This is a genomic window from Pantoea sp. paga (genome assembly GCF_007558755.1).
GTDB lineage: Bacteria > Pseudomonadota > Gammaproteobacteria > Enterobacterales > Enterobacteriaceae > Pantoea > Pantoea agglomerans.
In genome coordinates this window covers 1-115,343 of record NZ_VLTF01000005.1, presented here as the reverse complement: position 1 = coordinate 115,343, position 115,343 = coordinate 1, and the positions used below count along the sequence as shown (strand labels likewise).

Below are 115,343 nucleotides of genomic sequence, written 5' to 3'. Positions count from 1 at the left end.
TACTCTGAGTGAGGTAGCCGATGACCAGCCTGCGCTTGCAGAATGTGAAGAAGTCTTATGAACACGTTAATGTCATTCATGGCATCGATCTGACGATCAACAGCGGCGAATTTGTGGTGTTTGTCGGGCCATCCGGCTGCGGCAAATCGACGCTGCTGCGGATGATCGCCGGGCTGGAGGAGATCAGCAGCGGGCAGTTGCTGATTGAGGAGCAGGACATGACGCAGCAGCCCGCCACCGAGCGCGGCATTGCTATGGTGTTTCAGTCTTATGCGCTCTACCCCAACATGACGGTGCGCGGCAACCTGGCCTATCCACTTGAGGTAATGAAAAAGTCCAAAGCGGAGATCAACGAGGCGATTGCCCGGACGTCCGCCCGCCTGCATCTCACCGAACTGCTCGACCGCCTGCCGCGCGCGCTCTCTGGCGGACAGCGGCAGCGCGTGGCGATTGGCCGGGCAATTATCCGTCATCCGCGTATCTTCCTGTTCGATGAGCCGCTCTCTAACCTCGATGCCGAGCTGCGTTTGCAGATGCGGATTGAGATTGCGCGGCTGCACGCCTCGCTCGGCAACACCATGATTTATGTCACCCACGATCAGCTGGAGGCGATGACGCTGGCTGACCGCATCGTCGTGCTGCGTCAGGGCCGCATTGAGCAGGTCGGCGCACCGCTGACGCTCTATCACGACCCGGATAACCTGTTTGTCGCCGGTTTTATCGGCTCGCCAAAAATGAACTTCCTGCAGGCGGAAATCAGCGCCACGGGCGAGGGTGAAGTGCAGTTGCGGGTGCCGGAACTGAAGATTGAGGGGCTGGTGCTGAAAATCGCCGCCGACTGCCGCGAGGGGCAAACCGTGACGCTGGGGATTCGTCCCGAGCATTTCCAGCCTGCCGCGCAGACGCCGGACGCACTACGCTTTCACGGCGAGCTGGCCTATGGCGAAATGCTGGGCCACACCAACTATCTCTACCTGGATATCGGGCGTGAAGAGATGCTGGTGGTGGAAGAGCGCGAAGCAACCACGCGCGATCTGGGAACGCTGGTTGAACTTGGCTTCTCTGCCGCGCACTGCCTGCTGTTTGATGAGCAGGGAATGCGCCTGCGCTAAGGGAAGCGCGGAAACAAAAACGGGCGCCGCGGCGCCCGTTTTTATTCGAGGGATAACTCAGGTGACCGGCTCTTCATCGGCCTGCGCCGCCAGCAGATCAAGCAGCCGGTTGACGGCAAAACCCGCCGCGCCCAGCGCCCACATGCGGTTCGATTCAGTCAGGAACTGCAGCGGCGTCATGTGCGGCGTCAGTTTAAGCCGGTAGGCCTGGAAGCTCTGGGTAATGTGATCGAGCAGAATGCGTGACGCCATGTGCGGCTCCATCGCCAGATAAACCACATCCGGATCGTAAGCCACCGACAGGTTCGCCAGTGAAATTCCCAGCTCGCGTCCTGCCTCTTCCAGCACCGCCAGTACCTCAGGCGTTGGCCGCTGATCCAGCGCCTGTAATGTGAGGCCTTCCACCGGCTCCTGGTCAGCAAGCCGTTGCAGAATGGCGCGCGATGAGGCGACATCTTCCAGCAGACGCAGTGATCCGTCGCCCACCAGCCCGTTGCCAATCTCTCCCGCCTTGCCGTGACGACCGCGATAGAGCTGACGATTCAGAATGATGCCCGCCCCGATCCCTTTGCCGTAGGTGGCGATCACCGCCGACTGCGCGTTGCCGAGCTGACCAAACACCAGCGCCGCCATTGCCATGGCGTTGGCGTCATTCTCGATAAACACCGGCAGCGAGAAACGCTCTTCCAGCAGGCGCGCAATCGGGACGTTGTCCCAGTCGAGCACTTTGGAGCGGATACAGTAGCCGTTTTCGGCATCGACCAGTCCCGACAGGGCCAGGCCAATGGCGCCCACCCGCTTCTCCTCAACACCGCGCAGGAATTTCGCCAGCGCATCGCCGAGCTGGCGCGGCGTCAGCGTGCCTTTCGGCATCTGCTGCTCGCCCAGCAGATTGCCGCTGAGATCGGTCATGACTATCAGGTTGCGTTCCGCATTGAGCTGAATGCCAATCACGCTGGCGCGATCGGGATTGAGTCCAAGCAGCGTTTTTGGCCGTCCCATCGACACGCGACGCAGCCCCAGCTCCTGCACGATCTCCTGCGCCAGCAGGCGATTAGTCGCCTGCGACACGGTCGACATGCTCAGTCCGCTACGAACTTTCAGGTCTGACTGGCTGATCGGCGCATTTTCAACAATCAACCGCAGAATGCGCGCGGTTACGTTGGGAGCGGTCATAAATTCCTCGGGTTATCCGGCTGAGGATGCTCAGCCAGCTTCAGATCGGTAATCGGGCAGGCGTCAGCTGCTGCGCCAGTATCAGCGCTCCGCTCAGGGCATCGCCCTGCGGCGTCACCAGCCGGGCCTGAATATCGTCATCCAGCCAGCGCTGAATCGGCGTGGCCAGTCCCCCCATCAGCGCCACGGGTCCGCTACTCAGGGCAGTCAGACGGCGGACCATCAGGCCGATATCGGCTGCGGTCTGATGCAGCAGATCCTGTGCATGACTATCGCCCGCGTCGGCGGCCGCAAAAATCTGTGGCACCACGCGGGCCCAGTCTGCAGGCGTCGCTGAGCGCGTCCAGAGCAGCATGGTTTCCGGGCTGTGGTCGAACTGGGCCATCAGCTGCCGGGTAAGTGCGCTCTGGGTAATAATCGCTTCATGGGCCAGCAGTGCCAGCCGCAGCGCACGACGGCCCAGCTCAGCGCCCGACCCCTGATCAGACAAGGCAAAGCCCCAGCCGCCAAGCAGCGTAAACTGTTCGCCATCCCAGGCGGCGCCCTGACTGCCGGTGCCGATGATAAAGACGGCGCCAGGTGCGCCGCCATGGGCGCCCGCACAGGCGATCTCCACATCGCTGACCACCTGTAACGCCGCGCAGGCAGGCTGCCAGCTGGCGAGCCGCGCCTGTACCGAGGTGACATTCGCACCGGCTAATCCGGCGACCAGCGCGGTTTGCGTCAGCGCCTCCGGGGCTAATCCCGCCTGTGACACTACCCGGTCGATCAGCTGCCCGACGCAGGTCAGCGCCGCGTCATAGTCTGACCAGACGTTGGCAGGCCCGCCGGTGGCTTCCGCCAGCATGCGACCCTGCAGGTCGGTTAACCGCGCGCGACACTGTGTACCGCCGCCATCAATGCCCAGAAGATAGTGTGGTTGCACGCGCTTCCTTCCCTGATTAAGGGTTATAGCCATAATGAGCGAACGATAGGATAAAAAAACTTAAATCGCAATAACAAATAAATATAGCAAAATCATATCTGAATTTTCTTCTTAATTTACATGATGATAATAAAAACCCCCTCGCAAAACGCGCAGTGCGTTATTGACATTAGTTTTTCTGTCGTAATAAGTTGGTGGTCAGATTATCAACAGGCGCGCCCGATCACAGGCGGGCTATGCATCATGCGATTTCAGGAGCAGGGGTTTAACATGAAAGTAGGCATTATCGGTCTCGGCTTTCGTCTGTCCCACGTGATCAAAGAGTTCAGCAAAGCCGACGACGCCTTTTCGGTAGTGGGTTATTACGATCCGGCACCCGCCGGACTGCCTAATCTGCACAGCTTTGGTATCGCGCCCGGCCAGGCCTTTGCGTCAATCGATGCTCTGCTGGAACATGGCGGAATGGATGTCGTGCTGGTTGGCTCACCCAACTTCCTGCATCTGGAGCATGTGGGTCAGGCGCTGGCGGCGGGTTACACCGTGTTTACAGAAAAGCCGGTGGTGATCAATGAAGAGCAGACCATGGAGATGGCGAAGCTGGTGCGTCAGTATGGCGAGGCGCGCATTCTGGTCGGCCTGGTGCTGCGCTATTCCCCGCTCTATCACGATCTGCTGGCGGCACGCGATGCCGGTCAGTTGGGTGAGATCACATCGATTGAGGCGACAGAACATATCAAGCCTTATCACGGCGCATTCTTTCAGCGCGACTGGCGACGTCTGGAGAAATATGCCGGTCCGTACATTCTGGAAAAATGCTGTCACGACATTGATCTCTATCAGGGCCTGTTGCAGGAGCGCCCGATCCGCGTCGCCAGCTTTGGTGGCCGTAAATCCTTTACCCCCGCTCATGCGCCGCAGGGAGCTATCACCGCTGACTCAGAACTTTATCACGTGAAGCCCAGCGGCTGGTCGAGCACCGATGCGGTGTTCGACAGCGATGCCGATATTGTCGACTACCAGACAGCCCTGATTGAGTACGAAGGCGGCGCGACGCTGGCCTTCCACGCCAATCTGAATGTGCCGGATGAGTTCCGCCGTTTCTGTGTCATGGGCACCGACGGCATGGCGGAAGGCGACTTCGTACGAAACTACTTCCGCGTACACAACGCGCGCAGCGGCGAGAAAGAGGTCGATACCGCCTACAGCGGCAATGCGTATGATGGCCATTACGGCGCAGATGCGCTGATGGCTGAAGAGATCGTTAAACATATTAAACAGGGAACACCGCTGAAAGTTTCAGTAGTGGACGCGCTGGAAGCGGGCCTCACGGCAATAAAAATCGATGAGGCCCGTAAAACCCGCAGCGTAGTGGACATGCGTGAAAGCTGGCTAACATTTGACGCCAACCTGGGAAAAACCGGGGCATGATGGCCCCAGCCTGCGGGTCGGCCTCCCCCTCTGACCCCAGGATTTTAATGGCAGTATGACTGGTAAGTTCCTGTACTGGCCTTCGGGCCAGTGACAATATTGAGGTTGAGCTGGCTCGGGAAACCGTTGCCAGCGACAACTCAACCGCATGAATCCCCTTAACCACCCCAGCCAGCCTCAATCCACCTCTTCGCAGCCTGAGGCAACTTTCCGACTAAAAGCGATGTGAGCATATAACTGCGCCCGGCCAATTAACGCATTCCCACCCAACCTCTCCGAAGGTTCAGGCCGCTTACAGGCTTAAAGCGATGGGAGCATATGCCTGTAGCAAAGCATCGCGGGCCATGGATGGCCCGCGCTGAGCAGGCAGGGATGCCGTTTTTGCGTCTTTGCGAAAGGTATATGCTCCCTGAGCCTGTACACAATTCAACACCTGCACAAATCCCCTCAACTAATCCAGCCAGCCTCAATCCATCTCTCTGCAGCCTTAGGCAACGAATAAACTCAAAGCGAATGAGCGAATGGATGGCGCTTTTGCGTCTTTGCGAAAGGTGTTTGTTCCCTGCGCCTGCGCCGTGGTTCACCACCTCACAACCCCCTCACCTAACCCCAACGCCAGTTATCAAACCGGATCCACCTCATTCTCCAGCTTCTGACGCCGTCGCAGATGCGGAAACAACTTCATCCACAGCGCCACCACTACCAGCGTACCGATGCCGCCAATCGCCGCCGCCGGTGCCGCACCCATCCAGGCCGCCAGCAACCCCGACTCAAACTCGCCCAGCTGATTCGACGTATTAATGAAAATCGCGTTAACCGCATTCACCCGACCACGCATGGTATCCGGCGTATCCAGCTGCACCAGCGCACCCCGGATCACCATACTCACCATATCAAAGCCACCCAGCGCACAGAGCGCCACCAGCGACAGCCATAACTGCGTGGATAGTGCGAACACCAGCGTGGCCACGCCAAAGCCCGCAACCGAGCCAAACATAATCATCCCGACATGCTTCTCCAGCTTGTGACGGCTCAGCCAGATGCCCACCAGCAATGCTCCTACCGACGGCGCGCCGCGCAACATCCCCAACCCCCACGGCCCGGTATGCAGAATATCTTTGGCAAAAATCGGCAGCAGCGCCGTTGCACCGCCCAAAAGCACCGCAAACAGATCGAGCGAAATTACCCCAAGTACATCTTTGCGCTCACGGATAAAGTGAATCCCGGCAAACAGATTCTTCATATTCATCGGCAGACGAGCCTGCACCGGGCGTTCATAACGCAGCAGACTCACCAGCGTCAGCGAAACCAGATAAAATAGCCCGGAAACCCCATACACCACATGCGGCCCGGCGACATAAAGCAGCCCGCCAATCGTCGGCCCGACGATAACCGCTGCCTGACCGCCCACGGAGTTCATCGCCATCGCACGCGCCAGAATCGAAGGCGGCACCAGCGATGGCAGCATCGAAGACATCGCAGGCCACTCCAGCGCTTTCGCCACTGCAATCATAAACACCAGCCCCCACAACGCGGTCTTATCGGGGGTATGGAATAAGGTAAGCACCACTAATGCCAGCAGTGCGGCAAATTCCACCAGCTGACCCAACAGCACGATCCGTCGCCGGTCATATTGATCCGCCAGATGACCCGCTGGCAGCGCCAGCAACACCGACGGCAGAAACTGCATTAAGCCAATCATCCCTAACGCCATTGCGCTGTTGGTCAGCGCATAGATCTGCCAGCTTATTGCGACCGAGAACATCTGAAAACCAAATGATGAGCAGGTACGCGCCACCCAGAAGGCGACAAATGTCCGATGTCGCCACAGCGACTCTTCCGCCGTCGATGCCATAAATCCCATGTCTTATCCCAAATCAGGTGAGGAAACCCGCGTCGTTGCGCGGTGTTATTGGTGTGGTGATTGTCGGCTTCACGATAGCAGACCGGATGCGAGCAGAAGGCCTGCGGCTCCAGCTCTGCCTCCCTGTGCGATAAGCAGCGTCTCTGTCCGGCCGAGGCGTGTCAGACCCCTCATGATTATTACCAGCCTATTGGTCCCGACTATTGAATATATTCCAGCACATCATCAGACGCCAAAGGAATTATCGTTTCTTTGCTAACAGGTTTATTTACTTTCTCAGGCAACAAAAGGATGATTTGGATTAAGCATGTGATCTATATTTATTCACGCGTTTAGAAAAATGCGACTTTTTATATGCTTAATTAACAACAAATCCTTTCTATTGAATTTCATAGAGATAATGAAAAACAGTTTATATAACCCCTATGTTACTGAACCAATCCATCACGTTAAGCGTAATGTCACTGGCATTTGCTATAGCGTGCCTTATCTTCAGCAAAACCAGGATAGCGGCAATATACTTAATACAAACAACATTATTTCATTACACAATCAAATTGCTACTGAAGCAGCATTAATGGTTGTGCCGGTGGAAGATATTCGATTACGGGGAATGATCGCGGTTCCGGATGCCTATACACATTTACAAAATGCGCGTGTCCGGATTGGAATTAATTATTCCAGTCTGGCAGCACACAGTACGTCACTGCTTGAATTAACAAAGAAATTTGATTTCTGGCTTTATGATTTTGCGCCGCCGGGTGCAGACTGGCGACTGCTGGAATCTTTTCCTTTTTCAGGAATTGTTTTAACCGAATCTTTCTTTAATGATAATTATGAGAAGTTTACCTTTCCCTTTTTTATGGCGACGTTTCGTGAAAAAGGGGCAGAGGTAATCGTACGAAGCCATACGCCGCCCTTAACCGCTGAGCAGTTTGCTGAGATAAATATCAGCGGCTGGCAACAGCAACGCTCGGACGGCGATCTTATTAGCTGCTGATTCACAAATCCTGCCTTCCGGCGTTAAGGGCACACGGCGGTGCGCTTAACGTCCTTTAATCCCCCATAAAATGTCGTATTATTCCAGTTGTTAAGCGGTTTAAGCCAAAAAAATCAAACCTCGATCTGATTTTGCTATAACATTTAACACAAAGGGATCGTCTGTCTTAACGGAAGAGATACTTCAGAACACCCTAATCATTTGTACTTGATAACTGGAAACAGCCTATCTGGTTGTTTTCGTGTGTTTTATGGCAACGAAACGAGGTCGATATTATGGGGAAAAACTCCTCATCTTTTGGCGTAATTCGTTTCCTGACGGTGCTGTTCGCAGTGCTGACGGGCGCGTTTATGCTGATTGGCGGTGGCTGGTTAGCCGCCATTGGTGGTTCCTGGTATTACGTTTTTGGCGGTGTGGTGATGCTTATCACCGCTTATCTGCTTTCCCGTCGTAAAAGCACTGCGCTGGTTCTCTATGCGCTGCTGCTGATCGGCACCCTGATCTGGGGTGTATGGGAAGTGGGCACCGACTTCTGGGCACTGGCACCACGCACCGATGTGCTGGTGATCTTCGGTGTCTGGCTGATCCTGCCGTTTGTCTATCGCAGCTTCAACGCGGGCAGCAAAGCCGCGCTGGGTACCATGGCTGTGGCGCTGATTGCCAGTGCCATTGTGCTGGCCTATGCGGTATTCAACGATCCGCAGGTCATCAACGGGTCAGTACCAGAAACCGCTGACAACGCCCCGCAGGCTGCGCCGCTGAGCAACATCCCGGATGCTGACTGGCCCGCTTATGCGCGCGATCAGCAGGGAACCCGTTTCTCTCCGCTGAAGCAGATTAATCACCAGAACGTGAAAGAGTTGCAGGTTGCCTGGCAGTTCCAGACTGGCGACATGAAAACCCCTAACGATCCGGGTGAAATTACCGACGAAGTCACGCCGATTAAAATCCGCGACACGCTTTACCTCTGTTCGCCACACCAGATCCTGTTTGCACTGGATGCGGCCACCGGTAAGCAGAAGTGGAAGTTTGATCCGGGCATGAAGGTCAACCCGACCTTCCAGCACGTGACCTGTCGCGGTGTTTCTTACCATGAAGTGCCGGCAGCAGCCGATGCAGCGAACACTCAGCCTGCGCTGTGTTCACGTCGTATCTATCTGCCGGTCAATGACGGTCGTCTGTTTGCACTGGACGCAGAGACCGGCGAACGCTGCCCGGCATTTGGCGTCAACGGCGAGCTGGATCTGCAACATAAACAGCCTGTCACCACTGCGGGTCAGTATGAGCCGACCTCACCGCCGGTGATTACTAACACCACCATCGTGATGGCGGGTGCGGTTACCGATAACTACTCAACCCGTGAGCCGTCAGGCGTGATTCGTGGCTTTGATGTGAATACCGGCAAACTGCTGTGGGTATTTGATCCAGGCGCAAAAGATCCTAATGCCATTCCGGCTGATGAACACACCTTCACCATGAACTCTCCGAACTCATGGGCACCGGCAGTTTACGATCCGAAACTGGATACCGTTTACCTGCCGATGGGCGTGAGCACACCGGATATCTGGGGCGGTAACCGCACACCAGAGCAGGAGCGTTATGCGAGCAGCGTGCTGGCCCTGAACGCCACCACCGGTAAGCTGGTCTGGTCTTATCAGACTGTGCATCACGATCTGTGGGATATGGATCTGCCGTCGCAGCCTACGCTGGCTGACATCACCGACAAAGATGGCAACACCGTACCGGTTGTCTACGCGCCAGCGAAAACCGGCAACATCTTTGTACTGGATCGCCGTACCGGCAAGCCAGTCGTGCCTGCGCCAGAAACGCCAGTGCCACAGGGTGCTGCTAAAGGCGATCACGTTGCCGCCACTCAGCCCTACTCTGAGCTGACCTTCCGTCCGAAACAGAATCTCACGGACAAGGATATGTGGGGCGCGACGATGTTTGACCAGCTGGTGTGCCGCGTGATCTTCAAGCGCCTGCGCTATGAAGGTCCGTTCACTCCGCCATCTGAGCAGGGTACGCTGGTGTTCCCGGGTAACCTCGGTATGTTCGAATGGGGCGGCATCGCAGTCGATCCTCATCGTCAGATCGCGATTGCTAACCCAATGGCGCTGCCGTTTGTCTCTAAGCTGATTCCACGTGGCCCAGGCAACCCGATTGAGCCGCCGAAAGGCGCTGAAGGTGGTTCAGGTACTGAAACCGGTATTCAGCCTCAGTATGGCGTGCCGTATGGCGTCGAGCTGAACCCGTTCCTGTCACCGTTTGGTCTGCCATGCAAACAGCCTGCCTGGGGTTACATCTCCGCGGTGGATCTGAAGACCAACAACGTGGTGTGGAAACAGCGTATCGGTACCGTTCGCGATAGCGCACCGGTTCCGCTGCCGTTCAAAATGGGTATGCCGATGCTGGGTGGTCCTATCACCACCGCGGGTAAGGTGTTCTTCATTGGTGCGACCGCAGATAACTACCTGCGTGCTTTCAGCACTGATACCGGCGAACTGTTATGGCAGGCACGTCTGCCAGCAGGCGGCCAGGCGACACCGATGACCTATGAAGTGGATGGCAAGCAGTACGTTGTCATCGCGGCAGGGGGTCACGGCTCGTTTGGTACCAAGCTGGGCGATTATGTGATTGCCTACGCGCTGCCAGACCAGAAGTAATTCACGCAGCAGTGAATAAACTAAGGCGGACTCCGGTCCGCCTTTTTTGATCGCGCTACTTTTTCATCCCACGCCAGTTGAGCCAGGCGCAAAACAGCATCACCACGCAGGTTGCCAGAAACACCGGCCGCATCCCGAATGCACCGCCCACCAGCCCACCGAACAGCGGGCCGCTGACCTGGCCGATATATTGTGCCGATGTCGAATATCCCAGCATCCGCCCAACCTGTGAACCCGGCACGTTATGACGAATGATCGCCGTGATGCACGGCATCAACCCGCCCAGCGCCATCCCCATCAGAAAACGCAGCAGCACCAGTTGCCAGGCCGCCGTGATAAATGCCTGTGGTATCAGCAGCAGGCCGCTAACGACTAAACCACCGGTCAGCACCCGCCAGTGCCCTACCCGATCGGCCAGCCGACCCAGTCGTGGTGCCGCCAGGACCGTACCCAGCGCCGCAGCGGACATCACCAGTCCGGCTATCAGGGTGATCTGATGGTCGCCCTGCACAAACTCGCCCACGTAAAGCGTAATAATCGGCTCAATCGACATGCTGGTGAAGATCAGCAACATGCCAGAGAGCCACATCAGCCGTATCAGGCTGTGATTAACCGGCCCGGCTTCAGGATGCGGTTGCTGGCTGGTGCGCGATGTCGCGGGAGCACGTGGCTGCTCTTTGAGTAAAAAGGTGGTGGCGAGGAAGGCGAGAAAAATCACGGCACCGGTCAGCCAGAAAGTCTGACGAATGCCGATAAGCGGCGGTAAGACGCCCCCCAGCAGCGGCCCGACTACATTGCCCGCCATAATGCCGGAGGACAATACGCCCAGTGCCCAGCCGGTCTGTGCTTTTGGCGTTTGCGCCGCCACCAGAATGGTCGATCCCGATGCGTAGCCGCCCAGCAGCCCCGCCAGCAGGCGCAGCGCCACCAGTTGCCACGGCGCGGTCGCCATGCCAATCAGCGACATCGCAATCGCCATCCCGAGACTGGCCCGAATTAGCATCAGCTTACGACCATAGCGGTCAGCCAGCCTGCCCCACAACGGCGCAGTCAGTGCGGCGCTGAAAAAGGTCGCGCCGTAGGCAAGGCCGGACCAGCGGGCGATAGCGGCTGGCTGCTCAACGCCGAGTTGCTGCACATAGAGCGGCAGGAACGGCAGCAGCAGCGTCATCGCCACGATAGTGGTAAAAGAGCCGACGACGCAGACCCCTAAGTTACGTCGCCAGTGCTGAAACTCTGCAGTTTCGGGTGACTGTTGCATGATGATATCCGGTGAGTGATCAGGGATACAGGCTAACCGGCGTAGCGGAGTAACAACAGTCGCGGTGAGATAGTTACTCTGTGGCGCTGATTGTTGTCAGCAGGCAACAATCAGCCTGTATTCAGCGCCGCGACCAGGGCATCGCACAGCAGCGTCACGGGAGACGCCGGTTCAGACGTGTCGTGCAGCAGCAGATAGCTTTACAGACGATCCATCTGCCACTCCGGCAGCAGTTGCTGAATATCCCCGCGTGCCATCGCCTCCTGGGCCATGTAGGAGGGCAGATAGGCGATGCCGCTCCCTGCCAGTGCCGCATTGAGCAGCGCCATGCTGTTATTGGCGCGAAAACGGCTGCGTACATCCAGAGCCAGCCTCTGTTTATCACGGCGGAACGGCAGTGCGGCGGTGTGCGCCGGACCATGAAACATCAGCAGGTCGTGGCGTGGCAGCATCTCAGGATGCGTGATGGTGGGTCGCTGCGCCAGGTAGGCGGGCGCGGCATAGAGCCCCCACTCGATTTCGCTCAGTACCCGAAAATTGCCCTGCTGTGGCGATCGGGATCGGATCACAATCGCCAGATCCGCCTGATCATCCAGCCGATCGTGACTGCGATCGGTCAGATCAAGATCGACATTGATATGCAGATGCCGACGCAGAAAGCGATTAAGAACAGGGACTACGCACTGGCAGCCGAACGTGACGGGTGCCTGCAGCCTGACATGGCCGGCGGGCTGCTGATGCACCTGCTGCACAAAGGCTTCGGCGCGCTGCACTTCGGCCAGCATCCGCACACAGTAGGGATAGTACGCCTGGCCCAGCTCGGTCAGCGCCAGCCGCCGGGTGGTGCGTTGCAGCAGCCGGATACCGAGCCGCAGCTCCAGACGGGCGATCTCCCGGCTGACATGGGATTTTGACAAGCCGAGTGCGCGTGCCGCCTCACTGAAACTCTGTAATTCCACAACCCGTGCAAATACCAACATGGCGGTTAAATTCGCGCCGTTTTCCATGTTTCCCGACTCCGACAGTAAAGGGATGCTGGCAACAAACTAACACGTCCGGACGGGGTCACTGTGGCTGATGGGCAAAAAAAATCGAGGCGAAGAGCAGGTGGAGAGAGACGTAAAGCGCGGGCCGACCTTCCCGTCCGCAGGCTGTGACGGGAAGGTCTTATCAGGCATCAGCTGGCCATCGCCAGAGGGAATAGCAGCCGATCCGGCTCGACGCGACGCTGACGGCGCAACTGGCCAGGCGTCACCATAAAGTAGTTTTTAAACGTGCGGGTATAGGCCTGCTGAGTATCAAAGCCATAGTTCATCGCCACCTGCAGTATCGCTTCGTTGCTGCTCAGCAACGTGAGCGCAGACTCGGTTAAGCGGCGCTGACGGATATATTCTGCCAGTGAAAAGCCGGTATGCTGGCGAAACAGCCGTTGCAGATGCCAGCGCGAATAGCCCGAGCGGCGCGCCACCTCATCCAGATGCAGATCGTGTCCTAAGTTGTTCTCAATCCAGTCCAGCAAACTCCGAATAAACTCGCGCTGATTCATGGTTCCTCCTGTTGATGCTGATGTGCAGTGGAGCCACTCTACCCGCTAAAATTTATCCCTTAATTAGCAGAAAATTAGCGCAGAATTAGCAACGGCGGAAATGGAGGCGGAATCGCGCGGCCAGCGGGGCTTTGGGGGGAAATTCTATAGTGAGATTGCTGTTGAAAAGACGTGAGATTTTTAAAAAACTTAGTCAGCCGGGAGCTTTTTTTGTGTGGGAAGTGATGTAGTGATTAGTTCCTGGCTGCATCGTTTACGTTATCAATAAATCTCTGCCCCACACACAAATCCTCCATTTCTGAACAAATCCTGTCAAAGCATCGCTGTTGTACCATTTATAGTTCCAGGTGACATGTATTAGCCCCCTGTCTTACCGATTTATTAAATAAACATAGGGGCCGGAGCCCCTGCAGATTTAATATCCACGCTTAACTTTTTTTACCGCTGCCAGATATATTGAAAAACCGTAAACACAAAGAAATAGCAGCTTTAACAAACGTAGCCAATGTAGCGATTGTAACCACCATTTTTGATGCATTTTCTGGCATAGCATACCAGCCTACATAGGAGACGCCTGCGCCACTCAAAAACATCGCGCCTACTAATATGCTGATTAATATAGATAGATAGCAGACTATTTTTTGCATAAGATCCTCAGCTGTCATTAGTCATGGAGACTAACTTCACCAGGTACATTGACCACCAAAATTATTCCCAGCATTGCTGTTTCCAGAATTATTAAAACATGAACCAATACCACCACCAATGGCACTTGCCACAGCTGAGCCCGGACCGCCTGCTGAACCACCAATTATCCCGCCGAGAATACCATTGAGGCAGCCCGCAATTTCAGGATGAGCAGCCACGACCTGTACTACGCCATTACTCGGCCCAAATAGATTACTGGAACCACCCGACTTATTACCATGCTGGCTGGCATGAGAAGACGCTCCGGCATAAGCAGGGTCATATGCACCGCTTGCACCAGTAACTAAAATCAATTGATTATTTTCTAAGATCTTCATTTAACAAACTCCTTCTGTTCTTTATCTATTGATAGCAATCTCTATTGCCAGCACGTTTATATCAATTGAGTTTTCCATGAGCAAATAGTTATTATCCCTGTTGTGATTTAGAAAAAAACAATTCATATCAAATAGATTAACGGAAACAACAGGCTGTTATGCGCTATTTTTTGTCTGGTCACATTGAAAGAATCTTAATATTTACGTAATTTTGTGACATCAAACACAATTCATTCCTGGAGTTAATTTTCATTGCATAGTTTTAACATTCATCTACAAATGGTTGAATTAGCGAATCTGATAACTGTATCGAATAACAATTATTTTTAACGTGGATTATTAATATAAGGTTGAAATGGCATCCTTCACGTCTGTTCAGGATGGTGTTTACTTAATCATGAAAGCGTCAAAATTTTCACACTGAGGCCAGTAGTTTTACTCTCGTTTAATATGAAAAATGTGGATAGAGTTCTGATAGAGCACTATAGATACAGCCAACGCCGCCACAGTGCGAAGTATGACGGCAGTCCGCCAAAATAATTCGTGCTGTGGCAAGGCGGCAACTGCGTGAATCCCCAGGAGCTGACATCAGTCAGTGACTGGGGTGAGCAAAAGCAGCCAACGCCGCCACAGTGCGAAGTATGACGGCGGTCCGCCAAAATGATTGGTGCTGTGGCAAGGCGGCAACTGCGTGAATCCCCAGGAGCTGACATCAGTCAGTGACTGGGGTGAGCAAAAGCAGCCAACGCCGCCACAGTGCGAAGTATGACGGCGGATAATTCTGGCCTAACAATTGGTGAGTAAACTCTCTCCCTATCTTTATGAAGGAGATCAGCCATGCGCGTGTTACTGGTTGAAGATGATGAAATGATCGGCGCGAACCTGCAGCAGGCACTGGAGGGCGCGGGCTGGTCGGTGGACTGGGTGCGTGATGGCATCTATGCCCAGAATGCCTGGAGCGAAGGCGGCTACAGCTGCGTGCTGCTCGATCTCGGCTTACCGCGCGATGATGGCCTGCAGGTACTGCGCCGGGCGCGCGGGCGCGGCGACGCCACGCCGGTACTGATTCTTACCGCACGCGACACGGTGGCGCAGCGGATTCAGGGACTCGACAGCGGCGCAGACGACTACCTGCTTAAACCGTTCGATTTACAGGAAGTCATGGCCCGGATGCGCGCGATTACCCGACGCAGTCACGGCGCAGCAGACTCGGTGCTGGGCAGCGGCGATGTGCAGCTGGATATGATGACCCGCGAAGTGCTCTACAAAGGACAGCGCGAGCAGCTTACGGCGCGCGAATATGCCCTGCTCTACGCACTGCTGGAGCGGCCAGGCGCTATTCTGTCGCGCGAGCAGCTGGAAAATCGCATCTATGGCTGGGGCGATGAAGTCAGCAGCAACGCGGTGGATGTCCTGATCCACGGGATGCGCCGCAAGCTGGATAACGACGTGATCCGCAACGTGCGCGGGCTGGGCTGGCGGGTACCGGCAATATGAAACCCTTCACCTTTATGCGTTCATTACGCAACAAATTACTCTCTACGCTGCTGATTATTCATCTGCTGATGATCGGTGGCGTCACCTGGTATTTCTTCAGCTGCTATGGCGATATGGTTGGCACCATGAAGGACGATCAGCTGGCAAAAATCGCTGATGCCTGGTCCACTAATAAACAGATGCCCGCCCTGATGCCGATGCTTATTGCGCCTGACAAGGCGAAGAGCGCCTTTGTGGTGCAACTGTGGGACGATCGGGGTCAGTTACGGGCCAGCTCATGGCCGGAGCTGCAGGCTCCGCTGCAAAATCAACGGGGCTATCGCGACGTGCATGTGGGTCAGTGCGACGACTGCGAATGGCGCATCTATACCCGGCCCGGCTTACCTGGCAGCGAGATCAAAACCATCCAGGTGATGCACAACCTCAGCTACATGAAGGCATTGATGGTCAAGCGGGCGCTGTCAGCGATCATTCCATTGATCCTGATGATGCCGCTGTCACTGCTGGTGATCTGGCTGGTGGTGCGCAAGATCACCCGGGATCTGCAGGTCGCTTCGCGTCAGATTGCCGCGCAGGAGACGCATCATCCGCACAATGTCTCACCCGAAGGCTTGCCGGATGAGATCCTGCCGCTGGTGGCCGCCTACAACTCGCTGCTGAGTAAGCTGCGTGAGGCCTGGTCGTCGCAGCGTCAGTTCCTGGAAGATGCGGCGCATGAGCTACGCACGCCGGTAACAGCGGTGACCTTGCAGCTGGAAAATCTGCGTCAGCATATCCAGCCGGGCGAAGCGAGCCGGCAGTTCAGCCAGCTGGAAGCGGGCGTCACACGCACCCGTCATCTGGTCACGCAGTTACTCAATGTCTCGCGTCAGGATGACCAGAGCGTGGTCGCCAGCGTCGAGCATATCGAACTGGACGATCTGCTGAAAGAGAGCATTGAGCAGCTGATGGTAGTGGCAGATAAACGCGGCATCGATATCGGCTTTAATGGCTCCACGCAGTATCGTCTGCAGGCCAGCCGTTCCGAGCTGCGCAGCCTGTTCGACAACCTGATTGGTAACGCCATGTTGCACACGCCGGAGGGCAGCCTGGTCGATGTGCTGCTGCATCGGGTCGCAGATAAAACAGTGGTCGATATTGTCGATAACGGGCCAGGCATGCCGGAATCCTTTATCGAACGTGCCTTTGACCGTTTTACCCGTTCGCCTGACGTTAAAGCCCAGGGCAGCGGGCTGGGATTATCCATTGTGCGCAACGTCGCACAGAAGCATCAGATTCACGTCGCCCTTTCCAATTGCCTGACGCCACAGGGTGCCATTTGTGGTTTGCAGGTTCGCGTCACCCTTCCCTGATCCTGCCCGTTTGATCACGAACCAGACAACGTAAACGGTTGCCTGGTTCCGTTCGATCCTGGTCATTATTGTGAAGTGCATCACATTTTAGCTGAATTGTAATGCAACACTTTTTGACAAACGTGAGCAAAATCTATTTTCTATCGATCTGTTACAGGCACGCTACGCGGGCTGAAGAACTGGCTGTTATTTGCTGTGAAACCCTCATTCCCATCAAGGGACCGATTTCTCTCTGACTGCGTCTGCTGTGCGGCGGTCAAAAGCATGTGGCTGATAATAATGAAATTTAAAACGTTGATAGCAGGTGCCGTGCTGGCATGTTCATTGAGTGGCGCTGCGCAGGCCGCTGAAAGCGATCCGCAGTATGTCTCCGACTGGTGGCATCAGAGCGTTAACGTGGTAGGCAGCTACCACACCCGTTTCGGACCGCAGTTTAACAACGACGTTTATCTGGAATATGAAGCGTTTGCGAAGAAGGACTGGTTCGATTTTTATGGCTACCTCGACCTGACCAACTTCTTCGGCGCAGGCAACAGCAACGCCAACGGCATTTTTGATCACGGTTCACCGATGTTTATGGAGATTGAGCCGCGCTTCTCTATCGACAAACTGACCGGCACCAGCCTGGCCTTTGGTCCGTTCAAAGAGTGGTATTTCGCTAACAACTACATCTACGACATGGGCCGCAACAGCGATAGCCGCCAGAACACCTGGTATATGGGTCTGGGCACCGATATCGATACGCACAGCGATGTCGGCCTGTCGCTGAACGTCTACGCCAAATATCAGTGGGAAAACTACGGTGCGGCGAATGAAAACAGCTGGGATGGCTATCGCTTCAAGGTGAAATACTTCGTGCCAATCACCACGCTGTGGGGCGGTAATCTGGGCTATGTGGGCTTCACCAACTTCGACTGGGGTTCCGATCTCCGCGATAATGGCGGTTCATCACGCACCAGCAACTCCATCGCCTCCAGCCACATTCTGTCACTGGGTTACGATCACTGGCACTTCTCTGCGGTGGCGCGTTATTTCCACAACGGCGGACAGTGGGCGGATGGTCAGGAGCTGAACTTCGGCAACGGGCCGTTTGAAGTGAAATCGACTGGCTGGGGTTACTACCTGGTGGCGGGTTATAACTTCTGATTAAGTGCGGCGGCCTGAATAGCGCCGCCGTGCATTAATCCGGGCAGTTGCCATTAATTAATACGGCGCCGCAAATTGCGACGCCGGCTGGCCCGATTATTCCTGCGGCTTCTCGACATTGATGCGCCATGGAATGTTGAACTTATCAATGAACATCGCGAATCCGTTCGACCAGAACGTCTCCTGCCACTCAGTTGTCACCTTGCCGCCTGCCGACAGTTTCTCAAACCAGGCTTTACCCTTTTCGACATCGGTAGTTGAGAGACTGACCGCGTAACCGGCATGCTCAGACGCTGGCGGCTGATCGGTGTTGCCATCGCTCAGCATCAGCTCACCGTCACCAATACGCAGCTGGGCATGCATAATCTTTTCTGGCGGCTGCGGCGCGGCAGACTGATCGCCGACCTGCTCACCCTGATCCGGCATATCACCGAATTTCATTTTAGAGAGCAACTCTCCCCCGGTCGCCTGCAGGTAAAAGTCGATAGCCTCTTCGCAACGGCCATAGAGAAACAGATAAGGACTGACTTGCATCGTAACCTCTATATTTGTCGGGTGGATTCTTTTCAGTACCTTAACAGTGTAGACGATCGACTTTACTCACTGATTTTACTGGCAATAACGGCGAAAGAGTTGTGCCATATAACTGCTCATTGGGGTCAGCGTCGTGTCTTTGCGCTGGATCAGATAGAAAATCGCTTTCGGCAGGGGTTCGTCGAGCATCAGCGCCACCAGCGACCGACCCAGAATCGGGTCGTCAATGACGTCGACCGACAGAATACTGATGAAATCGCTTTGCGCCACCAGGCTGGTGCAGGCCATAAAGGTTTCACAGGTCACCACGATTTTCGGGGCCATGCCGCGCTCGCCAAACAGATCGTGCAACAAGCGGTAGTAACTGCCTTTGGGCGTTGGCATCGTCCAGTCCGCCTGCTGTAACTCCGCCAGAGAACGCGCCTTTTCCAGCGGATGGCCTTTGCGCACCACCACCTTGTACTCGCGCTCCATCATCCGCTCATACATCAGCTCCTGATCGAGATGGCTCTGATCGTAGGTATTAATGGTGAAATCGAGCGCCCCCTGGCGCAGTTCATGCACCATCGACACCAGCTGGCCTTCGACGATGCGCACCTTCACCAGCGGGTATTCGCGATGAAACTGGTTAATCACCTGCGGCATAATGGTGCGCGCCACGCTGCCACCGACGCCGATATTCACCTGACCACCACCCAGTCCCAGCCGCTGCTGAATATCCTCTTCGGCGACCCGCAGCTCTGCCAGCACCAGGCTGGCATGCCGAAAAAAGTTATCACCGATATCGGTTAACACTACGCCCTGCTGACGGCGGATAAACAGCTTTGCCCCCAGTTCGCGCTCCAGTTCCTGAATCGCTTTGGTTAACGCCGGTTGTGACAGCCCGGAAAGACGGCTTGCCGCCCGGATACTGCCCTGTCGCGCCACGTCAACGAAGGCGCGCAGCTGATGGAGCTTGAGATTGGCAGACATAATTTTGCGATAACCGTTGTTTATCAGTCACAAGATATTCGCATCTTATGCCGGTCAATACCATTGTGTAGATTCGGAACAGTGCATAAAAAATCAACAACGAGGAGAGAGCCGATGAACCCCCTTTCAGACCACGTCAGCGCCCGGCTGCCACAGCTGCAACAGTGGCGTCGCGACTTCCATCACTATGCCGAATCGGGCTGGCTGGAGTTCCGTACCGCCACCTTAGTCGCTGAAGAGCTGCATAAGCTCGGTTATCAACTGAAGCTGGGCCGTGAGGTCATCGACGCCGACGCGCGGATGGGCTTGCCCGACGAGGCGGTGCTGAAGCAGCAGGAAGCGCGCGCGCTGCAACAGGGCGCGCTGCCGCAGTGGATCAGCCACTTCTCCGGCGGATTCTGCGGCATCGTGGCAACGCTCGAGACCGGCCGTCCGGGCCCGGTGATGGGCTTCCGCGTCGATATGGATGCCCTGGATCTCAACGAGAGCCAGGCTGACGATCATCTGCCGCAGCGTGAAGGGTTCGCCTCCTGCAACGCAGGCATGATGCACGCCTGCGGACATGACGGCCACACCACCATCGGGCTGGGTCTCGCCTCGGTGCTGATGGCGATGAAAGATCAGCTCAGCGGTACGATTAAACTGATCTTCCAGCCCGCCGAAGAGGGTGTGCGCGGCGCAAAAGCGATGGTGGCGGCGGGCGTGGTCGATGACGTTGATCGCTTCACCGCGATTCATATCGGCACCGGCGTACCGGCAGGCGAAGTGGTGTGCGGCAGCGACAGCTTCCTCGCCACTACCAAGCTGGATGTTCACTTTACCGGCGTCGGTGCCCATGCGGGCGGTCGCCCGGAAGAGGGGCGCAATGCCCTGCTGGCCGCCGCACAGGCAACGCTGGCGCTGCATGGTTTAACCCAGCACAGCGGCGGCGTGGCACGGGTCAACGTGGGCGTGCTGCAGGCGGGAACCGGCCGCAACGTGGTACCCGACTGCGCCCTGCTGAAAGTCGAAACCCGTGGCGTGACCAATCAGGTTAATGACGATATTTATCAGCAGGCGCTGCGGGTGATTGCCGGTGCGGCGGCGATGTATGGCGTTGAGCAGCAGGTCTTGCTGATGGGGGCCGCGCGCAGCTGTACCCCGACGCAGCCATGGGTTGATTTCATCCATCAGCAGGCGGACGCGCTCGGTATCTTCGACTCCGTGGTCGATCGTAAAGCGCAGGCGGCAGGTTCGGAAGATGCGACCTGCATGATGGAACGGGTAAAGCAGCGCGGCGGTCAGGCCTCTTACGTCATTTTTGGCTGTGAGCTGGCGGCGGGTCACCACAATGCGAGATTCGACTTCGATGAGCGGGTGATGCCGGACGCCATCACGCTGCTGGCGACGCTGGCGCTGAATCAGGCGCAGTATGGGGGCTCACGATGATGGAAGACTTTATTACCGACTATATCGATCGCCATCAGCTTCGTTTCAGCACGCTCAGCGATGCCATCTGGGACACGCCGGAGACCCGCTTTGCCGAAACCCGCTCGTCAGCCCTGCTTTCTGATGCGCTGGCAGAAGAGGGATTCAGAGTGGAACGCGGCGTGGGTGGCATCGATACGGCGTTTATCGCCAGTGCGGGCAGCGGCAAGCCGGTGATTGCCATTCTTGGCGAGTTCGATGCGCTGGCGGGTCTGAGCCAGCAGGCGGGCTGCGCCCGGCCGCAACCGCTGGAAGCCAACGGCAACGGACACGGCTGCGGCCACAACCTGCTCGGCACGGCGGGCGTTGCGGCGGCCTGCGCCGTGAAAGCCTGGATGGAACAGCATCACACGGGCGGCACAGTTCGCTTTTATGGCTGCCCTGGCGAAGAAGGCGGTTCAGGCAAGACGTTTATGGTGCGCGAAGGGCTGTTTGACGACGTTGATGCCGCCGTGACCTGGCATCCGGAGGGGTTCAGCGGCATGTTCAATCTGCGCACCCTCGCCAATATTCAGGCGGCGTTCAGCTTCAAAGGGGTTGCGGCGCACGCGGCCAATTCTCCCCATCTTGGCCGAAGCGCCCTGGATGCCGTCACGCTGATGAATACCGGGGCCAACTTTCTGCGCGAGCATATCGTCCAGGAGGCGCGTCTGCACTACGCCATCACCAACAGCGGCGGTGTATCGCCGAACGTGGTGCAGGCCGATGCGGAGGTGCTCTACCTGATCCGCGCCCCGGAGCTGCCACAGGCGCAGGCGATTTATGAACGGGTGATCAATATCGCCAGGGGCGCAGCGCTGATGACCGACACCACGCTGACCGTACGTTTTGACAAAGCCTGCTCGGATTATGTGCCGAATCGCGCGCTGGAAGCGGTCATGGAGCGTTATTTGCATCAGTTTGGTTTGCCCGACTACAGCGACGAAGAGCGCGCGTTTGCGGCTGAACTGCGTGCCACGCTCACTGATGACGATCTGCGCAATGCCCGGCTCAATGCCGCCCGAACCGGTGGTGAAGCCGGTCACGCCTGGGCTGAACAACTGGGCGACAAGCTGTTTATGGATGAGGTCGCGCCCTATGCGGTCACGCGTGAGCTGCTTTATGGCTCCACCGACGTCGGCGATGTCAGTTGGGTGACGCCGACTGCACAGTGTTTTGCGCCCTGCTTTACCTTCGGCACGCCGCTGCACACCTGGCAACTGGTGGCGCAGGGACGCACCAGTATCGGGCATAAGGGGATGTTTCTGGCGGGCAAAGTGATGGCGGCCACGGTGTTAACGCTGTTAACGGATCGGCAGGCGCTGGCTGGCTGCCGGGCCGAGTTTGACCGGGTACGCGCCGCGCAGCCCTATCACTGCCCGATCCCGGCGGGGATCACACCAACAAAACTGGCCGAATGAGCCAACGGCCGTGTCTCTGACACGGACCACTATAAAAAAATATTGCAAACACTTCCCTGATTCAGCGGTGCCGGAACTGAACTCACCGCCTGTCGCACAACGCGACCGGCGTCAGGCCTTGCTACCGCCGATAAAAGGGACATAAGACGAGAACCAATACCATGGAAGCAACATCCGAGAACCGCAGTCCTGGCCGGCTCTTCAGCTGGATCGAGCGCGTGGGGAATAAAGTCCCCAACCCGTTTTTACTGTTTGTCTATCTGATCGTGGTGCTGATGGTGGCGACCGCCATTATCAGCGCGCTGGATCTGGCGGTGAAGAACCCGAGCAACGGCGAAATCGTGCGGGTGAATAACCTGCTGAGCGTCGCAGGCATTCAGTGGATCCTGCCAAATATCATCAAAAATTTCAGCAGCTTTACCCCGCTGGGATCGATTCTGGCGCTGGTGATTGGTGCCGGACTGGCGGAAAAGGTCGGCCTGCTCCAGTCGCTGATGGTGAAGATGGCGTCACGCGTCAGCCGCCGTTATGCCAGCTACATGGTGCTGTTTATCGCCTTTTTCAGCCATATCTCCTCGGATGCCGCGCTGGTAGTGATGCCGCCGCTAGGCGCACTGATCTTTCTGGCGGTGGGCCGTCATCCGGTGGCGGGCCTGCTGGCCGCCATTGCCGGTGTGGCCTCCGGCTTTACCGCCAACCTGCTGATTGTCACCACCGATGTGCTGCTCTCGGGCATCAGCACTGAAGCGGCTAAAGCGGTCAGCGACACGGTGCATGTCAGCGTCATCGATAACTGGTTCTTTATGGCCACGTCGGTGATTGTGCTGACAATTGTGGGCGCGCTGCTGACCGATAAATTTGTCGAGCCGCGACTGCCAAAGTGGCAGGGCAACGGCGAGAAGCTGGCGGCGCTGACGCCGCTTGAAAACCGCGGTCTGCGGGCTGCCGGGATCGCCGCGCTGCTGTTTATCGCCCTGATGGCACTGCTGGTGGTGCCGGAAAATGCACCGCTGCGCAATCCCGCTACCGGCGCCATTATTCCCTCGCCTTTTATTCAGGGCATCGTGCCAATCATCATTCTGTTTTTCTTTGTGGTGGCGATTGCTTATGGCGTGGTCACCCGACAGATCCGCCGTCCGGATGATATACCGCAGTTGCTGGTCGATCCGATGAAGGGCATGGCGGGTTTTATCGTGATGGTGTTTCCGCTGTCGCAGTTCGTGGCGTTTTTCAACTGGAGCAACATGGGCAAATTCATGGCGATCGGGCTGACTGATGTGCTGGAGAGCGCAGGCGTCAGCGGCGCGCCCGCTTTTCTCGGCCTGATGTTCCTGTCGGCGTTTCTTTGCATGTTTATCGCCAGCGGCTCAGCCATCTGGTCGATTCTGGCGCCGGTCTTTGTGCCGATGTTTATGCTGCTCGGCTTCCATCCCGCCTTTGCCCAGATGATTTTCCGCATCGCCGACTCCGCCGTGCTGCCACTGGCACCGATGTCGCCGTTTCTGCCATTGTTTCTCGCCTTTTTGCAGCGTTACCAGAAAGATGCGCAGCTCGGCACCTATTACGTGCTGATCTTCCCCTATCCGCTGGTGTTCTTTATCAGCTGGATAGCGCTGCTGCTGGTGTGGTATCTGCTGGGTCTGCCGATCGGGCCAGGCGTCTGGCCAAAACTGCCTTAAAGCACAGTGCCACCGATGAATGTTTCATCGGTGGCACGTTTTATTTTTTGTTAAACGGCGTGCAGGGAACAACGACTCATTGCGCCGCCAGCTCCTTAAAAAATTCCGGGTTTTTCTGGATAGTGACCAGTACTTTAGCTGCCAGCCCGGTCGGGTTACGCCGTCCGGCTTCCCAGCTCTTTATGGTATCCAGGCTGGTTCCCAATGCCGTCGCCATCTCGCTCTGTGAGACGTTAAGCTGTGCCCGGATAGCCTTCACGTCGGCAACCGCGTAACGGGTAACACGACCGGGCTCCCTGACACCGTTTTTGATCTCCACAGCCTCTTCCAGCGATGCTTTCAGCTCGTCAAAAAAACTCACGTTACTCCTCATCTTTCAGTAATTGTGTCAGCTTCTTTAGCTCAGCTTTTTCCGCGTTCGTGAGACTCTCTTTAATACTCTTTGGGTAGGCCATCACCAGGTAGATCACCTCAGCGGTGGCCAGGAAGTAAATCACCCTTGCGCTGCCGCTTTTGCCCTGATTACCTGTCGCCATCCTGATTTTACGCAGCCCGCCGGTTTTCTGAATGAGATCGCCTTTTTCCGGTGACTCAATAAGCGCCTTATGAAGTTCCCGGAGCTCTTCATCTGTGGAGATCTGCTTTATTTACCGGGTAAACATCGGGGTCTCAATAAACTCAATCGCCTGACTCACTGGCTGTTCCTCCATTCCCTGGAGAGTACATAGTACACCCCAGGTATGGCTATGAGAAGAGTGAATCGGGAAGGTCAGTAGTCGAACATGCACTATTTCTGCAGCCAGCCTGGCCTGTTGCTGCGTGACCCGAAAGAGATAGCACCCGAAACCCACATGATTTTTTGGCTCCCTGGCCGAAAATGCCTTAAAGCACAGTGCCACGGATGGCAAAACCTGCAACGTACGTTGCTAAATAGTCAGCAACGACCCTCTCGGCAACGGCGGATGAATTGACTATTCTGCTATTTCTTCGCTTGCTAACGGTTAACTATTTTAATAAGCCTCCGACCGGCTGCGAGTCGTCTCCACACTGCCTGAGGTTCACGCTGACATGACCACCTCCACCACCAGCCTGCCGCCGATGCACGCTTCATCGGCGGCCCGTAACAGCTTAGCCGCTCGGGTTGATGCGCTGCCCTCCTCCGCCGGATTGTGGCGTTTTATTACGCTGCTGGCGCTGGGCGGCTTTTTTGAGCTTTATGACCTGTTTGAAACCGGCTATATCAGTACCGGCCTGCTGTCGGCGGGCGTATTTCACACGGGTGCGGCAGGCGTGCTGGGCTTCTCCGATCAGGCGGCCTTCGCCTCGGCCACTTTTCTCGGTCTGTTTTTCGGTGCCAGCCTGCTGGCGCCCTATGCTGACCGCTTTGGTCGCCGTCTCACCTTTATGTGTGCGCTGCTGTGGTACGGGCTGTTTTCGCTGCTGATGGCGTTCCAGCAGAGCGCGGAGATGATTATTCTGTTCCGCTTTCTGGTAGGGATCGGGTTGGGCGTCGAGCTGGTGACCATCGACACCTATCTGTCGGAATGGGTGCCGACCCATCTGCGCAGCCGCGCCTTTGCCTTCTCCTTTTTCGTGCAGTTTTTATCGGTGCCGGCCGTGGCGCTGATGTCGTGGTGGCTGATTCCGCAAACGCTGTTCAGCCTTGAAGGCTGGCGCTGGGTAGTCATTGCGGGCGCGATCTGCTCGCTGGTGATCTGGCTGGTGCGCAGAAACCTGCCGGAGTCGGCGCGCTGGCTGGCGCAGCAGGGTCGTCATCAGGAGGCGCATCAGGTGCTGTCCACGATGGAGCAACGCTGCGGCATCCCGGCCGGACCCGCTTTTTCAGCCGATGACGCCGCGGCGCAGCTGCCAAAACGGGGGCGTTTCAGCGAGATCTGGTCACCCGCTTACCGCAAGCGCACCCTGATGCTGGTGGTGATGAACTTTTTCCAGGCGATCGGCTTTTTCGGCTTTGGTAACTGGCTGCCTGCGCTGCTGTCAGGAAACGGTGCCACGGTGACGCACAGTTTGCTTTATGCCTTCTTCATCACGCTGGCCTATCCGCTGGGATCGCTGATCTGTAGCCGCTACGCCGATAAGCTGGAAAATAAGTGGCAGATCGTCCTGTCGTCGTTGATGACGGTGGTGTTCGGTACACTGTTCGCCTTCCAGACGCAGCCGGTGTTGCTGATTCTCTGCGGCTTCCTGATCACCTGGTCCAACGCCTGGCTGACCTTCAGCTTCCACGCCTATCAGACCGAGATTTTCCCGACCCATATTCGGGCGCGGGCGGTCGGCTTCTGCTACTCATTCAGCCGCCTCTCTACGGTATTCAGCAGTATTTTGATTGGGGTGATCCTGCAGTACGCCGGTACGCCAGGCGTGATTACCTTTATCGTGCTGAGCATGGTAATGGTGATGCTGTCGGTAGGGATTTACGGGCCGAAAACGCGCGGTATCGATCTGGAGAATATCTAAAAGAAAAGGCCGTCATCCTGATGATGACGGCCTTTTTTACTGCCGATTATTTGCCTTCCAGTACCCGGATATCTGCACTGCCCAGCCGATCTTTCTCATCTTTACGCAGCTCAGCGACCTGTTTCGCGCTGACCGGCTCCGACGCCTTGTTGCCCCAGCTGTTACGCACGAAGTTCACCACGTCCGCCACCTGCTGATCGTCAAGACGCCAGCCAAATGCTGGCATGGTAATCGTCGACGGCGCGCCATTAACGCCAGGCAACTGTCCGCCCACCAGCACGATATGGATCAGTGAGGTCGGATCGTCCGCCAGCACCACCGGATTACCGCGCAGCGCCGGATAGAAACGTTTGTAGCCGCTGCCATCGGTTTTATGGCACGCCGCACAGCTGTCGACGTAGGTGGCTGCACCCGTCGCACTGTCGTCACCTTTCCACAACGCTTTGGCGGTGGCGTCATCGACGCTGAAGGCTGCCTGATGGGGATCTTTCGCGCCCAGCGACTTCAGATAGCGCGCAATCGCCGTGATATCGGACTCGCTCAGGTGCTGCAGGCTGTGTTCCACCACATCGGTCATGCCACCAAAAGCGGCGGTCTGATCGTTGCGGCCATAACGCAGGAACTGACGCAGGTCCTCTTCGCTCCAGCGACCCAGTCCATCGCGGTTGTCGCCACGCAGATTGCTGGCGGTCCAGCCATCAATCGGTGCGCTGCTGCCCGCCAGATAGTCACTGCCCTCATTATTGGTCAGCGCCTTCTCCTGCATCGTGATGCTGCGCGGCGTGTGACAGGCCCCGCAGTGACCCAGTCCTTCAACCAGATAGCGACCACGTGCCAGCACCGGATCTTCCTGGGCTGCAGGCTGGAACGCTTTCACGTCGGGCGCAAAAATCCCGCGCCAGATCGCCAGCGGCCAGCGCATCGACAGCGGCCAGGGAATGTCGCTCTCCCGGTTTGGCTGCCCGACCGGCGCGACGCCATGCATGAAGTAGGCGTAAAGCGCCTTCATGTCTTCATCGCTGACCACGGCGTAAGAGGGATATGGCATCGCCGGATAGAGCGTGTCGCCATTTTTCGCCACGCCCTGACGCACCGCTTTCTGGAAGTCGTCGTAGCTGTATTCGCCAATGCCAGTCGCGGGATCGGGCGTAATGTTGGTGGAATAGATGGTGCCAATCGGTGTTGCCATCGGCAGACCACCGGCAAACGCCGCGCCGCCTTTGCTGGTGTGGCAGGCCACACAGTCACCGGCTCGCGCCAGATACTCACCCCGTTTAACCAGATCGTCCTGGCTGCTCTCCGCCAGGGCGGCGAACGTCAGGGAGCCAAGAATCAGAGCCAGAATGCCATTTTTCATCGCCATGTCCTTATGCCTGCACCAGTGGGCCTGGGTTTTTCAGGTAGTGTTCGCGAATCGCTTTAGCTGACCAGTAGGTCAGCGCCGCCACCATGCCGGTCGGGTTGTAGCCCAGTCCCTGCGGGAAAGCTGATGCGCCCGGTACAAACACATTCGGCACGTCCCAGCTTTGCAGATAACGGTTAACCGCACTGGTTTTTGGATCGTCGCCCATGATCGCCCCGCCACTGATATGGGTAGTCTGATAAACCGTGGAGTCGAAATGGGTGCCCGGCTTTTTCGCGCCGCCGATGATCATCTTCGGATTCATCGCTTCCGCGATATTGCGCATCTTACCGACCATGAACTGCGCCATTTTGATGTCGTTCTCCTGCCAGTCAAAGGTCATGCGCAGCAGCGGCTGTCCATAGGCATCTTTGTAGTTGGGATCGAGATCAAGATAGTTGGCGCGATAAGACTGATGGGCGCCGTGCGCATCCATCGACAGATGATGGGTGTAGGTATCCGCCACCGCCGCTTTCCATTTGCTGCCCCAGTTGGGCGTACCCGCCGGCACCGGCAGGCCGGAGATCGGTTTGGTGCCCGCCTGGTTAACCCAGAATGGCGAACCACCAACAAAGCCCAGCGGCCCATGGTCGAAGTTATCCGCGTTGAAATCATCAACCGCAACACCTGCGCCACCCGCACCGATAAACGGATTAGTGGTGGTGTTCTTATCAAACAGCGCCTTCAGCGTAGAGAGGTTCTGATAGGCGAAGTTGCGGCCCACGGTCCCTTCGTTGGTAATCGGGTTGTAGGGTTTGCCGATGCCCGACAGCAGCATCAGGTGAACATTGTGGAACTGGAAGGCGGAGAGGATCACCAGGTCAGCGGGCTGAATCTGCTCGCGGCCCTGCCCATCCACATAGGTCACGCCGGTCGCACGCGTTTTGTCATCGCTGAGATTGACCCGCAGCACATAAGAGTTATTGCGCAGCTCAAACTTCGGCTCCTGACGCAGCGCAGGCAGGATATTGACGTTAGGCGACGCCTTGGAATACATGTAGCAGGCGTAGCCGCTGCAATAACCGCAGAAGTTGCACGGCCCCATCTGTGCGCCGTAGGTGTTGGTATACGGACCCGAGGTATTGGCGGATGGCAGATCGTAAGGGTGATAGCCGACCGACTCTGCCGCCTGAGCAAACAGCTGCGCCGAGTAAGTGCGCTTCTGCGCGGGGAGCGGGAAGTTATCTGAGCGATCGGGCGCAAACGGGTTGCCGCCTGTATCTTTGCCGACCACTTTGCCTTTGATACTCCAGGCGCTGCCTGAGGTGCCAAAAACCTTTTCCGCTTTGTCGAAGAACGGCTCCAGCTCATCGTAGCTGACGCCAAAATCCTGAATCGTCATGCCTTCCGGAATGAAGTTCTTGCCGTAGCGCTCTTCGTAATGGCTGCGCATCCGCAACTCAACCGGATCGACACGGAAATGGACGCCGGACCAGTGAAGACCCGCGCCACCGGTACCGGTGCCGGGCAGAAACGCCGCCAGCTGACGATAGGGCACTGCGGTCTGCGACGCATCATGACGAATGGTCACGGTGCTTTTGGAGAGATCCTGGAAAAGCTTTTTGCGGACGTTATAGGTCAGCTCATCAATGGATTGCGGATAGGAGCCATCAGGATAGGTATCGCGATGCGGTCCGCGCTCCAGCGCCAGCACGTTCAGGCCCGCTTCGGTCAGCTCTTTCGCCATAATGGCACCCGCCCAGCCGAAGCCGACAATCACCGCATCCACTTTTTTCATTTCGTTTGCCATGCTTAGCTTCTCTCCCCGCGAATCGACACTGACGGGAACGGATAACGTTCGCCGCGCTCTACCCAGTCCATAAAGTCGGCGCGTGCGCCAGGGAAGTTAATCAGCTTCCAGCCGACCATGCCCTGATTCCCGCCGTGTATAGGATCGCTGAAGAAGCCTTCACGGGTATTCTGCAACAGGAAACTAAAAAAGACTTTTGCCGGCAGCTGGCTGAATTCAGCACTGCCACTTTCCATCGCCTGCAGTAAGGCATCCTGCTGCTCGCCACTGAGCTGGGCGAACACCTTGCCGTGCTGCTTTTTGCTGTAATTATCGGCATCGGCCAGACCGAGGCGGTAGATCTGCTGTGGCACCAGCGGCAGCTGATAGCCCAGCTCTTTCGGCAGGTCGGGGTTAAACGGCCCCTGCATATACCAGTTCGACCCCGTGGCATACGGCGTATTCATCTGACGATCGATAAACTCAGGCACGCCCGCTTCCAGCGCACCAGGCCCGCGTTCATCGCTGGGGATAAGCCGTGCCACGGCGGCGGTAATAAAAGCAAACTCTTCGGCGGTGAACCAGTTCGGCTGGTAGTCGCGCGCCTGCTGTGGCGTGGCCGGGGTTTCAGCCGCCTGTGTGGCCAGCGGCAGGGAGAGTGCACCCATCGCTGTGGAACCTACCGCCATTGCAGGCGCCAGGGTGATTGTCTTCAGCAAAAAATCCCTGCGTGAATGACCCTTTTTTTGTTCTGACATGACATTGCCTCATTCCCGCGCTGACCGGCGGTATGAAAAAAATAGGTGGTTGCGTTGTAATGGTTTTTATCAGCAGATACAGGCCAGGAGCCTGTTTGTTACCGGTAACAAACAACCTATTGTAACACTGCCATTCACAAAGATTTAGTTCCAGGAAACAAAACCGCACAATTTCATTAACATCTATCCCCCTCCTGTCATTAGCAGAAACAACAGACTACAGACAGCGACCCGTCAAAAACGTTATAACAGGCAACACACAACAGCGGAGTGCCTATGTTTAAGTCTTTTTTTCCGCGGCCAGCGCTGTTTTTCAGCTCTGCGGCTGTCTGGAGCTTAGTAGCGATTTTTGCCTGGTTCGGCTTTGCCGCGCATCTGCCCGGCATCTGGCCCACCTTTGAAACAGCAATGAAACAGCCCCTGCCGACGACGGCAGCGCGTTTTATCGCCGTGAGTCAGCTCTGGTTCTACCTCTATTACTGGATCATGGTAGCCATTTTTGCCGGGGCCTGGCGGTTGATTGATGCGCATCCATGGCAACGCTGGTCAGTCTGGGGCTCCGCGCTGATCATCTTTGTTACCTGGTTTGGCGTGCAGGTCGGAGTGGCCATTAACGCCTGGTATGGACCGTTTTATGATCTGATTCAGAAAGCGTTAACCAAAGCGGGATCGGTGCAGATTGCGGAGTTTTACCATGAGGTTTTCTCTTTTCTCGGCATCGCATTAATCGCAGTGGTGATTGGCGTACTTAACTCCTTCTTTATCAGCCACTGGGTTTTCCGCTGGCGTAGCGCCATGAATAACTACTACATGCACAACTGGCAGCGTCTGCGTCATGTCGAAGGTGCCGCACAGCGTGTGCAGGAAGACACCATGCGGTTTGCGACCACGCTGGAAAACTGGGGTGTCAGTTTTATTCAGGCGATTATGACGCTGGTGGCGTTTTTACCGGTGCTGGTCGCGCTCTCCCATCACGTGAAAGATATTCCCATCCTCGGTAATATTCCTTACGCACTGGTGATTGCCGCTGTGCTCTGGTCAGTGTTTGGTACCGGTTTGCTGGCGCTGGTAGGGATCAAGCTGCCGGGGCTGGAGTTCCGCAATCAGCGGGTTGAAGCCGCCTACCGTAAAGAACTGGTCTACGGCGAAGACAATGCCGATCGCGCCACACCGCAGACGGTTCAGGAGTTGTTCAGTCGGGTGCGGGTCAACTACTTCCGTCTCTACTTTCACTATCTCTACTTCAACATCACCCGCATTCTCTATCTGCAGGTCGATAACGTGTTTGGTCTGTTTCTGCTGTTTCCATCTATTGTGGCGGGCACCATCACGCTGGGCTTACTCAACCAGATCACCAACGTGTTTGATCAGGTGCGCGGCTCGTTCCAGTATCTGATCGCCTCCTGGTCGACGCTGATCGAACTGATGTCGATCTATAAGCGTCTGCGCAGCTTTGAACAGATTCTGGATGATGTTCCGCACGATGAGATGATGCGCGAAGCGTCGGAAGAGGTGTAACTACTTAAGGATGGTGGCACGGGTCGATTGCCGCCCCACTCTCCTCAGCCACGGATCATCCCGCAAAGAACCTGCAGGACTCCTGTAACAGCAGAGATGTGCTGCTCCTGGCCCGCGAAAGCGGGCTTTTTTAATGCTTAAATCAGCCGTCATGCATGTTCTCTGGCTTGAATTTATAAGCTGTAGCTTATAATCTGTACCCTGTATGACGGAATATATACAAGGAAGTATGTCATGTGGACCGTACTCCTGAGCCCGCGCTTTGAAAGCTGGCTAAGTGAGCAGGAAGAAGCCCTGCAGGAAAAAATGTTAGCGGATCCGGGAAAGTTAAAAGTATACGGCCCTGATTTGCCTCGCCCTTATGCTGATACTCTCAAGGGCTCGCAGTACAGGAATATGAAAGAACTCCGCGTACAGTTTTCAGGAAAGCCAATTCGGGCATTTTATGCATTTGACCCTGTCCGCCAGGCTATTGTGTTATGTGCCGGAGATAAGAGTCATGACAAACGTTTTTATATCCGAATGATACGCATCGCTGACGATGAATTTTCAGCCTGGCTGGCTGAACAGGAGAAGGGAAATAATTAATGAGAACCCTGGATGATGTTATCGCCGACTTCTCCCCTGAGAGTCAGGCGCGAATCAAAAAAATGTCTGATGAAATGATTCTGGAAGTCGGGCTTCAGATGATTCGCGAAGAGCTTCAGTTATCACAAAAGACGCTCGCCGAGGCCATGGGCGTGCGTCAGCCTGCCGTTGCTCAGATTGAGCAACGCGGAAATGAGATTAAGGTTGCCACGCTGAAACGCTATGTCGAAGCAATGGGCGGAAAACTCAGTCTTGATGTGGAGCTTCCGACCGGAAAAAGAGTGGCCTTTCGCATCTGAACCCTCAAAACGGCGAAAGCGATTCTGTTTAAATAAAAAAGCCACTCGTCAGAGTGGCTTTCTCGTTTACAAAGACCGGATGTTAAACAGCTTCAACACAGCAGCGTCCGGGACGTCACGCCTTACAGTGCAATACGCATCACGCTGTCAGGATTTTTTGGCGGCGCCTTACGCGAGCCAGGCTGTTTCACGCTGACATAAAGCACCTTGCCGTCTGCCGAGAGTGCCAGACTGTTAGGCAACGCCGGGGTTTTCACTGTGCGCTTCACCTTATAGCTGCTGGCATCGATGATGCTGACTTCACCCGCTTTACGATGCGTGACATAAAGCTCATCGCGCTCACCATTAAACAGCACCGCCAGCGATTCCGGCACATCAATCCGCTGAATCACCTGCTGATTACGCAGATCAACCACCAGCACCTGCGCCTGCTTTGAATCCGTCAGGAAGGCGCGCTGACCGCGCGTATCCAGCGCGATGTTCAGGAAGAAGTGCTCTTTATCTCCGTCAATCTTCTGCTTTTTCTCAATGGCATTGGTGCGCGCATTGATGGTCACCAGTTCGCCATCACCGTTGGTGACGTAGACCTTCTGCGCGTCTGAATCTACCGCCAGGCCGGTGCCCATTTTACCGGTATTCGGGATGGTACTGACAAGCTTCAGCGTGCTGCCATCCACCACCCAGACCACGCTTTGCGGTCCCAGCCCGGTGATATAAACCCGGTTAGTTTTAGCATCAACCGCCACCTGACGCGGCTGCAATGGACGCACTGTCTCACTGCGCTTACGGCTATCCAGCACCAGCGTGTTGAGTACTTTGCCGCTGCTGGCATCAATGGCGGTGACCGAGCCGTTAACCGTGTTACCGATATAGAGCACGTTGGTTTGCGGGTTGATCGCCGCGCCGAAAGATTTCAGCTCCGTGTTGATCGACTGCTGTACCGCCAGCGTAGCCGGGTCGAGACGGAAAACGGTGCCGCCGTCACCGCTGCTGTTCTGCGCTGTCGCCACGAACAGCGCATTATCTTTCGGGCTGACTGCCAGTTCATAGACGCCTTTACCCACGGCCTGATTGAGATCTTCAGCCTGCACCGCCAGCCATCCTGAGGCAGAGAACAGGGCCGTAGCCAGTAACAGCGGACGCAGGGTCCGGCACGTATTGGTAATCGCTTTCATAACTTCTCCATAGTTAATCCACTGCAAACGCAGTGAAAAGAAAGCCCGACATTGCAACCAGAAACAGCTGACCAGCAGTCAGATGCAGAATTGTTTTTGAGAATAATAATTATTTCGGGGGGAAAGGGACAGGATTATTAGCGGATAAACGCCGCCAGGACGCCCAAAGGCGTCCTGTCAGCACAAGAGGGTAAAACTTAACTTATTTCAGCAGCTCAGCGGTCATGTGAACGCCGTTGTTGGTGTAAGCTTCAGTGATTTTATATGAAGCACCAGCTTCCTGAGCCTGCGCAGCGATTTTCGCTTCAGCACCATCCAGCGTAGAGTCGATGGCGGTCACAGATTGGGCGAAGCTGGCGAATGGCAGAACAGAAAGCGCGATAACAGATGCAAAAGTTTTGATAGATTTCATGGTCAATTCCTCGGTTAATTTTTATCAGGTAAGGCGTGCTGCCTTGTTGATAGATATATTAGTCCGGAAGTTGATCAGTAAAAAGCGGAGGGTTTTGCTTAACTCGTTCAGTAAAATTGATGATAAAAGGCACATTTCGCACAGTTATCACTCAAAAGGTTAATAATCTACCCCCATTAAAAAAGGCAGCATATATTGCTGCCCTTGGGAATTTAACCGTGATGTCGTACCCGGGTGAAGATGGTCAGCGCGGCCAGCAGCATCAGCACTCCGCTGGCAACAAACACACCGCCTGCGCCGCGCAGGTCAAACATCCAGCCGCCCGCCGCCGCGCCGACAGTAATCGCCAGCTGGATGGTGGCAACCAGTAACCCTCCGCCCGACTCCGCATCATCCGGCACCGCGCGCGAAATCCAGGTTGACCAGCCGGTTGGCATCGAACCAAACGCCATCCCCCAGATCGCCACGCCTGCGCCTACCATCCAGCTGACATCGCCAAAGCTCACCAGCAGCAGCGCGGTGACACTCATCAACAGCGCCATGCCACTCAGAGTCAGTGATACGCTGCGGGTGACCAGGAAACCGGCCAGCGAGGTGCCAAAGAAGTTCGCCACACCAAAGGCCAGCAGCACCAGCGACAGCTGATTGAGGTTGAGCTGCGCAACACTTTCCAGAAATGGACGCAGATAGGTAAAGAAGGCGAAGTGACCGGTAAACATCATGATTACCGCCAGCATTCCCCAGCGCATCACACCAATTCGCAGCAGTGCCAGCACCCCGCCGTTGCGGGCTTTGTTCTCTGCTGGCATGGCGGGCAGGGTAAAGAACTGCCACAGCAGCGCCACCGCACCCAGTCCGGCAGTCAACATAAAGATGTTGCGCCACCCCACCAGTCCGCCTAGATAGCTGCCCAGTGGCGTAGCGATAATCGTCGCCAGCGAGATACCGCTGAAGACGATAGAGAGCGCACGCGGCACCTGATCGGTGGGAACCAGACGCATGGTGATGGCGGTTGAGAGTGTCCAGAAGCCGCCAATGGCCATACCCAGCAGCACCCGCGCCAGCAGGATCACCGTCAGGTCAGCCGCAAACGCCACCATCAGTGCCGAAGCGATCAGCAACAGCGAAAAGACCAGCATGACGATGCGGCGGTCGATGCGCCGCGTGACGCTGCCGGTGACCAGACTGGTAAACAGCGCCACCAGCGCGGTGATGGTGACGGTCTGTCCCGCCTGCCCTTCTGATACGCCCAGGCTGTGGGCCATCGGCGTCAACAGACTCACGGGTAAAAATTCGGCGGTGATGAGGCTGAACACCCCAAATGCCATAGCAAATACCGCGCCCCACGCGGGACGGGTCGGCGAGGAAACCTCATCAGCCACTTCGGTTGTCAGACTCATGCTGCTTCTCCGGAAGATAAAAAAGTGAGTGTGAGCATAGAACGCCGTGTCAGGACGATCTATGATGCTTACACCTTCATTTTTGATAATTCGTCTGGAATCACATGAGCCACTATGGAGATCTGACCAGTGAGCTGCTGATGGGGATGCGCCTCTATGGCGTGAACTATCAGCGTATCGCAGTGAGCGCGCCGTTCGGGCTGCGTTATGAGCACGCGCCGGGCCGGGCGCAGTTCCACTTTGTCGGACGCGGCTCACTGATGGTGCGCAGCGCCTCCGGCGAGGTGTTTCAGCTCAACAGCGGCGATGCGCTGCTGGTGCCGCACGGTAAACCCCACAGCCTGATCTCCAGTGAGGAGGCGAGCTGCCAGTGTATTAAGAACATGGCGAGCAAGCCGCTCTGCGACAGCGTCTGCGCCATTGCAGCCCCGGAAGATGCCTGTGATGACGAGCACAGCGTGCTGCTGTTCAGCGCCTGCATGGCGTTTGAGCTCGGCGGCATGCAGCCGCTGATCAACACCATGCCCGATGTGATGCTGGTAAGTACCCTGCTGTCGCAATACCCGGAGATTCAGCCGATTCTGGCGGCGATGGAGCGGGAGTCGCGTACCCGCCAGGCGGGATTCGCCGGAATTCTGTCGCGTCTGGCAGACGTGGTTGCCGCGCTGATTGTGCGCGGCTGGGTAGAGAACGGCTGCGGCGAGCGCAGTGGGCTGGTGCAGGCGATGCGCGATCCACGTCTGAGTCAGGCGATTGCTGCGATGCATCGGGAGCCAGGCGAAAACTGGACGGTGGCGCGGCTGGCCAGCGTGGCAGGCTGTTCGCGCTCAGTGTTTGCCGGACGGTTTCTCAATGCCACCGGCATGACGCCGCTGCGCTATCTGACGGAGTTGCGGATGCGGCTGGCGGTGCAGCGGATTGTGAACAACGGTGAAGCGGTGGAAGCCGTGGCTTATCATCTCGGCTACGGCTCGATTGCGGCATTCAGTCGCGCCTTTAAACGGATTGTCGGTCAGTCACCAGGCGCATTGCGTGCCGGACGCGACGGCACGCAGGCGCTGGCCTCTTAACCGGGCCGCTTAATCTCTTCTCTTAACGAAAGACGCTGATCGCTTCGACCAGACGGTTAGCCTGATGAGTCATACGACCTGAAGCCTCGGCGCTTTCTGTCACGCGGGCGGCGTTCTGGTGGGTGATATCATCAAGATCTTCCACCGCTGAACTGACTTCGCTGAGCGCAGTCGCCTGTTCGGCCGTGGCGGCGCTGATCTGGGCGATCAGTGCGGTGACATTCTGCACCTGCGACACGATATCCTGCATCGTGCGGCCTGCCGCGCTGGCGTGCTCATTGCCCGAGTTGACCCGGCTGGCGCTGGTTTCAACCAGCATTTTGATTTCGCTCGCGGCTTTGGCGCTGCGCTGCGCCAGGCTACGCACTTCTCCCGCCACTACCGCAAAGCCTTTGCCCTGCTCTCCGGCCCGTGCCGCTTCCACGGCGGCGTTCAGAGCCAGTATATTGGTCTGGAAGGCAATCCCGTCGATAACGCTGGTAATATTGGCAATCCGCTTTGAACTGTCGGCAATTTCGCCCATCATGCCCATCATTTCGGTCATCACCTCGCCGCCTTTGCTGGCAGCGTGGCTGGTGCCGGCTGAGAGGGTATTCGCCTCATGCGCAGTTTCAGTGTTGCTCTTCACTGTGGCGGTCATTTCGTTCATGGTGGCCGCAGTCTGCTGCACGTTGGCAGCCGCCTGTTCGGTACGGCGGCTGAGTTCGTTGTTGCTGCGGGCGATGGCGTCGCTGGCGCTCAGCACATTGATTGCCTGGCCGCTGACATCATCCACCAGCCAGCGGAACATCAAGCCGAGCTGACCGATGGCGCGCAGCGTCACACCCACCTCATCAACGCGGTCCATCTGCTCCACTTTATGGCTGGCACCGGTTGCCACACTCAGCGCCTGTTTGCACATCCGCTCAATAGGGCGTGAAATCTGCTGCTCCAGCCACAGGCTGCAGAGCAGAAGCAGCGCAGCCATTCCCGCGGTAAAGCCTGCCAGTGCCGCGGGCGTCATGCCCAGCGCCCAGACGCCCGCCACCGAGAGGGGCAGTAACGTCAGCAGCGTTGTGCGGATCCGCCAGCGAAGGGGCAGCGTCTTCAGGATTGAGGCGGGACGACGCCAGCCGCTGCGAACCAGCAGGCCTTTGTGAAAACGTCGCCCTCTGGCGCGGCCTTCACGAAAATCCTGATAGAGCACCTCAGTCTGACGCACTTCCTCTGCCGTGGGTTTGGTGCGCACCGACATGTAGCCCTGCACTTTACCGTCGCGGACTACCGGAATGGCGTTGGCCCGCACCCAGTAGTGATCGCCATTTTTACGGCGATTCTTGACCAGTGCCGTCCAGGGCTCACCCTGTTTCAGCGTCGCCCACATGTCGGCAAACGCTTCTGATGGCATATCGGGATGACGCACCATGTTATGCGGCTGGCCGTTGATCTCGTCGGCGGTGAAGCCGCTCGCCTCGATAAACGCGTCGTTAGCGTAGGTGATGTGGCTGTTAAGATCGGTGGTCGACATCAGTGTCGCATTATCGTCGAACAGATATTCACGCTGAGAGACAGGCTGGTTGTTACGCATCAAAAGTCCTTGGAGACCCGACGTCCTGCACGCGACGGTCTGAGTGTCGGCATGAAAACTGTGGGCTGAGAGATAACGATTACCTTTTTTTATGTTTTCGGCATGCTTCTGCCTACTCTTTAGCGTTTAAGTTAAATTAATGGCAATAATAAAGCCGCTTTGTAGCGGCTTTCACATTTTTGGTTGATTATCCATCCGTTAGCCGGACTGGAGAATTCCGGCAGCGGGTCAGCTGAGGTCGACATTACGGGTGCCAAACCACCAGGTAAGCAGGAATCCGCCGATCCAGGCCACCATCAGCCCAGCCAGATAGACCGCCATGCCAGCGAAGATCCCCTGGCTGGAGGTCATCAGTGGCAGCGTGACCAGGCCGGAGGGTCCGAATACCGTGTTCATCCCAACCGGCAAACCCAGCCACGCCACCAGCCCGATAAAGAACCCGCCCAGCGCACCGCCGCCACAGGCGGTGATAAAGGGCTTGAGGCGCGGCAGTGTGACGCCGTAGATCAGTGGTTCACCGACGCCAAGCAGCCCCGGCACGATAGCGCCTTTGATCTGCGCCCGCAGCAGCGCCCCTTTTTCTGCTTTGCACCACAATGCCAGTGATGCGCCGACCTGGCCTGCTCCCGCCATCGCCAGAATCGGGAAGAGCGAGTTAAAACCCTGGGTTTCCATCAGCGCAAAGTAGACCGGAATAAAGCCCTGATGGATGCCGAACATCACCGCGATCAGGAACAGCCCGGCCAGCAGCGCACAGCCAAAGGGATTGTTATTGAGATGGATAAACAGCCACGACATCCCTTTAAACAGTTCGCCGCCCAGCGGCATGATCAACAGATAAGTGATGGCGCCGGTGATCACCAGCGTAAACAGCGAGGTGAGGATCATATCGAGATTATCGGGAATGATTTTGCGCAGCTGTTTTTCAATCCACGCCCCGATAATCGCCGCCATCAGCACGCCAATAATGTTGCCGAGCGGGTCGATCGCCAGGCCAAAGAAGTTTTCCATGCCGCTGTAGTAGCCGGTGGTGGCCGTGGGCACATAGCCGAGCACAAACAGCGAGGCGATGATTGCGCCATTGACGCCGCTGCCGCCAAACGCTTTCTGCGCGTTGTAGCCAATCAGGATGCTGAGAAAGGTGAACAACCCTTTACCGAAGACTTTCATGTACGCCACGGTATGCAGCAGCCAGGGCGCGTGGTCACCGGGTGCATTGAGGTGGAGACTCTGTTCAATCAGCGTGGCAAATCCCAGCAGCAGCCCCGCGCCGATAAAGCCCGGAATCAGCGGAGTGAAGATGGTGGCGAAGCGCGACAGGAACTGATGCACGCCGCTGGTCTGTTTCGCCTTTAGCTGCTGCTTCTGCTGCGCCGCAAGCAGGCTTAGTTCCGCTGTTTGGCCCTGCGGTGCCAGCGCGGTATCACCCTGAGCCAGCAGGTTCTGCATCCCTTCGGCGGCGGTTTGCGCCTTGCCAGGTCCCAGCACAATCTGTAACTGTGCCTCGCTGTCGATAACCCCTAAGACACCCGGCAGGCTTTTTAACCTTGCCAGATCACTCACTCCAGGCTGATTGAGCGTCAGGCGGAGCCGCGTCATGCAGTGACCACAGGCCGCGATATTTTGCGCGCCACCGACCGCCTGCAGGATGTCGCGCAACAGTGCCTCGGTGATTCTGGCCATTAGCGTGCTCCCGCTGCCTGTAAAGCCTGACGGATAAAGCCCTGATGCTGACTGAGCAGCGCTTTCGCCTCATCGGCAGCCAGGTCAGCCAGTACCATCAGGATGGCGGTTTTGCAGTGTCCGCCACAGGCGGTGAGCGCGGCGCTGGCGGTCGCGTCATCACAGTCAGTGGCCTGCATGACGATGTTAACCTGACGCTGCACCAGTTTTTGATTGGTGGCTTCCACATCGACCATCAGGTTGCCGTACACTTTTCCGCTGCGGATCATCGACCCGGTAGTGAGCATGTTGAGTACCAGTTTTTGCGCCGTGCCCGCTTTCATACGGGAAGATCCGGTGACCACTTCGGGGCCGACCACCGGCGTGAGCGCAATCGCGGCAACCTGCGACATGGCGCTGCCTGGATTACAGGTGAGCGATACAGTGGTTGCGCCAAGTTCGTTCGCGTATGCCAGCGCGCCCAGTACGTAAGGTGTGCGACCGCTGGCGGCGATGCCAACCAGCACATCGTGGCGGCTGAAGTGGATATCTTTCAGATCCTGCGCGCCCTGCTCCCGGTTGTCTTCCGCGTTTTCTACCGCCTGGAGTATGGCGGTATGACCTCCTGCAATCAGGCCGATCACCTGCTCGCGGGGTGTGCCAAAGGTAGGTGGGCATTCGCTGGCATCCAGTATGCCCAGCCGACCGGAGGTGCCTGCGCCGCAATAGATCAGTCGTCCACCGGCCTGGAATGCGGCGCAGATGGCGTCAACGGCGGCGGCAATCTGCGGCACGATGGCCTCTACCGCCAGCGCCACCTTTTTATCTTCATCATTGATGACGTGCAGCATCGCTTCGGTGGAGAGTTCGTCAATATTCTGGCTGGCCGGGTTGCGGCCTTCGGTGATCATCTGGCTGAGGTCGAGTTTCATGGCGGGCTCCGCAAAGGAATAAATTATTCAAATTACTAACTATCATAACGAATGATTAATTCATTGGGTGAGATCTTTTTTCGATGGATGTGGGGTGAGTCATGTTGCGGGGGATCAGATTGGTTGAGTGATATTGGGCATTGGGAGCTTAATCGCTCCGCATTCCGGCTTGGGTGCGGTGCATGTGAGAGGAATCGCTGGGAGACTGGCGCAGGTCAGAATAGGTTCACCTGATCGGCGAGGAAGCGCAATCGAGTATTGATACATGCTTAATTGATGCGTATCACGGGCTGGGTGCGGTGCATGTGAGTGCAATCGCTGGGAGACCGGTGCCGGTCAGAAAAGGTTCACCTGATCGTAAAGACGCATTCTTCATCCATGACGCTCGGCCCACGCCGTCCCTGGCGTGGGACGCTTTACTCTTCAGGTGAACCTTTTCTTCCCTCAGGCTTTTTTATGGCTGCTTGAAAAGAGGCTTGAGTCGGACATAAACGTTGAAAAAGGCCTGCTGGAGTAAGATGTCCTTTCCTGGTTTTTGTCCTTCTGACAATCTGTACCCGAGGTGGATGAGAAGGCGGATACCAGCATTGACGGAGTTAAGCGTCCGCCGCATTGTTCAAAAACGTCGGGAGCGTTTTTGAACAATGCAAAGCGTTGGCCCGCTTGCGGGCGAGCCTCATGGATGAGGTGAGTGAACCGGCGGCCGAGGCCCCAGGGATGGGTTTTCGACGACTTTACGCAGTCACTGCTGGTATCCGACTGAACGGAGCACTGTTTTCCCTGCAAAGACCTCGCCTCCCATCCTATGTCACTCATCCAAAAGACAATAAAAACCCACGAATCGCGGGTTAAAAGCGCATCCATTTAATCAATATAAAGTTGTGACGTTCTGCAGCCATATAAAGCAGCCAGCTTCTCAAGCGTTTGTTTTTGAGGTTTCTTTCTCGACTCTAACTTCGACACGCCAGCCTGCGTGATGCCCAGTTTATTCGCCACCTCTTCCTGTGACAGGTGACGATGCAAACGCCAGGCAACATGCAAAGGAACGGATTGCCGTCGGCTGATTTTCATTACATCGTGAGGAATCGTTTCATCATCGTCTGGACCCACTTCATAAGGGACAGACTCAAACACATCATCTAAATGACGTTCAGCCATGAGCTTATTAAACAGCTCTATAGGGATGACAGCACCAGTGCGGTTCCCGCGCTCGTCCGTCAGAAACTGTATAGCATTCATGGGTAATCACTCCTTAGTGGTACGGCAGGCAACACTGTCTGATCGTCTGCCTGTGCTGCTTAACGCTAAACCCGGCTGCACAGAACTTATTGATGACGCACATTGCTCCCACCACACTGCTAGCGCTTTTTGTACGTGGTCGATGTTCTTCTTACGACTTCAAGTATATCTATCACTACTGGCTGACCTTTCTCTATCTTCCAGAGTACGCGGTAGTGACCTACTACCAGCTTCATTCGCTTCTGTTTATCATCAGTCAGCTTTTCGACTTTCAGATGAGGAATATCCGGCCATTTAGCCAGCGCCTCTACAGCATCTTCAATAGCGTTGCCCTCTTTCTGAGGCAGCCCATAAAGCTGTTTTAATGCCTTCTTCGTCCAGTTAATTTCTGCCATCCGTCAACACTCCATGTTGTCAAAGAACACAGTCAACTCACCGCAACGAAATATAACCATAATCAATCATAATTACAATATCACTGTCCTATAACCGTGGCTTTTAGTTATAAAATTATAACCTTTTAATTTTTAGTCAACCTGTATATCTGCCATGAAAAATCTCATAAAAAAAGGCCCAACTTTCGTTGAGCCCATTTTTACGTTAATGCCGTGTTCAGCTTGCGGTCTGTGTCCGCAGCTCCAGCTCATACTCTTTCGCCTTTTCGACGTCGAACTGGTTTTCCCAGCGGGCAATCACCAGCACCGCCAGTGCATTACCAACCACGTTCAGCGCGGTACGCGCCATATCCATGATGCGGTCAACACCGGCGATAAACGCCAGACCTTCCAGAGGAATGCCGACGCTGCCCAGCGTGGCCAGCAGCACCACGAAGGAGACGCCTGGCACGCCAGCGATACCTTTCGAGGTCACCATCAGCGTTATTACCAGCACAATCTCGTCGGTCAGCGACAGGTCAATGCCATACAGCTGCGCAATAAAGATTGCCGCGATACTCTGATAAAGCGTTGAACCATCCAGATTAAACGAGTAACCGGTCGGCACCACGAAGCTGGTGATCGCTTTCGGCGCACCGTAGGCTTCCATCTTCTCCATGATACGCGGCAGCACCGTTTCCGAGCTGGAAGTAGAGTAAGAGAGAATCAGCTCATCCTTCAGGATACGCATCAGCGTGGTAATCCGCAGCTTGCAGAAGCGCGCCACCCCGCCCAGCACCACAAAGGCGAAGAACAGAATCGCCGCGTAAACCAGCAGCACCAGCTTAGCCAGCGGCCAGAGCGAGGCAAAGCCGAAGTTAGCAATCGTCACCGCAATCAGCGCAAACACACCCACCGGGGCATAGCGCATGATCATGTGCGTCACTTTAAACATCGCTTCAGAAATGCCACGGAACAGGTTCACCAGCGGATCGCGCTGTTCTGACGGCAGTGACGACAGGCCTAAACCAAACAGCACCGAGAAAAAGATAATCGGCAGCATGTCGCCCTTCGCCATTGAGGCGAAAATATTCTGCGGGATCAGCGACAGAATGGTGGTGACCAGGCTGTGCGGACCGCCCTGTACCTCTGCCGTTGTCGCTTCATATTTAGAGATGTCCACCGTTGCCAGCGTTGACATATCAATGCCGGTGCCGGGTTGAAATACGTTGGCCAGCGTAATACCGACCACAATGGCAATGGTGGTGATCACTTCAAAGTAGAGAATCGTTTTGACGCCGATGCGTCCCAGCTTCTTTGCATCACCCACGCCAGCGATGCCGACAATCAGGGATGAAATCACAATCGGTACCACAATCATCTTGATAAGATGAATAAAGATATCGCCTGCCGGGCTGAGAATGTTGGTGACTAACCATTCACGATTGTCTGGCTGATTATGCAACACAGCACCCACAACGATGCCAAGCACCAGGGCTGTCAGAATCTGCCAGGCCAGGCTGATTTTAAAACCTTTCATAACGTGTAATTTCCTCAGTCAAAACCCGTTTCTCTCTACTGCGAAGGTGCAGAAGACAATACACACAGGGAGCGAGCAAAAAGCCCGGTAAATTAGAGGGTGTCTTGAAACAGCGCCTCGTATGAGAATCTGATGATTCCCATACCCATTTTCAGACGCGGTCTGAGTTGATACCTGCAGAACAGGGGCGAGATAAGTACCATTTTCACTGTGGTAAATGCAACCCCTGGCGGATCCGATTAAAAGTTCACCATCTAAGCAGCATAAAGTGCTGCCAGAGCTGAAAAACCCTAACCTGCTGTTATGAAAAGTATTACTTCGATGAATTTACGCATAGCTATGCAGAAACGATTAAAAACTGATCCGGCGCGTTTGCTCGCTTTTTATTCAGGATGAAAACGTAAAAGCGATGCCTGACTTCTCCAGCGCCGCCAGAGCGTTAACCTGATAGATCAGAATGGCTTAACGCTTCTCGGGGGATGTGTATCACGTGATCTGTGGCGCAAAAAAGAAACAAAGCTTTGGCGCGGGCTTTAATTAACCATTGATTGACATATCATTAACATCTTCAAGGAGATCCGCCATGAGCCAAATACACAAACATCCCGTTCCAGAGAATATTGCAGCAAACACCCTGATTACTGCAGAACAGTATCAGGCGATGTATCAGCAATCTGTCGACGATCCAGACAGTTTCTGGGGCGAACAGGGCAAAATCCTTGACTGGATCAAGCCTTACAGCAAAGTGAAAAACTGCTCGTTTGCACCAGGTAACATTAACATTCGCTGGTACGAAGATGGCACGCTCAACCTGGCGGCAAACTGCCTTGACCGTCATTTAGCCACGCGCGGCGATCACCCGGCGATTATCTGGGAAGGCGACGACGCCAGCGAAAGCAAAACCCTGACCTTCCGCCAGCTGCATGCCGAAGTCTGTCGCTTCGCCAACGTGCTGGAACTGCTGGAAGTGAAAAAAGGCGACGTGGTGGCGATCTATATGCCGATGGTGCCGGAAGCCGCAGTAGCGATGCTGGCCTGTGCGCGTATCGGTGCCGTTCACTCGGTGATCTTTGGCGGTTTCTCACCGGAGGCGGTCGCGGGCCGCATCGTCGATTCCAGCGCCTCGCTGGTGATCACGGCCGATGAAGGGATCCGCGCCGGTCGCAGCATTCCGCTGAAGAAAAATGTCGATGACGCGTTAAAAAATCCTAATGTCACCAGCGTGAAAAACGTGGTGGTGTTCCAGCGCACCGGTAAAGATGTGGGCTGGGTTGAAGGCCGCGATCAGTGGTGGCACGACCTGATGCTGAACGCGAGCACCAACCACGCTGCCGCAGAAGTCGGCGCGGAAGATCCGCTGTTTATCCTTTATACCTCCGGCTCAACCGGCAAACCCAAAGGCGTGTTGCACTCCACCGGCGGGTATCTGGTCTATGCCGCGACCACCTTTAAGTTCGTCTTTGATTACCATCAGGATGATATCTACTGGTGCACCGCCGATGTTGGCTGGGTGACGGGCCACAGCTATCTGGTTTATGGCCCGCTGGCCTGTGGCGCTACCACACTGATGTTTGAAGGGGTGCCGAACTGGCCAACGCCGAGCCGTATGGCAGAAGTGGTCGATAAACATAAAGTCACGCTGCTCTACACCGCACCCACCGCCATCCGTGCGCTGATGGCGGAAGGTAATAAGGCGATTGCCGGCACCGACCGCAGCAGCCTGCGCATTATGGGATCGGTCGGTGAGCCAATTAACCCGGAAGCCTGGGAGTGGTACTACAAGAAAATCGGCAACAGCCGCTGCCCGATTGTTGATACCTGGTGGCAGACCGAAACCGGCGGCTTCATGATCACGCCGCTGCCGGGTGCGACCGAACTGAAAGCGGGTTCCGCCACCCGACCGTTCTTTGGCGTGCAGCCCGCGCTGGTGGATAACGAAGGTCAGCCACAGGAAGGCGCCTGTGAAGGCAATCTGGTGATCACCGAGTCATGGCCGGGTCAGGCACGTACCCTCTATGGCGATCACGACCGTTTCGAGCAGACCTACTTCTCTACCTTTAAAAATGTCTACTTCAGTGGTGATGGTGCCCGTCGTGATGAGGATGGCTACTACTGGATCACCGGACGCGTCGATGACGTGCTCAATGTTTCCGGTCACCGACTCGGCACCGCCGAAATTGAATCGGCGCTGGTCTCGCACCCTAAAATTGCCGAAGCGGCGGTAGTGGGGATTCCGCACAGCATCAAAGGCCAGGCGATTTATGCCTATATCACGCTGAATCATGGCGAAGAGCCGTCGCCGGAGTTGTACACCGAAGTGCGCCAGTGGGTCCGTAAAGAGATTGGCCCGATAGCCACACCAGATGTGCTGCACTGGACCGACTCACTGCCGAAAACCCGCTCCGGCAAAATCATGCGGCGTATTCTGCGCAAAATTGCCACCGGGGATACCAGTAATCTTGGTGATACTTCTACGCTCGCCGATCCTGGCGTAGTAGAAAAACTGCTTGAGGAGAAACAGTCGATTAAAATGCCTTAAGCGCACGCTGTCCGGCGGGAAGATCGCTTCCCGCCACACCCGCCCTACGCAGTCTGTTTCGGTAGTCACAAATATTATAACCAGCTGAATCCGCGCCCTGTCGCGAGGTTCTCGCCTGCAAGCCCTCTGGAGAAAATGTGATGAATGACGCCCTTTCGAATCAGGATGCCATCAATCAACAGATTGAGCGTAATCCCCTTTTTCATGAATTAGTCCGTAAGCGCCAGGCGTTCGCGACGCTGCTGTCGCTGATCATGCTGGTGCTCTATGTCGGCTTTATCCTGCTGATCGCATTTGCACCCGGCTGGCTCGGCACGCCGCTGCATGCCGGCACCAACGTCACGCGCGGTATCCCGATTGGGGTCGGGCTGATTGTGATGTCGTTTGTGCTGACCGGAGTCTATGTCTGGCGCGCCAACGGCGAGTTTGACCGTTTAACGAAAGCGATCCTCCGCGAGGTGAAATCATGACCCGTCTCACCTTATGGCTGCTGGCCTTAATGCTGCCGTTTTCAGCGCTGGCTGCCGATGCGATAACCGGTGCCGTGCAGCGCCAGGCGACCAACTACCAGGCGATCATCATGTTTACGATTTTCGTCGGGGCTACGCTGGGAATTACTTACTGGGCCTCAAAGCGCACCCGATCACGTAATGACTACTACACCGCGGGCGGCAATATCACTGGCTTCCAGAATGGCCTGGCGATGGCGGGTGACTTCATGTCGGCCGCCTCGTTCCTGGGCATTTCGGCGCTGGTTTACACCTCCGGTTATGACGGGCTGATCTACTCGCTCGGCTTCCTGGTCGGCTGGCCGATGATTCTGTTTTTAATCGCTGAGCGACTGCGCAACCTGGGTCGCTACACGTTTGCCGATGTCGCCTCATATCGTCTGAAGCAGATGCCGATCCGCACCCTGTCCGCCTGCGGCTCACTGGTGGTCGTGGCGCTCTACCTGATCGCACAGATGGTCGGGGCCGGTAAACTGATCCAGCTGCTGTTTGGCCTTAACTACCACGTTGCGGTAGTCCTGGTCGGCATTCTGATGGTGATGTATGTGCTGTTTGGCGGCATGCTGGCCACCACCTGGGTGCAGATCATTAAAGCCGTGCTGCTGCTGTTTGGCGCCACCTTCATGGCAGTCATGGTAATGAAGGCGACCGGTTTCAGCTTTAATACGCTGTTCACCGAAGCGATGGCGGTCCATCCAAAAGGCATCGCGATTATGCAGCCTGGCGGACTGGTTAAAGATCCTATCTCGGCGCTGTCTCTGGGGCTGGGGCTGATGTTTGGTACGGCCGGATTGCCGCATATTCTGATGCGTTTCTTTACCGTAGCGGATGCTAAAGAGGCACGTAAAAGTGTCTTCTGGGCCACCGGTTTTATGGGCTACTTCTACTTCCTGACCTTTATTATCGGCTTCGGTGCCATCCTGCTGGTGGGCGCTAACCCGGCCTTTAAAGATGCCAGCGGCGCGCTGATTGGCGGCACCAATATGGCGGCGGTACATCTGGCGAACGCCGTAGGCGGCAGCACGTTCCTGGGCTTTATCTCTGCGGTTGCCTTCGCCACGATTCTGGCCGTTGTCGCAGGCTTAACCCTGGCGGGTGCGTCGGCGGTGTCTCACGACCTCTATGCCAGCGTGTATCGTAAAGGTCAGGCGAGCGAGAAAGATGAGCTGCGGGTTTCAAAAATTACCGTGCTGGCGCTGGGCGTGGTGGCGATTGCGCTGGGTATTCTGTTTGAGAAACAGAACATCGCCTTTATGGTCGGGCTGGCCTTCTCGATTGCGGCCAGCTGTAACTTCCCGATCATCCTGCTGTCGATGTACTGGTCAAAACTCACGACGCGCGGCGCGATGGTAGGCGGCTGGCTCGGTCTGCTGACCGCCGTCATCCTGATGATCCTCGGCCCGACGGTGTGGGTACAGGTGCTGGGCAACGCGAAGGCGATTTTCCCCTATGAGTATCCGGCGCTGTTCTCCATGGCGGTGGCCTTCGTGGGCATCTGGCTCTTCTCGATTACCGACCATTCGCAGCAGGGCGCAGAAGAACGTTCACGCTTCCGTGCACAGTTTATCCGCTCGCAGACCGGCACCGGCATCGAACAGGGCAAAGCGCACTGATCGTGGCTTTTCGTTCATAACGAGCAGGCAATAAAAAAGGGCGGCTACCGAAGTAGTCGCCCTCTTCTTTTGCGCAGCAGAATCAGAAGCGCAGCGATGCACCCACGTACGGGCCATCGACCAGCACGTTATCTTTGCGTCCATCTTTGTTGTTCAGTTCGATGTACTGATAACCCACACGCAGGTTAAGCAGTGAAACCGGCGTGAAGCTCAGGCCGCCACCGGCTTCCTGATAGCTGTCGAGCTGATCGGTGAAAGACTCCGGCGCGTAATAATATTCGCCATACAGGCCCCACATGCTGTTGAAGCTGTAGTGTGCTGCACCACCCAGCGCCACCGCAAATCCATCTTTTCCATCTTCAGGATGGGTGAAGATCGCTTTTGCGGTCGGCGCCAGACGCAGCGGCCCGAAATCAACGTTGTAACCCAGACCGGCGCCGTAGGTGCTGCCGTCATGGTCGCTACGCAGCCAGTTACCTTTCAGAAACAGACCGGGTGTTGTGGTGCCCAGACCCACATTCAGGTTGGTGTTGTGTTCGCTGACATCAACACTGCCTTCAATCGCCTGAGCGGCACCGCTCATTAAAACCAGCCCGAGGGCGCTCCCGGCAACAAGTTGCTTAAACATGATTCCACTCCGTGAAAGGACAATTAATTCGGCCGCAAGGTTAACAGCCTGAAATGGGGAGACAACAAAATCTGGAAAACTTTACGTAAAAATACGTGTCTCAGCGCAGACCGGCGTCTGTGCGACGGAGTGTAGCCTATATTGTCCACATCAGGTGCCCAATCAGTGGGGCCAGCACCACGGTCACCACGCCAGAGAGCATCATCACCAGGCTGGCGACCACGCCCTCCTGCTCGCCAATCTGATAGGCGCGTGCCGTGCCGGCGCCGTGGGACGCCGCACCGAATCCCGCGCCTTTCGCCACGCCCTGCTTAATGGCGAGCCGCAGAAACAGCACGTCGCCGATTGCCATGCCAAACACGCCCGTGATCACCACGAACAGCGCCACCAGATCGGGCTGCCCGCCAATCGGACCCGCCGCAGCCAGCGCAAACGGCGTGGTGATAGAGCGCACGGCCAGGCTGCGCTGAATCGACTCCGGCAGGGTTAACAGCCGCGCCAGCCAGACGGAACTGCAGACGGCGACCAGCGTCGCGGTCACTACGCCCGCGCTCAGCGACAGCCAGTGGCGCTTTATAATTTCCACATTCTCATAGACCGGCACGGCAAACGCCAGCGTCGCCGGTCCCAGCAGCCAGAGCAGCCAGTGGTTTTCGGCGATGTAATCCTGCCAGCTGATATGCGTCAGCAGCAGCAATGCCACCAGCACCAGCGGCGTCATCACCAGTGGCATCAGCAGCAGCGTCCGCCAGCGGCGGTAAAGCCGTTTATTCAGCGCATAAACCAGCAGCGTAACGGCTACACACAGCAGGCTGAGCAGAAAATCACGCATGCGGATCCTGCTTACGCGCGGCGCGCGCGACTTCATACTGATACAGCCGGTCCACCACCCAGGCGGTGGAAGCCAGCACCAGCAGCGTACTGACGCCGATCACCACACAGATGCGCCAGCCATCGACCCGCAGCAGATCGCCATAGTTCACCACCGCCACCACCGCCGGAATAAAGAACAGCAGCATCTCGGCCAGCAGCCAGCGTGACCCGGCTTTCACCCAGTTCAGCGGCACAATCCGCGTCACGATTAACGCCAGCAGCAGCAGCATCCCGACAATATTGGCGGGCATCGGCAGGTGCAGCCAGCTCACCAGCCGGTCGCAGGCGATAAACAGGCCGATATAGAAACCCAGCTGCAGCGGCAGGCTGAGCCATTGCACTGCGCGGTTGCTGCGTAAAGTGAGCGCTAACGCCATCACCTTGTCTCCCCGATTAAATTGATGTCACCAGTATAAATCGTCAACAGAAGGTGAAAAAAATGAATTAAAATTATCGAAATCATGCCTGAAAGGAATAGTTATGGATGTCCGCGCCCTGCGTTACTTTACTGAAGTCGTACGCCAGCAAAGCTTTACCCGTGCGGCGCAGAAGCTGTTTGTGACGCAACCGACCATCAGCAAAATGTTGCGCCAGCTGGAGGAGGAGCTGGGCTGCACGCTGATCCTGCGCGATGGTCGTCGTCTGCACCTCACCGACAGCGGCCAGGCGGTCTATCAGCGCGGCCTGGCGATCCTGCAGGAGTTTCATCAGCTGGAAGCGGAGATTGGTGACATCAACCAGCTCAAAACCGGTGAGCTGCGACTGGGTATTCCGCCGATGGTCGGTATGCAGATCGCCGGTTCGATTTCCGCGTTTCGCCGCCGCTATCCCGGTGTGAAGCTAAAAATCTCTGAATTCGGCGGTCTGACCGTCCAGCAGGCGGTGCTGGCGGGCAGTCTGGATATCGCCCTGACCGCGCTACCGGTCGATGCCGAGCTGCCGCTGAACACCCTGCCCCTGATGCATCATCCGCTCTGCGTACTGCTGCCGCGTCGCCCGGAGTGGCTCAGCCGCCAGCAGATTGGACTGGCAGAACTGGCAGAGCATCCACTGCTGATTTTTAATGAGGAGTTTTCGCTGAATCGACAGCTGATGCAGGCGTTTCAGCGACTCAACCTGACGCCAACGGTGGCGGTTCGCAGCGGTCAGTGGGATTTTCTGGCGGCGATGGTGCAGGCGGAGATGGGGCTGGCGATTCTGCCGGAGCCGATCTGCCAGCGGCTGGATAAGCAGTCGCTGCTGTGGCTGCCGCTGGAATCGGAGCTGAAGTGGAGTCTGGGATTGATCTGGCGGGAAGGGAGTTATCTGTCGCGCAGTGCGCAGGCATGGATAGCCTGCTGTCGCGAGCATTGGCCGGATGAGCCGCCGCGCCTGTCGGTGTGAAAGGCTGGCACGCCGCATTAACGCGCAGGCGTGCCAGTCAGGACTTACTCCTCTTTTTCGATCAGCAGCGCTTCCAGCAGATCCAGGTCGTGCAGTAACTTCTGCATCGTCTCATTGGAGATTTGCTGGGTGGCGCGCAGATGATAGAGCTCAGCGCGTTCGGCACGTAGTCCGGTCAGGCGGAAGCGACGCTCCAGGTTCTCAGCAAACAGCGCGTGTTCAAGGTCATTCTTCCCTTCGGCGCGACGACGTAAGTTGCCAATCACCCGCAGACTCACCTCTTTAAGCAGCTCCGGATCGATGTTCTCTTCCGACTCATTCTCCAGCCGCTCTTCCATCTTGTGCAGGCTCTCAATGGCTGCGCCTGCCATTACCGCTCGCGCATTCTGCAGCTCGCGACGGTGTGCGCCTTTATCAATGGTATCAATGCCGCGCAGCAGAATCGGCAGAATCACTACCCCTACCAATAGCGAGAAGAGAATCACGCCGGTGGCGATAAAGACCAGTTCATAACGCGCCGGGAAAGGCTCGCCGTTGGTCAGGAACAGCGGAATCGACAGGACACCGGCCAGGGTAATCGCGCCGCGCACACCCGCAAAGGAGGCGATCAGCAGTTCACGCAACGAGTAGTTGGAGAACTCCAGCGGCTTCTTCTTCAGCAGGCGTTTGCTGAAGCGCTGCATAATCCACAGCCAGCCAAAACGCACGATCATCAGCGCGGCATAGACCAGCCCGATATCGGCAAACAGCATCCAGAGTTCGACGTTCGGATCGGCCTGCGCCTGATCGACAGAGGTCTGCAGAATATCCGGCAACTGCAGGCCCAGCATCAGGAAGACCATGCCGTTAAAGACGAATTCCAGCATCTGCCAGACGCTGTTGGCACGCAGGCGCATCGCCAGCGGTGCCTGACGAATAATACCGGAACGGGTGATGGTCATACCGGCCGCCACGGCCGCCAGGATGCCTGAGACACCCAGATGTTCAGCAATCAGGTAAGAGGCAAATGGCAGCAACAGCAGCAGCACGGTCTGGGTAGCCGGATCGTCACCGCTCCAGCGGCTGAGCAAACGCAACGACTTACCGTAGAGCCAGCAGATCGCGACACCCGCAATCAGACCGCCCACTGCCACTTTCAGGAACTCAACGCTGGCACCGCCCCAGGTAAACACCATGGTGCCCATAGCGACTGCCACGGCAAATTTCAGCGATACCAGGCCCGATGCGTCATTCATCAGGGCTTCGCCCTGCACGATTGACATAATCTTCTTGGGAATACGGCCCTCGCCGACAATGCCGGAAAGCGCCACGGCATCGGTCGGTGACAGCACCGCCGCCAGCGCAAAGGCAGGGATCAGCGGGATACCCGGTACCAGCCAGTAGATCAGATAGCCGATGCCGATTACGGTAATCAGGACCAGTGCCAGTGCTAAGCCAATTATCTCGCGACCATGATGCAGGAACTCACTGATCGGCGTCTTCCAGCCATCCGCGAACAGCAGCGGCGGAATGAACAGCACCAGAAACAGCTCCGGATCAAAGTCGACATGCAGACCAAAAGTCGGCCAGGCCAGCATCGCACCAACAGCGATCTGAACCAGCGGCAACGGGATCTGAAAAGGGAGAATGCGGGCCGCGACGCCAGAGAGCGACACGACCAGCGTCATGATGAGAATTGTAAAAAAGATTTCCATGCTTTCCTTAGGCGTCGTTTCTTTCAATCATTGGTTAAGCGCTAAAGTGTAAAACAAACTGCGGTGAAGATTGTCAGCTACGCGTGCGTCGGGCGGGAAAATAGTGGAAAATTCCGGACGTGCAGCCGCACGCCCGGTTGTACAGTCAGATCGCCCAGCCACCGGCGTAAAACGCTACCAGCGCGATAGCAATAATGACGGTGCCGACGTTGAGCTTACGCCATTCCCCCGCGAAGAGACGCCCCACCACCAGACTGGCGAAGCCGATCATAATGCCGGTGACGATGTTACAGGTGAGCACGATAATCACCGCCGTTAACAGGCCCGACATCGCATCGACAAAATCATTGAAGTCGACTTTCGCCACGTTGCTCAGCATCAGCAGACCCACATACATCAGCGCGGGGGCGGTGGCGTAAGCCGGCACCAGATACGCCAGCGGTGACATAAACAGAATGGCAAGGAACAGCAGGCCAACCACAATCGCGGTAAGACCGGTCTTGCCACCCGCCGCCGTTCCTGCCGCCGATTCGATATAAACCGCAGCCGGTGACGCGCCCACCAGTCCCGCGAACAGGCTGCTGACGGAGTCGCTAGTCAGCGCACGGCCACCATTGATAATCTGGCCCTGTTTATCCAGCAGATTTGCCTGACCCGCGACCGCGCGAATGGTGCCGGTAGCGTCAAAGACCGCCGTCATCACCAGTGCCAGCACGCTTGGCAGCACGACCGGCTGCATCGCGCCCATAATATCGAGGCTGAACAGCAGCGATTCACCGCTGGCATCACGCAGGCTCGGCAGCGCAAACAATCCTTTGTAGCTCACCGCCGGATCGAAGATCAGCCCCAGCAGCGAAATGGCGATAATTGTCATGAGAATGCCGCCGGGCATCCGACGCTTCTCCAGTCCAATAATCGCTGCCAGTCCCAGCAGCGTCATCATTACCGGAAAGGTGGTGAAGTGCCCCAGCGCCACCGGCAGGCCCGGTGCCGGGTTTTTCACTATCAGGCCTACACCGTCAGCCGCAATCAGCAGCAAAAACAGGCCAATCCCGACGCCGGTGCCGTGCGCCACGCCCATCGGCAGGTTACGCAGGATCCAGGCTCGAATGCCGGTCACCGAGATCAGGGTAAACAGCAGGCCCATCAGGAACACCGCGCCCAGCGCGACCGGCACGCTGATGTGCTGGCCCAGCACAAGGCTGAAAGCGGTAAAGGCGGTTAAGGAGATTGCACAGCCAATCGCCATCGGCAGATTGGCCCACAGGCCCATAATGATGGAACCAAAGCTGGCAACCAGACAGGTGGCGACAAACACGGCAGTGGGGGGAAAACCGGCTTTGCCCAGCATTCCTGGCACCACGATGACGGAGTAGACCATCGCCAGGAAGGTGGTGAGTCCGGCCAGAATCTCCTGCCGCACACTGCTGCCGCGCGCCGAGATCGAGAACCAGGCGTCCAGTTTTCCACTGGCCGGGCGTGATTCAGTTGACATAGTTGAGCCTCAAAAATTTTTGTTGTGTGGATCGCTCTGCGACCATCGCTGTCCCTGGAATAAGCGGGTAGACGGCGTCACTGTCGGGTTTTACCCGGCAGGCAAACGTTTACCTTGCCGCAGATAGTTGGCCGCCAGAAGCGGCCAGATAAAAAGGCATGCGATTATCCGGCGTTTAGCGGCACATTTTCAACTGTCAGAGGGAGATTCTTCAGCATAAAGATCAGGCTTAAGTCGCCAGCAGCCACGCGGCACAAGCCGACGTCAAACGCTGACGCCCTGAAGTTAACGCGATTTTCAGGGGGGATGCTCACCGGCGCAGCCGTGATGAGACACGACCCGCCAGTGGAGGAGGGGAATTAACCTGGCAGCGAAAGCTCGCCGCCCTGATCGATCGCGCGCTGCCAGGCGGCACGCTGTTGCACAGTCTGCAGCCATTTCTGGCTGGCGGGCATCTGCTCCAGTCCGGCACGTCGCGCAAGCGCCAGCAGCGGAAAGCTCATCTGGATATCAGCGATACTGAAGCGCTGACCGGCGAACCAGGGATTTGCAGCCAGATGCTGTTCGATCATCTGCATGTGTGGCTTAAGCTGTTTATCCAGGAATGCCTTCTGCACGCCTTTACCGAATGCCGCCCCGACCGGGCGCAGCAGCCACGGCACCGGTGCTTTACCCATCTGACCGAAGATGAGCTTCATCACCAGCAGCGGCATCAGCGAGCCTTCGGCATAGTGCAGCCAGTAGCGGCACTGCAGCCGCGACGCCTCATCACTCACTTTGAGCCGGAACTCGTGATCATATTTCTCTTCAAGGTATTCGAGAATGGCACCTGATTCTGCCACTACCTGGTTCCCGTCGGTAATGACCGGTGATTTTCCCAGTGGATGCACTTTTTTCAGCGCCTCCGGGGCCAGCATGGTCGGTTCGCGTTGATAGCGTTTAATCTGGTACGGCACTTCCAGCTCTTCCAGCAGCCACAGCACCCGATGCGAGCGCGATTGCTCAAGATGGTGAACGGTGATCATCATGATTCCCTGTGTTTTGACCTTCCCCTAGTATAGACGTCACTCCACATCCGGATGTTTATCATCCTGTTCCGGGTCAAGCAGCACCGCACCCGAGCCCTGCTGACCCAGCCGGTCGCCGGGATTGCGCAGCGGGCAGTCGCGCATCGACAAACAGCCGCAGCCGATACAGCCATCCAGGTCATTACGCAGGCGGGTCAGGGTTTCAATGCGCTTATCCAGCTCTTCGCGCCAGTGCCGGGTCAGCGCATCCCACTCCGGTGCCGACATGCGCGTGTTCGCCGGAATGTGATCAAGACTGTTACTGACCGTCGCCAGCGGAATGCCGATGCGCTGCGCAATCTTGATAATAGCGACGCGTCGCAGCACATCACGGCTGTATCGCCGCTGATTGCCGCTGTTGCGGGTGCTGGAGATCAGCCCTTTGGTCTCATAGAAGTGCAGCGCCGAGACCGCCACACCGCTGCGGCGCGCCACTTCACCCGGTGTTAAAACCGGTTTGGGATAGTTGCGTTCTTTTTTCATCAGGCTCTTTACCTCAAGTTAACTTGAGGAATTATACTCGCTCTCCATCAAAACCACTAAACTCCTATTACCGCTTATTAAGCACCAGAAGGATGAAGCCATGATGCAAGAAGAGATCATTCATTCCCTGACGCACTGGATTGACCAGAACCTGGATAAGAGCCTGTCGATCGATGAGGTTGCCGCAAAATCGGGCTATTCGAAATGGCACCTGCAGCGTATGTTCCGTTCGGTAACGAAACAGACGCTGGGTGGCTATATTCGCGAGCGCCGTCTGACGCTGGCTGCAGAAGCCCTGTCGCAGACACAGCGCCCGGTGTTTGATATTGCGATGCAGTATGGCTATGACTCGCAGCAGACCTTCTCCCGTGTGTTTCGTCGTCAGTTTTCACAGACGCCTACCGCTTACCGCCACACCATGCGCCGCCAGGCGATTCAGCGCCCTCGCCTGCTGAGTTTTGGCTGCAATGACGGTATCAGTAGCTTCACCCAGCGCACGACCGGCGAGTGCTGTCCGGTTCGTTGACCCTTCAGATGCGCCCGCCCGGGCGCATCTGACTGATTTCCCCGCCGTTCTTCTTCTACTGCTCACTATTCCCTCACGCCGCTACCATACCAGAGTCAAATTTTGTTCAAAATTTAAAATCGGGTGATATAATGTGACCCAAGTCACACTTTGAACCTGGGTTGACGGCGAAAAAGCCCCCCCTGACACACTTTTCCGCCGCCGGTGATGTCCGCAGATTGTCAGGAATACTTACTGATATTGAGGTCCGGCCGATGGCTACGTTAACCGCCAGTTTACTTGTTATGCGTTGGGAATTGCTGAGCGCAGTCATGATGTTTTTTGCCAGCACCCTGAAAACCAAACTTCGTCAGGATAGCCGTCACGTGATGGCATTTATGTGTGGCGGGATTGGTTTAGGCATGACCTGCTGGTTTGTTACCGGTCTGATGGGCATTACCCTGAGCATGGATAACGTGCATAACTTTCTGGAAATCTCAAAGCATGCCTTTATCGATGTGATGAGCCAGGCGCCTGCTGACTGGCCGATGCCCTGATTTTTGCGCATAAAAAACCCCGCTTAGCGGGGTTTTTTATATTGCTGTGTGTACTTAAATTTTCTTCAACATGGCAGGGATATTAACATCCTGCACTGTAACGCCCGGGCTCTGCGTTCCGCGGCGGTCCTGAATCCACATATCTCCCATCATCTGATTTAAACCACGATCTAATCCGGTGACCAGTCCTGCACCTGGGGTGAAGGTCAGTTCGCCAAAGTAGATCCGCTCGTCATGGATATACCAGTCCACACGCACGTAGTCGAAATCACTGGCCAGCTTCTTGCTCAGTTCGAGCGCATGTTCCAGTGACGGCATAATCGGTGAGACATCCAGACCGGTATCGCGAATCTTGTGATAGGCCTCATTGAGGTTATTCACGTAGAAATTCATCGACAGCAGCGGCTGGCAGCGGTTGTAGATCACCTGCAGCACATATTCGAACTTGCCATCACGCTTGTTGAACATATGAAACTTGTAATCAATCGGCGCGCTTTTGCCATCACCAATGTACTTCTCAACCAGGATACGTGGCTTGATATAGCGATAGTGAATCTCACGCGCTTCGTTGGCGAAGTCGGTCTTCAGCCAGCGATAGCAGTCATGAATGATCTGCTGCTTGCGCAGTGCGTCCGGCTCCTCCAGCAGAATCTCTACCATGTTGGAGGCGTGGTTCGGCTTGATCACCGTTCCCTTCCAGCAGGGTAAGCTGTTCAGCGTGGTCGGGTCAGTGGTTTCGTGTACCAGCGGGATCAGGTATTCATTACCGATTTTTTCAGCAATGAATTCGCGCACCGAGTACTTATCTGACAGACGACCATAGTTCTGGTAATCGCCAAAGATAAACTTACGGTACAACACCTTCTCGTTGAACACTTTTGGCTGACGCAGATTGGGCAGCTTTCTGAACTTATGGAAGTAGTAGATGCGGTCCTGATAAGCCCAGGGCATCTTCTTAATAAAATACTGCACACTTCTTCTGAGTTCTTCTTTCAACTTGAGCATATCTGACCTCATTTGTATGTTTTGTAGTTGAGTGAGGAAACCTGAATCTTTTGAATGACGCCGTTTTTAAAGAAGTAATTCATTACGGTCAGGGACAAAAGTTCTGAAAGGAAAACGCTCCACGCGGCCCCCATGATGCCGTGACCCTGGATCAACCACCAGGAGAGCGGCAAACTGATGACCATCAGGCAGATGATTTTCCTCAGCAAGTAGTTAAATCCTCCCTCTTTGACCATGTAGCGATACGCTACGGTCCCCATTGCCGAAAAGCTGGTCGCTATCGACAGCAACGTAATGAGACTTCCTGACTGTGTGAATTCCGGGCCGTACAACGCAATGATGATCCGCTCGCCATAAAGCGAAATGACCAGCAGCATCAGCAATGAAACAGCCATAACATAGCCATTGAGCCGCGCAGCCAGCTTAATGGCGACCTCGCCCCGCTCCCTGAAGATTTCAGTGAAGCAGGAGGTGATGAGCGCCACCGGGATAAAAATCCATGAGGCGGAAATGGTATTCGCCGCCGCAAACAGCCCGAGGTCGCGCGCGGGTGCCGTGCCTGCCAGGAACATCTGCGCTGCTTTTACCTGCACAGAGATAAAAATGCTGGAGATCGCCAGCGGCAGACCGGCATACATCAGATAACGCAGATAGGCCGTGCGCTTTTCACGCGGTGGCATCTGATCCTGATGGTCCTGATAGAAGTTGTGACGCTTAATCAGGTAAGGCACCAGGGTCACTGCGACAATCGACAGCGTCAGCCAGAGCGGATTAAGACGCAGCCAGGCGACGGTGAAGCTGATGCCGAAACTCAGCAGCATGCCCACGGCGTTGGCGATGGTGTTAAGACGCGAGGCAAGACGCGCGTTGTTATAAACGCTGAAGGTGTCCTGGGTGACAAAAACCGAGGCAACAAATGAGGCCAGTGCAAACGCCAGGAAATTTTCCTGCATGTTGTACCAGACCCAGATTAAGACTGGCACCGAAGTGACCAGCAACAGCACCATTCTCATCGTACGGGCGATGGTCATCAGACGCAGGCCTTTTGACGCATTTTTGCTGACGCGTTTAAACAGAATGGTTTCGGTGCCAAAGATTGCAACGGTTTGCACCATCGCAAATAGTGAAGTAGAAAACGCCATCTGGCCAAACACCGTTGGGCCAAAGGATTTCGCCACGTAAGACGTCACAAAAATGACGCCAAAAACGGAGATGATCTTCTCTGACATCATCCAGGCGGCATTAGACATTACGCTCAATTTCATCGACTCTTCCTTAGTATTACTCAACTACAACCGCTTCGGTACAACATCCCTGTAACGAATTAATAAGCGCTCAGTGGGCCTGGCGAAAATGTAAGACTTCAGACCAAGCTGGTCCGAAAATTGAGATGTAAATCATGATCCGGAGTGTTAATTCAGGATAATTCTTATTATAAATGGCGCGAATCACTTCAGATGGAAACGATTTCAGGCTGAAAATAAAACAACCTTTAAGAGCCCTTCCCGGCATATTAATCAAGTCGGTCAGGCTAAATATCCAATGTACGTAGAATTTTTTCGTATTTTGGATGCGATGAATTTATAACAAAAAGCCCCCTCCAGGAAGGCACGCCCACCGGATAAGAATAAAATAAGATTTATCCCATGATGATATTTATTCTAAATATCTTAATTTAGGCTTCGCAATTCAATTCGCGCACTTTAATACTGCCTTAATAGAATCTTACAGTGCCAGAAATTATTAAAGTCATTCTCATCCATTAATCGATAAGAAAGGTAAGAGCATTTATGAGAAAGTCACGATACAGCGAAGATCAAATCACAAATGCCATTAAAGCTTCTGAATCGGGCGTGAAAGTCAGAGAGATTTGTGAAGAGTTAGGCATCTCTGAAGCCACGTTCTATAGCTGGAAGAAGAAGTTTTCTGGATTGTCTTCGGAAGAAGGCAGAAAAATCAAAGAGCTGGAAGAAAAACTGCAGAACATCACGCGTGAACTGCAGACGCTCAACTCGGACAAAGAGATGCTGCAGAGCGTTCTGAAGCACTTCTTTACCACTAATGAAAAACGTCAGGCTGTGGATTTCCTGCAGGCTACCTTTGACATCGGCACCCGTCGCAGCTGCCGCTTATTAGATATCAGCCGCAGCGTATACCATTATCCGTCAGGCACGGAGAACCGCTAAACCCAATGCTACCGCGCTTTTTAGACTTAACGCTGAGATTTGTTCTTACCAGAAGAGATGAAGATCATTTAACAGGACAATTGCGGCACCCTTTTCCGCTCCATTTATAACTAATGAATGGCTTCACGGCTAAGCTTCTTTTTTTGCGGTAAAATTGATTCACAACAGCAAACGTCTCGCATTCTACGGCTACTCTTCCCTTCCCAATCTCGTTTACGCGGGATTGGGCCCTCCCTTTCTTACGTAAGCCCAGCTAATCGTCGGAACTAAATCGTCTCAATATCATTAAGCCAATTTAAAGATCGCGCAAAAAACAATCGCCATACATTTGAGTTAATGCTGGACCTGACTCAAATTTTTGCGGCTGCGTTTAATTCCGGGCTATGGGTTAATGGCATATACTTTCTCCAGGATTAATCCAGGATAAATAGTTTATTGCTCCTTATCACTAACGTTATGTGTCTATCTTTTCGCTCTCTTCATTGCGCATCATTGATGCCAGAGATTAATCTTTAATTATTAACGCAGCGGCGGAGTTTTCTTACTCATTCATCAATGAGTGAAGTTAATAGTGGTTTTCAGCCTCCCTTTCTCAGGACCATACCGCAATAAAAAGCCGCTGATAAAAGCATAACGTCCATAATGCTGCGCTATTTTTCCTGATTAATGACCGATATCTGAACAGTTACCCTCTGCCAGCGCTGAGCATCGCTATGTTCAGGTGACCATCAGTCCCGTTTTTTCACTGACAAACGGGGGATCAGTGAGGCTTTCGGGGGTTAAGGTACGATTACGCAGGGGCATGAAATCGATTTCGCGGCACAAATCTGCCGGAGAGCGAGCAAATCGGGGTAGGGTTTAATCTTAAAAAGCCGCGCGGCGTGTTATCCGCGCGGCAGAGGTCTTTTGGCGATCTTCGCGGTTTACTCTTTAATCGCGACGACGAGAGGCTGCGGTTTGATGCGCATTGCCCACAGGACACCCGCCATCAGACAAACAATGCCCGTCACGGTGAGCAGGGGTGGCCAGCTTTGATACCAGAGAAAAGTCCACAACAGGCCGAAAAGGATCTCAAAAACAATCAGTGGACCCATCAGTACGGTGGGCAGACGCTGGCTGGCTGCGTTCCAGCATAAGGTCCCCAGCCAGGAACAGAGCAGACCGATCGCCAGCATCAGGGAGATAAACACCGCAGGACGCGGCCCAAACGGCAGCGAAAAAGCTGGCTGTTGCCAGGCGAGCTGTGCGCTGACCAACGCGTACATGATTAGCGCCATCGGCAGCGTCACGACTCCCTGCGCTGTTGCCCAGGTTGAGGGCCGCAGTTCGGGATGAGTACGCAGCCAGCGGGCATTGCGCAGCGGATACCAGGTCCAGCAGACCACAGCCAGCAGCGCCAGCGCGATACCGGTCAGATAACGGCTGAGATCAAGTGAGTGGCCCTGACTCTGTAGCTCCGCCGCATTTACGCAGAGTAATCCGGCCGCCATCATGACCAGTGCCGGAAACAGCCGCCGCCACGGCAGGCGTCCTTCAAGATGGCCGTAACAGAGATTGGCCGTCACAGCGATCACCACCGGCAGCGTGCCGATAATCATGGTGGAGACCGGCCCGCCAGTGCGCTGAATGGCGTTCGCCAGAAACGCATAGTAGAGGAGGTTTCCCACCAGCGAGAGCTTTACCGCCTCACGCCAGTCAGCCCGGGCCAGCTTGCGCAGGCGATGACGACCGTGCCAGGCCAGCGGCAGCGCAATCAGCCCAAACGCAACATAACGTCCCGCCGATTGCAGCGCGCCAGGATAGTCAGGCACCAGCAGCGGCCCGACAAAGATCAGCCCCCACAGCAGTCCGGCGGTGACGGCAAACATGACACCAGCAAACATAATTTCTTCCTTATATAGCTTTTTAGTTCAGTGTGACGGGTTCGGGCGGGGAATGCTTGTAGCAGATTGCGGTGGTATCAGGGCTGGCGCACCTGCTTTTGATAGCGGCCCGGCGTGATGCCATAACGGTTTGCAAAGGCGCGGGTCAGATGGGCCTGATCGGTTAATCCCACCGCCGCCGCAACGCTGGCAGCCGGTTCACCCTGTGCCAGCCTTTGCTTGGCGTCGTAAAGCCGGAAAGCCATCAGCATCTGATGCGGCGTAACGTGATAGTGCTTTCGAAAGGCGCGTAAGAAGTGCCACGGCGAAAGCGATGCCAGCGCCGCCAGCTCATCCAGCCGCACCGGTTCTGCGAGGTTCGCGCGCAGAAAATCTCTTACCTGATCAAAACGATGCCGTGCATCCGGTTTGCCCTGTGAGGACATGCGTGCCAGCGGACGAATCTGCAACAGCAGTTCAGCGAGCAGGCTCTGACGTGCCAGTGGTGATTCCGCCTGCCAGAGAGTCGCCAGCGTGTGGGAGAGCGGCCGCGCCACCCGCGGATCGGTCAACAGCGCCTCGTTGAACCACCAGCCACGATCGCCGGTCAGTTCATCCATCAGCTGCGGCTGAATGTAGATCATCTGGTAGCGCCAGCCCTCTTCACACGCTGACTCACCGGTATGCAGCTCATCCGGATTCATCATGACCAGCGAGTTCTCCGGCGCAGTATATTCGGTGCCGCGGTAGCGAAAGCGTTGCGCGCCCGCTTCAATGGTGCCGATACCAAAGGCTTCATGGGTATGGGGTTCAAATGCGTAGCGGGAAATGTGGGCCTGATAGAGTTCCACACCGGGCAGCTCGGCGAGTTGCTGAAACCGGGCGCGGTCTTTCTCACAGGGGAAACTCGCCGGAACACCTTCCACTTCTCTCTCCTTATTTAACCAGTCGGTTTAGCATGCCTGTGACAGGGGGGAAAATGCAAAAGATTGCTTTCCGCAATGCCTCAGGTAACACTGCTTTTTTCAAACCGGATGAGATTAAGCATGGCACAGCGGGTAGTCGTGGTCATTGATATGCAGGATGGCGTCTTCAGCACGCCACGCTTCGACACAGCGGGAAGGATTGCACAGATTAACCGGCTGACCGAACGCGCCGATATCACAATATTTATCCAGCACCGCGAAGGCCAGATGTGCGAGGGTAATGCGGCTTTCGATCTGCTGCCGGAAATTGTTCAGCCTGCTGGCGCACACTATGTGACTAAAACTGCCTGCGACAGCTTCTGGCACACCGACCTTGCCGCGCTGTTAAAGAGGCTGGCGGTAGAGGGATTTGTGGTGTGCGGTTGTGCCACTGACTACTGCCTGGATACCACGATAAAAGTCGGTGCCAGTTCGGGCTATGCGATTACCGTTGCCGCTGATGCGCACACCACGGCAGATCGCCGCTGGGTCAGCGCCGAAGCACTGATTAACCAGCACAATGATGTGTGGGCCTCACTGCTGATCCCCGGCAACGTGCCGCGCGTGTTGAGCACGGAGGCGATTCTGGCGGAATGGTCGTAGCTGGCCGCCAGACGCCGCGCATAAAAAAAGCCCGCAAAGCGGGCTTTTTTTGTACTCTCTGGCCAACGGAATCAGAACGGAATATCGTCGTCGAAATCCATTGGTGGTTCGTTGTTGTTGCTGGCCGGCGCGCTCTGTGGCTGCGGCTGCGGACGGGACTGCGCGCCGCCACTGAACTGGTTATTGTTGCCCTGCGGCTGCTGCGGCTGACCCCAGCCATTGTTGTTGCCACCGCCCTGCGCGCCGCCACCGGCTGGAGCGCCTGCACCGGCGTTACCGCCCTGCTGACGGCCGCCCAGCATCTGCATGGTACCGCCAACGTTAACCACGACTTCGGTGGTGTAACGCTCCTGGCCACCCTGATCCTGCCATTTACGGGTGCGCAGCTGGCCTTCGATATAGACCTGCGACCCTTTTTTCAGGTATTCACCCGCGACTTCAGCCAGTTTGCCAAACAGCACCACACGGTGCCACTCAGTGATCTCTTTGTTTTCACCGGTCTGCTTGTCGCGCCAGCTTTCCGACGTAGCCAGCGTAATGTTGGCAACAGCGCCACCATTTGGCATATAACGTACTTCCGGATCCTGACCCAGATTCCCGACAAGAATCACTTTGTTAACGCCACGACTGGCCATGTTGCTGTCTCCCGATGAGTTAATGCATACAGTCTAATCTATCAATTCTAACACGTCCTGCGGTCTGTTTCCCACTTTCGAGCGGGGTTCCAGTTTTAATCCTCTGCGCTCCGGAGGCTAAGAGTACTGGATATTTATTCAGTCTATTTTTTGTGCCATAATGACACGTTTATTCTGGCCGTGTCGGCAAGGCGCGGTGAGTGCTGCTAATCCGGGAAAGGTGAATGGATAAGATCGAAGTTCGTGGTGCCCGCACCCATAATTTGAAAAACATCAACCTGACCATCCCACGCGACAAACTCATTGTGGTAACCGGCCTGTCAGGTTCCGGTAAATCCTCACTGGCGTTTGATACGCTGTATGCGGAAGGTCAGCGCCGCTATGTGGAGTCGCTCTCTGCGTATGCGCGCCAGTTTCTTTCGTTAATGGAGAAGCCGGACGTCGATCATATCGAAGGTTTGTCGCCCGCCATTTCCATTGAACAGAAATCCACCTCGCACAACCCACGCTCGACCGTGGGAACCATCACCGAGATCCATGATTACCTGCGTCTGCTGTTTGCCCGCGTTGGCGAACCGCGCTGCCCGGATCATGATGTGCCGCTGGCGGCGCAGACCGTCAGCCAGATGGTCGATCAGGTGCTCTCCCAGCCGGAAGGCCGTCGCCTGATGCTGCTGGCGCCGGTGGTGAAAGATCGTAAGGGTGAGCACACCAAAACGCTGGAGAATCTGGCGACCCAGGGTTATATCCGTGCGCGTATTGATGGCGAAGTGTGTGACCTCTCCGACCCGCCAAAACTCGAGCTGCAGAAGAAGCACACCATTGAAGTGGTGATTGACCGCTTTAAAGTGCGTGAAGATCTCGCGACCCGCCTGGCGGAATCGTTTGAGACCACGCTGGAGCTCTCCGGCGGGACGGCCATCGTGGCGGACATGGATGACAGCGCCGCAGAAGAGCTGCTCTTCTCGGCTAACTTCGCCTGCCCGATCTGTGGTTACAGCATGAGCGAGCTGGAGCCGCGCCTGTTCTCGTTTAACAACCCGGCGGGCGCCTGTCCGACCTGTGATGGCCTTGGCGTACAGCAATATTTTGACCCTGACCGCGTGGTGCAGAATCCTGAACTCTCGCTGGCGGGCGGTGCAATCCGCGGCTGGGATCGCCGCAATTTCTACTACTTCCAGATGCTGCGTTCGCTGGCGGAACACCTCGATTTTGATATCGAAGCGTCGTTCGGCAGCCTGCCAGAAAACGTACAGAAAGTGATTCTGTACGGATCAGGCAAAGAGAGCATCGAATTCAAGTACATCAACGATCGCGGCGATACCTCGGTGCGCCGTCATCCGTTTGAAGGCGTACTCAATAACATGGAGCGCCGCTACAAAGAGACCGAGTCCTCAGCGGTACGCGAAGAGCTGGCGAAATTTATCAGCAACCGCGCCTGTGCCAGCTGTGAAGGGACCCGTCTGCGTCGTGAAGCGCGTCATGTCTTCGTGGAGAACACCACGCTGCCGACCATCTCTGAGATGAGCATCGGCCATGCGATGTCCTTCTTTGAAAACATGAAACTCAGCGGCCAGCGTGCGCAGATCGCCGAGAAAATCCTGAAAGAGATTGGCGATCGCCTGAGCTTCCTGGTCAACGTCGGCCTGAACTATCTTTCGATGTCGCGTTCCGCCGAGACCCTGTCCGGTGGTGAAGCACAGCGTATCCGTCTGGCCAGCCAGATCGGTGCCGGTCTGGTCGGCGTGATGTATGTGCTGGATGAGCCTTCAATCGGCCTGCACCAGCGCGACAACGAGCGTCTGCTCGGTACCCTGATTCATCTGCGCGACCTCGGTAACACGGTGATCGTGGTTGAGCATGATGAAGATGCGATTCGTGCCGCTGACCATGTGATCGATATCGGTCCGGGTGCGGGCGTGCATGGCGGCCAGGTGGTGGCTGAAGGCACCGTTGATCAGATTATGGCGGAAGAGGCCTCCCTGACCGGCCAGTTCCTGAGCGGCAAGCGTGGCATTGTGGTGCCAGAGGAGCGCGTCAAAGGCGATCCGGCCAAAGTCCTGAAGATTACCGGCGCACGCGGCAACAACCTCAAGGATGTCACGCTGACGCTGCCGGTCGGGCTGTTCACCTGTATTACCGGTGTTTCCGGCTCGGGTAAATCGACCCTGATCAACGATACGCTCTTCCCGATTGCCCAGCGGGCGCTGAACGGCGCGACCATCGCCGAACCGGCACCTTACCGTGACGTGGCGGGACTGGAGCACTTCGACAAAGTAATCGACATCGACCAGAGCCCGATTGGTCGTACACCGCGCTCTAACCCGGCCACCTACACCGGCATCTTCACCCCGGTGCGTGAACTGTTTGCGGGCGTGCCGGAAGCGCGTTCACGCGGCTACAATCCGGGCCGCTTCAGCTTTAACGTGCGTGGCGGACGCTGTGAAGCCTGTCAGGGCGATGGCGTGCTGAAAGTCGAAATGCACTTCCTCCCGGACATTTATGTGCCGTGCGATCAGTGCAAAGGCAAACGCTATAACCGTGAAACGCTGGAAGTGAAGTACAAAGGCAAGAGCATTCACGAAGTGCTGGAGATGACCATCGAAGAGGCTCGTGAGTTCTTCGATGCGGTGCCGGCGCTGGCGCGTAAGCTGCAGACGTTGATCGATGTCGGTCTCACCTACATCCGCCTCGGTCAGTCCGCCACCACCCTTTCCGGCGGTGAAGCCCAGCGCGTGAAGCTGGCGCGTGAGCTGTCGAAGCGTGGCACCGGTCAGACGCTCTATATTCTGGATGAACCGACTACCGGCCTGCACTTTGCCGATATCCAGCAGCTGCTGGAAGTGCTGCATAAGCTGCGCGATCAGGGCAACACCATCGTGGTGATTGAGCACAACCTCGATGTGGTCAAAACCGCAGACTGGATTGTCGACCTGGGTCCGGAAGGCGGCAGCGGCGGTGGTGAAATACTGGTAGCTGGTACGCCCGAAACCGTGGCGGAGTGTGAGAAATCACATACCGCACGCTTCCTGAAACCACTGTTACAGAAGTAATTTTGTCAGGCCCGCCGCGTGCGGGCCTTTTACTCTCCCCTGGCGATTCAGCCAGAAAAATGCAGAATCAGGCAAGATTCAGACATGTATAGGCATATACGCTTTTCCCCACGCTGACTATCCTTAAGCAGTTCCTCTTTGGCACGCCCCTGGCGTCGCCCTGTTTTCGCAGCACATCAACGCTGCTGCACTTCATCGAATAACACTCACAACACATCGAAACTGGAGACACCATGAATATTACGCATGCGTATGCTGCTCAGGATGCAAAATCCAAACTGGCACCGTTCGATTTTAAGCCGCGTGAGCTGCGCGCCCATGACGTTCAGCTTGAGGTGCTGTTCTGTGGCGTTTGCCACTCAGACCTGCATCAGGCCCGTAATGAGTGGAAAAACACCATTTTCCCCGTGGTTCCGGGTCATGAAATTGTCGGTCGCGTCACGGCCGTTGGCCCGCAGACGCAGAAATACAAAGTCGGCGATCTGGTCGGCGTAGGCTGCATGGTCGATTCGTGCCGCAGCTGTCCGAGCTGTCAGCAGGGGCTGGAGCAGTATTGCGAAAACGGCTTTGTTGGCACCTATAACGGTGAAGATCGCGAAACCGGCGCCATTACCTACGGCGGTTACTCAACGTCGATGGTGGTTGATGAGAGCTTTGTGCTGCGCATTCCCGAGAACCTGGAGCTGGCGGGCGTGGCACCGCTGCTGTGTGCCGGTATCACCACTTACTCGCCGCTGCGCCACTGGAATGTCGGCCCGGGCAAGAAAGTGGGTATCGTAGGCTTAGGCGGCCTGGGCCATATGGGCGTGAAAATTGCCCATGCCATGGGCGCACATGTGGTGCTGTTCACCACTTCGCCTTCCAAAATTGAAGATGGCAAACGTCTGGGTGCCGATGAAGTCGTGATCTCCAAAGATGCGGAGCAGATGGCGCAGCACGCCAACAGCTTTGACTTCATTCTGAATACCGTGGCGGCTCAGCACGATCTCAACCCCTTCATCACCCTGCTGAAGCTGGATGGCAACATGACGCTGGTGGGTGCACCAGAGCACGATCACCCGGCACCGCAGGTGTTTAACCTGATCTTCAAGCGTCGCAGCATCGCCGGTTCACTGATCGGCGGCATCGCAGAGACCCAGGAGATGCTCGATTTCTGTGGTGAGCACGGCATTACGTCAGACATTGAACTGATCGCGATGGACCAGATCAATGAAGCCTATGAGCGCATGCTGAAAAGCGATGTGAAATACCGCTTCGTTATCGACATTAATACCCTGCGCGAGCAGCCTGCCGCGTAACCCGCTGCCTCTGAAACCCTCTTGCTCCGGTAAGAGGGTTTTTTATTGCCGTCTAGCGGGCCGTTGCAACCTGCTGGAATGAGGCATCGATCAGATAGTAGATCTGGGAATCTTTCAGCGAACCGTCCAGGAACAGCGTGCTCCAGTGTGACTTGTTCAGATGCTCGCTGGGAATAATATCGCTATGCTCTTCACGCAGTAATTCGGCCAGCGCAGGCGTCGATTTCAGCGAGACCGCGGGTCGCCCTTTCGCCTCATGTACCATCGCAAACAGCACGCCGTTGCTTTTAATCTGCGTGGCTTTCCAGTCACTGTGGACGCTCTGCTCCGCGCCCGGCTTGCTCATGCAATAGGTCAGTAAGTCTGAGTTATTCATTACGATTCCCCTTGTAAAGTGGCGACAATCCGCCTGGCACCGCCCTCAATGCGATGCTCGCCCAGCCAGATACCCTGCCAGGTGCCCAGCACCAGACGTCCCCGCTGAACCGGTAATAACAACGAAACCCCTAAGGTCGACGATTTGATGTGCGCCGGCATATCATCCCGCCCTTCGTAGTCGTGCTGATAAGGCGCATTCTCCGGCACGTGCCGCATGAAATGCTGCTCCATGTCGCTGCGCACCGTCGGGTCGCAATTCTCATTTAAGGTTAACGACGCCGAAGTGTGCTGCAACAGCAGATGCAGCAGACCGGTTTTGATATCACGCAGTCCGGAGAGCGAGTTCACGATCTCATCGGTGACCAGATGAAACCCGCGCGGCTTCGCGCTCAGCGTAATAGTTTGTTGATGCCACATAGCTTATTCCTGAAACGGTTACCCCGTTTAAGTGTGCAGCATGTCGCCGAAAGGTAAACCCTGACCCATAAAAAAACCGCCAGAGAGCACCCTGACGGTTTTTTTTACAGCATGGCTGCCGTTACATCACGGCGGCAAACGCTTCAGCCACCTGATGCACATTTGTGCTGTTCAGACCGGCCACACACATGCGGCCACTGCCCACCAGATAGATGCCAAATTCGTTGCGCAGACGATCGACCTGCTGCGCACTCAGGCCGGTGTAGCTGAACATGCCACGCTGCTTCAGCAGGTAGTCGAAGTTTTTACCTGGCAGTGCGGTGCTCAGCACGTCCACCAGCGACTGACGCATGTCCAGAATGCGTAAGCGCATCGCTTCCACTTCAGCCAGCCAGCTGGCTTTCAACTCGTCATCGTTGAGTACGCGCGCGACAACCTGCGCACCGAAATTTGGCGGGCTGGAGTAGTTGCGGCGAACCGTGGCTTTTAACTGGCCCAGCACACGCGCTGACTCTTCGGCGCTGTCACAGACGATAGAGAGACCGCCCACGCGCTCGCCATAGAGCGAGAAAATTTTGGAAAAGGAGTTGCTCACCAGGGCTGGCAGGCCCGCCGCCGCGACCGCGCGCAACGCATAGGCATCCTGCTGCATGCCGGCACCAAAGCCCTGATAGGCGATATCCAGGAAAGGAATCAGCTGCTGTGCTTTCAGCACCTCAACGGTCTGATCCCATTGCGCATCGGTCAGGTCAGCGCCGGTCGGGTTATGACAGCAGGGATGCAGCAGCACGACGCTCTGCGCTGGCAGGGTTTTCAGGGTGCTGATAAAGGCATCAAACCGCACGCCGTGGGTCTCTGCGTCATACCAGGGATAAGTATTTACCTCAAAACCTGCACCATTAAAAATCGCAACGTGGTTTTCCCAGGTCGGATCGCTGACCCAGACCGCAGACTGCGGGAAGTAGCGCTTAAGGAAATCTGCGCCCACTTTCAGCGCGCCAGAACCGCCCAGCGTCTGAATAGAGGCGATACGGCCCGCGTTTAACACCGGATGATCGGCACCAAACAGCAGCGGTGCAATTGCACTACGGTAGCTGTTCAGCCCTTCCATTGGCAGATAGAGCGATGCCTGATGCGGCTCAGCATAGATCTGCTCTTCGGCAGCAGCTACAGCCTTCAGCTGCGGGATGATGCCCTTTTCGTCGTAATAGAGGCCGATACTCAGGTTAACTTTGTGTTCGCGTAGGTCTTGTTTGAAGGCTTCCATCAACGACAGAATCGGATCGCCAGCATAGGCATCAACGTTTTGAAACACGGTGTAGGTCTCCATAATTGGTCCAGAGGGAAGATGCGGATTAAACCCGATAGCGTCCCGGACGGTGGTTCATTGCAATAATCAGATTCAGGATCACCGCACCCGCAATCGACGCGAGCAGGATGGGGCCACTCACCACAAACAGTGACGCCAGCACGACGCAGGTATCGACTGCCATTTGCAGTTTCCCCGCGCGGATCCCAAAGCGATCCTGTAGCCACAGCGCCAGAATATTGATGCCGCCCAGGCTCGCCTTATGACGAAATAACACTATAAACCCGATTCCCATGATGACGTTACCGAACAGTGTCGCATAGAAGGGGTTAAGGTCAGAAAAGTGGACGAACAGCGGGTGCAGCTGGGTGAACAGCGACACCAGACCGACGGCGCAGAAGGTTTTCAGGGTAAATTCCCAGCCCATGCGTTTTACCGCCAGCCAGTAAAAAGGGATGTTGATCAGGAAAAACGCGCTGCCGAACGAAAGCGGCGACAGGTAGCTAATCAGAAAGGCGATGCCTGCGGTGCTGCCGGTCAGCGCTCCCGCCTGTTTCAGCATAATGACGCCGAACGAGACCATCAGGGTGCCAAGCACCATCGCCAGCGCATCTTCAATGCGCGAATGCGGGACGCGGGAGGGTTCTGCGATGTTATCCATGGGGTTTTCTCAGTGCAAATGATGCGGTTTCGATGCAAAAAACGCACCATCGCCACAGCACTGAACTGCTGTAAACCGGGTGCCAGCGATATCCCATTGATATCTAAGGCGCTTTAAAAAAGAACTTTGTGCATAAATTCCGGCTGATACCGTCAACCTATGCGTTAAAGTCCGACTCTATGCGCGCTCTTCGCATTAATTGCCGCAAGTGTGCACCAAAAGCGCACTGTGCGCACCTTTTTAGCGCGTCTTCTGCTCAGGCAGCATCATCAGCCCGTTCTCTTTCATGCGTCCCAGCACCACCGAGGTTTTCACATGGGAAACGCTCTGGTGGCCTGCGACTAACTGGCTGATTAACGCACTAAGGGAATTGAGATCGGCCACTGCCACTTTAAGCAGATAGTCCGCATCGCCGGTGGTTTTATAGGCATCCACGATCGCCTGTTCCTGCTCCACCATCCGGTGAAAGCTCTCAACATATTCTGCGGTGTGGTTAATTAAACGCACCTCAATCAATCCCACCATGCCAAGCCCGATGGCATCGGGCGACAGCCGGGCATGATAACCCAGGATCAGATTAGCCTGTTCCAGATTGATACGACGGCGGGAACATTGTGAGGCAGAAAGGCCGACCAGATCGCTGAGTTCCTGATTGGTCAGACGGCCGTTGGATTGTAATAAAGTCAGGATTTTAAGGTCGTAATCGTCTACGTGAGTCATTCCGTTTCCACAGCGTGATGGGCGTCGCTTTGTTACAGATAACCCGATAACCCGAGAGGTTGTCCAACACTATTTTGTGATGATGGGGGCTGTCATGCACAGATCGTGCATGACAGCACAAACCGGGGATTATTCGTCGTCGTATTGCGGGCCAGCGTAGTTGTCGAAGCGTGACCACTGACCGTTAAAGGTCAGGCGTACTGTACCGATCGGGCCGTTACGCTGTTTACCCAGAATGATCTCCGCGATCCCTTTAAGATCGCTGTTTTCGTGGTAAACCTCATCGCGATAGATAAACATGATCAAATCCGCATCCTGCTCGATCGAGCCCGATTCACGCAGATCCGAGTTGACCGGACGTTTATCGGCTCGCTGCTCCAGCGAGCGGTTAAGCTGCGACAGCGCCACAACCGGCACGTTCAGCTCTTTGGCCAGCGCTTTCAGCGAGCGGGAGATCTCAGCAATTTCCAGCGTACGGTTGTCCGACAGCGACGGCACGCGCATCAGTTGCAGATAGTCGATCATGATCATGCTTAATCCACCGTTTTCACGGTAGATGCGTCGGGCGCGCGAACGCACTTCGGTGGGAGTCAGGCCGGAAGAGTCATCAATGTACATGTTCTTCTTCTCCAGCAGGATACCCATGGTGCCGGAAATACGCGCCCAGTCCTCATCATCCAGCTGCCCGGTACGGATGCGGGTCTGATCGACGCGGGAGAGTGACGCCAGCATACGCATCATGATCTGCTCGCTGGGCATCTCCAGACTGAAGATCAGCACCGGTTTTTCCTGCAGCATGGCGGCGTTTTCGCACAGGTTCATCGCAAAGGTGGTTTTACCCATCGAAGGACGTGCGGCGACAATAATCAGATCAGAACCCTGCAGGCCCGCAGTCTTTTTATTCAGATCCTGATAGCCGGTATCGACGCCAGTGACGCCATCGTGCGGTGTCTGATAGAGCGATTCGATACGCGAGACGGTCGATTCCAGAATCTGCTCGATGTTTTTCGGGCCAGCATCCTTATCCGCGCGCGCTTCCGCAATTTTAAAGACGTTCGACTCCGCGAAGTCGAGCAGCTCTTCGCTGTTACGCCCCTGCGGATCATAACCGGCATCAGCAATCTGGTTAGCGACGGCGATCATCTCGCGCACCACCGCACGTTCACGCACGATGTCAGCATAGGCGCCGATGTTCGCCGCGCTCGGGGTGTTTTTCGCCAGTTCCGCCAGATAGGCAAAGCCGCCCGCCATCTCCAGCTCGCCACGGGTTTCCAGCGATTCGGAGAGCGTAATCAGGTCAATAGGTTTGCTGTTTTCCAGCAGCCGCTGCATCTCTGAAAAAATCAGCCGATGCGAACGGTTGAAAAAGTCATTCGCGACGACGCGCTCAGAGACATTGTCCCAGCGCTCGTTATCCAGCATTAACCCACCGAGCACCGACTGCTCCGCTTCCAGCGAATGCGGGGGCATTTTCACGCCTGCGAGCTGGCGATCCTGCGTTTCGTTCGATTTGTTGGTGGGTTTATTTCCTGCCATAGTGAATGCATTACCGATCTTCTGTGGGGACGCGCAAGTATACCTTAGTTGGGGTGCGTGCCTCACCCTCATGATGAAACAATCACAGGAGTCAGAATGGCAAAGCGTATTCAGTTCAGCGCACAGGGCGGCCCGGACGTTTTAGAGTGGACAGATTTTGAACCTGCTGACCCGGCCGAACATGAAGTGCAGGTAGAACATCGCGCTATCGGCATTAATTACATCGATACCTATGTTCGCAGCGGGCTTTATCCGGTCGCCGCTTTTCCCTCTGGCCTGGGTACAGAAGCCGCAGGCGTGGTGTCGCGGGTTGGACGTGGCGTGACATTATTTAAGCCCGGCGATCGCGTGGTCTACTGTCTGGCGTCGATGGGGGCCTATAGCGAAGTGCACAACGTGGCGGAAGATCGCCTGATGCATCTCCCGGAGGCGATCAGCTTTGAGCAGGGCGCAGCCAGCTACCTGAAAGGGCTGACCACACAATATCTGCTGCGCCAGACCTATAAAATCAGCGCCGGTGAGACCTTCCTGTTTCATGCCGCAGCGGGCGGCGTCGGGTTAATTGCCTGTCAGTGGGCAAAAGCGCTGGGTGCCCATTTGATTGGCACAGTCGGGTCAGCAGAAAAGGCAGCGATGGCCAAGAAGGCTGGCGCCTGGGCGACGATTAACTACCGTGAAGAGAATATTGCGCAACGCGTCAGCGAACTGACCGACGGGAAAAAAGTGGGCGTAGTTTATGACTCCGTGGGCAAAGATACCTGGGAAGCATCGCTGGACTCATTGCGCCGTCATGGGCTGATGGTCAGTTTTGGCAATGCTTCGGGTCCGGTGACCGGGATAGATCTCGGCATTCTGAATAAGAAAGGCTCGCTGTTTGTGACCCGCCCTTCACTGTTTGGCTATATCACCAACCGCCAGGAGCTGGAAACCGCCAGTGCCGAGCTTTTCTCGCTGCTGGCGAGTGGCGCAATTAAAGTTGATGTTCCGGAGCAGCAGAAGTTTGCGCTAAAAGAGGCCAGCAAAGCGCACCAGATGCTGGAGAGCCGCGCCACGCAGGGATCCTGTCTTTTAATTCCATAATAGTGAGCAACAAAAAGGGCCTCCCATGGGAAGCCCTTCTCTTTTTTTATTTTTTGTTCGCGCTGGTGTAGGGACAGCGGCGATGAATTCGTGTCGAGTCGATGGCACATCGATTTGACGACAGGCATCCTGCCAGAAAACATAAGTAAAAAATATGTTTAATTGCAGATCAGCCCTGATCAATCTCTCACACTGTGATCTTCACCGCAATTAGCGCCAGCCTTTGCGGTCTAACCTGTTGATCTTACGCCGCAGCTTGCGACGTGCTCGCTCATCGCTGTCGCCAAAAAAAGCACGATGCAGCCAGACCGCAATTACCGCCAGCACCAGCCACGGCAACACTTTAATAACAATTGCAAACAGTCCACCGACAAACATCACGATGGTTGCGACCACCAGTGCTGCCAGCACGCCCAACAGCGAAACGCCTGTCAGCAACAGCATCAGGAAAAACCCTAATACGAATAAAATTTCCACGTCAGCGCTCCTTTTTAATTCCGATTGTTATAGTTATTACAAAAAACGTGCCAACAGTTAACTTATTGATTTTCAGCTGATAATAGATAATCAGAAGAGCGCGACCTGGTGAGAAAAACCACATAATGGCGTAAAAAAAACCAGCCTTCAGAGCTGGTTTTTTCGGGTTCAGATGAGGCGTCAGGCTTCCTGCGGGATCTTATCGGCGACCAGCGCCAGCGCCGCTTCCAGCACACGGACATCGGCACCGGGCTTATGGGCATTTTCACTCAGGTGGCGTCGCCACTGGCGGGCGCCCGGAATCCCCTGGAACAAACCCAGCATATGGCGCGTGACATGTCCCAGATACGTCCCCTTCGCCAGTTCTGCTTCAATATAGGGATACATGGCGCGCACCACTTCAACCGGGTTAGCCGCCGGATGCTGACGACCAAACAATGTCTGATCGACCTGCGCCAGAATGCCGGGATTTTGGTAGGCTTCACGTCCCATCATCACGCCGTCAAGGTGTTGCAGATGAGTCTGTGCCTCTTCCAGCGTTTTTACGCCGCCATTGAGGGCGATGGTCAGTTGCGGAAAATCGCGTTTCAGCTGATAGACGCGGGGATAATCCAGCGGTGGAATCTCGCGGTTCTCTTTCGGGCTGAGGCCGGAGAGCCAGGCTTTACGCGCATGAATGATAAATGTCTCGCACTCACCGCGTCCCGCCACCGTGCCGATAAAATCGGTCAGGAATTCATAGCTGTCCAGCTCATCGATACCAATACGGGTTTTCACCGTGACCGGAATTGAGACCACGTCGCGCATCGCTTTAACGGCATCTGCGACCAGATTCGCCTCGGCCATCAGGCAGGCGCCGAAACGGCCATTCTGCACGCGATCAGAGGGACAGCCGACATTAAGGTTCACTTCATCATAGCCGCGCTGCTCTGCCAGCTTCGCGCACTGCGCCAGTGCCGCCGGATCGCTACCGCCAAGCTGCAACGCGACCGGATGCTCAGCCTCACTGTAAGCCAGGTAATCCCCTTTGCCATGAATGATTGCGCCCGTGGTCACCATTTCGGTGTAGAGCAGCGTGTCACCGGTCAGCTGGCGATGAAAATAGCGACAGTGACGATCGGTCCAGTCGAGCATAGGGGCGATAGAGAAACGTTGCGAAGAGAAATTAGGCATGAAGCGCAGACAATCCGGTAATTAAGGGGTGATGGAATTCTGTGCAAGGATAACACAAGGGCGGGCGATAGTGCATCGCCCGCCCCCGAACAGTCTGAATAACGCGCTTAGAAGTTAAAGCCCAACTGCATCATCGCGCCCCAGGTGTTGTTAGCACCCACAGAGCCCGCCAGATCCAGATGTACGGCTTTGTTAAACGGTGACAGACCAAAACCGGCCGTAGCGACATTTTCGTCGTTAGAACGCATGTCCGCACGATAACCTGCACGCAGCTGCAGCCAGTCAAGTACGCGGTATTCCGCGCCCACTGCCGCATACTGGCTGTTATCCTGAGTTTTGAAGCGTTTGGTTTCAGTCAGATCCACATCGCCCGTCACGGTAAACGGACCTTTATCCCAGGCCAGACCGGTGGTGACCAGCGGGCGAATCTGGTAGGTGTCGCGGAAACCATTGACCTCTTTGGTCTGCAGATCGCGTGAAACCAGGTTCTGTCCGGTTACACCCAGCGTCCAGTTTTCAGCAAAGGTGGTCGCCAGACCGGCATCAACGTTGAAGCCGGTGTCGGTGCTGCGATACTTACTATTGTTGATGTCGTTCTTGTCGTAGTTGTAGATGCTGGCGGTGTAGTTATAGAGCCAGGTTTTCTGCACTTTCGGCGTCACGCCAACTGATACCGGCTGACCGGCGATGGTGAACTCATGCGCCACCGCTACACCATAATCGGTGGTCAGGGCCGCTAATCCATTCGCGCTGGAGCGCAGGTTATTTTGATCGCCAGGACGAGGAAGCACTGTGCCGTTAGCCACACCGCGCAGATAGTCGATATCGCTCTGGACCACATTGGCACGTACGTGTGCTGAACCATAGGCTTTGGTGATAAAGGCGAAAGGCAGAGTGTCGTTGGGGATCGTAACGGCCACGGCCGCACCCGCGCTGCCGTCTGCTTTGTTACCGCGCAAATCACTGAGCTTGTTAGCGACATCGCCTGAGGCAGCGCGCAGTTCAGGATAGCCACGGAAGAAATCCGCTGGCGTAAAGTTATTCAGCACCGCGCGGTAACGATCCACGGTGTCCGTAATATCATCGACTTTATCTATCAGCTTATCTTTGTCGGTGACCTGAATGCCCGCTGAGGGAAAAATAATGCTGACGCTATCGTCGGGTTTGGCGCGCGTCATTAATGCCGGGTTCGCCAGCACTGCGGAGCCATAAAGAGAAGATGCTACGCCGGTTCCGCCCATGGCGTCATTACGTGCATCATACCAGGTCCCTGCCGCTATGGCGGAAGAAGAAAGGAAAAGCGCGGTCGTTGCAGCCGTGTAGATCAGCGCTGAACGTTGAGCGGATTTTTTCACCATTTGCCTGCCATCACCTGAGAAATTGCCATTGAAACATTCAATGACTGAATAGTTTGTTAGCCCTATTGTGAACCCTGGCTAACGCGTTATTGCTGTGAATTCGAAGGAAACAGTGTCTTAATTCAAAGGATTGGACTTTTTCCAATCAAAAAACCGTTGTAATTGTTCAAACTGCATTGGGATATTTCAAATAATGCCAGACTTTTCTTAAGTCTTTCTGAACATTACTTCTTAACTCAGTGAGATGCAAAGCAAAATGCCAACAAATTCCGCTTCAGGTGGATTCAGAATGGATCTGATTTATCGTCAGATTTGAGATAGAGGACGGCTTAAATTCTGAATATGCTGCTTTTTCAGGCAAATGATGCTGTTTTTTCAGACGAAACCAACCTCAGCGCCGCGAAACTATGTGTGATAAAATAACATCACTTATCCAGCGGAGAATTTTCATGACAAACATGACGTCGCAGCAAATTTTGATTCAGGCCGAAAAGATGTGCCTGCAGCGCGGTGTGCGTCTGACTTCGCAGCGTGCTGAAGTGTTGCGCCTGATGGCCGAGCAGCCTGGCTCGATCAGCGCCTACGATCTGCTGGATCAACTCCGGGTCAGCGAGCCGCAGGCCAAGCCTCCCACGGTTTATCGGGCGCTTGATTTCCTGCTGGAGCAGGGTTTCATTCATCGGGTGGAATCCAACAACAGCTACGTCATGTGTCACCATTTTGAGGCACCAGCACATACGTCGGTGATGCTGGTCTGTGACCGCTGTGCCGCCGTTACAGAGAAGCAGGCGCAGGGCGTAGAGAAGATTATTGCTAGCCTGGCAGGTGAAGCGCAGTTTGCATTACGCCACAGCGTGATTGAAGCGCATGGTTTATGTGAAAGTTGTGCTGCGGTTGAAGCCTGTACGCACCATGAAAGCTGCGAGCATGACCATCAGGATGAGGGTAAAAAGCGGGGGAAACGCGGATAATCGGCACATCCTTGTGCGGTTCCGGTGAGGGCCCACCGGAACGCATTCAGCTGATTATCTACCTATTGTCTGATTACCAGCGGTGATCTTTGTTCTGACCTTCCCAGTCGGTTACTTCGCGCTCGGCTTCATCTTTCGTAGAGCCGTAACGCTCCTGGATTTTGCCGACCAGCTGATCGCGTTTACCTTCGATAACCTGCATATCATCGTCGGTCAGCTTGCCCCATTTCTCTTTCATTTTGCCTTTGAACTGCTTCCAGTTGCCGCTTGCTTCGTCTTTATTCATGGCAGACCTCCAATCCTCGGGTTTAATGATTATCTTGCTTCTTAACAAAATAACGATACAAAGCGCTGGCTAACTGCGCTGCATAGAGTTAATTGTAGTAGCCAATTTCTTAACCGTGGAATAATACAGAATAATCCGTATCGGCTTGCGTGCAGCCACTGCAGCCACTGCAGCATCAGGCATCAAACCAGCTGTTCTGACGCCAGTGCTTACGCCAGATGAGCCACAGCGACAGGCCGCGCAGCGCCAGGAAAACCGTGACCGCCAGCCACAGACCATGGTTACCCAGCACCGGTACGCTAAGCATTGTCAGAAAATAGCCGGCTGCGGCTACTACCATGCTGTTACGCATCTCGCGCCCGCGCGTCGCCCCGATGAACATGCCATCCAGCAGATAACACCAGACGCCGATCAACGGCATTATCATCTGCCAGATCAGATAGCGGTCCGCTGTCTGCTGAAGTGACTGAAGAGAGGTCAGCAGGGTAACGATCTGCGGGCCAAAAATGGCATAGATCAGCGAGAAGAACAGCGCCACCACCACCGCCTGCCGACAGGCAGAGTGCCAGACGCGCAGGAGTTTGCTGCCATCTTTTGCACCATGCGCCTCACCCGCAAAAGCTTCAACCGCATAGGCAAAGCCATCCAGCGCGTAGGCAGTAAAAGTAATAAACATCAGTAATACCGCGTTAACCGCCACCACATCAGGGCCGAGTCGCGCGCCCAGCACGGTCAGCGAGGCGAAACAGAGTTGCAGCATCAGAGAGCGCAGCATGATATCCCGGTTCAGTCGCAGCAGCCGGCCGCTGTCACCGCGCCAGCTCTGCTTCAGCAGGCTAAGCGTAATTCCGCGCAGTTTTAGCACCCGCCAGACCATGATGCTGCCGACACCCAGCGTGATGTACTCTGCCAGCGCCGTGGCGGTGGCCGCCCCCGCGACACCCCAGTGCAGCCCCATCACCAGCCAGAGATCGAGCACGATGTTAACCAGGTTCCCCACGACCAGCAGGATCACCGGCGCGCGTGCATACTGCACGCCCAGCAGCCAGCCCAGAATGACCAGGTTTGCCAGCGTGGCAGGCGCACTGAGCCAGCGAATCTGAATAAACAGTGCCGCCTGTTCGAGTACATCGGGATTGCCGCCAACCAGATGGGTCGACAGCTGAATAATCGGATAACGCAAAGCGATGAACAGTACGCCCGCCAGCAGCGCGATGATCAGCGGTTGCGTCAGCGCGCGCGCCAGAGCGGTTTTATCGCCCGCGCCAAACGCCTGTGCCGTAAGGCCAGTAGTACTCATTCGAAGGAAAAGCAGCAGCATAAAAAGGAAGCTGGTCACTGTAGTCCCGACCGCAACCCCGCCAAGATAGACAGGGCTGTCGAGATGACCAATTACTGCAGTATCGACCACTCCCAGTAAGGGAACGGTGATGTTTGAAAGGATCATCGGCAGCGCAAGCCGCCAGAGATTTTTATCGGTTGCCGTAATAAAGCGCATTCGCCGTTCCGTGCTCAGTGTCGCTGTGCAAAAGAGGCAGCGACAAAATTAGGGCAGACAGAATAGCATCAGAGAAGGCGAATGCACGCTGGCAGAAGAATCAGAGCCACTCGCCGTTGCGCACCACGCCAACTGCCAGACCTTCAATGGTCAGTGACTGCGCACGGGTATCGACAACAATCGGGTCAAAATCGCTGTTTTCAGGCAGCAGATGCACGATAGCACCCTGCTTTTTCCAGCGCTTAACGGTGACTTCATCATCAATGCGGGCAACCACAACCTGTCCGTTACGCACATCCTGGGTTTTATGCACTGCGAGCAGGTCGCCATCCATAATCCCGATATCTTTCATCGACATTCCGCTGACGCGCAGCAGGAAGTCAGCAGACGGCTTAAACAGGCCCGGATCGACCTTATAGTGGGTTTCGATATGTTCCTGCGCCATGATCGGCTCACCGGCAGCAACCCGCCCAATCAGCGGTAGCCCTTCTGAGGCTTCTTCTTCCATTAACAGTCGAATGCCGCGCGATGCACCGGAAACGATCTCGATGACGCCTTTGCGCGCCAGCGCTTTCAGATGCTCTTCTGCCGCATTCGGCGAACGGAAGCCCAGCTGCGCGGCGATCTCGGCACGCGTAGGCGGCATGCCCGTTGAAGAAATATGGTCGCGAATCAGGTCATAGACCTGCTGCTGCCTGCTGGTTAATGCTTTCATCCCGCCCCCTGGTTGTTTATACAGTCGCTGTGAGTATATACAGGTATTGGTGAAATGGAAACCGATTGTCAGGGAAAACGCGCCCTCAGACGCGTTATGGAAGGCTTATCGCAAATGTGTCCAGAGCAGCGCGATCCAGACGAAGAGTGCCAGTAAGATGCTGATCAACACCGCCGCCGAACCCATGTCTTTTGCCCGGCCCGCCAGCGGATGATGCTCCTGACCAATACGGTCGACCACCGCTTCAATGGCGCTATTGAGGATTTCAACAATGACCACCAGCACCACCGCCCCAATCATGAGGATGCGGGCGACCACATCGACATCCAGCCAGCACGCGATAACAATAGCGGCCAGCGCAGCCAGCGCTTCCTGCCGAAACGCCGCTTCATGTTGCCAGGCGGCACGCAGTCCCTGCCATGAGTAACCTGCAGCTTTTACTATTCTGATAAGTCCGGTGGCATTATTTGCCATGATGTGGGAACCCTTTCATCGGATTGACGTCAATGTCTGGGCTGCGTGCAATTGGCACCACCACAGATCTTCGCTGCGCTTTCTGGTATGCTTGCGGCGCTTTGCTAACAAGAGGCTTCATGTTGTCTATGTCAGGTTGGCGTAAACTCTATTACAAACTGCTTAATTTACCACTGTCGTTTTTGGTAAAAAGTAAGGCCATTCCGGCCGATCCCGTGTCTGAACATGGTCTGGATCCGACCCGACCTATTATGTATGTTTTGCCTTACGATTCGAAGGCCGACTTACTGACTTTACGCGCGCAGTGTCTGCGGCATCATCTGCCCGACCCGCTCACTCCGCTGGAGATTGATGGTTCTCTGCTGCCGCGCCACGTGTTTATCCACAATGGCCCACGCGTCTTCCCCTATTTTGTGCCCAGCGTTGAATCTGTGAAAATCTTTCACGATTACCTGGACCTGCATCGCAATAACCCTAAGCTGGATATTCAGATGCTGCCGGTCACGGTGATGTTTGGCCGCGCACCAGGACGTGAAGTCCAGGGCGAAGCAACGCCACACCTGCGGGTGCTGAACGGGGTGCAGAAGTTCTTTGCCGTTATCTGGCACGGGCGCGACAGTTTTGTCCGCTTCTCACCGACGGTGTCGCTGCGCCGCATGGCAACTGAACACGGTACGGATCAGTCGATCGCCCAGAAGCTGGCTCGCGTGGCGCGCATTCATTTTGCCCGCCAGCGGCTGGCGGCGATTGGCCCGCGCTTGCCGGCGCGTCAGGATCTGTTTAATCGTCTGCTGCAATCCAAAGCGATTGAAAAAGCAGTAGAGGATGAAGCACGCAGCAAAAAAATCTCCCATGAGAAAGCGCAGCAGAACGCCGTCGAGATGATGGAGGAGATTGCGGCAAACTTCTCCTATGAAGCCATCCGCGTAACTGACCGCGTGATGGGCTGGCTCTGGAGTCGGCTCTATCAGGGCATCAACGTCAATGGCGGCGAAAAAGTCCGCCAGCTGGCGCAGGATGGCCACGAGATTGTCTATGTGCCGTGTCATCGCAGCCACATGGATTATCTGCTGCTCTCCTATGTGCTCTATCATCAGGGCCTGGTGCCGCCGCACATCGCAGCCGGGATCAATCTCAACTTCTGGCCAGCCGGCCCGATTTTCCGTCGTCTGGGCGCCTTCTTCATTCGTCGTACCTTTAAAGGCAACAAGCTCTACGCCACGGTATTCCGCGAATATCTCGGCGAGCTGTTCACCCGCGGCTATTCGGTTGAGTACTTTGTCGAAGGAGGCCGTTCACGAACCGGTCGCCTGCTGGACCCTAAAACCGGCACCTTAGCCATGACGCTGCAGGCGATGCTGCGCGGCGGAAATCGCCCTATCACGCTGGTGCCGATCTATATCGGCTATGAGCACGTAATGGAAGTGGGCACTTACGCTAAAGAACTGCGCGGCGCGGCGAAAGAGAAAGAGGGCTTCATGCAGATGGTGCGCGGCTTACGCAAGCTGCGCAATCTCGGTCAGGGTTACGTGAACTTTGGCGAACCCCTGCCGCTGGTCAACTATCTCAACAAGCGGGTACCGGAATGGCGCGATGCCATCGATCCGATTGAGCCGCAGCGTCCCAGCTGGTTAACTCCGACCGTCAACGATATTGCTGCCAGCCTGATGGTGCGTATCAATGAAGCGGGCGCGGCTAACGCCATGAACCTCTGTGTCACCGCCCTGCTGGCGTCACGTCAGCGCTCACTAACCCGTGAACAGCTGATTGAACAACTGGAGTGCTATACCCAGTTGCTGCGCAACGTGCCTTACTCGCCAAATGCGACCGTACCCGATCTTTCAGCGGAAGCGCTGCTGGATCACGCCATGGGTATGAATAAGTTTGAGAGTGAAAAGGACAGCATTGGCGACATCATCATTCTGCCACGTGAGCAGGCGGTGCTGATGACCTACTATCGCAATAATATTCATCACATGCTGGTGATGCCGTCGCTGATTGCCGCCATAGTTCAGCAGCATCAGACGCTGAGCGAAGCAGAACTGCTGCGTCAGGTGAGCCTGATCTACCCGATGCTGAAGAGTGAGCTGTTCCTGCGCTGGCAGACCGATGAGCTGCCGCAACTGTTGACCGAACTGAGTCAGGAGCTGGCGCGTCAGGGCCTGATTACACTCGAAGCCGGCGAATTGCGCTTTTCCTCAGCGCGCTATCGCACGCTGCAACTGCTGGCCGCCGGTGTGCGTGAAACACTGCAGCGCTATGCTATTACGTTCTCCATTCTCAGCGCCAAGCCGACGATTAACCGCGGCACGCTGGAGAAAGAGAGCCGGACGCTGGCACAGCGTCTGTCGGTGCTGCACGGTATCAATGCTCCGGAATTCTTCGACAAAGCGGTCTTTACCTCACTGGTTCTGACCCTGCGCGATGAAGGGTATATCAGCGACAGCGGTGATGCCGATGTTGCGCAGACCCTGGCGACCTGGCATATGCTGGCAGACCTGGTCACCAGCGATGTCCGTATGACCATTGAAACCGCTGTGGCGCACGACTGACCGCAGTGCGCATAGTAAAAAGGCGACCTCATGAGGTCGCCTTTTTTGTGCCTGAATCCCCTGTCAGAACAGCTGGCTGAACGGCGGGGTATTCATCAGTACGCCGAGGAACAGCACCATCCCGACATAGTTATTATTGAGAAAAGCCTGGAAACAGGGTTGCCGCTCGCGTCCGGCGATCAGCTTCTGTTGATAAACAAACAGCGCGGCGGCCAGCAAGAGCGTCCAGTAGAAGGCGCTGTTCAGATGCAGCATGAGGCCAACCAGCGCCATCAGCAGCAGCGTCGCCAGTTGCAGCAGACCAATGATCAGCTTGTCGAAACGGCCAAAGAGAATCGCGGTCGACTTCACGCCAATCTTCAGGTCATCATCCCGATCCACCATCGCATACTGGGTATCATAGGCGACCGTCCAGCAGATGTTGGCGATGAATACCAGCCAGCAGACCAGAGGTAAGGACTCACTAACTGCAGACCATGCCATGGGAATGGCCCAGCCAAAGGCGGCACCCAGCACTACCTGCGGCAGGTGGGTATAACGCTTCATAAAGGGATAGACCCAGGCCAGCGCCAGCCCCACCACGGAGAGCATAATCGTCATCATGTTCATGGTCAGCACCAGCGCAAAAGCCGCCAGAGCCAGTATCACGAACAGCAGCTTAGCCTCTTTTGCACTCACCGCGCCGCTGGCCAGTGGCCGATGCTTCGTGCGTTCGACATGACCGTCTACTTTGCGATCGGCGTAGTCATTGATCACACAGCCGGCCGCACGCATCACGATGACCCCGGCAACAAACACCGCCAGCACCGGCAGCGGCGGGATCGCCATGTCAGCCAGCCATAATGCCCAGAGCGTTGGCCACATCAGCAGCAGCGTACCGATAGGCTTATCGATACGCATCAGGCGCGTGTAGGCCCGCCATTTATTTACACTTAAGCTATTTTGCACCACAGGATCCTCAGACCAGATCGCGATAGAGCGGCGATGCCGGTAAAAACAGTTCAGTCAACAGCAGCGGTTTGCCGGAGAGACGCAGGCGTGAGCGCCGTCCCCACAATCCCTCTACCTGCCCCGGCTCAATAAAATCGCGGGTCAGCGTCGAAGAGGAGAAGAGATAGCGACCCAGCGGCCGGGTGCCCAGCTGCTGCAGCATCGCTTCTGGCCCGTTGAGGGTGCTTTCCGGCACCAGCGTACGGCCAGCCAGCCAGGGCTGATCGTCGCCGAACAGCAGCACTTCGCGCAGCCAGAAGCGTTGATCGTCTGGCAACAAGCCCTTTTCATCACCCAACTCGCTGGCGTTGATAAAGCCTTCACGCAGCGGCTGAACCGTGACCCGCTGGCAATGTTGTTCAAAACGGCGCGTCATTGAATCCTCCTCCATCAGCCAGTCGAGCAATGGCGGCGCAAGGGTTGCCTGCGACGGAGAAAGCCAGTTGAGTGCACGTAATAAGCTGAGCGCGTCTTGCGACATAGCACCACTCCCAATAAGTTTCAGGACGCTAGTTTAGCGCAGAGACGCGATGCGAACACCTGCCGTCATGACAGACGGCAGGGGGATTACTCGCGTTTCAGGCGGTTGCTGTTTGCCAGCCACAGGGTGACCACCAGAATCAGAATCGCCGCAGAGTAACAGAGCGTATCGAAGGGATTTTTATGGTCGACGATAATCAGGCGGATAATTGCCGTGATACCGATATAGACAAAATAGCGCAGCGGAAAGTGATAACCCGACTGAAAGTACTTAACAATCAAAGCAATAAATTCGAAGTAGAGGAAATAAATGACAATTCCCTCAATCAACAGATAGGAAGACGACTGCTCGCTGGTGTTAAACAGCACGTTTGCCAGATGGATAGTTTCTTTGCCTAAAAAGACGATCAGGATGATCGCCAGACTCAGCAGACCCAGATTCAGCACCCATTGCAGTACCGTTGCAAGGTGGCGGGCCAAAGGATTTTTGTCACTCATGTTGCGCCTTAAAAAAGGAGTTGTTAGCGCGCGATATCATGCGCGAGTGTGACGCAAATCACAATAACTCCTCAGGCCTCAACATCAACACAGAGCGCATCGTAACGCCAGTATTCACAGTCGCAATCAATCACCTCTTTTTGCTGGTTGCGATTGATGCGGGTGATCAACAAACCGGGGCTGCCCGGTGCCACATTCAGCATGGGTGCGGCGACCTCCGGCAGCGGGCCAGGCAGGATGGTGAAGCGCGCGCCACCGTAACGAATGCCGTAGCGCTGGTCATAGAGATCGGTCAGTGAGCGGGTCAAATCTTCATCAAGCAGACCAGGGAAAAAACGCGGATTGAGGTAGTGTTCAACATAGAGCACCGCGCGCCCGTCAATGCGCCGCAGGCGGCGGATGCAGTAAACCGACGAACCGGAGGCCAGCCGCAGCGCCGTCGCCACGCTGTCGTGCGCCGCGACCTGTTCGGCGGCGATGACCTCGGTGGCCGCCTGCCGTCCCTGCTCCATTGCCATGGCATGAAAGTGGTTGTGATGCAGCGGGTTATAGATTAGTCGCGGCGGTGCGATAAACCAGCCGCGACGCAGTTCCCGGTAGATCATCCCCTGGGCTTCCAGCTTGCCCAGTGCTTCCCGCAGGGTAATCCGGGTCGTGCTGAACGCCTCGCTTAAGGCACGCTCCGCCGGCAGTCGCCCGGCGCTGAACTCTCCGGCCTGAATGCGCGTCAGCAGGACGCTGGCGATCGCATCCGCCGTTTTGAGTGCTATCGACTCCACAACAGTAGCCTCATTTTGGTGCGACTCCGCACTCTTACTGTTCAGGTAACGCGCCTGTGACAGGCGAACGGGTCACCTCTTTCATCGCCCATCCCCTGCACAGCGCCGCCCTGTCATAAATCGTTCATATACAGGGGCTACATTGGCTCGGTTCTTGCTGGACTAGACCAGCCAGGCCCATCAACTTACACCCGGAGCAACTGAGATGAAAGCGTTTATCGCCTCTGTAGTAGCCAGTGCTGTAGTGCTCACCCTGCCCGTTGCGCAGGCCGCCGATAACGACCTTGCCGCCCTGGAAAAAGCGGCACGCAGTGAAGGCCAGGTCAACAGCGTCGGGATGCCGGATAGCTGGGCTAACTGGAAAGATACCTGGAACGACATCAGCAGCAAATATGGCCTTAAGCACAGCGATACCGATATGTCATCGGCGCAGGAGCTGGCGAAATTCGATGCAGAGAAAGAGAACGCCAGCGCTGACATCGGTGACGTGGGTGCCGCCTTTGGCCCGATCGCTGTCGCTAAAGGTGTGACCCAGCCCTATAAACCCACTCACTGGGATCAGATTCCGGCCTGGGCCAAAGATAAAGATGGCCACTGGGCGCTGGCCTATACCGGTACCATCGCCTTTCTGATCGACAAGCAGCAGGTTAAAGATATCCCCCACAGCTGGGCCGATCTGAAAAAAGGTAAGTATGTGGTTACTATCGGTGACGTCGGCGTGGCAGCTCAGGCGGCCAACGGCGTACTGGCGGCAAACTACGCCTTAGGTGGCGATGAGAAGAACCTGAAACCGGCGCTGGCTTTCTTTGCCGATCTGGCCAAACAGGGTCGTCTTGGCGTTACCGATCCGGTGATTGCCAATATCGAAAAAGGTGAAGTGCAGATGGCGGTGGTGTGGGACTTTAACGCCCTTAACTACCGGGACCAGATCGACAAAAACCGCTACGAAGTGGTTATCCCGTCTGATGGCTCCGTGACCTCCGGCTACACCACCGTCATCAACAAATATGCGAAACACCCTAACGCCGCAAAACTGACGCGCGAATATATCTTCTCAGACCAGGGACAGATCAATCTGGCGAAGGGCTATGCCCGTCCGATCCGTGCCGAGCATCTGACGCTGCCAGCGGACGTTCAGGCTCGCCTGCTGCCGCAATCTGAATATAAAAATGCCCGTCCGGTGAAGGATCAGGCTGCCTGGGATAAATCGTCGAAAATGCTGCCGCGCCTGTGGCAGGAAAACGTCATCATCAATATGCAGCAGTAATTCGCGGCAGGGAGAACGGAATGAAGACCATCCTGGTAGTGCTGGACGGCCTGAGCAATCAGGTCGCACAACATGCAATGGGTTACCTGCATGCCGAATGTTCGCAGGGCAACGGGTTTTATTACCGTATGACCTGTGAATTACCCTCGCTGTCACGCCCGCTTTATGAGTGCATTCTGACCGGTGTTCCGCCGGTCAGAAGCGGCATTATTCATAATGGCGTCAGCCGGTTAAGCCGCGAGCGCAGCGTCTTTCACTTTGCGCGAGCAGCGGGACTGACGACTGCGGCGGCGGCCTACCACTGGGTGAGTGAGCTTTATAACCGAACGCCGTTCGTTCCGGCGCGCGATCGTCACACTGACGCGCCGGACCTGCCCATTCAGTATGGCCATTTTTATTCTGACGATAGCTATCCCGACTCGCATCTGTTTGAAGATGCAGAGAGCCTGCGGCTGCGTCACGATCCCGATTTTCTGCTAATCCACCCGATGAATATCGACGATGCCGGTCATAAATCGGGCCTCTCCTCGCCACAGTACCGCAACCGGGCACGCATCGCCGACGGCCTGCTGTCGCAGTGGATGCCCTTGTGGCTGGCTGAGGGCTATCAGGTGATGGTGACCGCCGATCACGGTATGAATGACGATCGCTCCCACGGCGGCATTCTGCCGGAAGAGACCACGGTGCCGCTGTTTGTCTTTGGCCGGGCTTTCTCGCTGCAGCCTGACCTGGCACCGCAGCAGACCGATCTGTGCGGCACGCTGTGTGAACTGCTTGAGGTGGCGCATGACAAGCCGGTCTGTCGCGGCCTGCTGGCGGAGCCGAAGAGATGAGAGGAAAAGGAGTCGCGCTGCTGCTGCTGTTACCGTTCACCCTGTTCTGGGTCGCCTTTCAGCTGGCACCGCTGTTGTGGATCGCCATTAACAGCTTCTGGAGTGAGATGAACAGCCAATGGGGCTGGGATAACTATCAGGACATTCTCACCTCGCCCTTCTACCAGCAGGCGTTTCGTTTTTCGCTGGATATCTCACTCTGGTCAAGCGTCTACGGCTTACTGATTGCACTGGTCACCGGCTATTCACTGCATCAGCTCGGCGGCGGGCGACTGCAGCGCTTTCTCATCGCTTTTACCAACATGACCAGCAACTTTGCCGGTGTCCCGCTGGCGTTTGCCTTTGTGATTCTGCTGGGGCTGAACGGCTGCCTGACATTGCTGTTGCGCCATTATGGTCTGGTTGAGAGCTTCAGACTCTTCTCGCGCAACGGCATGGTGCTGGTCTACACCTGGTTCCAGATCCCGCTGGGCGTGCTGCTGCTCTACCCGGCATTCGACGGGCTGAAAAAAGAGTGGCAGGAGTCCGCTGCGCTGCTGGGTGCCAGCCGCTGGCACTACTGGTGGCACATCGGCCTGCCGATTCTGTTTCCGGCGCTGCTCGGGACCTTTGTGATCCTGCTGGCGAATGCGCTGGGCGCTTATGCCACGATTTATGCCCTGACCACGGGTAATTTCAACGTGGTGCCGGTGCGTATTGCCGCGCTGGTCTCCGGCGATATCTCGCTGGATCCCAACACAGGTAGCGCGCTGGCAATGCTGCTGGTGGCGATTATGGCACTGATTACCCTGGTGCAGCAGTATCTGGTGCGCCGTAGCTATCTCAATGCGAAACAGCCATGAAAGGAGCCGCCATGTCACGTGCTGAGCACCTCTATCACCGGATAATGGTTGGGTTACTCTTTACCCTGCTGGCACTGCCTTTACTGGCCACACTGCTTTATGCACTGTCGTCCGACTGGAGTAACACCATTCTGCCACAGGGCTATAGCCTGAAGTGGTTCATCCAGCTCTGGAGCGACCCGCGATTTCTGACGGCACTGGGCCATTCGCTGCTGATTTGCCTGGGTGCGCTGCTGTTCTCGCTGGTGCTGGTGCTGCCTGCCATGTTTGTAATCGCTTACTATTTTCCTCGACTGGATGCGGTGATGAACGTCCTGATCCTGATGCCTTTCGCCGTGCCGCCGGTGGTGTCGTCAGTGGGATTACTGCAACTCTACTCTTCGTCACCGCTGATGCTGACCGGCACGCCGTGGATCTTAATCGGCTGTTATTTCACTATTGCCTTGCCCTTTATCTACCGGGCGCTGGCGAACAATATGCAGGCGATCAACCTCAAAGAGCTGATTGATGCCGCGCAGTTGCTGGGTGCCAGCACCTGGCAGGCGGCGCTGTGGGTCGTGCTGCCCAACCTGCGCAAAGGGATGCTGATTGCCGTGCTGCTCTCTTTCTCCTTCCTGATTGGCGAATTTGTCTTCGCTAACCTGCTGGTCGGCAACCGCTATGAAACCCTGCAGGTTTACCTCTTCAACATGCGTAACGGCAGCGGTCACTTCACCAGCGCCCTGGTGATCTCCTACTTCTTTGTGGTGCTGCTGGTCACCTGGCTGGCCAACGCCCTGAATCCCGAACGAGGCTGAATATGAGTTACCTTGAGGTCAGAGAACTGAACAAGTCCTATGGACCCACGCCCATTTTTGAGCAGATCGATTTCAGCGCCGCTGAAGGGGAATTTGTCACCCTGCTCGGCCCCAGCGGCTGCGGTAAATCGACGCTGCTGCGTTGTCTGGCGGGGTTAACCAGCGTCGACAGCGGTGAAATCAGGCTGGAGGGCAAAGATATTGTACCGCTGGCCCCGCAGAAGCGCGCCATCGGTATGGTGTTCCAGAGCTATGCACTGTTTCCCAATATGACGGTAGAGAAGAACGTCGCATTTGGCCTGAAGATGCAGAAACTGCCCGAAGCGCAGATTCGCCAGCGGGTACTGGAGGTGCTGGAGCTGGTTGAACTCAGTGATTATGCACGCCGCTATCCGCACCAGTTGTCAGGCGGGCAGTGTCAGCGCGTGGCACTGGCACGTTCGCTGGTGACGCGTCCGCGTCTGCTGCTGCTGGATGAACCGCTGTCAGCGCTGGATGCACGTATTCGCCGCCATCTGCGCGATCAAATCCGGCGCATCCAGCGCGAGCTGAATCTCACCACCCTGTTCGTCACCCACGATCAGGAGGAGGCGCTGACGCTCTCCGATCGTATCGTGCTGATGAACCGGGGCAAAATCGTGCAGAATGGCGATGCCGAAGCGCTCTATACCCAACCGGTCGATCTCTTTGCCGCCGGATTTATTGGCAACTACAACCTGCTGAGCGCTGAGCAGGCGACGCGACTGACCGGGCAGCCTTTCCATAGCCAGGTGGCCATTCGCCCGGAATCGATGCTGTTCACTGCGCCGGGCCAGGGCATTCCTGCGGAAATCCTCAGCCACAGTCTGCTGGGCAACGTGATCCGCTATCGTATCCGGGCGCATGATGTGGAACTTTCGGTTGATGTGCTTAACCGATCGGCGGCGGATTTGCACCCCGCTGGCAGGAAGATTGGTCTACAATTAGAGATGTCGACTTTGCGCCAGGTGGCTTAAAACACAGGAAAAAATCACGCATCGCACGGCAATCCCCTTCACAGATTGCTCTCTTCCGTCAGGCTGGCAGTCTGTGCTTTGAGCCTGACATTCGAGGAGCGACACCACGTGTTAACCCTGCTTAATTTACTCTCTGCGGTGGCCCTGCTGGTCTGGGGCACGCATATCGTACGAACCGGCATCATGCGGGTCTACGGTGCCGATCTGCGCCGCGTCCTGAGTCGCAGCATAGAAAAAAAACCGATGGCGTTTCTGGCGGGCATTGGCGTGACCACGCTGGTGCAGAGCAGCAACGCCACCACGCTGCTGGTGACCTCTTTTGTGGCGCAGAATCTGGTCAGCCTGACGCCCGCGCTGGTAGTGATTCTTGGCGCGGATGTCGGCACCGCTATTATGGCGCGTATCCTGACGTTTGATCTCTCCTGGCTCTCACCGCTGTTTATCTTCTTTGGCGTGGTGTTCTTCCTCAGCCGCAAGCAGACCCGTGCGGGTCAGTTAGGCCGGGCCAGTATCGGCCTGGGCCTGATATTGCTGGCGCTGCAGCTGATTGTCGAAGCGGCTCGGCCGATTACCCAGGCCGCCGGTGTCCAGGTGCTTTTCTCCAGCCTGACCGGCGACGTGATGCTTGATGCGCTGCTGGGGGCGGTATTCGCCATCATCAGTTACTCCAGCCTGGCCGCGGTGCTGATCACCGCGACGCTCACCGCCACCGGCGTGATTTCATTCAAGGTGGCGCTCTGTCTGGTGATTGGTGCCAATCTCGGTAGCGGCCTGCTGGCGATGATCAACGCCAGCGGCTCAAATGCCGCGGGCAAGCGCGTGGCGCTCGGCAGCCTGCTGTTCAAGCTGATCGGCTGCGTGTTCATCCTGCCGTTTGTCGATATTGTGGCAGAGTGGCTGGATAAGCTGCCGGTCAACGATGAAGAGTTAGTGATTTTCTTCCATGTGTTTTACAACCTGATCCGCTGCGTGGCGATGGTGCCGTTTGCTGACCTGATGGCGCGCCTCTGTCGTCGTATGATCGCCGACGACGTGGATAACGCGCTGCACCTTAAGCCGAAACACCTCGATCGCAGCGCGCTGGATACGCCGGCGCTGGCGCTGGTAAATGCCGCCCGCGAAGCGTTGCGCATGGGCGACGTGCTGGAGCAGATGCTGGAGGCGTTTAATAAGGTGGTACATGGCGAATCCCGCGAGGAACGCACGGTGCGCAGGCTGGATGATGATGTCGATGTGCTCTATACCGCCATCAAACTCTATCTGGCGCGGATGCCAAAAGAGGACCTCCCCGAAGAGGACTCGCGTCGCTGGGGCGAAATCATTGAAATGTCACTTAATCTGGAGCAGGCCGGGGACATCATTGAGCGGATGAGCGGCGATGTCGCTGACAAGTCGCTGGCAGCGGGCCGCGCGTTCTCTGCCGAGGGATTAAAAGAGCTGCAGGAGCTGCATGAGCTGCTGATCGCTAACCTCAGAATGAGTCTGTCGGTGTTTCTGTCACACGATGTCACCAGCGCTAAACGTCTGCGCCGCGCTAAACATCGCTTCCGTCTGATGATCCGCCGCTACTCTCACGCGCATGTTGACCGGCTGCACCAGCAGAACGTGCAGAGCATTGAGACCAGTTCGCTACACCTCGGTTTACTGGGCGACATGAAGCGCCTGAATTCACTGTTCTGCAGTGTGGCCTACACGGTGCTGGAACAGCCCGACGATGAACGTGACTATGAATAAAACTGAGCGGAATGAATAGCCTGCTGCGCCGGAGCGGTGATCGTCCGGCGCGGCAGCAGTGAGATGCGGCGCAGTGCAATAATGCGCCGCCACTGTTACTTCTTCTTAATCGGCTTTCCTGACCAGTAACCCGCCAGCAGTGAACCTGACAGGTTGTGCCACACCGAGAACAGCGCGCCTGGCAATGCCGCCAGTGGTGAGAAGTAGAGTTTTCCCAGCGTCGCCGCCAGTCCGGAGTTTTGCATGCCAACCTCCAGCGCCAGGGTACGGCAGGTTGACTCATCGAAGCCAAACAACTTGCCACCCCAGTAGCCGCCAAGCAGGCCAATCGCGTTATGCAGGATCACCGCCGCGATCACCATCAGACCCACCGATCCAATAAAGGCCTGACTGCCCGCCACCACCGCACTGATGATCAGCAGAATGCAGACCATCGAAAACGCAGGCAGCCAGGGTTCGACCCGGCGAACCACGCTGTTCATGCTGTGATGAATGATCAGTCCCAGAGAGATGGGGATCACGACGATCTTCACGATACTCAGCAGCATGCCAGCCACATCAACCTGAATGTGGGTATCAACATAAAAGCGGGTTAACAGCGGCGTGGCGAACACACCCACCAGCGCAGAGACTGACGAGATTGTCACTGACAGCGCCACATCCCCCTTCGCCAGATAGATCATAACGTTGCTGGCGGTGCCGCTGGCAACTGAGCCGACCAGAATCATACCGGCAGCCAGATCGGGCGGCATATGAAACAGTTTTGCCAGTCCCCAGGCGGCTAACGGCATCACCAGATAGTGCAGAAAGGTTCCGGCAATCACCGGCGCAGGTCGGGTCAGGACCCGTTTAAAATCGTCGATATTCAGGGTCACACCCATGCCGAACATAATCAGCATCAGCAGATAAGTGACCCAGGGTCCGATGCCGAGAAACGTACCTGGAGAGTAATAAGCGGCGACAGACAACAGCACGGCCCAGAGCGGGAACAGGCGGGTTAACGTGGCGAGCATAGCCAGACTTCCTTATAAGAATGTTATGTTTTATGCAGATTTGCCATAGAGAGTCGCCATGCAGGAACGACTGCCGTGACGAAGGCCGGATCATAACATTTCATTATCATGGCGTAAGGCGAAGATGGGTCGAGGCGGGAAAATGCGGATCGACTGCTGCCGATCCGCTGAATATTGACGAAATTACGCTGCTTTTTCCTCTAAACCGCGGTAGATCAAACCACCAATCACGGCACCGATAATCGGCATTAACCAGAACATCCACAGCTGAGAGATCGCCCAGTCCCCCTGGAACAGGGCTGCCGCGGTGCTGCGTGCCGGGTTAACCGAGGTATTGGTAACCGGAATGCTGATCAGGTGAATCAGGGTTAACGCCAGACCAATCGCGACAGGTGCAAAGCCTTTCGGCGCGCGCTCGCTGGTGGCTCCCATGATCACAATCAGGAAGATAGCGGTCATCACCCCTTCGGCGATCATACCTGACTGCAGGCTGAAGCCGCCCGGCGAGTGTTCGCCGTAGCCATTTGCCGCAAAGCCGCTGGCCGCTGCACTGAAGTCGCCTTTACCGCTGGCGATCAGATAGAGCACTGCGCCAGCGGCAATGCCGCCTGCCAGTTGCGCGATGATGTAAGGAATGGCCTGAGACGCGGGAAAACGTCCACCTGCCACTAATCCCAGGGTCACCGCCGGGTTAAAGTGCCCGCCTGAGATGTGACCGACCGCATACGCCATGACCAGCACGCTCAGCCCGAAAGCCAGCGCCACGCCCACGAAGCCAATGCCCAGTTCCGGGAACGCAGCTGACAGCACGGCACTACCACAACCGCCGGCCACCAGTACGAAGGTACCCAGCGCCTCTGCGACTAACCTTTTCATGATATTTCCTAAATTTGGGTGAATTGATTCAGCGGCGGGATTATAAATCTGCGGAAAGGGAGCGCAATGCAAGTGCACGAAATGCGCAGAGAAAGGGGTTGCCATTTGGCAATAACAGGAATTAACTTTATGAATTAAAAGGTTTTATCGGAAGTCGCATGCCGGGGAGTAATGAGGGAGATATGAACCATTTTTGCCGCTTTTCAGGCCGCGCTGACGCGGCCTGAATGGCAGAGAAGTTTACTCGAACAGATTACGATGCAGCGTACGTACCACGCTTTCCGCATCGTTGCCCGGTACCAGGAAGCAGAGGTTGTAGCTGCTGGCACCGTAGCAAATCATCCGCAGGTTGAACGGGTCGAGCACACCAAACACCTCTTTGCCGACGCCGCACGCTTTTGATAGCTGGTTACCGATAATCGCCACCAGCGCCAGATCTTCTTCCACTTCAACCCGGCACAGCGACGAGAGTTCAGTCAGTAAAGCCTGGGTCAGCAGGCTGGCACTGGTTGAGGTCGATCCGGTGGTGTCGAGCGTCAGCGCCACGCTCACTTCGGAGGTGGTGATCAGGTCAACCGAGACGTTATGACGCGCCAGAATATTGAAGAGTTCAGCAAGAAAACCAAACGTATGCAGCATGTTAAGGCTGTGCAGCGTTAACAGCGTCTGCTTACGGCGTAGCGCCAGTGCACGAAACAGCGGCGGGTTGCGGGTTTCATTGCAGACGCGGGTCCCACCGGCTGCCGGATCCTTACTGGAACCGACGAATACCGGAATACCCCGGCGTACAGCGGGAAGCAGCGTCGCCGGGTGCAGCACTTTCGCGCCGAACGTCGCCATTTCAGCGGCTTCTTCAAAAGTAATTTCATCAATACGCTTCGCCGTCGGCACCACGCGCGGATCGGTGGTGTAGATGCCTGGCACATCCGTCCAGATATCCACACGCGCCGCGTTCAGCGCTTCGCCCAGTAGCGCGGCGGTGTAATCACTGCCGCCGCGACCCAGGGTGGTGGTGCGCCCTTCGCTTTCACTGCCAATGAAACCCTGAGTAATGACTAATGCCTGCTCAATGCGCGGCTGTAACTGCGCCGTCGCCTGCTCCGCCAGCACCTGTACATCCGGTACTGCCCGGCCAAAATGATCGTCGGTACGCATTACCTTGCGGACATCGAACCATTCCGCATTAACCTGGCGTTCACGCAGGATTTCCACAAACAGCAGTGATGACATCAGCTCACCGTGGCTGACCAGTTCATCGGTCAGGGCATTCGAGGTTGCCAGTGAGGCGGCTTCGGAAAGCATGCTGATATTGTCGATCATCCGATCAATTTCATCGCGGATTACTTCCGGACGCTGCAGGCGATCAACAATGGCGTACTGGATACGGCGGATATCATCAAGCAGAACAGCGCGCTGGGGAGCCTGCTGGCCTTCAGCCAGCGCAACCAGCAGATTAGTAATACCCGCCGAGGCAGAGAGCACTACCAGACGCGTGCTGGCGTCCTGCAACACCACATCGGCGCTGCGGTTCATCGCTTCAAAATCGGCTACGCTGGTGCCGCCGAATTTTGCCACTATCAGTGTTTGAGACATGTAGGACCTCGTGTCAGGTTATCTTGTTCTCGCCGATGAAAGGGTCGAGAAACATTCTTTCAGCCAGGCACAAGGAAAGAGCAGAAACGGGCGGACAAGATCGGATAGACGAGTCACCCAGAAGCGCCCCACCTTGCGAAACGTCGACTGCAGACGTTTCTGGTGACAACCCAGAGGATTCAGCCCCTGTAGCCGACAGGCAGCACACCGCGTGCTGACCCACCTCGGCGTCGCTCCCCATCATGTGTTTTCACCGGATACGGTTCCTCCAACACACTGCCTGGGCGACGCGCCTCTTCTGGCTTGCGCACAGGTGCGCAAGTAGGCGCATAGATCTAGCCTTTTCTGGACCTGCTGTCAATGTCAGCGATGACCGGAGCGCCGCATCAGAAAACAAATGACTCTGCGTCGCAGCGGCTACAGTGCTTAATGGGTTCAGCCCATGCAGCAATCCCTGATACGGCACAACGTTTTGCGCAGACTTTCGCGTCACACTTTACCGCGCGTTGCCTCTGCGGTCCGCTGGCTGTTCGCGCCAGTGAATGCTGGCGATAAACAGCGGCGTTCAGATCGCCTGTCCGGCGCGCGCTGACAAAATTTTTCCTTTCAGTTACAACTGTGGTCATACTGAAACGCTAAACGGGCATGATGTGCCTCCGATGGAATGACGGTTCTTAATATCAACAAGAGTGTTGCCATGAAAAATATCAATCCGACACAAACCGCAGCCTGGAAAGCGCTGCAACAGCATTTTGAGCAGATGAAGTCGGTAGAAATTGCCGATCTGTTCGCCCAGGATGCCGATCGTTTTGCCAAATTCTCTGCCACCTTTGATGATCAGATGCTGGTGGATTTCTCTAAAAACCGCATCACCCAGGAAACCCTCGATAAGTTACAGGCGCTGGCCAAAGAGACCGACCTGAGCGGTGCCATTAAGTCTATGTTCTCGGGTGAGAAGATTAACCGCACCGAAGATCGTGCGGTGCTGCACGTCGCGCTGCGTAACCGGAGTAACACACCGATTCTGGTGGATGGCAAAGATGTGATGCCAGAGGTCAACGCGGTGCTGGATAAGATGAAAGGCTTCTCTGAGCGCATCATCAGCGGCGAATGGAAAGGCTATACCGGTAAAGCGATCACCGACGTGGTGAATATCGGTATCGGCGGCTCTGACCTCGGCCCGTTTATGGTGACTGAAGCGCTGCGCCCGTACAAAAACCATCTGAACATGCATTTTGTTTCTAACGTTGACGGCACCCACATCGCCGAAACGCTGAAAGATCTCAGCCCGGAAACCACCCTGTTCCTGGTGGCATCGAAAACCTTCACCACCCAGGAAACCATGACCAACGCCCACAGCGCGCGCGACTGGTTCCTGAAAACGGCGGGCGACCAGCAACACGTAGCGAAACACTTTGCTGCGCTGTCGACCAACGCCAAAGCGGTGGGCGAATTCGGTATCGACACCAACAACATGTTTGAATTCTGGGACTGGGTTGGCGGCCGCTATTCACTGTGGTCAGCGATCGGCCTGTCGATTATTCTCTCGATTGGCTTCGATAACTTCGAGCAGCTGCTGAGCGGCGCACATGCCATGGACCAGCACTTCGCCTCTGCGCCGGCTGAGCAGAACCTGCCGGTGCTGCTGGCGCTGATTGGCATCTGGTACAACAATTTCTTTGGTGCTGAAACCGAAGCGATTCTGCCTTACGACCAGTACATGCACCGCTTTGCCGCCTATTTCCAGCAGGGGAATATGGAGTCAAACGGCAAGTATGTGGATCGTGCCGGTCATCCGGTAGACTACCAGACTGGCCCAATCATCTGGGGCGAACCTGGCACCAACGGTCAGCACGCGTTTTATCAGCTGATCCATCAGGGTACCAAGCTGGTTCCGTGTGACTTTATTGCCCCGGCCATTACCCATAACGCACTCGCGGATCACCATCCGAAGCTGCTCTCTAACTTCTTTGCCCAGACTGAAGCGCTGGCGTTTGGTAAGTCACGCGACGTCGTAGAGAAAGAGTTTACCGATGCCGGTAAATCCGCAGAGTCTGTGGCCCATATCGTGCCGTTCAAGGTGTTTGAAGGTAACCGCCCGACTAACTCCATCCTGCTGCGTGAGATTACTCCCTACAGCCTGGGTGCACTGATTGCCCTGTATGAGCACAAAATCTTCACTCAGGGTGCCATCCTGAATATCTTCACCTTCGATCAGTGGGGTGTGGAATTAGGTAAGCAGCTGGCGAACCGTATTCTGCCGGAACTGGAAAACGAGGACGAAATTACCACTCACGACAGCTCCACTAATGCCTTAATTAACCGCTATAAATCCTGGCGTTAATCGGCGTTAATTTCATCGGGCGGCCACTTTGCCGCCCTTTTTTTGTCTGTCTTTACATCTGAATGGGCTGTTTATATCGTCGGGGAGGATGGATTGTCAGGGAAAAGTCTTAAAATCCCCTAAGATAATTCTGAACATCGATACACTGAACGGACCGATCTAAAGTATAAAATGGCCCTGAAACGGGACGATCTCTATTGTTAGCCATTGATTCATAATCATATTCAGTTTCAGCAATCCTCAGTAAATTCTGATTATTCTTATTCCGTACCAGATATTAATAAAAAAGAACATTACGCTTTGCAATTGATTCGCCAGCAGCGAAATATCTGGCATCAGCCCGAAATATTCCGATATAAAAAGTAGTTATCCCCAATCCAGCTAATTAAATCACGCGTCCACCCCGCTATTCACCCTGGTTTTTCCGGTGCTGAACTCTGGTATTTTGTTGCCCTATACTGAACGCGCCCGCAATGGGACTGTCCGTCGATTTTGCCGCAGTCTGACTGTGTTGCAACCTCAGCGGACAGAGATCCTTCATTCACTCAATGCAGGAAACGCTGTTATGAAAAAAACTATGGTTGCCGGTGCAGCCTTGATCTTCGTTGCCGTCTCTTCCAGCGCATTTGCTGCGCCGGAAGAAGCTGGTACCGCAGCTGGCGCGCAGGCGGGAGCAATCTCTGCTGGCACGTCGACCGCTGTGGGTATCGGTGCACTTGGCGCGCTGGTCGGGCTCGGCATTGCCGCTTCTGGCGGTGGTGACGGTGCAAATACCGGTACAACAACCACGACCACGACGAGCACCACTCGTTGATGGATGCCCGACCCCCGTCTGATTGCTGATCTGCAGCAAACGGGCAGAGGCTGAACCACTGACTTCGGTGAGTGATGACGCTGAGCCACGTAACCTGTATTTCTGCAGCCGGAACGGGACGGGCAGAGCACCTTTAAACATAACCACACGCCTGTGTGGTTATTTTTTACTTTGGCATGACTTATCAGGGACACACAGTGCGCCAACTTCCTCTGCTGCTCGCTTGCCTGCTGCTGCAGGCCTGTACACAAACGCAAAAAGGTCTTGAACAGACGCTGCTGCTTGCGGTTAACGGTCCGGACGACGTGACCGTTACCGATCAACAGGTCAACAATCTTCCCTATGCCAGTCTCTATGCTCGCCTGAATGAAGGTCCGCGCATTTTTGTGGTGCTCGGCTACAACGAGAAAGGTCAGCAGAAATGGGTGACACAGGATCAGGCGATGCTGGCGACACAGCATGGCCGCCTGGTTAAAACCCTGGGCTTGCCGGATAACCTGCTGAGCGTCAGCAATCTGCAACAGGATCCGCTCGCTGACAGCCTGCATATCAGCAACGACGCAGGCTGGACCCGCATCGTGCAGTGGACCGAACAGGGCAAGGTTCGCGGCGCGACTGTGCGTTCAACCTTCCAGCGCGGCACCGACGAAGTCCTGACCGTGGCGGGCAACCGCATTCCGTGCCGCGTCTGGCATGAGCAGGTGAGCATCGACAGCAGTAACCGCGAGTGGGAAAACACCTTCTGGATCGATAACAGCAGCGGCGATGTGGTGCAGGCCCATCAGATGCTGGCGGCAGACGCCTTCCCTGTAGATATCACTATTCTGAAGCCGGCGAAATCATGAAAAAAATCACTTTTTTGCTGGCCGGGCTGAGCCTGTTCAGCGCCGCAGAAGCGCAGGCAACCGCGCAGGTTATCGTTCATGCACCGCACAACGGCGGTCAGGCTGAGCTGAGCCAGGTCGCGGATCTGTCCCAGCTGGTGACTCTGCCTCCACTGCAGGTCAACACTGACTGGCGCGCGACCTTTATTGCCGAGCGCGGCGCCAGTGCAGTAGCACAGCAGCACTATCAACAGACGCTGGGCGCGTTACGTGCCTGGCGTGCCGACAGCAGCGGCGATCGGGCGGCGGCCATTGATGAGGTGATCCGCCAGCTGAACGCCATCAAAGTGGCAGGTCGCCAGTTCACGTCGCTCGACCCGGACTGGATCCGTCTGCATCCGGCTGACAACCGTCGGCTGGAAGGCAGCTATGACCTCTATCTGCAGGCCCCCTCCGATTCTGTGCTGCTGCTCGGCGCGCTGAGCGGCGCAGGCAAAGTGAGCTGGCAGCCGGGTAAATCAGTACGCGACTATCTGGATGGTCATGACGCACTCTCCGGGGCAGAACGCAATTTTGTCACGGTGATTGCACCTTCAGGCGCCACACAGCAGGTGCCGGTTGCCTACTGGAATCATCGCCACGCGGAAGTGGAGCCAGGCAGCATTATCTGGCTCGGTTTTTCGTCATGGAGCCTGCCAGGCAGCTATGAAGACCTTAATGAACGCATCCTTTCCGTACTGACTCACCGGATACCAGACTGATGAAAAAACGTTATCTCTTCAGCCTGTTGGCTGTTTCTGTGGCGGCAGCCTGTCAGGCGCAGGCTGACACCTGGCCCGAGCCGGTGGGCCCTTCACAATCCGATTTCGGCGGCGTGGGTCTGATGCAGGTGCCGACGGCGCGCATGGCCAAAGAGGGCGAGTTCAGCCTCAACGCGCGCGACAACGATCAGTACCGATACTACTCCGCGTCACTGCAGCTCTTTCCCTGGCTGGAGACCACGGTGCGGTATACCGACGTTCGTACCCGTCAGTACAGTGCGGTCTCAGAATTCAGCGGCACGCAGAGCTATAAAGATAAAGCCTTCGACCTGAAACTCCGTCTGTGGCAGGAGGGCTTCTGGCTGCCGGAAGTGGCGGTGGGCACCCGCGATCTGGGCGGTACCGGTCTGTTCGACAGCGAATATCTGGTGGCGACCAAAGCATGGGGACCGTTCGACTTTACCCTGGGGCTTGGCTGGGGCTATCTCGGCAACAGCGGCACCGTGAAGAATCCCTTCTGCTCATACAGCGACAGCTATTGCCAGCGTCCGCAGGTGGGCGAAGCGGGTTCAATCAACGGCTCGCAGATGTTCCACGGCCCGACGGCGCTGTTTGGCGGCGTGGAGTATCAGACGCCCTGGCAGCCGCTGCGCCTTAAAATGGAGTATGAGGGCAACGACTACCAGAATGACTTTGCTGGTCGCCTTGAGCAGCGCAGCAAGCTCAACGTCGGAGCGATTTATCGCGTGACCGACTGGGCTGACATCAACGCCAGCTACGAACGCGGTAACACCTTTATGTTTGGTGTCACCATTCGCACCAACTTCAACGATCTGCGTCAGGCGCACATCGACAGTGAGAAGCCTTCCTACAATCCGCAGCCGCAACCTAAGTTGCTGGAGCCGACGGTGGTGGGCACTCAGCTGACCGATCTGAAATACAATGCCGGTCTCGATGGTCCGCGTATTCAGACTCAGGGTCACACGATCTATGTGTCAGGCGAACAGACAAAGTATCGCGATACCCGTGAAGGGGTGGATCGTGCTAACCGCATCATCATGAACCACCTGCCTGACGGCATCGACACCATCAATGTCACCGAGTCGCGCTTTAACATGCCACAGGTGACGACTGAGACGCAGGTCGCCAGCCTGCGTAACAATCTGGAAGGCTATCCGCTGGGCCATGAGCAGTCACTGCAACAGACACGCAAAGAACCGGTCGATCCGGGTAGCACCGAGCAGGGTATGTTTATCCGTCAGGATCGCCTGAACTACAGCCTCTCACCGGTGCTGAATCAGTCGGTGGGCGGCCCGGAAAGCTTCTATATGTATCAGGTCGGCGTAATGGCTAACGCTGATTACTGGCTGACGGATCACCTGCTGGTGGGTGGTAGTCTGTTTGGTAACCTCGCCAACAACTACGACAAGTTCAACTACAACGGCGCACCGGCGGACTCTTCGCTGCCGCGCGTGCGTACCCATATCCGCGACTACGTTGAGAACAACGTCTACGTCAACGATCTGCAGGCAAACTATATGGGCCACCTCGGTAACGGCTTCTATGGTCAGGTTTACGGCGGGTACCTGGAGACGATGTACGGCGGCGTGGGCGGCGAGCTGCTCTATCGTCCGGTCGATGCGAACTGGGCGGTGGGCGTCGATGCCAACTATGTCCGTCAGCGTGACTGGGACAACATGATGCAGTTCAATCGCTATAAAGCCTCAACCGGCAACCTGACGGGTTACTGGCGTCCATGGTTCATGCAGGATGTATTGGTGAAAACCAGCGTCGGTCAGTATCTGGCGAAAGATAAAGGCGTGACGGTCGATGTGTCGAAGCGCTTCGACAGCGGCGTGATGGTGGGTGTCTATGCCACCAAAACCAACGTCTCGTCTGAAGAGTATGGCGAAGGCGACTTCACCAAAGGCTTCTATATCTCTATCCCAATGGATCTGTTCACCGTGACGCCAACGCGCGGTCGCGCGCAGGTGAACTGGGTGCCGCTGACGCGTGATGGCGGTCAGATGCTGGGTCGCAAGTACCAGCTGTATGATCTGACGTCCGATCGCGACGCTCGCTTTAACTAAGCAGATGGCGGCCTCAGGGCCGTTTCATGCGGTTAACAGAAAGCAGGCTCAGGGAGCATACGCCTGAAGCAAAGCATAGCAATGAGATCGCGCCTGCTCAGGGAACCCGGTCAGATCGGAAAGGCGCTAATGCCATCCCTGGCCGCTCGGCCAGCGCCGTCCCTGGCGCGGGACGCTTTCCTCCTCTGACCGGGTTCCCTGCGCGTTGAGTTTCTTCATTGCTGCCAGATTTAACCGGAGCTGGATTTGTCAGCAGTCTGAAGCGGCCCTCAGGCCGCTTTTTTACTTAGTCCGCGTCGTAGCCGAGATTCGGCGCCAGCCAGCGCTCCACTTCCGTGACCGACATCCCTTTGCGTGCCGCATAATCTTCCACCTGGTCACGCTGGATCTGCGCCACGGCGAAATAGCGGCTGTCAGGATGGCTGAAGTACCAGCCAGAGACTGACGCGCCCGGCCACATGGCAAAGGATTCGGTGAGCTTCATGCCGGTCTGTTCTTCCACCGCCAGCAGACGCCAGATGGCGGCTTTCTCAGTGTGCTCCGGGCAGGCCGGATAGCCTGGCGCCGGACGTATCCCCTGATAATTTTCCCGAATCAGCTCTTCATTACTGAGATTTTCGTTAGGCGCGAAGCCCCAGATCACCTTACGTACCCGCTCGTGCAGGTATTCGGCAAAGGCTTCCGCCAGACGGTCAGCCAGCGCTTTCACCATGATCTTGTTGTAGTCGTCATGCTGACGATCGTACGCCTCCGCCAGCGCATCCTCTTCCAGCCCACCGGTCACCGCAAAGGCCCCGAGATAGTCCGCTTTACCGCTCGATTTCGGGGCCACAAAATCCGCCAGACAGTAGTTGGCGAAGTCGGTTTTTTCGGTCTGCTGGCGTAAGTGATGGCTCACACACAAAATCTCATCACGCCGCTCATCACTGTAGAGATGAATATCATCGCCGACCCGGTTAGCCGGAAAAATACCGACCACGCCACGTGGCTTCAGCAGCGACTGCTGGCTTAATCTGTCGAGCATCGCATTAGCATCGGCAAACAGACGCTGCGCCTCTTCACCCACCACCTCATCCTCCATGATACGGGGATATTTGCCCGCCAGCGACCAGGTCATAAAGAACGGCGTCCAGTCGATGTAGTTGCGCAGCGTTTCAATGCTGGCCTCCACCTGGCTGACCCCGGGACGATGCGGCACGGGTGGCGTGTAACTCTCCCAGTCAATTGAGGTGGCATTATCGCGCGCCGCCTGCAGCGAGACCGGCGGCGTGCGCGGCTTTTTGCGTGCATGCTGAATGCGCACGGTCTCGTACTCTTTGCGGGTTCGGGCGACGAAATCCTCTTTTAAGGTAGCGGAAAGCAGCGACGACACCACGCCAACGGTTCGTGAGGCGTTCTGCACGTAGACCGTCGGGCCGCTGTAATGCTGCTCAATTTTGACAGCGGTATGCGCCTTCGAGGTGGTCGCGCCGCCAATCAGCAGCGGTAAGGTAAAGCCCTGACGCTCCATCTCTTTCGCCATGTTGACCATCTCATCCAGCGACGGCGTAATCAGGCCTGATAAGCCGATGATGTCCGCATTCACTTCGCGCGCCGTTTTAAGAATTTTTTCGCCCGGCACCATCACGCCAAGGTCAATGATTTCGTAGTTATTACACTGCAGCACCACGCCGACAATATTTTTGCCGATGTCGTGTACGTCGCCTTTGACCGTGGCCAGCACGATTTTACCGTTGCTGCGCCCCGCCTCTTTACTGGCTTCGATAAAGGGTTCCAGATACGCCACCGCCTGCTTCATCACGCGCGCCGATTTCACCACCTGCGGCAGGAACATCTTGCCCTCACCGAACAGGTCACCGACCACGTTCATGCCGGACATCAGCGGGCCTTCAATCACCTCTATCGGACGTGGCACCTGCTGGCGCGCCTCTTCGGTATCCTGCTCGATAAACTCGGTGATCCCCTTGACCAGCGAATACTCCAGCCGTTTCACCACGTCCCAGCTGCGCCATTCCGCGAGCTGTTTTTCCTGCGAGCCATCGCTTTTGCCGCCACGGTATTTCTCCGCCAGCGTCAGCAGCCGCTCGGTGCCATCATCCCGCCGGTTAAGAATCACATCCTCTACCGCCTCGCGCAGTTCTGCCGGCAAATCGTCATAGATGGCCAGCTGGCCTGCGTTGACGATGCCCATATCCATGCCTTTACGGATGGCGTAATAGAGAAAGACGGCATGTATCGCTTCACGCACCGGATCGTTGCCACGGAATGAAAACGATACGTTGGAGACGCCGCCGGAGATCATCGCATGGGGCAGCTCGCGCTTGATATCTTCGCAGGCACCAATGAAATCCATGGCGTAGTTGTTGTGTTCGTCGATGCCGGTGGCGACCGCAAAGATGTTGGGGTCGAAGATAATATCTTCCGGCGGGAAGCCGACCTGTTCGGTGAGGATCCGGTAAGCACGGCGGCAGATCTCAATTTTTCGGGCGCGGGTATCCGCCTGACCCACTTCGTCAAACGCCATGACCACCATCGCCGCGCCGTAACGCCGGACCTGACGGGCATGATGAATAAAGGCCGCTTCACCCTCTTTCATCGAAATTGAGTTCACGATCCCTTTGCCCTGTATGCACTGCAACCCTTTCTCAATCACCTCCCATTTTGAGGAGTCGATCATGATCGGCACGCGGGCGATATCCGGTTCGCCAGCAATCAGATTCAGAAAGCGCACCATCGCCGCCTCGGTGTCGAGCATGCCCTCATCCATGTTGATGTCGATGATCTGCGCGCCGCTCTGCACCTGCTGCAACGCTACTTCCAGCGCTTCGTTATACTTCTCTTCTTTGATCAGCCGTTTAAATTTTGCCGAGCCGGTGACGTTGGTGCGCTCACCGACGTTAACAAACAGTGACTCTGCGGTGATGTTAAGCGGCTCCAGACCGGAGAGACGACAGGCCACCGGGATCGTCGGCAACTGACGCGGTGCGACGCCTTCAACCGCCGCCACCATGGCAGCGATATGTTGCGGTGTGGTGCCACAGCAGCCGCCGATAATGTTCAGGAATCCGGCGGTGGCCCATTCACCAATCTGCTGCGCCATCACTTCCGCATCCAGATCATATTCGCCAAAGGCATTGGGCAGACCGGCGTTGGGATGGGCGGTCACGTAGCCTTCAGCGATGCGCGACAGTTCCGCCACATACTGACGAAGCTCGTCGGGTCCCAGTGCGCAGTTCAGGCCAAAAGAGAGCGGTTCGGCGTGACGCAGCGAGTTGTAAAAAGCTTCGGTTGTCTGGCCAGAGAGCGTTCGGCCGGAGGCGTCGGTGATAGTGCCGGAGATCATCAGCGGCAGCGCAACGCCAAGCGCTTCCATCTCGGTCTGCACCGCATAGACGGCTGCTTTGGCATTCAGCGTATCGAACACCGTTTCAATCATGATGATGTCGGAACCGCCCTCCACCAGCGCGCGGGTCGATTCGCGGTACGCCTCCACCAGCTGATTAAAAGTAACGTTACGGTAGGCAGGATCGTTGACGTCGGGTGAGATCGAGCAGGTGCGGTTGGTCGGGCCGAGCACACCCGCAACATAGCGCGGACGATCCGGCGTTTTCGCCGTCCACGCATCGGCGCAGGCTCGCGCCAGGCGGGCCGCTTCAAAATTGATCTCCGCCGATAAACTTTCCATCTGGTAATCCGCCATCGCAATCGACGTGGCGTTAAAGGTGTTGGTTTCGAGGATATCCGTACCCGCCGCCAGATATGCGTCGTGGATCTCGCGGATCACCGCTGGTTTACTCAGCACCAGCAGATCGTTGTTGCCTTTGAGATCGCAAGGCCAGTCAGCAAAACGGCTGCCGCGATAATCCTCTTCTTCCAGCTTATAGCTCTGGATCATGGTGCCCATACCACCATCCAGCACCATAATGCGTTGTGCGAGCTGCTGCTTTAACGCGTCGATTTTATTGCTCACTGTTGCCCCATTCACGTCAGTCTGCTGGCGGAAAAGCCCGTTTTTCATTCTGGCACAAGCTGGTCAGGCGACAAAGTAACCTCGAATGAGAGATTTTCAGGTCACGGCTATACAGGTCTGACCAGAAAACCAGCGTTTGCAATGCGCGTGATTAAAACGAAAATGATTTCCACAATGTAAAAGGAGAAACAATGATGGCAACGCCGGTTCCTGTTAAGCGCGGCAAGAAACCCCGTGGCACCCCTGTCGCCGCACCCGCGGGCGGTCAGGTGCAATCGCTGACCCGTGGCCTGACGCTGCTGGAGCTGATTGCTGACTCACATGGCAGCGTAGCGCTGACCGAGCTGGCGCAGCAGGCGGGTTTGCCTAACTCCACCACGCATCGCCTGCTCAGCACCATGCAGCAGCAGGGTTTTGTCCGGCAGGTGGGCGATCTCGGGCTGTGGACGATCGGCGCACACGCCTTCGTGGTCGGCAGCAGTTTCCTGCAGAGCCGTAACCTGCTGGCGCTGGTACACCCGGTGCTGCGTAGCCTGATGGAGCAGTCCGGTGAAACGGTGAATCTGGCGGTGCTGGATCTCAGCGATCACCAGGCGGTGATCATTGATCAGGTGCAGTGTACCCAGCTGATGCGAATGTCCGCGCCGATTGGCGGCAAGCTGCCGATGCATGCGTCTGGCGCAGGTAAAGCGTTCCTGGCCCACTTGGGTGATGAGCAGGTCACCGCCCTGCTGCATCAGAAAGGATTACATTACTACACGCCGAAAACCCTGATGTCGCCGCAGAGTCTGAAAGAGAATCTGGCGCTGGTGCGCAAAGCGGGCTTCTCGTTTGATGATGAAGAGCATGCGCTTGGACTACGCTGTGTCGCCGCGCCAATCTATGACGAACATGGCGAGGCGTTTGCCGCGCTCTCCATCTCCGGCCCCATCGCCCGCATGACAGACGATCGGATTACTGAATTAGGTGCACTGGTCATCCGCGAAGCGCGCCAGGTTACGCTGGCGTACAGCGGTCGTTAACGGTTTCTGCACCGTAGCAGACGCTGAAACGCTGCGTCTGCCGCCAGGCGATCACCTCTTCCACATGGCCCTGGGCAATGCGCTGCTGCTGCGCGCGCCACCAGCGGGCGTCGAATATCTCCGGATGCAGTTGCAGCAGCAATGCGCCGGTAGCGGCTTCACTGCATAACGCATAGCGGAAGGTTTCCGGGAAGACATCGTCCGGCCCGACGCTGTACCAGGGCTCGGCGCTGAGTTCATCCTCCTCATAGCGCGCCGCGGGCACCTCCCGGAAGTGCAGCTCCTGCATCGGGCGGATCTCATCGTAATCGTAAAAAATCACCCGGCCATGGCGGGTGATGCCGAAGTTTTTAAACAGCATGTCTCCGGGAAAGATATTGGCCGCCGCCAGCTGTCGGATAGCATTTCCATACTCCTCAATCGCGTGACGTCGCTCTGCGGCATTCGCCTGGGCCAGGTAGAGATTGAGCGGCTGCATACGGCGCTCCAGCCACAGATGACGAATAATCAGGCGATCGCCTTCGATATGCAGCTTCTCAGCCACGCAGGCGTGGAGCTCTGCCAGCAGCGCCGGTGAGATGCGCGACAGCGGCAGCGCAAACTGCTCGAACTCCTGCGTATCCGCCATACGTCCCACGCGATCGTGCTCTTTGACCTGCTGATAACAGGCGCGAACCTGTGCTTCCGTCACCTCTTTTTGCGGCGCGAAGCGATCCCTGATGACCTTGAACACCCAGTCAAAGCCCGGCAGCGTGAAGACCAGCATCACCATACCGCGCACGCCGGGTGCGATCTCAAAGGCCGTCTTATTCTCTGTCAGCGCCTGAAGATATTCGCGATAGCTCTCGGTTTTACCGTGCTTCTGGCAGCCAATCGCCATATAGCGCTCCGCCAGGGTTTTGCCAGGCAGAATCGGTTGCAGCCAGGCAACCAGCGCCGCAGGCACTGGCGCATAAACCATGAAATAGGCGCGGGCAAAACCAAACACAATGCTGGCGTCATTCACATCGGTCAGACAGGTGTCGATCCACAGTTCGCCCGTTTCACTGCGCTGGATCGGCAGCAGACAGGGCAAAATGCCCCCCGGCAGATGCAGGCGCGCCACCAGCCAGGCGGTTTTGTTACGATAGAAGAGTTCACTGTTAACCTCGAGCCAGCCCTGGTCCAGCCTGGGAAAATGCGACTGCAGGTGGCGGACAATCCAGCCGACGTCGCGAGCGCGGTGCTGCCACGGCAACGTCAGCGGTAAATCGCTCAACACCTGATCCACCAGTGCCAGCCAGCCCCGCTCCGGCTGATAACGGCGCGATAACGGGCGCAAAGGTGTGACCGGCGCGGTCAGGGATTGAGAGCTGAAGATAAACAGCCGGTCCGGCTGCAGATCGGCATGTCCATGTAACCGGCAGTAGACGGAATTAAAGAAGCTTTCGGCAATTTCATGCCGTGGATAGCCGGGCAGCAGGCTTTGATAGTGGTCCTTAACCCGCAGCCAGAACATCTCATCCCAGCTGGCCGCACCGTTCAGCACCCGCAATTGATCGGCAACCAGGCTGACATGATGATCATAGAGATGGATGCGGGCCTTCATGGCATGCTGCACCGCCTGCCATTCCGCCTGCTCAAACCGCTGCTGCGCGCCAGCAGTGATGTCGAGAAAGCGGCCATACTGCGCATCAAAACCCTGCAGGATAGTGTGGGCGATCAATGATTCGCGTGGCGGCATAATCAGCTCCGGTAAACGCCCGCCCGCGGTTTGCGGACGGGGAATCAGTCAGAGAAAAAGGGTCAGAACTGATGCTCTTCGGTCGAACCGGTGAGCGCGGTGACCGAAGACTTACCGCCCTGAATGATATTGGTCACCTGATCAAAATAGCCGGTGCCCACCTCCTGCTGATGCGATGAGAAACTGTAACCGTGATCGCGGGCAGCGAACTCAGGCTGCTGAACCTTTTCAACATAGTGACGCATACCTTCGCCCTGGGCGTAGGCGTGGGCCAGATCGAACATGTTGAACCACATGCTGTGGATGCCCGCCAGCGTGATGAACTGGAAGCGATAGCCCATATCGCTGAGCGCCTGCTGAAACTTCGCGATGGTGCGATCGTCGAGGTTCTTCTTCCAGTTGAACGACGGTGAACAGTTGTAGGCCAGCAGCTTGCCGGGGAAACGCGCATGAATGGCGTCGGCAAAGCGCTGCGCCATCGCCAGATCCGGCGTTGAGGTTTCACACCACAGGATGTCTGCATAAGGTGCATAGGCCAGCCCGCGACTGATCGCCTGTTCAATGCCGGCGTGGGTGCGAAAGAAGCCCTCTGCTGTCCGGTCGCCCTGGATAAAGGGCCGATCGTATTCATCGCAGTCTGAGGTAATCAGGTCAGCGGCGTCGGCATCGGTGCGTGCCAGCAGCACGGTTGGCACGCCCATCACATCGGCAGCCAGCCGTGCCGCCACCAGTTTCTGAATGGCTTCCTGAGTCGGTACCAGAACTTTGCCGCCCATGTGACCGCATTTTTTTACCGCCGCCAGCTGATCTTCGAAGTGGACCGCCGCCGCGCCCGCCTGAATCATCGCCTTCATCAGCTCATACGCATTCAGCACGCCGCCAAAACCAGCTTCAGCATCGGCCACAATTGGCAGGAAGAAATCGGTATGCCGGCTGTCTCCCGCTTCAATGCCGCTGGACCACTGAATCTGATCGGCGCGCTGAAAAGTCTGATTAATGCGCGTCACCACCTCCGGCACCGAGTTCACCGGGTAGAGTGACTGATCGGGATACATCTGCCCCGCCACGTTGGCATCCGCAGCCACCTGCCAGCCAGAAAGGTAGATCGCTTCGATGCCCGCTTTGGCCTGCTGCAATGCCTGCCCGCCGCTCAGCGCACCCAGGCTATTGATATACCCTTTCTTCGCCTCGCCATTCAGCAACGCCCATAATTTCTCCGCACCGCGTTCTGCCAGCGTACAGGCGGGCAGGACCGAGCCGCGCAGATTGACGACTTCTGCTGCGCTGTAAGGGCGGCTAATGCCCTGCCAGCGTGCGGTCTGCCAGAGTTGTTCCAGTTGATCGATCTGTTGAGTACGTGTCATGGCAATAGCTCCTCTGTTCAGGGGATCAGGCGATAGCCTGGCAGGGTAAGAAAGGAAACCAGCTCGCGCTCGGTGGTGATCTGAGCCATCAGCTGCGCCGCGTCGTCATAGCGACCGGCGCTGAAGTGGGCTTCGCCCAGCGCGTTTTGCAGCAGATGCAGCTCTTCGTTCAGCCAGCGCAGAAACAGTTCAGCTGTGACCTGCTGGCCGTTGTTCAGCATTTGCTGATGACGAATCCATTGCCAGATTGAGGTGCGTGCGATCTCAGCGGTGGCGGCATCCTCCATCAGTCCGTCAATCGGGACACAGCCGTTACCGCTGATCCACGCTTCCAGATATTGCAGCGCAACACGGATGTTGGCGCGCATACCGGCTTCGGTGCGCTCACCCTGACAGGGCGCCAGCAGTTGCTCCGCCGTGATCGGCGCATCCTCTTCCCGCATGACCTGCAGCTGGTTTGGCCGGTCGCCCAGCGCGGTGTTGAAGACCGCCATCGCGGTCTCTGCCAGACCAGGATGAGCAATCCAGGTGCCGTCATGCCCGTTACCTGCCTCCCGCTGCTTATCTTCCGTCACGCGCTGCAGTACCCAGGCATTGCGCGTGGGATCTTTAGCGGGGATCAGTGCTGACATCCCGCCCATCGCAAAAGCGCCCCGGCGATGACAGGTTTTAATCAGCAGTCGCGAATAAGCGTCCAGGAACGGCTGAGACATGGTGACGGACTGGCGATCCGGCAGCACGCGATCCGCATGCTGTTTCAGGGTTTTGATATAGCTGAAGATGTAATCCCAGCGGCCACAGTTGAGGCCAACAATGTGATCGCGCAGATTCCACAGGATCTCATCCATCTGAAACACGGCGGGTAAGGTTTCGATCAAAACAGTGGCTTTGATCGTGCCACGCGGCAGATCGAACTGATCCTCGCTGAAACTGAAGATCTCACGCCACCAGGCGATCTCCTGCCAGCTCTCGGTTTTCGGCAGATAGAAATAAGGACCGCTGCCTTTGGCCAGTAATGGCCGGACGTTGTGGAAGAAATAGAGCGCGAAATCAAACAGCCCGGCCGGAATTGCCTTCCCCTGCCAGCTGACATGTTTTTCTGACAGATGCAGACCGCGCACCCGGCACATCAGCACGGCAGGGGTAGCGCCGAGCTGATAAATTTTGCCTTTGTCGCTGGTATAACTCAGGGTGCCCTGTACTGCTTCGCGCAGTGTCAGCTGCCCTTCAATCAACTTTGACCACTCCGGAGACAGCGAATCTTCAAAGTCGGCCATAAAGACTTTAACGTTTGAGTTCAGGGCGTTAATTACCATTTTCCGATCGGGTGGGCCGGTGATCTCGACCCGACGATCTTCTAAATCTGCCGGAATAGATTGAATACGCCATTCACTGGCTTTTATGGAAGCCGTTTCCATATCGAAGTCTGGCAGATAGCCCTGGTCATATTGCTGCTGACGCTGCTGGCGAGCCGATAACAGCACTTCGCGTTGCGGTGCAAAGCGTGCGACCAGAGTCTCTAAAAAAGAAACAGCCTCGGGCGTTAACAGCTGCTGTTCGGCATGGCTAAAGGGCTGGCTGAAAATCAGGGTATGGCTGATCACTGAGTCTGTCATGCTGGCGTTCTCCTGTATTTAAAGGATCGAAAGCAGCGGATCCACACGGTGTTTATTTTGTAAGCTACAGGATCAGAGCATAAGCATTTATTTTTTTAAATCAAAAACTATTTCCATTTTCAATAAAATATTCATCTATCTCGATGTTTTATATGAAATAAAAATTTAATCAGTTAAAGGAATTGCTTTCATTTAACGTTTTGCAGGCGAAAAAAAACCGTGTTGCCATCGGCTAACACGGTTCAGTTGATCTTCAGACGGGACTATTCCAGCGTTGGGTTCATGTGACGCAGATCGAACGGCGTGATCTGGTAAACGTAGTAGTTGAGCCAGTTCGAGAACAGCAGATTGCCGTGACTGCGCCATGTGGCGCGGGGTGGCAAGGCCGGATTATCCTGCGGGAAATAGTTATAAGGGACTTCCGGATTCACTCCCGCTTCATAATCGCGATGATACTCACCAGACAACGTCAGGGCATCATATTCCGGGTGGCCGGTAACGAACACCAGACGTTTGTCTTTACTCGCCATCAGATAGGCACCGGTTTGTTCCGATTCAGCAAACAGCTCAAGATCGGTGTAATCCGTAATCAAATGAGTGGGAAAATCAGCATAGCGTGAGTGCGGTGCGAGGAAATTATCATCAAAACCGCGGGTCAGTAACGCATGGGGATGCAGTATCTGATGCTCATAGACGCCAGACAGTTTGTTATGCCGGGTTTGCTTGGGAATACCATACAGAATGTTAAGCGCAGCCTGCACCGCCCAACAGACAAACAGGGTTGAGGTGACATGCTCATTTGCCCAGTGCAGAACGCGCTGAATCTGTGGCCAGTAAGCGACATCATTAAAATCAACCAGCCCGAGTGGCGCACCTGTCACGATTAAGCCATCGTAGTTATCATGCTGGATATCTTCAAAATTGCAGTAGAAGTTGTTGAGGTGCTCAGTGGGTGTATTGCGTGACTCACGGCTGTCGATGCGCAGCAGCTGAATATCGATCTGTAAGGGCGAGTTGGAAAGCAGACGCAGAAACTGATTCTCCGTTTCGATCTTTTTCGGCATCAGATTCAGTATGAGCACTTTAAGCGGGCGGATCTCCTGAACACTGGCGCGCGACGATGTCATCACAAAGACATTTTCGTCACGCAAAAAATTCACTGCCGGTAATTCGTCGGGAACCCTGATTGGCATAACCTGCTCACCTCTTACAACCATATAAACGTTTAGACATCCAGATGCCCAACATTAGCCTGTTCGTTGTAAGATGTCGAGGTTTGATGCAGAAAATGAAAATGTTTCAGCTTAACGTGGCAAAGTGCAGACGTAAAAAAGCCCCGCACTACTGTGCGGGGCTTCTTCACTTAA

At 56.0% G+C, this 115,343-nt stretch carries 101 protein-coding genes, 1 pseudogene and 1 riboswitch (1 of these 103 running past the window's edge); of the genes and pseudogenes, 41 read left to right on the top strand and 61 right to left on the bottom strand.

Annotated elements, in window-relative coordinates; translation table 11 throughout:
- On the top strand, positions 1-8 hold the 3' end of the coding sequence (locus FOV68_RS15100; protein WP_031593614.1) for a GNAT family N-acetyltransferase. It extends 592 nt beyond the left edge of the window; the window shows 8 of its 600 coding nt (coding positions 593-600); its start codon lies off the left edge, out of view; its stop codon occupies positions 6-8.
- Positions 9-20: 12 nt separating this feature from the next.
- Complete coding sequence (locus FOV68_RS15095) at positions 21-1,112, top strand: ABC transporter ATP-binding protein (protein ID WP_143991142.1); 1,092 nt, start codon at positions 21-23, stop codon at positions 1,110-1,112.
- A gap of 57 nt (positions 1,113-1,169) precedes the next feature.
- Here the strand turns inward: FOV68_RS15095 and FOV68_RS15090 are convergent, their stop codons facing one another.
- A complete protein-coding gene (locus FOV68_RS15090) occupies positions 1,170-2,288 on the bottom strand; it encodes an ROK family transcriptional regulator (RefSeq protein ID WP_022625245.1) in 1,119 nt (372 codons plus the stop codon).
- A 40-nt stretch (positions 2,289-2,328) separates the two neighbouring features.
- Positions 2,329-3,213 carry a BadF/BadG/BcrA/BcrD ATPase family protein gene (locus FOV68_RS15085; protein ID WP_115387990.1) on the bottom strand — a complete coding sequence of 295 codons (885 nt, stop codon included), beginning with the start codon at positions 3,211-3,213 and terminating at the stop codon, positions 2,329-2,331.
- A 270-nt stretch (positions 3,214-3,483) separates the two neighbouring features.
- On the opposite strand from FOV68_RS15085, the gene FOV68_RS15080 reads away from it, so the two are divergent.
- Positions 3,484-4,641: a Gfo/Idh/MocA family protein gene (locus FOV68_RS15080; protein WP_010252054.1), complete on the top strand. Its 1,158-nt coding sequence runs from the start codon at positions 3,484-3,486 to the stop codon at positions 4,639-4,641.
- 622 nt (positions 4,642-5,263) lie between these two features.
- Here the strand turns inward: FOV68_RS15080 and FOV68_RS15075 are convergent.
- Positions 5,264-6,505 carry an MFS transporter gene (locus FOV68_RS15075; RefSeq protein ID WP_143991141.1) on the bottom strand — a complete coding sequence of 414 codons (1,242 nt, stop codon included), beginning with the start codon at positions 6,503-6,505 and terminating at the stop codon, positions 5,264-5,266.
- A gap of 400 nt (positions 6,506-6,905) precedes the next feature.
- On the opposite strand from FOV68_RS15075, the gene FOV68_RS15070 reads away from it, so the two are divergent.
- Positions 6,906-7,505, top strand: a complete 600-nt coding sequence (locus FOV68_RS15070; RefSeq protein ID WP_029519503.1) for a hypothetical protein — start codon at positions 6,906-6,908, stop codon at positions 7,503-7,505.
- Positions 7,506-7,780: 275 nt separating this feature from the next.
- Positions 7,781-10,171 carry a glucose/quinate/shikimate family membrane-bound PQQ-dependent dehydrogenase gene (locus tag FOV68_RS15065; protein ID WP_033769465.1) on the top strand — a complete coding sequence of 797 codons (2,391 nt, stop codon included), beginning with the start codon at positions 7,781-7,783 and terminating at the stop codon, positions 10,169-10,171.
- Positions 10,172-10,226: 55 nt separating this feature from the next.
- Here the strand turns inward: FOV68_RS15065 and FOV68_RS15060 are convergent, their stop codons facing one another.
- The 5 genes and pseudogenes from FOV68_RS15060 to FOV68_RS15040 form a co-directional block, all read right to left on the bottom strand.
- On the bottom strand, positions 10,227-11,432 hold the full coding sequence (locus FOV68_RS15060) for an MFS transporter (RefSeq protein WP_143991140.1): 1,206 nt from the start codon (positions 11,430-11,432) through the stop codon (positions 10,227-10,229).
- A gap of 110 nt (positions 11,433-11,542) precedes the next feature.
- Positions 11,543-12,439, bottom strand: a pseudogene (locus tag FOV68_RS15055) (LysR family transcriptional regulator).
- Positions 12,440-12,609: 170 nt separating this feature from the next.
- The gene (locus tag FOV68_RS15050; RefSeq protein WP_009092546.1) at positions 12,610-12,978 is read right to left on the bottom strand and encodes a helix-turn-helix domain-containing protein; all 369 of its coding nucleotides are present in this window, start codon (positions 12,976-12,978) and stop codon (positions 12,610-12,612) included.
- A gap of 428 nt (positions 12,979-13,406) precedes the next feature.
- Positions 13,407-13,625 (bottom strand): hypothetical protein, encoded by a 219-nt coding sequence (locus tag FOV68_RS15045; RefSeq protein ID WP_143991139.1) that lies wholly within the window; start codon positions 13,623-13,625, stop codon positions 13,407-13,409.
- Between the two features lie 36 nt (positions 13,626-13,661).
- Entirely contained in the window at positions 13,662-14,003 is a 342-nt protein-coding gene (locus FOV68_RS15040; RefSeq protein WP_143991138.1) for a hypothetical protein, read from the bottom strand.
- An 837-nt stretch (positions 14,004-14,840) separates the two neighbouring features.
- Between FOV68_RS15040 and FOV68_RS15035 the strand changes: the two genes are divergently transcribed.
- The 3 genes from FOV68_RS15035 (at position 14,841) to FOV68_RS15025 (ending at position 17,998) form a co-directional block, all read left to right on the top strand.
- Positions 14,841-15,500, top strand: a complete 660-nt coding sequence (locus FOV68_RS15035) for a response regulator (RefSeq protein ID WP_010252086.1) — start codon at positions 14,841-14,843, stop codon at positions 15,498-15,500.
- Positions 15,497-16,852, top strand: a complete 1,356-nt coding sequence (locus FOV68_RS15030) for a HAMP domain-containing sensor histidine kinase (protein WP_069025651.1) — start codon at positions 15,497-15,499, stop codon at positions 16,850-16,852. The genes FOV68_RS15035 and FOV68_RS15030 overlap by 4 nt, the downstream gene beginning before the upstream one ends.
- Positions 16,853-17,131: 279 nt before the next feature.
- Positions 17,132-17,998 carry a nucleoside-specific channel-forming protein Tsx gene (locus FOV68_RS15025; protein WP_143991137.1) on the top strand — a complete coding sequence of 289 codons (867 nt, stop codon included), beginning with the start codon at positions 17,132-17,134 and terminating at the stop codon, positions 17,996-17,998.
- A 96-nt stretch (positions 17,999-18,094) separates the two neighbouring features.
- Here the strand turns inward: FOV68_RS15025 and yjdN are convergent, their stop codons facing one another.
- Positions 18,095-18,532, bottom strand: coding sequence for a VOC family metalloprotein YjdN (gene yjdN / locus FOV68_RS15020; protein ID WP_010252091.1), 438 nt, complete (start codon positions 18,530-18,532; stop codon positions 18,095-18,097).
- 75 nt (positions 18,533-18,607) lie between these two features.
- Positions 18,608-19,504 carry a LysR family transcriptional regulator gene (locus tag FOV68_RS15015; protein WP_031594163.1) on the bottom strand — a complete coding sequence of 299 codons (897 nt, stop codon included), beginning with the start codon at positions 19,502-19,504 and terminating at the stop codon, positions 18,608-18,610.
- Between the two features lie 114 nt (positions 19,505-19,618).
- Here FOV68_RS15015 and FOV68_RS15010 point away from each other — a divergent pair, with 114 nt between their 5' ends.
- The 3 genes from FOV68_RS15010 to abgT all read left to right on the top strand — a co-directional run bounded on the left by FOV68_RS15010 (position 19,619) and on the right by abgT (position 24,050).
- Entirely contained in the window at positions 19,619-20,932 is a 1,314-nt protein-coding gene (locus FOV68_RS15010) for a M20 family metallo-hydrolase (RefSeq protein WP_143991136.1), read from the top strand.
- On the top strand, positions 20,929-22,371 hold the full coding sequence (locus tag FOV68_RS15005; RefSeq protein ID WP_137228226.1) for a M20 family metallopeptidase: 1,443 nt from the start codon (positions 20,929-20,931) through the stop codon (positions 22,369-22,371). Before FOV68_RS15010 ends, FOV68_RS15005 begins: the two co-directional genes overlap by 4 nt.
- A gap of 161 nt (positions 22,372-22,532) precedes the next feature.
- On the top strand, positions 22,533-24,050 hold the full coding sequence (abgT, locus tag FOV68_RS15000) for a p-aminobenzoyl-glutamate transporter (RefSeq protein WP_010252101.1): 1,518 nt from the start codon (positions 22,533-22,535) through the stop codon (positions 24,048-24,050).
- Positions 24,051-24,126: 76 nt separating this feature from the next.
- On the opposite strand, the gene nadS is transcribed toward abgT, so the two are convergent.
- Both nadS and FOV68_RS14990 read right to left on the bottom strand, forming a co-directional pair.
- The gene (gene nadS, locus FOV68_RS14995) at positions 24,127-24,411 is read right to left on the bottom strand and encodes a NadS family protein (protein WP_031594167.1); all 285 of its coding nucleotides are present in this window, start codon (positions 24,409-24,411) and stop codon (positions 24,127-24,129) included.
- A 1-nt stretch (position 24,412) separates the two neighbouring features.
- Positions 24,413-24,697, bottom strand: coding sequence for a type II toxin-antitoxin system RelE/ParE family toxin (locus FOV68_RS14990; protein ID WP_255473705.1), 285 nt, complete (start codon positions 24,695-24,697; stop codon positions 24,413-24,415).
- 421 nt (positions 24,698-25,118) lie between these two features.
- Between FOV68_RS14990 and FOV68_RS14985 the strand changes: the two genes are divergently transcribed.
- Positions 25,119-26,528 (top strand): MFS transporter, encoded by a 1,410-nt coding sequence (locus FOV68_RS14985; RefSeq protein WP_143991135.1) that lies wholly within the window; start codon positions 25,119-25,121, stop codon positions 26,526-26,528.
- A 46-nt stretch (positions 26,529-26,574) separates the two neighbouring features.
- Here the strand turns inward: FOV68_RS14985 and FOV68_RS14980 are convergent, their stop codons facing one another.
- The 3 genes from FOV68_RS14980 to FOV68_RS14970 are packed head-to-tail and all read right to left on the bottom strand — an operon-like array spanning position 26,575 to position 30,417.
- On the bottom strand, positions 26,575-27,885 hold the full coding sequence (locus FOV68_RS14980; protein WP_033780611.1) for a cytochrome c: 1,311 nt from the start codon (positions 27,883-27,885) through the stop codon (positions 26,575-26,577).
- Between the two features lie 10 nt (positions 27,886-27,895).
- Positions 27,896-29,680, bottom strand: a complete 1,785-nt coding sequence (locus FOV68_RS14975; protein WP_010252112.1) for a GMC family oxidoreductase — start codon at positions 29,678-29,680, stop codon at positions 27,896-27,898.
- Between the two features lie 2 nt (positions 29,681-29,682).
- Positions 29,683-30,417, bottom strand: a complete 735-nt coding sequence (locus FOV68_RS14970; RefSeq protein WP_033787533.1) for a gluconate 2-dehydrogenase subunit 3 family protein — start codon at positions 30,415-30,417, stop codon at positions 29,683-29,685.
- A 276-nt stretch (positions 30,418-30,693) separates the two neighbouring features.
- Here FOV68_RS14970 and sbmA point away from each other — a divergent pair, with 276 nt between their 5' ends.
- The 3 genes from sbmA (at position 30,694) to FOV68_RS14955 (ending at position 32,822) form a co-directional block, all read left to right on the top strand.
- Positions 30,694-31,935, top strand: coding sequence for a peptide antibiotic transporter SbmA (gene sbmA / locus FOV68_RS14965; protein WP_010672044.1), 1,242 nt, complete (start codon positions 30,694-30,696; stop codon positions 31,933-31,935).
- Positions 31,936-32,169: 234 nt separating this feature from the next.
- Entirely contained in the window at positions 32,170-32,523 is a 354-nt protein-coding gene (locus FOV68_RS14960; protein ID WP_143991134.1) for a type II toxin-antitoxin system RelE/ParE family toxin, read from the top strand.
- Positions 32,523-32,822 carry a helix-turn-helix domain-containing protein gene (locus tag FOV68_RS14955; RefSeq protein ID WP_010252120.1) on the top strand — a complete coding sequence of 100 codons (300 nt, stop codon included), beginning with the start codon at positions 32,523-32,525 and terminating at the stop codon, positions 32,820-32,822. Before FOV68_RS14960 ends, FOV68_RS14955 begins: the two co-directional genes overlap by 1 nt.
- Positions 32,823-32,944: 122 nt before the next feature.
- Here FOV68_RS14955 and FOV68_RS14950 read toward each other — a convergent pair whose 3' ends face one another.
- The 3 genes from FOV68_RS14950 to FOV68_RS14940 all read right to left on the bottom strand — a co-directional run bounded on the left by FOV68_RS14950 (position 32,945) and on the right by FOV68_RS14940 (position 35,809).
- Positions 32,945-33,997, bottom strand: a complete 1,053-nt coding sequence (locus tag FOV68_RS14950; RefSeq protein WP_061901847.1) for a YncE family protein — start codon at positions 33,995-33,997, stop codon at positions 32,945-32,947.
- 202 nt (positions 33,998-34,199) lie between these two features.
- On the bottom strand, positions 34,200-34,409 hold the full coding sequence (locus FOV68_RS14945) for a DUF1471 domain-containing protein (protein WP_143991133.1): 210 nt from the start codon (positions 34,407-34,409) through the stop codon (positions 34,200-34,202).
- Positions 34,410-34,621: 212 nt separating this feature from the next.
- Positions 34,622-35,809: an MFS transporter gene (locus FOV68_RS14940; RefSeq protein WP_010252123.1), complete on the bottom strand. Its 1,188-nt coding sequence runs from the start codon at positions 35,807-35,809 to the stop codon at positions 34,622-34,624.
- Positions 35,810-35,913: 104 nt separating this feature from the next.
- On the opposite strand from FOV68_RS14940, the gene FOV68_RS14935 reads away from it, so the two are divergent.
- Positions 35,914-36,879: an AraC family transcriptional regulator gene (locus tag FOV68_RS14935; RefSeq protein WP_064704971.1), complete on the top strand. Its 966-nt coding sequence runs from the start codon at positions 35,914-35,916 to the stop codon at positions 36,877-36,879.
- Positions 36,880-36,901: 22 nt separating this feature from the next.
- On the opposite strand, the gene FOV68_RS14930 is transcribed toward FOV68_RS14935, so the two are convergent.
- The 6 genes from FOV68_RS14930 to gltP form a co-directional block, all read right to left on the bottom strand.
- Entirely contained in the window at positions 36,902-38,446 is a 1,545-nt protein-coding gene (locus FOV68_RS14930) for a PAS domain-containing methyl-accepting chemotaxis protein (protein ID WP_010252127.1), read from the bottom strand.
- Between the two features lie 228 nt (positions 38,447-38,674).
- Complete coding sequence (gene murP / locus FOV68_RS14925) at positions 38,675-40,129, bottom strand: PTS N-acetylmuramic acid transporter subunit IIBC (protein ID WP_143991132.1); 1,455 nt, start codon at positions 40,127-40,129, stop codon at positions 38,675-38,677.
- Positions 40,129-41,040 (bottom strand): N-acetylmuramic acid 6-phosphate etherase, encoded by a 912-nt coding sequence (gene murQ, locus FOV68_RS14920; RefSeq protein WP_031591757.1) that lies wholly within the window; start codon positions 41,038-41,040, stop codon positions 40,129-40,131. Before murQ ends, murP begins: the two co-directional genes overlap by 1 nt.
- Before the next feature lie 864 nt (positions 41,041-41,904).
- Positions 41,905-42,279: a helix-turn-helix domain-containing protein gene (locus FOV68_RS14910; protein WP_033780420.1), complete on the bottom strand. Its 375-nt coding sequence runs from the start codon at positions 42,277-42,279 to the stop codon at positions 41,905-41,907.
- 119 nt (positions 42,280-42,398) lie between these two features.
- Entirely contained in the window at positions 42,399-42,674 is a 276-nt protein-coding gene (locus tag FOV68_RS14905) for a type II toxin-antitoxin system RelE/ParE family toxin (protein WP_064704975.1), read from the bottom strand.
- A gap of 217 nt (positions 42,675-42,891) precedes the next feature.
- A complete protein-coding gene (gene gltP, locus FOV68_RS14900) occupies positions 42,892-44,193 on the bottom strand; it encodes a glutamate/aspartate:proton symporter GltP (protein ID WP_010252141.1) in 1,302 nt (433 codons plus the stop codon).
- Between the two features lie 583 nt (positions 44,194-44,776).
- On the opposite strand from gltP, the gene acs reads away from it, so the two are divergent.
- From acs to FOV68_RS14885, 3 genes are all read left to right on the top strand, one after another.
- A complete protein-coding gene (acs, locus tag FOV68_RS14895) occupies positions 44,777-46,732 on the top strand; it encodes an acetate--CoA ligase (RefSeq protein WP_143991130.1) in 1,956 nt (651 codons plus the stop codon).
- 140 nt (positions 46,733-46,872) lie between these two features.
- A complete protein-coding gene (locus FOV68_RS14890; protein ID WP_031591760.1) occupies positions 46,873-47,202 on the top strand; it encodes a DUF485 domain-containing protein in 330 nt (109 codons plus the stop codon).
- Positions 47,199-48,854, top strand: a complete 1,656-nt coding sequence (locus FOV68_RS14885) for a cation acetate symporter (protein WP_022625224.1) — start codon at positions 47,199-47,201, stop codon at positions 48,852-48,854. The genes FOV68_RS14890 and FOV68_RS14885 overlap by 4 nt, the downstream gene beginning before the upstream one ends.
- Before the next feature lie 82 nt (positions 48,855-48,936).
- On the opposite strand, the gene FOV68_RS14880 is transcribed toward FOV68_RS14885, so the two are convergent.
- From FOV68_RS14880 to FOV68_RS14870, 3 genes are all read right to left on the bottom strand, one after another.
- Positions 48,937-49,482 (bottom strand): YfaZ family outer membrane protein, encoded by a 546-nt coding sequence (locus FOV68_RS14880; RefSeq protein WP_010252147.1) that lies wholly within the window; start codon positions 49,480-49,482, stop codon positions 48,937-48,939.
- 136 nt (positions 49,483-49,618) lie between these two features.
- On the bottom strand, positions 49,619-50,314 hold the full coding sequence (locus tag FOV68_RS14875) for an LrgB family protein (protein WP_010252149.1): 696 nt from the start codon (positions 50,312-50,314) through the stop codon (positions 49,619-49,621).
- Entirely contained in the window at positions 50,307-50,732 is a 426-nt protein-coding gene (locus FOV68_RS14870; protein ID WP_143991129.1) for a CidA/LrgA family protein, read from the bottom strand. The genes FOV68_RS14875 and FOV68_RS14870 overlap by 8 nt, the downstream gene beginning before the upstream one ends.
- Before the next feature lie 103 nt (positions 50,733-50,835).
- Between FOV68_RS14870 and FOV68_RS14865 the strand changes: the two genes are divergently transcribed.
- Positions 50,836-51,738, top strand: coding sequence for a LysR family transcriptional regulator (locus FOV68_RS14865; protein ID WP_010252153.1), 903 nt, complete (start codon positions 50,836-50,838; stop codon positions 51,736-51,738).
- A gap of 44 nt (positions 51,739-51,782) precedes the next feature.
- Here FOV68_RS14865 and FOV68_RS14860 read toward each other — a convergent pair whose 3' ends face one another.
- From FOV68_RS14860 to soxR, 4 genes are all read right to left on the bottom strand, one after another.
- Positions 51,783-53,432: a Na+/H+ antiporter gene (locus tag FOV68_RS14860; RefSeq protein ID WP_031591761.1), complete on the bottom strand. Its 1,650-nt coding sequence runs from the start codon at positions 53,430-53,432 to the stop codon at positions 51,783-51,785.
- Positions 53,433-53,577: 145 nt separating this feature from the next.
- Entirely contained in the window at positions 53,578-54,927 is a 1,350-nt protein-coding gene (locus FOV68_RS14855) for an NCS2 family permease (RefSeq protein ID WP_010672052.1), read from the bottom strand.
- A 359-nt stretch (positions 54,928-55,286) separates the two neighbouring features.
- A complete protein-coding gene (locus tag FOV68_RS14850) occupies positions 55,287-55,952 on the bottom strand; it encodes a glutathione S-transferase family protein (RefSeq protein ID WP_031591764.1) in 666 nt (221 codons plus the stop codon).
- Between the two features lie 39 nt (positions 55,953-55,991).
- Positions 55,992-56,477 carry a redox-sensitive transcriptional activator SoxR gene (soxR, locus tag FOV68_RS14845; protein WP_031591766.1) on the bottom strand — a complete coding sequence of 162 codons (486 nt, stop codon included), beginning with the start codon at positions 56,475-56,477 and terminating at the stop codon, positions 55,992-55,994.
- A 100-nt stretch (positions 56,478-56,577) separates the two neighbouring features.
- Between soxR and soxS the strand changes: the two genes are divergently transcribed.
- Positions 56,578-57,003 (top strand): superoxide response transcriptional regulator SoxS, encoded by a 426-nt coding sequence (gene soxS, locus FOV68_RS14840; protein WP_010252163.1) that lies wholly within the window; start codon positions 56,578-56,580, stop codon positions 57,001-57,003.
- A 254-nt stretch (positions 57,004-57,257) separates the two neighbouring features.
- A complete protein-coding gene (locus FOV68_RS14835) occupies positions 57,258-57,539 on the top strand; it encodes a YjcB family protein (protein ID WP_031591768.1) in 282 nt (93 codons plus the stop codon).
- A gap of 54 nt (positions 57,540-57,593) precedes the next feature.
- Here the strand turns inward: FOV68_RS14835 and FOV68_RS14830 are convergent, their stop codons facing one another.
- Positions 57,594-58,544, bottom strand: a complete 951-nt coding sequence (locus FOV68_RS14830; RefSeq protein ID WP_031591771.1) for an ATP-grasp fold amidoligase family protein — start codon at positions 58,542-58,544, stop codon at positions 57,594-57,596.
- A gap of 8 nt (positions 58,545-58,552) precedes the next feature.
- On the bottom strand, positions 58,553-59,809 hold the full coding sequence (locus tag FOV68_RS14825) for an oligosaccharide flippase family protein (protein ID WP_031591774.1): 1,257 nt from the start codon (positions 59,807-59,809) through the stop codon (positions 58,553-58,555).
- 525 nt (positions 59,810-60,334) lie between these two features.
- Between FOV68_RS14825 and FOV68_RS14820 the strand changes: the two genes are divergently transcribed.
- Complete coding sequence (locus tag FOV68_RS14820) at positions 60,335-60,730, top strand: transposase (RefSeq protein ID WP_003855733.1); 396 nt, start codon at positions 60,335-60,337, stop codon at positions 60,728-60,730.
- Positions 60,731-61,653: 923 nt separating this feature from the next.
- Here FOV68_RS14820 and FOV68_RS14815 read toward each other — a convergent pair.
- The gene (locus tag FOV68_RS14815; RefSeq protein ID WP_039392116.1) at positions 61,654-62,613 is read right to left on the bottom strand and encodes a DMT family transporter; all 960 of its coding nucleotides are present in this window, start codon (positions 62,611-62,613) and stop codon (positions 61,654-61,656) included.
- Positions 62,614-62,690: 77 nt separating this feature from the next.
- Entirely contained in the window at positions 62,691-63,518 is an 828-nt protein-coding gene (locus FOV68_RS14810) for an AraC family transcriptional regulator (protein ID WP_143991128.1), read from the bottom strand.
- A 120-nt stretch (positions 63,519-63,638) separates the two neighbouring features.
- Between FOV68_RS14810 and FOV68_RS14805 the strand changes: the two genes are divergently transcribed.
- Positions 63,639-64,160 (top strand): isochorismatase family protein, encoded by a 522-nt coding sequence (locus tag FOV68_RS14805; protein WP_143991127.1) that lies wholly within the window; start codon positions 63,639-63,641, stop codon positions 64,158-64,160.
- Between the two features lie 71 nt (positions 64,161-64,231).
- On the opposite strand, the gene ssb1 is transcribed toward FOV68_RS14805, so the two are convergent.
- Positions 64,232-64,795, bottom strand: coding sequence for a single-stranded DNA-binding protein SSB1 (gene ssb1, locus FOV68_RS14800; protein ID WP_010252180.1), 564 nt, complete (start codon positions 64,793-64,795; stop codon positions 64,232-64,234).
- Between the two features lie 224 nt (positions 64,796-65,019).
- Here ssb1 and uvrA point away from each other — a divergent pair, with 224 nt between their 5' ends.
- Both uvrA and FOV68_RS14790 read left to right on the top strand, forming a co-directional pair.
- Entirely contained in the window at positions 65,020-67,848 is a 2,829-nt protein-coding gene (uvrA, locus tag FOV68_RS14795) for an excinuclease ABC subunit UvrA (RefSeq protein WP_031591782.1), read from the top strand.
- A 233-nt stretch (positions 67,849-68,081) separates the two neighbouring features.
- Positions 68,082-69,146 carry an NAD(P)-dependent alcohol dehydrogenase gene (locus tag FOV68_RS14790; RefSeq protein WP_010252184.1) on the top strand — a complete coding sequence of 355 codons (1,065 nt, stop codon included), beginning with the start codon at positions 68,082-68,084 and terminating at the stop codon, positions 69,144-69,146.
- 52 nt (positions 69,147-69,198) lie between these two features.
- Here FOV68_RS14790 and FOV68_RS14785 read toward each other — a convergent pair whose 3' ends face one another.
- From FOV68_RS14785 to dnaB, 6 genes are all read right to left on the bottom strand, one after another.
- Positions 69,199-69,522 carry an MmcQ/YjbR family DNA-binding protein gene (locus tag FOV68_RS14785; RefSeq protein ID WP_031591784.1) on the bottom strand — a complete coding sequence of 108 codons (324 nt, stop codon included), beginning with the start codon at positions 69,520-69,522 and terminating at the stop codon, positions 69,199-69,201.
- Complete coding sequence (locus FOV68_RS14780; RefSeq protein ID WP_031591785.1) at positions 69,522-69,941, bottom strand: secondary thiamine-phosphate synthase enzyme YjbQ; 420 nt, start codon at positions 69,939-69,941, stop codon at positions 69,522-69,524. The genes FOV68_RS14785 and FOV68_RS14780 overlap by 1 nt, the downstream gene beginning before the upstream one ends.
- Positions 69,942-70,062: 121 nt before the next feature.
- On the bottom strand, positions 70,063-71,256 hold the full coding sequence (locus FOV68_RS14775) for an amino acid aminotransferase (protein WP_143991204.1): 1,194 nt from the start codon (positions 71,254-71,256) through the stop codon (positions 70,063-70,065).
- Positions 71,257-71,296: 40 nt separating this feature from the next.
- The gene (locus tag FOV68_RS14770) at positions 71,297-71,911 is read right to left on the bottom strand and encodes a YitT family protein (RefSeq protein ID WP_003855751.1); all 615 of its coding nucleotides are present in this window, start codon (positions 71,909-71,911) and stop codon (positions 71,297-71,299) included.
- A 240-nt stretch (positions 71,912-72,151) separates the two neighbouring features.
- Positions 72,152-72,631, bottom strand: coding sequence for an Lrp/AsnC family transcriptional regulator (locus tag FOV68_RS14765; RefSeq protein ID WP_010252196.1), 480 nt, complete (start codon positions 72,629-72,631; stop codon positions 72,152-72,154).
- Positions 72,632-72,760: 129 nt separating this feature from the next.
- Positions 72,761-74,167: a replicative DNA helicase gene (dnaB, locus tag FOV68_RS14760; RefSeq protein WP_010252197.1), complete on the bottom strand. Its 1,407-nt coding sequence runs from the start codon at positions 74,165-74,167 to the stop codon at positions 72,761-72,763.
- A gap of 96 nt (positions 74,168-74,263) precedes the next feature.
- Between dnaB and FOV68_RS14755 the strand changes: the two genes are divergently transcribed.
- Positions 74,264-75,247 carry a quinone oxidoreductase gene (locus tag FOV68_RS14755; protein ID WP_031591790.1) on the top strand — a complete coding sequence of 328 codons (984 nt, stop codon included), beginning with the start codon at positions 74,264-74,266 and terminating at the stop codon, positions 75,245-75,247.
- Positions 75,248-75,457: 210 nt separating this feature from the next.
- Here the strand turns inward: FOV68_RS14755 and pspG are convergent, their stop codons facing one another.
- The 3 genes from pspG to FOV68_RS14740 form a co-directional block, all read right to left on the bottom strand.
- Positions 75,458-75,724, bottom strand: coding sequence for an envelope stress response protein PspG (pspG, locus tag FOV68_RS14750; RefSeq protein WP_010252199.1), 267 nt, complete (start codon positions 75,722-75,724; stop codon positions 75,458-75,460).
- 180 nt (positions 75,725-75,904) lie between these two features.
- On the bottom strand, positions 75,905-76,897 hold the full coding sequence (dusA, locus tag FOV68_RS14745; RefSeq protein ID WP_031591791.1) for a tRNA dihydrouridine(20/20a) synthase DusA: 993 nt from the start codon (positions 76,895-76,897) through the stop codon (positions 75,905-75,907).
- Positions 76,898-77,004: 107 nt separating this feature from the next.
- A complete protein-coding gene (locus FOV68_RS14740) occupies positions 77,005-78,255 on the bottom strand; it encodes a conjugal transfer protein TraF (protein WP_143991126.1) in 1,251 nt (416 codons plus the stop codon).
- A 449-nt stretch (positions 78,256-78,704) separates the two neighbouring features.
- On the opposite strand from FOV68_RS14740, the gene zur reads away from it, so the two are divergent.
- Positions 78,705-79,226 carry a zinc uptake transcriptional repressor Zur gene (gene zur / locus FOV68_RS14735; RefSeq protein WP_039392129.1) on the top strand — a complete coding sequence of 174 codons (522 nt, stop codon included), beginning with the start codon at positions 78,705-78,707 and terminating at the stop codon, positions 79,224-79,226.
- Between the two features lie 73 nt (positions 79,227-79,299).
- On the opposite strand, the gene FOV68_RS14730 is transcribed toward zur, so the two are convergent.
- The 4 genes from FOV68_RS14730 to FOV68_RS14715 form a co-directional block, all read right to left on the bottom strand.
- Positions 79,300-79,512: a CsbD family protein gene (locus FOV68_RS14730; RefSeq protein ID WP_031591796.1), complete on the bottom strand. Its 213-nt coding sequence runs from the start codon at positions 79,510-79,512 to the stop codon at positions 79,300-79,302.
- Positions 79,513-79,687: 175 nt separating this feature from the next.
- Positions 79,688-81,010, bottom strand: a complete 1,323-nt coding sequence (dinF, locus tag FOV68_RS14725; protein ID WP_143991125.1) for an MATE family efflux transporter DinF — start codon at positions 81,008-81,010, stop codon at positions 79,688-79,690.
- Positions 81,011-81,110: 100 nt separating this feature from the next.
- Positions 81,111-81,725: a transcriptional repressor LexA gene (lexA, locus tag FOV68_RS14720; RefSeq protein WP_010252231.1), complete on the bottom strand. Its 615-nt coding sequence runs from the start codon at positions 81,723-81,725 to the stop codon at positions 81,111-81,113.
- 105 nt (positions 81,726-81,830) lie between these two features.
- Positions 81,831-82,199 carry a diacylglycerol kinase gene (locus FOV68_RS14715; RefSeq protein ID WP_031591801.1) on the bottom strand — a complete coding sequence of 123 codons (369 nt, stop codon included), beginning with the start codon at positions 82,197-82,199 and terminating at the stop codon, positions 81,831-81,833.
- A gap of 128 nt (positions 82,200-82,327) precedes the next feature.
- On the opposite strand from FOV68_RS14715, the gene plsB reads away from it, so the two are divergent.
- Entirely contained in the window at positions 82,328-84,751 is a 2,424-nt protein-coding gene (plsB, locus tag FOV68_RS14710) for a glycerol-3-phosphate 1-O-acyltransferase PlsB (protein ID WP_031591803.1), read from the top strand.
- Positions 84,752-84,814: 63 nt separating this feature from the next.
- On the opposite strand, the gene ubiA is transcribed toward plsB, so the two are convergent.
- From ubiA to FOV68_RS14690, 4 genes are all read right to left on the bottom strand, one after another.
- Positions 84,815-85,699, bottom strand: a complete 885-nt coding sequence (gene ubiA / locus FOV68_RS14705; protein WP_069025635.1) for a 4-hydroxybenzoate octaprenyltransferase — start codon at positions 85,697-85,699, stop codon at positions 84,815-84,817.
- 10 nt (positions 85,700-85,709) lie between these two features.
- A complete protein-coding gene (gene ubiC / locus FOV68_RS14700) occupies positions 85,710-86,222 on the bottom strand; it encodes a chorismate lyase (RefSeq protein ID WP_031591807.1) in 513 nt (170 codons plus the stop codon).
- Positions 86,223-86,308: 86 nt separating this feature from the next.
- Positions 86,309-86,719: a phosphate-starvation-inducible protein PsiE gene (gene psiE, locus FOV68_RS14695; RefSeq protein ID WP_031591808.1), complete on the bottom strand. Its 411-nt coding sequence runs from the start codon at positions 86,717-86,719 to the stop codon at positions 86,309-86,311.
- A gap of 71 nt (positions 86,720-86,790) precedes the next feature.
- Complete coding sequence (locus tag FOV68_RS14690; RefSeq protein WP_186289754.1) at positions 86,791-87,498, bottom strand: UTRA domain-containing protein; 708 nt, start codon at positions 87,496-87,498, stop codon at positions 86,791-86,793.
- 205 nt (positions 87,499-87,703) lie between these two features.
- Here FOV68_RS14690 and FOV68_RS14685 point away from each other — a divergent pair, with 205 nt between their 5' ends.
- From FOV68_RS14685 to FOV68_RS14660, 6 genes are all read left to right on the top strand, one after another.
- The gene (locus FOV68_RS14685; protein ID WP_010252250.1) at positions 87,704-88,765 is read left to right on the top strand and encodes an ABC transporter substrate-binding protein; all 1,062 of its coding nucleotides are present in this window, start codon (positions 87,704-87,706) and stop codon (positions 88,763-88,765) included.
- A gap of 20 nt (positions 88,766-88,785) precedes the next feature.
- Complete coding sequence (locus tag FOV68_RS14680; protein ID WP_039392082.1) at positions 88,786-89,598, top strand: alkaline phosphatase family protein; 813 nt, start codon at positions 88,786-88,788, stop codon at positions 89,596-89,598.
- Positions 89,595-90,440 (top strand): ABC transporter permease subunit, encoded by an 846-nt coding sequence (locus tag FOV68_RS14675; RefSeq protein WP_010252254.1) that lies wholly within the window; start codon positions 89,595-89,597, stop codon positions 90,438-90,440. The genes FOV68_RS14680 and FOV68_RS14675 overlap by 4 nt, the downstream gene beginning before the upstream one ends.
- A gap of 11 nt (positions 90,441-90,451) precedes the next feature.
- Positions 90,452-91,237: an ABC transporter permease gene (locus tag FOV68_RS14670; protein WP_031593877.1), complete on the top strand. Its 786-nt coding sequence runs from the start codon at positions 90,452-90,454 to the stop codon at positions 91,235-91,237.
- Between the two features lie 2 nt (positions 91,238-91,239).
- On the top strand, positions 91,240-92,232 hold the full coding sequence (locus tag FOV68_RS14665) for an ABC transporter ATP-binding protein (protein WP_039392085.1): 993 nt from the start codon (positions 91,240-91,242) through the stop codon (positions 92,230-92,232).
- Positions 92,233-92,340: 108 nt separating this feature from the next.
- Positions 92,341-93,966, top strand: coding sequence for a Na/Pi cotransporter family protein (locus FOV68_RS14660; protein WP_031593875.1), 1,626 nt, complete (start codon positions 92,341-92,343; stop codon positions 93,964-93,966).
- A 95-nt stretch (positions 93,967-94,061) separates the two neighbouring features.
- Here the strand turns inward: FOV68_RS14660 and panS are convergent, their stop codons facing one another.
- The 3 genes from panS to lysC form a co-directional block, all read right to left on the bottom strand.
- Positions 94,062-94,979, bottom strand: a complete 918-nt coding sequence (panS, locus tag FOV68_RS14655) for a ketopantoate/pantoate/pantothenate transporter PanS (RefSeq protein WP_010252655.1) — start codon at positions 94,977-94,979, stop codon at positions 94,062-94,064.
- 183 nt (positions 94,980-95,162) lie between these two features.
- Complete coding sequence (gene aqpZ / locus FOV68_RS14650) at positions 95,163-95,855, bottom strand: aquaporin Z (RefSeq protein WP_069025632.1); 693 nt, start codon at positions 95,853-95,855, stop codon at positions 95,163-95,165.
- A 240-nt stretch (positions 95,856-96,095) separates the two neighbouring features.
- Positions 96,096-97,448 carry a lysine-sensitive aspartokinase 3 gene (lysC, locus tag FOV68_RS14645; RefSeq protein ID WP_022625207.1) on the bottom strand — a complete coding sequence of 451 codons (1,353 nt, stop codon included), beginning with the start codon at positions 97,446-97,448 and terminating at the stop codon, positions 96,096-96,098.
- A gap of 113 nt (positions 97,449-97,561) precedes the next feature.
- Positions 97,562-97,754, bottom strand: a riboswitch (Lysine riboswitch).
- 391 nt (positions 97,755-98,145) lie between these two features.
- Here lysC and pgi point away from each other — a divergent pair.
- The 5 genes from pgi to FOV68_RS14620 all read left to right on the top strand — a co-directional run bounded on the left by pgi (position 98,146) and on the right by FOV68_RS14620 (position 104,281).
- Complete coding sequence (gene pgi / locus FOV68_RS14640; protein ID WP_033759516.1) at positions 98,146-99,792, top strand: glucose-6-phosphate isomerase; 1,647 nt, start codon at positions 98,146-98,148, stop codon at positions 99,790-99,792.
- Between the two features lie 565 nt (positions 99,793-100,357).
- Positions 100,358-100,606 (top strand): exopolysaccharide production protein YjbE, encoded by a 249-nt coding sequence (gene yjbE / locus FOV68_RS14635; RefSeq protein WP_010252668.1) that lies wholly within the window; start codon positions 100,358-100,360, stop codon positions 100,604-100,606.
- A 197-nt stretch (positions 100,607-100,803) separates the two neighbouring features.
- Complete coding sequence (locus tag FOV68_RS14630; RefSeq protein WP_143991124.1) at positions 100,804-101,451, top strand: YjbF family lipoprotein; 648 nt, start codon at positions 100,804-100,806, stop codon at positions 101,449-101,451.
- Positions 101,448-102,191 carry a capsule biosynthesis GfcC family protein gene (locus FOV68_RS14625; RefSeq protein WP_039392155.1) on the top strand — a complete coding sequence of 248 codons (744 nt, stop codon included), beginning with the start codon at positions 101,448-101,450 and terminating at the stop codon, positions 102,189-102,191. Before FOV68_RS14630 ends, FOV68_RS14625 begins: the two co-directional genes overlap by 4 nt.
- Positions 102,191-104,281 (top strand): YjbH domain-containing protein, encoded by a 2,091-nt coding sequence (locus FOV68_RS14620; protein WP_143991123.1) that lies wholly within the window; start codon positions 102,191-102,193, stop codon positions 104,279-104,281. The genes FOV68_RS14625 and FOV68_RS14620 overlap by 1 nt, the downstream gene beginning before the upstream one ends.
- 286 nt (positions 104,282-104,567) lie before the next feature.
- On the opposite strand, the gene metH is transcribed toward FOV68_RS14620, so the two are convergent.
- Complete coding sequence (metH, locus tag FOV68_RS14615) at positions 104,568-108,251, bottom strand: methionine synthase (protein WP_143991202.1); 3,684 nt, start codon at positions 108,249-108,251, stop codon at positions 104,568-104,570.
- A gap of 194 nt (positions 108,252-108,445) precedes the next feature.
- Here metH and iclR point away from each other — a divergent pair, with 194 nt between their 5' ends.
- Positions 108,446-109,273 (top strand): glyoxylate bypass operon transcriptional repressor IclR, encoded by an 828-nt coding sequence (gene iclR / locus FOV68_RS14610; RefSeq protein ID WP_010252683.1) that lies wholly within the window; start codon positions 108,446-108,448, stop codon positions 109,271-109,273.
- Here the strand turns inward: iclR and aceK are convergent.
- The 4 genes from aceK to metA all read right to left on the bottom strand — a co-directional run bounded on the left by aceK (position 109,248) and on the right by metA (position 115,169).
- Positions 109,248-110,996, bottom strand: coding sequence for a bifunctional isocitrate dehydrogenase kinase/phosphatase (gene aceK, locus FOV68_RS14605; protein ID WP_143991122.1), 1,749 nt, complete (start codon positions 110,994-110,996; stop codon positions 109,248-109,250). The genes iclR and aceK overlap by 26 nt on opposite strands.
- 62 nt (positions 110,997-111,058) lie before the next feature.
- Positions 111,059-112,360 (bottom strand): isocitrate lyase, encoded by a 1,302-nt coding sequence (aceA, locus tag FOV68_RS14600; RefSeq protein ID WP_143991121.1) that lies wholly within the window; start codon positions 112,358-112,360, stop codon positions 111,059-111,061.
- A gap of 17 nt (positions 112,361-112,377) precedes the next feature.
- Positions 112,378-113,976 carry a malate synthase A gene (aceB, locus tag FOV68_RS14595; RefSeq protein ID WP_143991120.1) on the bottom strand — a complete coding sequence of 533 codons (1,599 nt, stop codon included), beginning with the start codon at positions 113,974-113,976 and terminating at the stop codon, positions 112,378-112,380.
- A gap of 263 nt (positions 113,977-114,239) precedes the next feature.
- On the bottom strand, positions 114,240-115,169 hold the full coding sequence (metA, locus tag FOV68_RS14590; protein ID WP_031593864.1) for a homoserine O-succinyltransferase: 930 nt from the start codon (positions 115,167-115,169) through the stop codon (positions 114,240-114,242).
- Between the last annotated feature and the right edge of the window lie 174 nt (positions 115,170-115,343).

What these genes read in the sequence shown, in the direction of transcription:
- FOV68_RS14985 (WP_143991135.1), top strand. Translation starts at nt 25,119, where the DNA reads ATGACCACCTCCACCACCAGCCTGCCGCCGATGCACGCTTCATCGGCG.
- FOV68_RS14860 (WP_031591761.1), bottom strand. Translation starts at nt 53,432, where the DNA reads ATGGAAATCTTTTTTACAATTCTCATCATGACGCTGGTCGTGTCGCTC.
- metA (WP_031593864.1), bottom strand. Translation starts at nt 115,169, where the DNA reads ATGCCAATCAGGGTTCCCGACGAATTACCGGCAGTGAATTTTTTGCGT.
- FOV68_RS15095 (WP_143991142.1), top strand. Translation starts at nt 21, where the DNA reads ATGACCAGCCTGCGCTTGCAGAATGTGAAGAAGTCTTATGAACACGTT.
- FOV68_RS15005 (WP_137228226.1), top strand. Translation starts at nt 20,929, where the DNA reads ATGATGGAAGACTTTATTACCGACTATATCGATCGCCATCAGCTTCGT.
- abgT (WP_010252101.1), top strand. Translation starts at nt 22,533, where the DNA reads ATGGAAGCAACATCCGAGAACCGCAGTCCTGGCCGGCTCTTCAGCTGG.
- FOV68_RS15065 (WP_033769465.1), top strand. Translation starts at nt 7,781, where the DNA reads ATGGGGAAAAACTCCTCATCTTTTGGCGTAATTCGTTTCCTGACGGTG.
- FOV68_RS15075 (WP_143991141.1), bottom strand. Translation starts at nt 6,505, where the DNA reads ATGGGATTTATGGCATCGACGGCGGAAGAGTCGCTGTGGCGACATCGG.
- FOV68_RS14820 (WP_003855733.1), top strand. Translation starts at nt 60,335, where the DNA reads ATGAGAAAGTCACGATACAGCGAAGATCAAATCACAAATGCCATTAAA.
- FOV68_RS14670 (WP_031593877.1), top strand. Translation starts at nt 90,452, where the DNA reads ATGTCACGTGCTGAGCACCTCTATCACCGGATAATGGTTGGGTTACTC.
- FOV68_RS15050 (WP_009092546.1), bottom strand. Translation starts at nt 12,978, where the DNA reads ATGAATCAGCGCGAGTTTATTCGGAGTTTGCTGGACTGGATTGAGAAC.
- dinF (WP_143991125.1), bottom strand. Translation starts at nt 81,010, where the DNA reads ATGCGCTTTATTACGGCAACCGATAAAAATCTCTGGCGGCTTGCGCTG.
- FOV68_RS14975 (WP_010252112.1), bottom strand. Translation starts at nt 29,680, where the DNA reads ATGGCAAACGAAATGAAAAAAGTGGATGCGGTGATTGTCGGCTTCGGC.
- FOV68_RS14785 (WP_031591784.1), bottom strand. Translation starts at nt 69,522, where the DNA reads ATGAATAACTCAGACTTACTGACCTATTGCATGAGCAAGCCGGGCGCG.
- FOV68_RS14940 (WP_010252123.1), bottom strand. Translation starts at nt 35,809, where the DNA reads ATGAGTCTGACAACCGAAGTGGCTGATGAGGTTTCCTCGCCGACCCGT.
- FOV68_RS14830 (WP_031591771.1), bottom strand. Translation starts at nt 58,544, where the DNA reads ATGCTCAAGTTGAAAGAAGAACTCAGAAGAAGTGTGCAGTATTTTATT.
- murP (WP_143991132.1), bottom strand. Translation starts at nt 40,129, where the DNA reads ATGGCCAGAATCACCGAGGCACTGTTGCGCGACATCCTGCAGGCGGTC.
- FOV68_RS14910 (WP_033780420.1), bottom strand. Translation starts at nt 42,279, where the DNA reads ATGAATGCTATACAGTTTCTGACGGACGAGCGCGGGAACCGCACTGGT.
- panS (WP_010252655.1), bottom strand. Translation starts at nt 94,979, where the DNA reads ATGCTCGCCACGTTAACCCGCCTGTTCCCGCTCTGGGCCGTGCTGTTG.
- FOV68_RS14680 (WP_039392082.1), top strand. Translation starts at nt 88,786, where the DNA reads ATGAAGACCATCCTGGTAGTGCTGGACGGCCTGAGCAATCAGGTCGCA.
- FOV68_RS14805 (WP_143991127.1), top strand. Translation starts at nt 63,639, where the DNA reads ATGGCACAGCGGGTAGTCGTGGTCATTGATATGCAGGATGGCGTCTTC.
- FOV68_RS14730 (WP_031591796.1), bottom strand. Translation starts at nt 79,512, where the DNA reads ATGAATAAAGACGAAGCAAGCGGCAACTGGAAGCAGTTCAAAGGCAAA.
- FOV68_RS14980 (WP_033780611.1), bottom strand. Translation starts at nt 27,885, where the DNA reads ATGAAAAATGGCATTCTGGCTCTGATTCTTGGCTCCCTGACGTTCGCC.
- lysC (WP_022625207.1), bottom strand. Translation starts at nt 97,448, where the DNA reads ATGTCTCAAACACTGATAGTGGCAAAATTCGGCGGCACCAGCGTAGCC.
- aqpZ (WP_069025632.1), bottom strand. Translation starts at nt 95,855, where the DNA reads ATGAAAAGGTTAGTCGCAGAGGCGCTGGGTACCTTCGTACTGGTGGCC.
- soxS (WP_010252163.1), top strand. Translation starts at nt 56,578, where the DNA reads ATGATGCAAGAAGAGATCATTCATTCCCTGACGCACTGGATTGACCAG.
- aceA (WP_143991121.1), bottom strand. Translation starts at nt 112,360, where the DNA reads ATGACACGTACTCAACAGATCGATCAACTGGAACAACTCTGGCAGACC.
- FOV68_RS14715 (WP_031591801.1), bottom strand. Translation starts at nt 82,199, where the DNA reads ATGGCAAATAATGCCACCGGACTTATCAGAATAGTAAAAGCTGCAGGT.
- FOV68_RS14835 (WP_031591768.1), top strand. Translation starts at nt 57,258, where the DNA reads ATGGCTACGTTAACCGCCAGTTTACTTGTTATGCGTTGGGAATTGCTG.
- FOV68_RS14740 (WP_143991126.1), bottom strand. Translation starts at nt 78,255, where the DNA reads ATGGTGAAAAAATCCGCTCAACGTTCAGCGCTGATCTACACGGCTGCA.
- FOV68_RS15060 (WP_143991140.1), bottom strand. Translation starts at nt 11,432, where the DNA reads ATGCAACAGTCACCCGAAACTGCAGAGTTTCAGCACTGGCGACGTAAC.
- aceK (WP_143991122.1), bottom strand. Translation starts at nt 110,996, where the DNA reads ATGCCGCCACGCGAATCATTGATCGCCCACACTATCCTGCAGGGTTTT.
- FOV68_RS14875 (WP_010252149.1), bottom strand. Translation starts at nt 50,314, where the DNA reads ATGCGTGATTTTCTGCTCAGCCTGCTGTGTGTAGCCGTTACGCTGCTG.
- FOV68_RS15040 (WP_143991138.1), bottom strand. Translation starts at nt 14,003, where the DNA reads ATGAAGATCTTAGAAAATAATCAATTGATTTTAGTTACTGGTGCAAGC.
- FOV68_RS14620 (WP_143991123.1), top strand. Translation starts at nt 102,191, where the DNA reads ATGAAAAAACGTTATCTCTTCAGCCTGTTGGCTGTTTCTGTGGCGGCA.
- dnaB (WP_010252197.1), bottom strand. Translation starts at nt 74,167, where the DNA reads ATGGCAGGAAATAAACCCACCAACAAATCGAACGAAACGCAGGATCGC.
- yjbE (WP_010252668.1), top strand. Translation starts at nt 100,358, where the DNA reads ATGAAAAAAACTATGGTTGCCGGTGCAGCCTTGATCTTCGTTGCCGTC.
- FOV68_RS14960 (WP_143991134.1), top strand. Translation starts at nt 32,170, where the DNA reads ATGTGGACCGTACTCCTGAGCCCGCGCTTTGAAAGCTGGCTAAGTGAG.
- sbmA (WP_010672044.1), top strand. Translation starts at nt 30,694, where the DNA reads ATGTTTAAGTCTTTTTTTCCGCGGCCAGCGCTGTTTTTCAGCTCTGCG.
- FOV68_RS14930 (WP_010252127.1), bottom strand. Translation starts at nt 38,446, where the DNA reads ATGCGTAACAACCAGCCTGTCTCTCAGCGTGAATATCTGTTCGACGAT.
- murQ (WP_031591757.1), bottom strand. Translation starts at nt 41,040, where the DNA reads ATGAAACTCGACCTCAGCCAGATGATCACCGAAGGCCGCAACCCGGCC.
- FOV68_RS14945 (WP_143991133.1), bottom strand. Translation starts at nt 34,409, where the DNA reads ATGAAATCTATCAAAACTTTTGCATCTGTTATCGCGCTTTCTGTTCTG.
- FOV68_RS14880 (WP_010252147.1), bottom strand. Translation starts at nt 49,482, where the DNA reads ATGTTTAAGCAACTTGTTGCCGGGAGCGCCCTCGGGCTGGTTTTAATG.
- FOV68_RS14955 (WP_010252120.1), top strand. Translation starts at nt 32,523, where the DNA reads ATGAGAACCCTGGATGATGTTATCGCCGACTTCTCCCCTGAGAGTCAG.
- FOV68_RS14815 (WP_039392116.1), bottom strand. Translation starts at nt 62,613, where the DNA reads ATGTTTGCTGGTGTCATGTTTGCCGTCACCGCCGGACTGCTGTGGGGG.
- FOV68_RS15030 (WP_069025651.1), top strand. Translation starts at nt 15,497, where the DNA reads ATGAAACCCTTCACCTTTATGCGTTCATTACGCAACAAATTACTCTCT.
- FOV68_RS14780 (WP_031591785.1), bottom strand. Translation starts at nt 69,941, where the DNA reads ATGTGGCATCAACAAACTATTACGCTGAGCGCGAAGCCGCGCGGGTTT.
- plsB (WP_031591803.1), top strand. Translation starts at nt 82,328, where the DNA reads ATGTCAGGTTGGCGTAAACTCTATTACAAACTGCTTAATTTACCACTG.
- FOV68_RS14790 (WP_010252184.1), top strand. Translation starts at nt 68,082, where the DNA reads ATGAATATTACGCATGCGTATGCTGCTCAGGATGCAAAATCCAAACTG.
- FOV68_RS14935 (WP_064704971.1), top strand. Translation starts at nt 35,914, where the DNA reads ATGAGCCACTATGGAGATCTGACCAGTGAGCTGCTGATGGGGATGCGC.
- aceB (WP_143991120.1), bottom strand. Translation starts at nt 113,976, where the DNA reads ATGACAGACTCAGTGATCAGCCATACCCTGATTTTCAGCCAGCCCTTT.
- FOV68_RS14770 (WP_003855751.1), bottom strand. Translation starts at nt 71,911, where the DNA reads ATGGATAACATCGCAGAACCCTCCCGCGTCCCGCATTCGCGCATTGAA.
- FOV68_RS15080 (WP_010252054.1), top strand. Translation starts at nt 3,484, where the DNA reads ATGAAAGTAGGCATTATCGGTCTCGGCTTTCGTCTGTCCCACGTGATC.
- FOV68_RS14675 (WP_010252254.1), top strand. Translation starts at nt 89,595, where the DNA reads ATGAGAGGAAAAGGAGTCGCGCTGCTGCTGCTGTTACCGTTCACCCTG.
- acs (WP_143991130.1), top strand. Translation starts at nt 44,777, where the DNA reads ATGAGCCAAATACACAAACATCCCGTTCCAGAGAATATTGCAGCAAAC.
- FOV68_RS14870 (WP_143991129.1), bottom strand. Translation starts at nt 50,732, where the DNA reads ATGGCGTTAGCGCTCACTTTACGCAGCAACCGCGCAGTGCAATGGCTC.
- FOV68_RS14665 (WP_039392085.1), top strand. Translation starts at nt 91,240, where the DNA reads ATGAGTTACCTTGAGGTCAGAGAACTGAACAAGTCCTATGGACCCACG.
- lexA (WP_010252231.1), bottom strand. Translation starts at nt 81,725, where the DNA reads ATGAAAGCATTAACCAGCAGGCAGCAGCAGGTCTATGACCTGATTCGC.
- ssb1 (WP_010252180.1), bottom strand. Translation starts at nt 64,795, where the DNA reads ATGGCCAGTCGTGGCGTTAACAAAGTGATTCTTGTCGGGAATCTGGGT.
- iclR (WP_010252683.1), top strand. Translation starts at nt 108,446, where the DNA reads ATGGCAACGCCGGTTCCTGTTAAGCGCGGCAAGAAACCCCGTGGCACC.
- FOV68_RS14865 (WP_010252153.1), top strand. Translation starts at nt 50,836, where the DNA reads ATGGATGTCCGCGCCCTGCGTTACTTTACTGAAGTCGTACGCCAGCAA.
- FOV68_RS14755 (WP_031591790.1), top strand. Translation starts at nt 74,264, where the DNA reads ATGGCAAAGCGTATTCAGTTCAGCGCACAGGGCGGCCCGGACGTTTTA.
- soxR (WP_031591766.1), bottom strand. Translation starts at nt 56,477, where the DNA reads ATGAAAAAAGAACGCAACTATCCCAAACCGGTTTTAACACCGGGTGAA.
- FOV68_RS14825 (WP_031591774.1), bottom strand. Translation starts at nt 59,809, where the DNA reads ATGAAATTGAGCGTAATGTCTAATGCCGCCTGGATGATGTCAGAGAAG.
- FOV68_RS14855 (WP_010672052.1), bottom strand. Translation starts at nt 54,927, where the DNA reads ATGTCAACTGAATCACGCCCGGCCAGTGGAAAACTGGACGCCTGGTTC.
- FOV68_RS14950 (WP_061901847.1), bottom strand. Translation starts at nt 33,997, where the DNA reads ATGAAAGCGATTACCAATACGTGCCGGACCCTGCGTCCGCTGTTACTG.
- FOV68_RS14905 (WP_064704975.1), bottom strand. Translation starts at nt 42,674, where the DNA reads ATGGCAGAAATTAACTGGACGAAGAAGGCATTAAAACAGCTTTATGGG.
- yjdN (WP_010252091.1), bottom strand. Translation starts at nt 18,532, where the DNA reads ATGCAAGTCAGTCCTTATCTGTTTCTCTATGGCCGTTGCGAAGAGGCT.
- FOV68_RS15090 (WP_022625245.1), bottom strand. Translation starts at nt 2,288, where the DNA reads ATGACCGCTCCCAACGTAACCGCGCGCATTCTGCGGTTGATTGTTGAA.
- gltP (WP_010252141.1), bottom strand. Translation starts at nt 44,193, where the DNA reads ATGAAAGGTTTTAAAATCAGCCTGGCCTGGCAGATTCTGACAGCCCTG.
- psiE (WP_031591808.1), bottom strand. Translation starts at nt 86,719, where the DNA reads ATGAGTGACAAAAATCCTTTGGCCCGCCACCTTGCAACGGTACTGCAA.
- FOV68_RS15015 (WP_031594163.1), bottom strand. Translation starts at nt 19,504, where the DNA reads ATGTCTGCCAATCTCAAGCTCCATCAGCTGCGCGCCTTCGTTGACGTG.
- dusA (WP_031591791.1), bottom strand. Translation starts at nt 76,897, where the DNA reads ATGCCTAATTTCTCTTCGCAACGTTTCTCTATCGCCCCTATGCTCGAC.
- pgi (WP_033759516.1), top strand. Translation starts at nt 98,146, where the DNA reads ATGAAAAATATCAATCCGACACAAACCGCAGCCTGGAAAGCGCTGCAA.
- FOV68_RS14850 (WP_031591764.1), bottom strand. Translation starts at nt 55,952, where the DNA reads ATGATCACCGTTCACCATCTTGAGCAATCGCGCTCGCATCGGGTGCTG.
- FOV68_RS15010 (WP_143991136.1), top strand. Translation starts at nt 19,619, where the DNA reads ATGAACCCCCTTTCAGACCACGTCAGCGCCCGGCTGCCACAGCTGCAA.
- FOV68_RS15070 (WP_029519503.1), top strand. Translation starts at nt 6,906, where the DNA reads ATGAAAAACAGTTTATATAACCCCTATGTTACTGAACCAATCCATCAC.
- uvrA (WP_031591782.1), top strand. Translation starts at nt 65,020, where the DNA reads ATGGATAAGATCGAAGTTCGTGGTGCCCGCACCCATAATTTGAAAAAC.
- ubiC (WP_031591807.1), bottom strand. Translation starts at nt 86,222, where the DNA reads ATGTCGCAAGACGCGCTCAGCTTATTACGTGCACTCAACTGGCTTTCT.
- FOV68_RS14765 (WP_010252196.1), bottom strand. Translation starts at nt 72,631, where the DNA reads ATGACTCACGTAGACGATTACGACCTTAAAATCCTGACTTTATTACAA.
- FOV68_RS15035 (WP_010252086.1), top strand. Translation starts at nt 14,841, where the DNA reads ATGCGCGTGTTACTGGTTGAAGATGATGAAATGATCGGCGCGAACCTG.
- FOV68_RS14970 (WP_033787533.1), bottom strand. Translation starts at nt 30,417, where the DNA reads ATGTCAGAACAAAAAAAGGGTCATTCACGCAGGGATTTTTTGCTGAAG.
- FOV68_RS14685 (WP_010252250.1), top strand. Translation starts at nt 87,704, where the DNA reads ATGAAAGCGTTTATCGCCTCTGTAGTAGCCAGTGCTGTAGTGCTCACC.
- FOV68_RS14625 (WP_039392155.1), top strand. Translation starts at nt 101,448, where the DNA reads ATGAAAAAAATCACTTTTTTGCTGGCCGGGCTGAGCCTGTTCAGCGCC.
- FOV68_RS15045 (WP_143991139.1), bottom strand. Translation starts at nt 13,625, where the DNA reads ATGCAAAAAATAGTCTGCTATCTATCTATATTAATCAGCATATTAGTA.
- FOV68_RS14890 (WP_031591760.1), top strand. Translation starts at nt 46,873, where the DNA reads ATGAATGACGCCCTTTCGAATCAGGATGCCATCAATCAACAGATTGAG.
- zur (WP_039392129.1), top strand. Translation starts at nt 78,705, where the DNA reads ATGACAAACATGACGTCGCAGCAAATTTTGATTCAGGCCGAAAAGATG.
- FOV68_RS14885 (WP_022625224.1), top strand. Translation starts at nt 47,199, where the DNA reads ATGACCCGTCTCACCTTATGGCTGCTGGCCTTAATGCTGCCGTTTTCA.
- FOV68_RS15025 (WP_143991137.1), top strand. Translation starts at nt 17,132, where the DNA reads ATGAAATTTAAAACGTTGATAGCAGGTGCCGTGCTGGCATGTTCATTG.